Origin of the sequence: Burkholderia sp. AcTa6-5, assembly GCF_017815075.1 — a bacterium.
In the GTDB taxonomy this organism is placed as follows: Bacteria; Pseudomonadota; Gammaproteobacteria; order Burkholderiales; family Burkholderiaceae; genus Burkholderia; species Burkholderia sola.
The window spans coordinates 1-112,760 of record NZ_JAGIQE010000019.1; the positions used below are offsets into that span (position 1 = coordinate 1).

A 112,760-nucleotide genomic window follows, 5' to 3' on the forward strand; every position below is an offset into this window, starting at 1 on the left:
CTACTGCTGGCAGAACAGCAGGTCTTGTCCGGTTGCTATTGGCAAGACAGTTGTGATAGCGACTTTCAGGTCGCACCCTGTATGGATATACAGTATATGGCAATGCGTCCGCGCCGCACAGCAGCGGTGTAAAACCGGTTTTCGTCGGAAGAAATCGGGGAGAAGCCGGCGCGCCCGTCATGCCACGGCGCGCCGGCCCGCAACGCGTCAGCCGCGTCGACCACTTTACGTTATGCTGTCCGCCGACCCGACCCACACCATCGGAGGGGACTTGAAACGAACGATTCGTGCGATCGCATGGGTGGCCGTCGCGCTGGCGCTGCCGGGAGCAGCCTTCGCGCTGACCGACGGCAGCGCGCAATACGACGACTGCATGCTCAATGCGCTGCGCGAGAGCCGCAACGGCGCCGCCGCGCAGCTGATCCAGCGCTCATGCGATGCGCTGTACCGCAACAACGCGATGCTGCTGCCGCGCGAACGGCGCTTTCACGAGTGCGTGGTGCAGTCGCTGCCGGGCGTGCGCGACAACTATGCGATCCAGCAGATCATGTCGATCTGCTCGCGGCGTGGGGAGATGTGAGCGGGGGCTGAACGCCACGCTGTCGGCCCTCCTTTACGCGCACCGATATGAAAAAGGGGCTGCGCGATGTTTGCAGCAACGCCGGACAGCGCCCCCCCGTCAGGTCGTAGACAAACTCGGTGAGCGGTCAGTCGTAGAGCCAGCGCCCCGCTTTTGCCGATGCGATCAGCATTCGAACATTCAGATCCGGAACACGATGGATCACTTTTTTCTTAAACGGATTGATCAAGTCAAGAAACGAAGAATCGTCTTCCGGATAATATTTTTTAATATCGAACCCACTTATATCAACATTAAATTTCGCCGAATACTCCCGCATCAGATCCTCGACCTCACAATCATCAAAACGCAAGTCCAGATCCAAATCGGTACTTTCCGTTATCTCATCGGCCATGAATGATATAGAGAATCCGGATTTTTTCCTTACAAACTCAATCACCCTTTTTTCAAGATCTACCATAACCTATCCCCCTCCCTTGCAACTCTATTGTAGTGAGCCACCGTCTTGCCGGCAATAATAGAAATATCCCTTGCAAGAATCACCCAACCAAGCACGGGGATCGTTCTTCCTACGAAGGTTCCGATGTTTCTAACCAGCCTGATTTTCAAATTTCGCACCGGTCCGCCTACCAGTGTTGGCAATTTCCAACCAAACGGGAATTGAGCCTTTTGAAAAACTCTTCTTGAGTATTTGCTTGCAAGCGAAGTCCCCTGTATCGCGTCGATCGGCTTTGCCCTGGTCGGCAAATTACTTCTACCCAGCAAGATCATACCAACCGACACGGCATCATCGACGCCCAACTGATTCATCGTTTCGTCAACCATGATCCAGAAGAACAATTCTCCCGCAGTCAGATTGACCATCCCATAGCAATGGTAAGCCGCACTCAATTTCTCGACAGCACTCATTCAGCGTCCTCGTTCGCAATTTTTAAAAATGTTTTTTAGTCTAACGAAGACGTACGGTTACCGTGCCGACAAACCCGGCCGATCTGTTGACCGATCGCACCGCAACGACGGTGGAATCTCACGCGGAATAAATCGTCATTCTGCTCGACGCGAGCAATGACGGGGCGCAACGGGACGCCGGAGAGAGAAAGTGCATAGCGATTCCGAATTCGAGCAGTCGCGCACACGTTCCATACCAACGTGTCGAACCGTTACCAAACGGCTTTATCCATGAACGTCAATGCAATTGCGGCGTGTAATCTTCACGCTACTCCCGCATCTCGAAAGCATTCCGCTCGCACGCGAAAAAAAGGCCTGCACACGTGCAGGCCTTCGTTCGATCAACCGATCACGTTCAGAACGACGCGACCATCGAGCCCTTGAACTGCTTCTTGATGAATTCCTTCACTTCCGGCGACTGGTACGCCTTGACCAGCTTCTTCACCCACGGCTGATCCTTGTCCTTCGCACGCACGGCGATCAGGTTCGCGTACGGGCTCGTCAGCGCTTCGAGCGCGATCGCGTCCTTGGTCGGCTGCAGGTTCGCGGCCAGCGCGTAGTTCGTGTTGATCACGGCCGCGTCGACGTCCGACAGCACGCGCGGCAGTTGCGCGGCGTCGAGTTCGGAGATCTTCAGCTTCTTCGGGTTCTCGGCGATGTCGAGCACCGTCGCGTTGTTGCCGCCCGTGCCGGCGCCCGACTTCAGCTTGATCACGCCTTGCGTCTGCAGCAGCAGCAGCGCGCGGTTCTCGTTCGACGGATCGTTCGGCACCGCGAGCTTCGCGCCCTGCGGCAGATCCTTCAGCGACTTGAACTTCTTCGAATACACGCCGATCGGCGAAATGTAGGTCAGACCCGCGCTGACGATCTTGTAGCCGCGCTGCTTCACCTGGCTGTCGAGGTAGGGCTGATGCTGGAAGCTGTTCGCGTCGAGGTCGCCCGAATCGAGCGCCGCGTTCGGCTGCACGTAGTCGTTGAACTCGATGACCTTCACGTTCAGGCCTTCCTTCTCCTTCGCGACCTTCTGCACGACTTGCCACACTTGCGCATCCGGGCCGGCGACCGTACCGACCTTGATCACCTTGTCTTCGGCATGCGCGCCTGCCGACAGCGTCAGCGCGGCGCCGGTGGCCAGCACGGAAAATACCTTCAGGAGACTGCGACGCTTCATCTGTTTCTCGCTTGCTTGCTTACTTGAAATGGGGCGCGATACGGGTATGCCCGGACTCGCAGGAAGGGGCAAATGGTGTCACAGGATCGGCGGGAAGTGAAATACATCCCGCTCATATGGGTATGCACCAGCGCAGTGCCGGCGGCCGATGCCCGATTCGGCCGTTAGTTGCACTTTTTCGTCGATGCATCGGCTCATCAGCCCATCGGCCGACACCCGTCACGCCGCCGCCACCTCGTCGACCGCCTCCGCGCCGCCGAATGCCGGTTCGGCCGCCCTGCCGCCGGCCTCGCGCGCCGACGGGCCGCCGGTATTGCCGACCCGGAACGAACCGACCGCATCGCGCAGCCGCGCGGCCTGTTCCTGCAGCGACGCGGCCGCCGCCGCCGCTTCCTCGACCAGCGCCGCGTTCTGCTGCGTCACCTGGTCCATCTGCGTGACGGCGCGCCCGACCTGCGTGATGCCGCTCGCCTGCTCCTCGGACGCGGCCGCGATCTCGCCCATGATGTCGGTCACGCGCGCGACCGCCTGCAGGATCTCGCCCATCGTCGTGCCGGCCTGGCCGACCAGCGTCGAGCCGTTGCGCACGCGCTCGACCGAATCGACGATCAGCGCGCGGATCTCCTTCGCGGCCGTCGCGCTGCGTTGCGCGAGCGAACGCACCTCGCCCGCGACCACCGCGAAGCCGCGGCCCTGCTCGCCCGCGCGCGCGGCCTCGACTGCCGCGTTCAGCGCGAGGATGTTGGTCTGGAACGCGATGCCCTCGATCACGCCGATGATGTCGGCGATCTTGCGCGAGCTGTCGTCGATCTCGCCCATCGTGCCGATCACGCGGTTCACGACGTCGCTGCCGGTGCGCGCGATGTCCGACGCATTGTTCGCGAGCCCGCTCGCCTGCCGCGCGTTGTCCGCGTTCTGCTTCACCGTCGCGGTCAGTTGCTCCATGCTCGCGGCCGTTTCCTCGAGCGACGCGGCCTGCTCCTCGGTGCGCTGCGACAGGTCGTCGTTGCCGGCCGAGATCTGGCGGCTCGCCGACGCGATCGCTTCGGCCGACTGGCGAATCCCGCCGATCGTCGCCTGCAGCCGCGCCTGCATGTCGTGCATCGCGGCCATCATGCTCGTGCGGTCGCCGGCGCGCACCGGCACCGGCTGCGTGAGGTCGCCCTGCGCGATGCGCGCCGCGAGCGCGGCCGCTTCGTCCGGCTCGCCGCCGAGGCTGCCGCGCACGTTGCGGATGATCACCAGCATCGCCGCGCTGATCACGAAGCCGATCACGAACACCACGGCCAGATGGCCGAGCAGCGTCCGGTAATAGACGGTGTCGATGTCCTTCAGGAACACGCCGCTCGAGATGTTCCAGTCCCACGGCGCGAACCGCGTGACGTAGCTGATCTTCGGTACGGCCGTCTCGCTGTGCGGCAGCCGCCCGCGATATTCGGCGAACCCGCTGCCGGTCGCCTTCGCCGCGTTCAGGATCGTCACGAACAGCGGCTTGCCGTCCGGATCGAGATAGTCGCCGACCTGCGTGTCGACGAGCTTCGGCAGCGTCGGGTGCATCAGCACGACCGGCTTCGAATCCATCACGAACACATAGCCCGAATCGCCGTAGCGCATCGCGGCGAGGCGCGCGAGCGCGTCGCGCTTCGCGTCGGCCTCGGGCATCGTGCCGCTCTGCGCGAGCGCGTGATAGGCCTTCACGATGCCCGCCGCCGAGTCGACGAGATTCGCGATGCCAGCCTTGCGTTCGGCGAGCATCGTCGCGCGCGTCTCGTAGGCGCTCCATGCGCCGACGCCCAGAAGACCGATCCATACCAGCGCAAGCGCGAGCCACAGCTTGCGGTTCAAACTCATTCTGCTCATCTGCGTGCCTCTGTCGATGTCGATGCATCCGGCGCGCGAACGGCCTGCCGCGCGCAAACGGTTGCTCTTTCATTTACGGCACCGAGGCTTACATCTTGAATACGCGCCGCCGCGGCGAACCGGCGATCGACAGGCACGCCGTCCGTCACGCGCCGGCGCCGGCGCGACAGCCCGCGTCCGCTGTGCTAAAAAGACCGGCGGCCGGCGCGCCAAGCGCCGGCATCATTCCAGGGCCATCCATGTACGTCATCGACATCCACTACACCGCGTCGCTCGAGCGCATCGACGACGCGCTCGAACGCCACCGCGCGTATCTGCAGCCGCAGTTCGACAAGGGCATCTTCATCGCGGCGGGGCCGAAGGTGCCGCGCTCAGGCGGCATGATCCTCGCGGCCCGCATCGATCGCGACGAACTCGACGCGATCCTCGAAACCGACCCGTTCGTCACCGAGGGGCTCGCCACCTATCGCGTGACGGAATTCCGGATCACGCGCGCCGCGTCCGGCTTCAACGTGCCGGCGCTGCCGTAACGCGGCTTCGGCGCAATACGCGCACATGCCGACGCGCCGCCCGGCGGGCAGCGCATGCGCACGACGAAGCGAGCGGGAAAACGTGACGGCGCGAAACGGCCGTCACGCGAAACGCCGGGCCGCGCGCCCGGCGGCTGCCGGTCAGTCGACCAGCAGCTTCAGGTCGTGGACCCAGGGCGCCGGGCCCTGGCCGTCACGCACGAACAGGCGCAGCTTGCCGTCGCGATCGAACACGTAGCTCGCGGCCGTGTGATCCATCGTGTAGCTGCCGGGCGTCTTGCCGGGCACCTTCGCGTAGTACACGCGGAAATCCTTCGTGATCTTCTTGAGCGCCGCTTCGTCGGCCGGCCGCAGGCCGATGAACGACGGATCGAACGCGGGCACGTACTGGCCGAGCAGCGCCGGCGTGTCGCGTTCCGGATCGACGGTGACGAACAGCACCTGCACGCGCTTCGCGGCATCGGGCCCGAGCTGCTTCAGCGCTTCGGACAGCTCGGCCATCGTGGTCGGGCACACGTCCGGGCAGTGCGTATAGCCGAAGAACATCACGACGGCTTTGCCCTTGAAGTCGGCGAGCGTGCGGACCTTGCCGGTCGTATCGGGCAGCGAGAAGTCGCTGCCGAACTGCGTGTTGCCGGTGATGTCGAGATTCTGGAATTTCGGCGCGTTGTCGCATCCGGCGAGCAGCAGCGCTGCCGTGAATGCGCACGCGAGCATCCAGCCTTGGCGCGCGCGGCGCCCGAACCGTGATGGGAGCATTGCGTTCAAACCGTGCGGTTACACGCCGAGCAGCGGGCGTGCATAGTGATCGACGAGCAGCGCGACAAACAGCAGCGACAGATAGACGATCGAGTAGCGGAAGGCCTTGCGGGCGAGTGCGTCCGAATAGTCGCGATGGATCTTCCACGCATACGCGAGGAACACCGCGCCGAGCAGCACCGCGCTCGTCAGGTAGACGGCCCCGCTCATCCCGGAAATGAACGGCATCATCGTGACCGCGAACAGGATCACCGTATACAGCAGGATGTGCAGCCGCGTGAACTTCTCGCCGTGCGTGACGGGCAGCATCGGCAGCCCGGCATTCTCGTAATCCTTGCGGCGATAGAGCGCGAGCACCCAGAAATGCGGCGGCGTCCACACGAAGATGATCAGCACGAGGATCCACGCGTCGCCCGGCACCGCGCCGGTGACGGCGGCCCAGCCGAGCGCCGGCGGCATCGCGCCCGACGCGCCGCCGATCACGATGTTCTGCGGCGTCATCGGCTTGAGCAGCAGCGTGTAGACCACCGCGTAGCCGACGAACGTCGCGATCGTCAGCCACATCGTCAGCGGATTCGTGAACGTGTAGAGCGTCCATGCGCCGACGCTGCCGAGCACCGCCGAGAACAGCAGGATCTGCGGCGTCGTGATCTCGCCGCGCGCGGACGGACGCCACGCGGTACGGCGCATCATCGCGTCGATCTTCTGTTCGACAAGGCAGTTGATCGCGAACGCGGCGCCGGCCAGCAGCCAGATGCCGACGGTGCCGCCGATCAGCACGTGCCACGGCACCATGCCCGGCGTCGCGAGGAACATGCCGATCACCGCGCAGAACACCGCGAGCTGCGTGACACGCGGCTTCGTCAGCGCCATGTACTGGGAAAAGCGGCTACCGGGCGATTGGGAGAGGGTGCTTTGCATGGGGACGGTCACGCCGGGGCGACGTCGCGCGCAGGCTGCGCGACACGGCCGGGGCGGCTTGAAAGGATGCGAAAGTTTAACATGACGACGAGCAGCAGCAGGATCGCGGCCCCGCCGTTGTGCGCGACGGCGACGGGCAGCGGCCACTGCAGCACGATGTTGGTCAGGCCCGTCACGAACTGCAGCAGCACGACCAGCAGCACGCCGTTCGCGGGCCGCCGCAGCGATTCGAAGCGGCGCATCTTCAGCGCGAACGCGACCAGGTACGCGACCACGACGAACGCGAACGTGCGATGCGTCCAGTGGATCGCGACCAGCGCGTCCTGCGTGATCGCGTCGCCGTCCTTCGTCATCCCGAGCGCGCGCCACAGGTGGAAGCCGTGCTGGAAGTCCATCGGCGGAATCCACTGGCCGTTGCAGGTCGGGAAGTCGGTGCACGCGAGCACCGCGTAGTTGGTGCTCACCCAGCCGCCGAGCGCGATCTGCACGACCAGCAGCACGAGCGCCGCGAGCGCGGCCGCACGGTAGCGGCCGGCCTCCGGGTCATGCGACGGCAGCGGCGTCTGCCGCGCCGCGAGCCAGCCGAGCGTGCCGAGCAGCGTGAGGCCGAGCAGCAGGTGGATCGTGACGATCACCGGTTGCAGCTTCATCGTGACCGTCCATGCGCCGAACGCACCCTGCACGAGTATCAGCAGCAGCAGGCTCGTCGGCCACCACGGCGACACGTGCAGCGGGCGGCGGCGCAGCCGCGCGGCCCACGCGATCGCCACCTGCGCGATGATCAGCACGCCGATCGCCATCGCGAAATAGCGGTGGATCATCTCGATCCACGCCTTCGTCATGCTGACGGGCCCGGTCGGCATCGCCTGGTGCGCGGCCGTGATCGCGGCGTGCGCGATGAACGGCGACGACGTGCCGTAGCAGCCGGGCCAGTCGGGGCAGCCGAGCCCCGAATCGGTCAGCCGCGTGAAGCCGCCGAACATCACGAGATCGAGCGTCAGGAACGTGGTGATCCACACGAGCTTGCGGAACTTGTCGTCGTCGGCCTTCACCCACACGTACGACAGCGGCAGCAGCGCGATGCACGCGCCGATCAGGCCGAGTTGCAGTAGATACGACATCGGAATGGTGCCTCGTTCTCTCGCCTTAACCGATGCTCGACCACTTCAGCAGCTTCGTCACGTCCGACTTGATCTTGCTGGGATTCGGGTCTTTCGGGAAACGCATCATCAGGTTGCCGTTCGGGTCGACCATGTAGATGTGGTCGCTGTCCTTCGTGCCGGCATCGGCCGGCAGCCACGCGGCCACCGCGGCCGGATCGGCGACGAGCCGGCGCGTGTCCGGGTAAGCATCCAGTACCTTCTGCGGCGTCGCGCCCGCATCGCTGCGCAGCCACACCATCGTGATCCGGTGCCGCTCGCCCGCCTGCGTGACGCGGATCTGGCGCATGAAATAGAGCTTCTGCGCGCACGCGTCGTCGCACGCGCTGCGGTCGGTCATCACGAACAGCCAGACCCCGCGCAGCGACGACAGCGGCACCGTCTTGCCGGTTTCGTCGGTGACCTGCAGATCCGCCGGGATCGGGCGCTGCGGCTCGATCAGCGTGCCGTAGTTCGTCGATCCGCCCTTCGGCTTGATTACGTAATAGGTGAAGTACGACGCGATCATCGGCGCCGCGCACACGAGACCGAGCAGCACGAGCATCCAGCGGCCGCGCTTGCGGGCCGCAGGCGACATCGGCGCAGCGGCCGGACCCTGACGGGAAGATTGCATGGACAAATCAGACCTCTCGAAACGAACCCGCGGCGCCGGCGCCGCGTCCTGGCATGACGCTCACGCGCCGGCCGACTTCTTCGCCGCACGCCGCGCGGCGTACAGGCCGAAGCCGAGCGCGGCCGCCGCCATCGCCCACCACTGAAACATGTAACCGTAATTGCGCTCGACGCCGGTCGTCGCCGCCGGCCAGTCGCGCACGAGCTTGTCGCCGTCGTCGCTCGTCTGCTGGATCACGAACGGCTGCAGCGGCAGCCCGGTTTCCTTCGCATACGCGGCGACGTCGAGGTTCTGCCGGATCTTCTGGTGCGCGGCCGACCCGCCTTCGCCGAGCTCGAACGCCCGCGACGCATCCGCGCGCGCGATGCCGACGATCTCGACGTCGCCCGCCGGCGTCGCGAACGGCTCGATCGCCGTGCGATCGGCGATATTGCGCGGCAGCCAGCCGCGGTTCACGAGCACGACGCCGCCGCCCGTGAGTTTAAACGGCATCACGACGTAAAAACCCGGCTGGTCGTTATACGGCCGATTGTCGAGAAACACCGCCTGCTCGGGCAGAAAACGGCCCTTTGCCCGTACGCGATGAAACTCGATCGACGCGAGCGGCACCGGCTGCGCGCCGAGCTCGACCGGCGCCGCCTGCTCGTAGCGCGCGATGCTCGCCTGCAGCGCTTCCTTCTGGTGCGCGCGGTCGCGCTGCCAGAAACCGAGCCGGATCGTGACGGCGACGACGACGAGGATCAACAGCGCAGGCAGCCAGCGAATCTTCATCGGGCGGCCCGCCCGGCGCGTTCGCGAAAGCGAAGTGCGATAATTATCCTCTTCCTTTCGAATTGCCGTCGTCCGGTTCGCGTCATGCACATACTCGTTCCCATCGCCTTCGTCCTCATCATTGCCAGCATGGGCTCGGCGCTCTACTTCATGATGCACGACCGCGGCCATACGAAGCGCATGGTCTGGTCGCTCGCCACCCGCGTCGGGCTGTCGGTGTCGCTGTTCCTGCTCATCCTGTTCGCGAACTGGATGGGCTGGATCCATTCGACCGGTTTGCCGATCGGACGTTGATGCCGTCGCCGCGCCGGCCGCTGTGACATTTAGCCGCACGGCCGCGCCACCAAGTAAAAGCGCCGCCTGACTGAGTCGCGGCGGCGCCAGGGTGGTGTCGCGCGCAGCGTCGCCGCCGCGCCCGCGACACCAATGAAAACGGCCCGCGCATCGCTGCGCGGGCCGTTTTTCCATTTACAGCCAGTAGACGACGACGTACAGGCCGAGCCAGACGACGTCGACGAAGTGCCAGTACCACGCGGCGCCTTCGAATGCGAAGTGATGATCGGGCTTGAAGTGGCCGCGGATCATCCGCACCAGCACCACCGCGAGCATCGTGCCACCGAGGAACACGTGGAAGCCGTGGAAGCCGGTCAGCAGGAAGAACGTCGAACCGTACACGCCCGAGTTCAGCGTCAGGTTCAGTTCGTTGTATGCGTGGTAGTACTCGAAGCCCTGCAGGAACAGGAAGCAGACACCGAACACGAGCGTCGCGGCGAGCCACGCGATCGCCTTCTTGCGATGATCGTCGCGCAGCGCGTGGTGCGAGATCGTCAGCGTCACGCCCGACGACAGCAGGAACGCGGTGTTCAGCGTCGGGATCGGCCACGGGCCCATCGTCTTGAAGTGACCGGCGAGCGCGGCGGGGCCTTCGTTCGGCCACACGGCGGAGAAGTCCGGCCAGATCAGCTTGTAGTCGAGGCTGCCGAGCTGGTGCAGCGCGATTTCACGCGCATAGAACAGCGCGCCGAAGAATGCGCCGAAGAACATCACTTCCGAGAAGATGAACCAGCTCATGCTCCAGCGGTACGACTTGTCGACGTTCTTGCCGTATTGACCGCCTTCCGATTCGGCGATCGCGTCGCCGAACCAGTGATACAGCGTGAAGAGCAACCACAGCAGGCCGAGCAGCGCCGCATACGGCGCCCAGTCGTGACCGTTGATCCACAGCGCTGTCGACCCGAGCATGACCAGCAGGCCGATGGCCGCGCTGATCGGATGCTGCGACGGATGCGGCACGAAATAGTACGGGGTCTGGTTTTGACCGCTCATGCTTGATTCTCCACTTCAGTCCAATTTGTGTACCGGAAACCGCTCCGGCTTTATTTCTTGCGCGGCGAGACCGCCACCGCTCTTCCCTGCACGCCGCGCCGTGGCGCCGCGCACTGCATTCTTTCGAGGCCGCGGGCCGCTAGCCGCGCGCCTTCAGCCCACGACCGCACGCACGATCAGGATCAGCACGCCGATGAACACGCCGGCCGCGAGCAACGCGACGATCAGCACGTGCAGCGGATTGAGCTGCGTCGCGTCGGCCTCCAGGTCGCGCCGCTTGCGCACCCCGAAGAACGACCACAGCACCGCTTTCAGCGCCTGACCGAACGTCCCGCTCCGCTTGGTTTCCGTCATCGCCCCGTCTCCTTCGTCATGCGTCCGGCTTCACCGCACCCTGCGCCGCCGTACTGCGCTGCGCCGGCGCCGGCGTGGCCGGGGTATTCAGCTCGAAGAACGTGTACGACAACGTGATCGTCTTCACGTCCTTCGGCAATTTCGGGTCGATCACGAACACCACCGGCATCTTGCGCGACTCGTTCGCGGTCAGCGTCTGCTGCGTGAAGCAAAAGCATTCGATCTTCTTGAAGAACTCGGTCGCCTGCTTCGGCGCGTAGCTCGGAATCGCCTGCGCGACGACCGGCCGGCCCTGCCCGTTCGTCACGTCGTACACGATCGTCGTCAGTTCGCCCGGATGCACGTCGAGGCTGTTGTGCTCCGGCTTGAACCCGAGCGGCCCGCGTGCGTTCGCATCGAACTCGACCGACACCGTGCGGCTGGTGTCGACCTGCGAGTTCTTCACCTCGCGCTCGCTGACATCGCGCTGCACCAGGTTGTTGATGCCGGTGATCTGGCAAATCGCCCGATACATCGGGATCAGCGCGAAGCCGAAACCGAACATCAGCCCGGCCACGACGAAGAGCTTCACCAGCATCGAACGATTGAACGCGCGATCCACGGCGCCCGCTTCCGGCTCTTCCGGCTTCGACATACGACGACTTCCTCGCTACTGCGTCAGTTGCTGCATCAGTGGGTGGACAGCCACCACTGCTTGATCACGACACCCACGAAAAAAACGGCGGCGATGACGAGCAGGGTGAGGCCGAGCCGCTTGTTGCCCGCGCGAATCTGCTCGGGCGTTCGTCTTTCTGATGGATTCCGGGTCATCTGAAACTTCGCTGAAACTTCCGTTCCGCGCCCGCCGCGCCTGCCTGCGCGGCAGGCAGCGGCGAAACGCTCGGTGAAACTTACTCGACGTGCGGCGGTTGCTCGAACGTGTGGAACGGAGCCGGGCTCGGCACCGTCCACTCGAGGCCCGTCGCGCCATCCCACGGCTTGTCCGACGCCTTTTCCAGGTCGCCGCCGCCGCGGTAGGCCGGCAGCGCGACCGCGAACAGGAAGTACACCTGCGCGAGGCCGAAACCGAATGCGCCGATCGTCGCCACCTGGTTGAAGTCCGTGAACTGCGCCGGGTAGTCCGCATAGCGGCGCGGCATGCCCGCGAGACCGACGAAGTGCATCGGGAAGAACGTCAGGTTGAAGAAGATCATCGACGCCCAGAAGTGGATCTTGCCGCGCGTCTCGTTGTACATCCAGCCCGTCCACTTCGGCGCCCAGTAATACCAGCCCGAGAACAGCGCGAACAATGAGCCGGCCACCAGCACGTAGTGGAAGTGCGCGACCACGAAGTAGGTGCCGTGATACTGGATGTCGAGCGGCGCCATCGCGAGCATCAGGCCCGTCAGGCCGCCGAACGTGAACACGAACAGGAAGCCGATCGCGAACAGCATCGGGGTTTCGAACGTCATCGAGCCGCGCCACATCGTCGCGAGCCAGTTGAACACCTTCACGCCCGTCGGCACCGCGATCAGCATCGTCGCGTACATGAAGAACAGCTGGCCGGTGACCGGCATGCCCGTCGCGAACATGTGGTGCGCCCAGACCATGAACGACAGGATCGCGATCGACGCCGTCGCGTACACCATCGAGCTATAGCCGAACAGCGTCTTGCGTGCGAACGCCGGGATCACCTGCGACACGATCCCGAACGCCGGCAGAATCATGATGTACACCTCGGGGTGGCCGAAGAACCAGAAGATGTGCTGGTACATCACCGGGTCGCCGCCGCCTGCCGCGTTGAAGAACGACGTGCCGAAGTGGCGGTCGAACAGCACCATCGTGATCGCGCCTGCCAGAACCGGCATCACGGCGATCAGCAGGTACGCGGTGATCAGCCACGTCCACGCGAACATCGGCATCTTCATCAGCGTCATGCCCGGTGCGCGCATGTTCAGGATCGTCACGACGATGTTGATCCCGCCCATGATCGACGACGCGCCCATGATGTGGACCGCGAAGATCGCGAAGTCCATGCCCGGGCCCATCTGCGTCGACAGCGGTGCGTACAGCGTCCAGCCGGCGGCCGTCGCGCCGCCCGGCGCGAAGAACGAGCCGACCAGCAGCACGGCCGCGACCGGCAGCAGCCAGAAGCTGAAGTTGTTCATCCGCGCGAACGCCATGTCGGATGCGCCGATCTGCAGCGGAATCATCCAGTTCGCGAAGCCGACGAACGCCGGCATGATCGCGCCGAACACCATGATCAGGCCGTGCATCGTCGTGAGTTCGTTGAAGAACTCCGGACGCATGATCTGCAGGCCCGGCTCGAACAGCTCGGCACGGATGCCGAGCGCCATCACGCCGCCCGACAGGAACATGATGAACGAGAACAGCAGGTACAGCGTACCGATGTCCTTGTGGTTGGTGGCGAACAGCCAGCGACGCCAGCCGTGCGGGGCTTCGTGCGCGTGGTCGTCGTGCGCGTGGTCCGCGGCTACGTCGTGCCCGATGCTAGACATGAGAATCTCCTAATGCGAATACGTCGACTAACTCAGCGACACGTCAAGCCGCCGGGCCGATCTCGACACGCCGGGCTTCCTTCGCGTCAGCCCCGCCCGTGATCGTTTCCGGCTTTTTGAGAATAATGTGGTCTTCCGCCACGCCTGCTGCCTTCAGCGCATCGCGCACGGCCTGCGCCCGATGCTTCGCCAGTTCGGCGTTCGCGTCGGCCGAGCCCGTCTTGTCGGTGAAGCCCGACAGCGCGAGCTTCGCGTCCGGATGCGCCTTCGCATAGTCGGCCGCGGCGGCGATCGCCGCCTTCGCGTCGGCCGGCAGCACGCTCTTGCCCGTCTCGAAGTAGATCGTCGACAACGCGGCCGATGCCGCTGCCGCCGGCTGCTCGGCGCCCGACGCGGCTTGCGCCGGCGCCGAAGCCGCTTCGGCCGGGGCCGTTGCCGTCGCCGCGCCTGCCGTGTCTTCCGGCAGCTTGCCGTTGCGTGCGTCGGCCACTTGCTTCGGCTGCAGCAGGTCGTTCTTGTGGTTGCCCCACGAGTTGCGTTCGTACGTGACGACCGAAGCGATGTCGAGGTCCGACAGCGACGCCCACGACGGCATCGCGCCCTTGCCGTGCAGCACGCGCTCGACGTGCGCGGCGATCGGGCCGTTCACGATCGGGCTGCCGTCCATCGCCGGGAATGCGCCGAGGCCCTTGCCGTTCACCTGGTGGCAGGCCGCGCAGTTCGCCTTGTAGACTTCCTCGCCGTGCGCGACGAGTTCGGCCATCGTGTAGACCTTGTTCGGATCGACCGACGCGCTCGCCAGCTTGGCCTTCTGCGCGGTGACCCACTTCGCGTAGTCGTCGTCCGACAGGACAACGACTACGACCGGCATGTATGCGTGTTCCTTGCCGCACAGCTCGGTACAGAAACCGCGGAACGTGCCGACCTTGTCGGCCTTGAACCACGTGTCGCGCACGAAGCCGGGGATCGCATCCTGCTTCACGCCGAACGCGGGCACGTACCACGAGTGGACGACGTCGTTCGCGGTCGTGATGATGCGGATCTTCTTGTTGACCGGCACGACGAGCGGATTGTCGACTTCCTGCAGATAGGTGTCGGTGATCGGCTTCTTGCCCATCACTTCGTCGCGCGGGGTGGTCAGCGTCGACAGGAAGCCGATGCCCTCGCCCGGGCCCTTCACGTAGTCGTAGCCCCACTTCCACTGGTAGCCGGTGACCTTGATCGTGAGATCGGCGTTCGTCGTGTCCTTCATCGCGACGACGGCCTTCGTCGCCGGCAGCGCCATCAGCACGACGATGACGAACGGCACGATCGTCCAGATGATCTCGACGGTCGTGCTTTCATGGAAATTGGCGGCCTTGTGGCCCTTGGATTTGCGGTGCGCGAAGATCGAATAGAACATCACGCCGAATACGCCGACGAAGATCACCGTACACAGGATCAGCATCATCGTGTGGAGATCGTAGAGCTCCTCGGCGATCTTCGTGACAGGCGGCTGAAAGTTGATCTCGTTGACACGGGGGCCGCCCGGGCTATCACCGACCGCCAGGGCCGCACCGGCAAAGAGCAATCCGCTGCATGCCAGCACGCCCGCGAGGGCTCGCTTGATTGTTTTCATAGCATCCTTACCCAAAATTTCCATTCAAACCCTCCCCCGTCGCAAGCCGCCGGCCCGTTCCGGCCGATGACCGCGCCTCGTCAGCCGCAGCGCCTGAGCGACACGCGCAGTTCGTCGGCGAACTGCGCACGCTTGTACTGCGCGAGATGCTGCCCGATTACGACGGTCTGCCCGCGCGATACCAGTCGAATCGGATCGCGTGGCGTCGCACCCGGCTCGACCCGCACCCAGCGCGGGTTGAATTCGATCTGCGTGAGCCGCTCCGCATCCATCCGCTCGATCACGAGCCGGTGCGGAAACAGCCTGATGCGCTCGTAATCGACCGCATGGCGAGCATAGATCGCAAATGCGACACCCACCGCCAGCAACTCGATGCCGGTGAAGGGCATGACGAGCCAGGCCCCTCTCCACATCAGCAACGCCGCGATCGCCAGCGAGAAGCCCGCGAGCGACGCATAAAACAGCACGAACTGGCGTGGCGACACCGAACAGTTGCGTTTCATCAGCCAGTCTTCGAGGACCGGTTCGCTGTCCGCCGTCTTCGCCAAAACGCTCGCTGCTTCCATCGCCGCCTCACGCGAATGGCATGCGATGCATGCCTGCATCGGACTCGTCGCCCCGTATTGCGGGGACCCCGGGACGACAAGCTGACGCATTATAGGCGGGTTCAATGGCATCCACAAGCAAGCGCCTATCGCCCGCCAAGCCAAGCGCGACAAGCTTTCCGGCCGTTTTTGCCGCCAATTCGACCCCGCTTTGCGCCGCTAATTTCGGACATAACAAAACCCCTCTTTACCGCTTTACCGATTCTTCGGACGCCCCTTGCCGATGTCCTCGATGCGCACGATCCCGTGCCCTTCCGCGGTCGTGCGCGGCACGGCCTTCCATGCGTGGCCGTAGATCACCTCGAACGTGAGCGGGATCGTGCCGTCCTCGCGCCGGCGCGCGTCGAGCGCATCGCCGAGCGCCGCGCGAAAGCGCCGCGTCGCATGCTGCGGCGCCGTGCGCTCGAACGGATAGGCGCCCCAGCGGCGCACGTCGGCGAGCAGCGTATCGGGGGATTGGTAGGTGACGGTCAGCACTTCCTGGTCCATCACGGGAATTTCGAAGCCGCTCCCGACGAGCATGTCGCCGAGGTCGTGCATGTCGACGAAATCGATCACGCGCGCGGCGGGCGGCGCGACGCCGAGCGCCGCTTCGGCGTCCGCGCAGGCCGCGCGCAGCTCGCGCAGCGTGTCGGGGCCGAGCGTGCTGAACATCAGCAGCCCATTGACGCGCAGCACGCGCTGCCATTCGGGGAAGACGGTATCGGGACGCGAATGCCAGTGGAGCGCGAGATTCGACCAGATCAGGTCGAACGCGCCGCCGGCAAACGGCAGCGCGGCGAAGTCGGCCTGCGCGACGCGCGGGCCGCGCTGGCCCAGCGCCCGGCCGAGCGACGCCGGCAGCCAGCGGCGCCAGGTGGTCTGCTCGACCTCGCGCTGACCGGCCCGCGCGAGCATCGCGCCGGACAGGTCCACGCCGAACACCGGCGCTTCCGGAAAGCGCGCGCGCAGCGCCGGCAGGTCGTCGCCCGGGCCGCAGCCCGCGTCCAGCACGGCCGCGGGGCTCACCTTGATGTATTCGAGGCGCTCGTTCATCCGCTGCGCGATCTCGCGCGGCAGGAACGCAACCGCGTCGAACGTGGCGGCACGGCGGTCGAAGATCCGCCGCAGGCGCCTGGCGTCATTGGCCGGACGGCCGGTTGAAGTCGAAGCTGGGGACATGTCGGGCACACTGGCGAAGAGCCCGAAGTATACTCGCTCGCCTCGCAAGCTTCATTGAGGCGGCATGCCAGGAGTGTTGCGATGGTCCGCGGTTCCGCCGAGCGCACGATGCGCGTCGTTTTGTCGCAGGTTCGCGCGCTGGTCGTGCGCGTCGCCGCGGTCACGCTGCCGAATCGCTGTGCATTGTGCGGCAATTTGTCACACGCGGTGATTTGCGGCGCCTGCGATGCCGCGTACTGGAATGAAGCGCGGCTGCGCTGCGAGGTTTGCGCGGTGCCGCTCGGTGTCGGGCACGCGCGGTCACGCGGCGGCGGTCGCAGCGGCGTCGGTAGCACGTCCGCGTACCGGTGCGAAACGTGCCGCACCGCGCCGCCGCCGTTCGACGCGACGCTCGCGCTCGCCGATTACCGCGCGCCGCTCGACGAGCTCGCGCGCGGCCTGAAGTTTCACGCACGGCTCGCGCTCGGCGGCGAATTCGCGGCCCGGCTGGCGCGGCTGGTCGACGATACGCGCGGCGCGAGCGGCTTCGATCTCGTCGCGCCGGTGCCGTTGTCGCACCGGCGACTCGTCGCGCGCGGCTACAACCAGGCGTGGGCGATCGCGCGTCCGCTCGCGCGCCGGCTCCGCGTGCCGGCGGACGCAGCCTTGCTCGCGCGCGTCGCCGACACCGCGCCGCAGTCGCGGCTCGACCGGCACGCACGGCGCGACAACGTGATGGCGGCTTTCGCGGTGGCAGGCGGCGTCGCCGGCCGCCACGTCGCGCTCGTCGACGACGTGATGACGTCCGGCGCGACGCTCGCGGCGGCCGCGCAGGCGCTGAAGGCGGCGGGCGCCGTGCGCGTGACGAATCTGGTTGCGCTGCGCACCGCCAGGGATTAATTAGATAGAGAGGCCGGCCGCCCGCAGGCGGCCGTCACGAACCGGCCGGCCGGGAACCCTCGCGCATCGCGCGGCCCCGTCGGCCCAGCCAAACCGAAACATGTTCAACGTCGTCCTCGTCGCCCCCGAAATTCCGCCGAACACCGGCAACGTGATCCGCCTGTGCGCGAACACCGGCGCGCACCTGCACCTGATCGAGCCGCTCGGCTTTCCGCTCGACGACGCGCGGATGCGTCGCGCCGGCCTCGACTATCACGAGTATGCGCAGATGCGCGTGCACCGCGACTGGGACGCGTTCGTCGCCGCCGAAGTGCCCGATCCCGCGCGGATGTTTGCGTTCACGACGCGCGGCTCGGGCCGCTTCCACGATCACGCGTTCCTGCCCGGCGACTGGTTCGTGTTCGGCTCGGAAACGCGCGGCCTGCCCGCCGAGCTGCTCGAACGCTTCCCGAACGAACAGCGCGTGCGCCTGCCGATGCGGCCGGACAACCGCAGCCTGAACCTGTCGAACACGGTCGCGGTGGTCGTGTTCGAGGCGTGGCGCCAGGCCGGCTTCGAGGGCGGCGCCTGACGCGCGCCGGACGCGCCCCGCGGCGCTGAAGGCGTCAGGTTCGCGCGAGCCGCGCGCAGTACAGGTCGTAAATGTCGGGGGAAAAGCACGCGAATATCACGCGTGCGAGGCTCGGCGCCTGCGGCAGCATTTCGGCGACGGTGCCGACTGCAATGTCGACGGCCTCGCCGGCCGGATAGCGATAAATACCGCAACTGATCGCCGGAAACGCGATCGACGTCGCGGCGACTTCCTCGGCCAGTTCGATCGCGCGCCGGTAGCACGACGCGAGCAGATCGGCCTCGCCGCGCGCGCCGCCGTACCAGACCGGCCCGACCGCGTGGATCACGTAGCGCGCCGGCAGCCCGTGGCCGCGCGTGAGCTTCGCGTCGCCGGTGTCGCAGCCGCCGAGCGTGCGGCACTCGGCGAGCAGGCCGGGGCCGGCCGCGCGGTGGATCGCGCCGTCGACGCCGCCCCCGCCGAGCAGCGAGCCGTTCGCCGCGTTGACGATCGCATCGACGTCGAGCGTCGTGATGTCGACGCGTTGCGCATCGAGCGTGGTGGAATGGATCTGCAGCATGACACCCTCGCGGAACGCCGGAGACGATTCAAGCGTAGTCCGCTTTGGCGCCGCGCGCCCGGCGCAATCGTGCCGGCGATCGCGGCCCGTGCTACTCGGCGCGCGCGTCGCGGCGCAGCAAGCCGCTGACGGCGTCGCGCGGCGCGATCCCGTCGAACAGCACGCCGCACACGGCTTGCGTGATCGGCATGTCGATCGACTGCGCGCGCGCGAGCGCCAGCACGGCCTGCGCGCAGCGCACGCCTTCGGCCACGTGGCCGAGCGCGCCGAGGACGTCGTTCAGCGTGCGGCCGGCCGCCAGTTGCAGGCCCACCGTGCGGTTGCGCGACAGGTCGCCCGTCGCGGTCAGGATCAGGTCGCCGAGGCCCGTGAGGCCCGTGAAGGTTTCCGCGCGGCCGCCGAGCGCCACGCCGAGCCGCGACATTTCCGCGAGGCCGCGCGTGATCAGCGCGGCGCGCGCGTTCAGCCCGAGGCCGAGGCCGTCGGAAATGCCGGTCGCGATCGCCAGCACGTTCTTCACCGCGCCGCCGACCTCGACGCCGACCACGTCGTCGCCCGTATAGATCCGCATCGCGCCGTGATGGAACGCGGCAAGCGTGCGCTCGCGGCATTCGGCCGACGCGCTCGCCACCGTCAACGCGACGGGCAGCGACTGACCGACCTCGCGCGCGAAGCTCGGCCCCGACAGCACGCCGTTGCTCTGCTGTTCGGGCAGCTCGGCCGCGATCACCTGATGCGGCAGCAGATGCGTGTCGGCCTCGAAGCCCTTGCAGACCCAGACGACGTGCGCGGGCACGCAGCCCGCGTCGCGCATCGCGTGACACAGCGTGCGCAGCCCGGCCACCGGCGCGGCGATCACGCACAGCGCGTCGTCCGCGGCGCCATGCGCGAGCGCGGCGCCGAGATCGGCGTCGTAGCGCAGCGCGTCGGGCAGCGCGATGCCGTCGAGATAGCGGGAATTTTCGTGCCGGGCCTGCAGCCCGGCGATGAGCGCGGCGTCGCGCGCCCACAGAAGCGTATCGTGCCGCGCGGCCAGATGGCCCGCGAGCGCGGTGCCCCAGGCACCGGCGCCGAGAACGGCTACTTTCATACCCAGCACCGGTCCGAGCGAAACGTCAGTTCAGCGTCGTGCCATTCGGCGCGCCGTTCGGTGCACCTGCCGCGCCGGCCTGCTGCTGAAGCTGCGCGAGACGCTGCTCGTACAGCGCCTGGAAGTTGATTTCCGCGAGGTGGATCGGCGGGAAGCCGGCGCGCGTGATCGCGTCGGCGATGTTCGAGCGCAGGTACGGGAACAGGATCGTCGGGCACGCGATGCCGACGAGCGGATCGAGCTGTTCGTCCGGAATGTTGCGGATGTCGAAAATGCCGGCCTGCTTCGCTTCGATCAGGAACGCGACCTTGTCCTTCACCTTCGCGGTGACGGTACCCGACACGACGACTTCGAACACGCTTTCCGCGAGGCGGTCGGCCTTGACGTCGACTTCGACTTCAACCGACGGCATGTCCTGCTCGAGGAAGATCGCCGGCGAATTCGGCTGCTCGAGCGACATATCCTTCAGGTAGACGCGCTGGATGTTGAAGAACGGTTGGTTTTCGACGTCGGACATGGTGTTTCCCTAAAAGTGGTGACGGGGCGGCCCGGCTGTTCGCCGGCCGCCACGGATGAATCCTGCGCGCCCAAGCCGCGGCGCGGCCGGCGGCCATTCTGCCCTAATCAGGCCGCTTGCAGAAGCGGCACGAGGCCGCCTTCGCGGTCGAGCTTCGACAGATCGTCGTAACCGCCGACGTGCGTGTCGCCGATATAGATCTGCGGCACCGTGCGGCGCCCCGTGCGCGTCATCATTTCCTCGCGGCGGGCCGGATCGCGATCGATCAGCACCTTCTCGATCTGCTCGACGCCGCGCAGCTTCAGCAGGCGCTCGGCCTGCATGCAATACGGACACACCTGCGTGCTGTACATCAAAACCTTGTTCACTTCGCCACTCCTTGTTTGACGACCGGCATCCCGGCCTGCTGCCAGGCGGCCACGCCGCCCTCGAGCACGTGCACCTCGGCGTAACCCGCCGCCTCGACCTCGCGCGCCGCCTTCTGCGACTGCTGGCCGTTCTGGCAGACGAGCAGCACCGGGGTGCTCTTGTTCTTCGCGACCTGCGCAATTTTCGCGCCGATCTCGCCCGCCGCGACCTGACGCGCCGACGGCAGATGGCCGGCGGCGAAATCGGACGCGGTGCGCAGGTCGATCACGACCGCGTTGCGGCGATTGATGAGCTGCGTCGCCTCCGCGGCCGACAGGCCGCCGCGGCCACGGCGCAGGGCCGGCCATGCCAGCAGGCCGCCGGAAACCAGCAGGATCGCGATAAGGGCCAGGTTCGTGTAATTGGTAAAGAACGTCACGGAATGTCGCCGGAAAAAGAGAAATCGGATGAGGACAATCCGGCCATTATAAAATAACCGCCTTGCGCGATGGCGGGCCCGGTCCGGGCGCCGCGCGACGCGCCCCGCTTCCCTCTCACTACCGACCGCAAGATCCATGTACAAACTCGTTCTCATCCGCCACGGCGAATCGACGTGGAACAAGGAAAACCGCTTCACCGGCTGGGTCGACGTCGACCTGACCGAACAGGGTCGCAACGAGGCCTACCAGGCCGGCGAATTGCTCAAGGAGGCCGGCTACACGTTCGACATCGCGTACACGTCGGTGCTCAAGCGCGCGATCCGCACGCTGTGGCACGTGCAGGACAAGATGGACCTGATGTACCTGCCGGTCGTCCATTCGTGGCGCCTGAACGAGCGCCACTACGGCGCGCTGTCGGGCCTCAACAAGGCGGAAACGGCCGCGAAGTTCGGCGACGAGCAGGTGCTCGTGTGGCGCCGCAGCTACGACACGCCGCCGCCCGCGCTCGAGCCGACCGACGAGCGCGCGCCGTTCAACGATCCGCGCTACGCGAAGGTGCCGCGCGAGCAGCTGCCGCTCACCGAATGCCTGAAGGACACGGTCGCGCGCGTGCTGCCGCTGTGGAACGAGTCGATCGCGCCGGCGGTGCGCGCCGGCAAGCAAGTGCTGATCGCCGCGCACGGCAACTCGCTGCGCGCGCTGATCAAGTACCTCGACGGCATCTCGGACAGCGACATCGTCGGCCTGAACATCCCGAACGGCGTACCGCTCGTGTATGAACTCGACGAGAACCTGAAGCCGATCAAGCACTACTACCTCGGCGACGCGGACGCGATCGCGCAGGCGCAGGCCGCCGTCGCGAAGCAGGGCAAGGCGGGCTGACGCCCGGCGCGGCGCCGGGCCCGGCCTCGGCCCGCACGCCGCGCGAACCTTCCCGGCCCTGCCGCGGTCGAATCCGCTTTCGAACCCCGCAGCGCGCCCGGCGGCGCCCCGGCCGGGCCCTCAGCGGCCTTTTCGACGCTTTTCGCGCCGTTCCACTGAGTAATCGGACGAACAGTTATACTTGTCCGCTACATCCCCGCTACCGCCACGCGCTTCCCGACCGCACCAGACTCTCTATGCGAATGAATTTGAAGAACATCGGCCTGATTGCCGCGGGCCTCGCCACGGGCGTGTTCGCCACGCTGCAGGTTTCCGCATCGGCCGAGCAGACCGCCACGGCGCCGCTTCCCCTCGACCAGCTCCGCCTGTTCGCGGAAGTATTCGGGCAGATCAAGCGCGAGTACGTCGAACCGGTCGACGACAAGAAGCTGCTGACGGCCGCGATCAAGGGCATGGTGTCGAGCCTCGACCCGCACTCGTCGTTCCTCGACAAGACCGACTATGACGAACTGCAGGAGCAGACGAAGGGCCGCTTCGCGGGCCTCGGCATCGAGATCTCGCAGGAAGACGGCCTCGTCAAGGTGATCTCGCCGATCGAGGATACGCCCGCGTTCCGCGCCGGCATCCGTCCGGGCGACCTGATCACGCGCATCAACGACAAGCCGGTGCGCGGCATGACGCTCGACAAGGCCGTCAAGCAGATGCGCGGCGAGCCGGGCACCAAGGTCACGCTGACGATCTTCCGCAAGAGCGACGACCGCACGTTCCCGGTCACCGTCACGCGCGCGATCATCAAGGTCCAGAGCGTGAAGATGAAGATGCTCGATCCGGGCTACGCGTACGTCCGCATCACGAGCTTCCAGGAGCGCACGACGCCCGATCTCGCGCAGAAGCTGCAGGACATCGCGCGCCAGCAGCCGAACCTGAAGGGCCTGATCCTCGACCTGCGCAACAACGGCGGCGGCCTGCTGCAGAGCGCGGTCGGCGTGGCCGGCGCGTTCCTGCCGCCCGACTCGGTCGTCGTGTCGACCAACGGCCAGATCCCCGATTCGAAGCAGGTCTACCGCGATACGTACGACAACTATCGCCTGCCGTCCTTCGACGGCGATCCGCTGAAGAACCTGCCGCCGGTCTTCAAGACCGTGCCGATGATCGTGCTGACGAACGCGTATTCGGCGTCCGCGTCGGAAATCGTCGCCGGTGCGCTGCAGGATTCGAAGCGCGCGCAGATCATGGGCAAGACGACGTTCGGCAAGGGTTCGGTGCAGACGGTCCGCCCGATGACGGCCGACACCGCGCTGCGCCTGACCACCGCGTACTACTACACGCCGAGCGGCCGTTCGATCCAGAACAAGGGCATCACGCCGGACGTGCCGGTCGATCAGTACGCGGACGGCGATCCGGACGACGTGCTCGTGACGCGCGAGGTCGACTACACGAACCACCTCGCGAACACGCAGGACCCGAACGAGAAGAAGGAACAGGAAGAGCGCGAGCAGCGCCGGCTGGATCAGCTGCGCATTCTCGAGGAGCAGAACGACAAGAAGACGCCGGAGCAACGCCAGAAGGATCGCGATCGCAAGCCGATCGAGTTCGGCAGCGCCGACGACTTCATGATGCAGCAGGCGCTCAACAAGCTCGAAGGCAAGCCGGTCCAGGCGTCGAAGTCGCTGCTCGCCGAGAGCACGACGAAGGGCCCGGCCGCCAAGGCCGCCACGGCGGCGAAGGCATCGGGCGCGAGCGCCGCGAAGCCGGCTTCCGCACCGAAGCCCGCGTCGGCGCCGCAGTAAGCGCCGGGCGGCATCCAACGGGCCATCGCGGGAAGACCGCGATGGCCCGTTTTTCATGCGCGCCTAAAATAACGAACGTCCGCCCGCCTCGCTCACGATTCCCCATGAACGACGATCAACTCCTTCGCTATTCCCGCCACATCCTCGTCGACGAAATCGGCATCGACGCGCAGCAGCGCTTTCTCGATGCGCATGCGATCGTCGTCGGCGCGGGCGGCCTCGGCTCGCCGGCCGCGATGTATCTCGCGGCGTCGGGGGTCGGCACACTCACGCTCGTCGACGCCGATACGGTCGACCTCACGAACCTGCAGCGGCAGATCCTGCACGGGACGGCGTCGGTCGGCCGCAGCAAGGTCGAATCGGGGCGCGACGCGCTCGCGCAGCTGAATCCCGAGGTGACGGTGAACGCGGTCGCGGCGCGCGTCGACGACGCGTGGCTCGATGCGCACGTGCCGCACGCGAGCGTCGTGCTCGACTGCACCGACAACTTCGCGACGCGGCATGCGATCAACCGCGCATGCGTCGCGCACGGCGTGCCGCTCGTGTCGGGCGCCGCGCTGCGCTTCGACGGCCAGATCAGCACGTTCGATTTCCGCGACGCAGCCGCGCCCTGCTATGCGTGCGTGTTCCCGGAAGACCAGCCGTTCGAGGAAGTCGCGTGCGCGACGATGGGCGTGTTCGCGCCGACCGTCGGGATCATCGGCGCGATGCAGGCGGCCGAGGCGCTGCGCGTGATCGGCGGCATCGGCAAGACGCTCAGCGGGCGGCTGATGATGCTCGATTCGCTGCGAATGGAATGGACGACGATGAAGATCGCGCGCCAAGCCGACTGCCCCGTGTGCGGGGGCCGGCACTGACGCGCGACGGGCATGCGCCAGAGCGCGCATGCGTGACACTTCTCTACCGTTAGCGGCGGCGAAAACGCCTACGCGGCCGCATCCGCGCGCGGCTCGGCGACCGACAGCCGCTGCAGCGCCGCCTGCACTTCTTCCGGCTCGAACGCGGCCAGCACGTCGGCCGTCGGCTTCTCGAGCGCCTTCAGGTGCGCGCGCAGGATCTCCTGCTTCACGACGAGCAACTGGCTCGGGTGCATCGAGAACTCGGTGAGCCCCATCCCGAGCAACAGGCGCGTGAGCGCCGGGTCGCCCGCCATCTCCCCGCACACCGACACCGACACGCCCGCGCGCTTCGCCTCGCGCAACGTGTACGCGATCAGGTGCAGCACGGCCGGATGCAGCGGGTCGTACAGGTGCGCGACCGCGTTGTCGGCGCGATCGATCGCGAGCGTGTACTGGATCAGGTCGTTCGTGCCGATCGACAGGAAATCGAAGCGCTTCAGGAACAGCGGCAGCGCGATCGCCGCGGCGGGAATCTCGATCATCGCGCCGAGGCGCACGTTCGGATCGTATGCGAGCCCCGCGTCGTCGAGCTGGCGTTTCGCCTCGCGGATCAGGTCGAGCGTCTGGTCGATCTCCTGCGCATGCGCGAGCATCGGGATCAGGATCTTCACCTGGCCGAACGCGGACGCGCGCAGGATCGCGCGCAACTGCGTGAGGAACATCTGCGGCTCGGACAGGCTCCAGCGGATCGCGCGCAGCCCGAGCGCCGGGTTCGGCGCCGTTTCGTAGCCTTCGTCGAGCGCCTCGAGCGGTTTGTCGGCGCCGACGTCGATCGTGCGGATCGTCACCGGCATGCCCTTCATCCACTCGACGGCGCGCTTGTATGCGGCGAACTGCTCCTCCTCTTCCGGCATCGCCTTCTGATGCATGAACAGGAACTCGGAGCGAAACAGACCAACGCCGACCGCGCCGGCCTCGACGGCCGCCTTCGCGTCGTCGGGCAACTCGATGTTCGCGTACAGGTCGATCTTCGTGCCGCACAAGGTTTGCGTCGGCGAAAACTTCAGGCGCTGCAGCTTGCGTTGCTCGAGCAGCTTCTCGGACTGGCGATACGAGTATTCCTCGAGGACGATCGGCGCCGGATCGACGATCACGATGCCCTGGTCGCCATCGACGATGATCAGGTCGTCCTGGCGGATCAGCGAACTCGCATGCTGGACGCCGACCGCGGCCGGAATGCCGAGGCTGCGCGCGACGATCGCCGTGTGCGACGTGCGGCCGCCGAGATCGGTGACGAACGCCTGGAACGACTGCGTCTTGAACTGCATCATGTCGGCCGGCGCGATGTCGTGCGCGACGACGATCATCTCGTTCGTGCCGTTGCGGGCCGCGCGATCGAGCGCCTGCGACGCGGACGGCGCGCCGGCGAGCGCCTTCAGCACGCGCTCGACCACCTGCTCGATGTCGGCCTTGCGCTCGCGCAGGTATTCGTCCTCGATGTCGTCGAAATGGCGCGTGAGCAGTTCGAGCTGCTCGGTCAGCGCCCATTCGACGTTGTAGCGGCGCGTGCGGATCAGGTCGATGGTTTCCTGCACGAGCATCTCGTCGCTCAGGATCATCGTGTGGACGTCGATGAATGCGCCGACTTCGCTCGGCGTGTCGTCGGTCAGGTCGGCGCGCAGCGCTTCGAGCTCGCGACGCACGACGTCGAGCGCCGTGCGGAACCGCTCGACCTCGGCGTCGGTCTGGTTGACCTCGATCAGGTAATGGGCGACGTCGAGCGCCGCCGGCGCGATCAGGTACGCTCGCCCGATCGCGATACCTCGTGAGACGGGAATGCCATGCAGCGTGAAGGACACGCGCACCTCCTCTGTACAAGTAAAGCCGCGGCACACTGCTGCGATGCGCTTATGACCCCGGTTAGCGATTATAAATTCCGCGACTCCCTGTTGACTGCATGCAGCGCAGCATTGCGCATTTCGCATCAATGCTTCCGACGAAAAAAATGCCGCGACATCCGCGGCATTCCGACTGGAAACGGCAACGATCGCGCGTCGCGATCACTGGCCTTCGCCGAACTTGTCGGCGATCAGCTTCAGCAGCGCGTCCATCGCTTCCCGCTCGTCGGGACCTTCGGTCTCGATCGTCACGGTGCTGCCGATGCCGGCCGCCAGCATCATCACGCCCATGATGCTCTTCGCATTGATCTTGCGCCCGTTGCGTGTCATCCAGACTTCCGACTGGAAGTTGCCGGCCAGTTGCGTAAGCTTGGCCGATGCGCGCGCATGGAGCCCCAATTTATTGACGATGGTGGTTTCTTGTTGAAGCATGATTCTCGGTCGGATCGGTCGGGACCGCCGGCGGCGCGCGCAGGCGGGTCGGTCTAAAACGAAAAACGGAGACGGAGGCTCAGGGCGATTCGGTGCGCGGCTGCGGTTCGGGCGGAATCGGCGCGCATTGGCCGCAGCCGGTTTCGCTCGGCGGCGGCGGCGTGCCGGACGACACCTCGTGGACGCCCTTCGCGCCGCCGGACAGCGCCTTGTCGACCAGCTTGTCGAGCGGCACGGTGCGGTAGCAGACGGCCCGCACGAGCATCGGCAGGTTCACGCCGGCCAGCACGCGCACGTTGTCGAGCTTCGCGAGCTGGCCCGCGATGTTCGCGGGCGTCGCGCCGTACATGTCGGTCAGCACGACCACGCCGTTCTCTTCGCGCAGCCGCGCAAGTTCCGCGTGCGCGAACGCCATCACCTGGGCCGGATCGCTGTCGGCCATCACGTCGATGCAGCCGATGCGGGCGGGCACGCCGCCGTAGATGTGCGCGATGCAGTCCCGCAGCGCGGTGGCGAGCGGCGCGTGCGCGATGATCAGGATCCCGGCCATGTCAAATCGCTCCCGGCCGCCCCTGGCGGGCCGATACCCCGCGGCGGGGCAATGAGCGTAGCGAGTATGGGGAACGTTTCATGTTCAGCCTTGCAACAGTGTCGGCCCGACCGCCGGGCCTTCGGTGCGCCGATCACGGCACCGGGCAAGCGGGCATTGTAGCAGGCCGGTCAAGCTGCTCCGGCGACGGGGGACCTGCGCGGCCGCCGCCGGAGTTGCGCGGGAGGCGGCCTACGCGGCCGCACGCTCCAGCGCGTCGATGAACATCGCGGCGACGTCGAAGCCCGTCTGTTCCATGATCTCGCGGAAGCACGTCGGGCTCGTGACGTTCACCTCGGTCAGCCAGTCGCCGATCGCGTCGAGCCCGACCAGCAGCAGCCCGCGCGACGCGAGCACCGGCCCCAGCGTGTCGGCGATCTCGCGATCGCGCGGTGTGAGCGGCTGCGCGACGCCGAGCCCGCCCGCGGCCAGATTGCCGCGCACCTCGCTGCCCTGCGGAATCCGCGCGAGCGAATACGGCACCGGCTCGCCGCCGATCAGCAGGATGCGCTTGTCGCCGGCCTTGATCTCGGGAATGAACTTCTGCGCCATCACCGAGCGCGTGCCGTCGTGGCTCAGCATCTCGACGATCGAGCCGAGGTTCATGCCGTCCGGCTTCACGCGGAACACGCCCATCCCGCCCATCCCGTCGAGCGGCTTCAGGATCACGTCGCCGTGCTCGGCGTGGAACGCGCGCAGACGCTGCGCGTCGCGCGTGACGAGCGTCGGCGCGACGAACTGCGGAAACTCGCCGATCGCGAGCTTCTCCGAATGATCGCGGATCGACTGCGCCTTGTTGAACACGCGTGCGCCGGCGCGCTCGGCCAGCTCGAGCAGCCACGTCGACGTCACGTATTCCATGTCGAACGGCGGATCCTTGCGCATCAACACCGCGCCGAACGATTCGAGACGGCGCGCGTCGACCGCGCCGGCTTCGAACCAGGTGTCGCGATGCAGGTCGTCCAGTTCCCCGACGAACGTGATGCGCCGCACGTCGGCCTCGACCGCCGAGCCCGTCCACGCGAGATGGCGCGGTTCGCACGCGTACACCGCATGCCCGCGCCGGGCGGCCTCCGCCATCATCGCGTAGGTCGAATCCTTGTAGATCTTGAAACGCTCGAGCGGGTCGGCGATAAAAAGAATGTCCATGCGGGTCCTGTACGTAGCGAAGGTCCGTTACACCTGGATGGCTTCGGGGTCGGTCTTTTCCAGTTCGATCGACGACGCGATCAGCGACAGCCGCGCGACCACGCCATACATGTAGAAACGGTTCGGCGGCGCGGCGCCCGGCTTGGCGCCTGCATCCGGCAGCGCGGTGTGCTCGAAGCCGAGCGGCACGTAATGCATGCCGGGCGCGTTCAGGTTCTGGTCGCGCTCGCGGCCGCCGTGCGTGCGGTAGAAGCCGCCGACCACGTAGCGGTCGATCATGTACACGACCGGCTCGGCCACTTCGTCGCCGACGCGCTCGAACGTGTAGACGCCTTCCTGCACGATCACGTCGCGCACCGCGAGGCCGGCCTTCGATTCGGCCATCTGCGCGCGCTCGGCCTTCGTCATGCGGCCGATCTCGGCCGCGTCGTGCACGGTCATCACGCCGCGGCCCGCGGTGCCCGCGTCGGCCTTCACGACGACGTACGGCTTCTCGCTGATCCCGTATTCGCGATACTTGCGCGCGATCTTCTTCAGCACGCCGTCGATCGCGTCCGCGAGCGCCTGCTCGCCTTCATGCGCCTGCCAGTCGACGCCTTCCACGTGCGCGAAATACGGATTCACCATCCACGGATCGACGCCGACCATCTTCGCGAACTTCTTCGCGACGTCGTCGTAGCACGCGAAGTGCGTCGACTTGCGGCGCACGGCCCAGCCCGCGTGCAGCGGCGGCAGCAGATATTGCTCGTGCAGGTTTTCCAGCACGGCCGGGATGCCGGCCGACAGGTCGTTGTTCAGCAGGATCGAGCACGGATCGAAATTCTTCAGGCCGAGGCGGCGCTGCGAACGCTCGAGCGGTTCGAGCACGATCTTCTGGCCGTCGGCCAGCGTGATCGGCGTCATGTCGGTGATGCCGGGGTCGAGCGAACCGAAGCGCACGTGCAGGCCGGCCTGGCGCATGATCGTCGCGAGCCGCGCGACGTTTTCCAGGTAGAACGCGTTGCGGGTCGGCAGCTCGGGAATCACGAGCAGATTCTTCGCGTCCGGGCAGATCTTCTCGATCGCGGCCATCGCGGCCTGCACGGCGAGCGGCAGCACTTCGGACGGCAGATTGTTGAACGCGCCGGGAAACAGGTTCGCGTCGACGGGCGCCAGCTTGAAGCCGGCATTGCGCAGGTCCACCGAACAATAGAACGGCGGGGTGTGTTCCTGCCATTCGAGCCTGAACCAGCGTTCGATCGCAGGCGTCGCGTCGAGGATCTTCTGCTCGAGTTCGAGCAGCGGACCGTTCAACGCGGTAACGAGGTGGGGAACCATGAATCACTCGCGAGCGGGAGAATGAAGATTGTAGAGCAATTGCCTTGCCCATTTGGGGATTGTTCCCGGCTTCGCAAGGGTTACGAGGAAGTTTTCGGCTATTGACCCGATAGCGTGAAGGGTTATCCGCTACGGCAGTGGGTGACAGGAGAAAAAAAACCCGCCGGGTGGGCGGGTCGAAGTCGCTGCGCTCATTCGGGGCGGGCGCCGTCTGCGCGGCGGCCCGCCATGGATTCGTGTGACTTATTCCACGTGCTCGCCGTGCAGGATCACGTCGAGACCTTCGCGCTCTTCCTCTTCCGTCACGCGCAGGCCGATCGTCAGGTCGATCAGCTTCAGCAGCACGAAGCTCAGCACGCCGCTGTAGACCAGCGTGATCAGCACGCCCTTCGCCTGCAGCAGCAGGCTGCCGTCGAAGCCGCCGATGTCCTTGACCGCGAATACGCCGGTCAGCAGTGCGCCGAGAATCCCGCCGATGCCGTGCACGCCGAACGCGTCGAGCGAATCGTCGTAGCCGAGCTTCGACTTGAGCCACGTCGCCGACCAGAAGCAGATCACGCCCGCCGCGATGCCGATCACGAGCGCACCCGGTACGCCGACGAAGCCGGCTGCCGGCGTGATCGCCACGAGACCCGCGACCGCGCCCGACACGATGCCGAGCACCGACGGCTTGCCCTTGGCGATCCACTCGGCGAACATCCAGCCGAGCGCCGCGCACGCGGTGGCGACTTGCGTCGTCAGCATCGCGAAGCCGGCACGGCCGTCGGCCGCGACCGCGGAACCCGCGTTGAAGCCGAACCAGCCGACCCACAGCATCGAGCCGCCGATCATCGTCAGCACCAGGTTGTGCGGCGCCATCGATTCGCGGCCGTAGCCGACGCGCTTGCCGAGCACGAGGCACGACACGAGGCCCGCGATACCGGCGTTGATGTGCACCACCGTGCCGCCCGCGAAGTCGAGCACGCCGTCGGCCGACAGCCAGCCGGTCGGCTCCCACACCATGTGCGCGATCGGCACATAGACGATCAGCGACCAGAGCGTCATGAACACGAGCATCGCCGAGAACTTCATCCGGTCGGCGAACGCGCCGCAGATCAGCGCCGGCGTGATGATCGCGAACGTCATCTGGTAGACGAAGTAGACCGATTCCGGAATCGTCGACGCGAGGTGGCTGACGGTCAGCGTGGTCGCCTTGTCGCCCTTGATGTAGTTCATGCCGTGCAGGAACACGCGCGACAGGCCGCCGATGAAGCCGTTGCCCGGCGTGAACGCGAGGCTGTAGCCGACCACCGTCCACAGCACCGTGATCACCGCGGTGATCGCGAAGCTCTGCATCACGGTTGCCAGCACGTTCTTCTTGCGGACCATGCCCGCGTAGAACAGCGCGAGGCCGGGGATCGTCATGAACAGCACGAGCGCGGTGGACGTCAGCATCCACGCGGTGTCGCCCGCGCTGATCTTCGACGAATCGACCGAGAACGGGGCGGTGGGCGCAGCCGGGGCGGCCGGCGCGGACGCGGCGGCGGCAGCCGATGCGTCGGTCGCGCCCGAAGCCGGTGCGGCAGCGGCGGTGGCGGATGCGTCGGCGGCCGGCGCCGAAGCGGCCGGGGCTGCGGCAGCCGATGCGTCGGAAGCCGTGGCGGCGGGTGCCGAAGCAGCCGCGGTGGAACCAGCCGCGGCGGACGCCGCGTCGTCCGCGAGCGCGGAACCGACGCCGGCCGCGATCAGCGAGCCGGCCATCAGCAGGGACATCAGAAGTTTGCGCATCTTGGGTTTCCTCTTGTCGCTTGTCTTGTCTGTTCTGTTACAGCGCGTCCGCGCCTGTCTCCCCGGTGCGAATCCGGATCACTTGTTCGATCGGCGTGACGAAGATCTTGCCGTCGCCGATCTTGCCCGTGCGCGCGGCCCGCTCGATCGCTTCCACCGCCTGGTCGACGAGATCGTCGGACACGGCCGCCTCGATCTTCATCTTCGGCAGGAAATCGACCACGTATTCGGCGCCGCGGTACAGCTCGGTATGCCCCTTCTGGCGCCCGAACCCTTTCACCTCCGTCACCGTGATGCCGGAGACGCCAAGCGCCGACAGCGCCTCGCGCGTCTCATCGAGCTTGAACGGCTTGATGATTGCGGTAATGAGTTTCATGAAGTCCTCTCGCTGGGTTGTCCCGTCGAATAGAGTTGGAATGTTGTAACGGACTCTTCTCAGCAACTCGCATGCCATGTTGGCCCGAACACCGTCTCGAAGGGCTCCGGAACGGGGTCATATCCCGCGGTGTAAGGCGCCGAAGCCCGGCCGAATGGCCAACATCGGCCGGTTTGCTGGCGCGGCGAAAGGATCGTTGCTAGAGTGCACGCACGTCCCGGATCGCCGGGCCATTCACCCATGCGGGCGCCATGCCCGGAATTCGCGCCCCGCGCGCACCATTTCCGGTCATGCGTGCATCATGGGCACGTACGCAACTGAAGATGCACATTTTTTGTGCAAGGAAGGGGAATCACATGAAGCAACCCAGCGACGTTTTCAACGATCTGCAGTCGCGCGTCAGCGATTTGCTGAAAAACTCGCCGGCCAAGGACGTCGAGCGCAACGTGAAGGCCATGCTGTCGCAAGGCTTCTCGAAGCTCGACCTCGTCACGCGCGAGGAATTCGACACCCAGGCACAGGTGCTCGCCCGCACCCGCGTGCGGCTCGAGGAACTCGAAAAGCGCGTCGCGGAACTCGAGCAGAAGCTCGCCGCCCCGCAGGCCTGACGCCCTACCCGGCCGCAAGGTCCGGGCGCGGGCCGCGTCGTGCGGCCTGCGCCCGCCACCCGAAGCCGTTCCGCCCCGCTTCCTCGTCCGTCGTTCTTCGCTGCACCCTCCGCTCTTCGTAGTCCATCGCTGTTCGTCGTTCGCAACACCTCGTTCTTTCCCCGCGCCACGCCGGCAAGCGCGCATCGATTTCTCCGATTCCCGCGGCATGCGGCCCCGAACGGCCGTCGCCGCCTGTCATGCAGGAGCCTCGCCATGTCGCTCGCCGTGGTGCGCAGTCGCGCGCCCGCTTCCGGCCGCGCGCCGGACGTCACCGTCGAAGTCCATCTCGCCAACGGGTTGCCGTCGTTCTCGATCGTCGGGCTGCCCGATCTCGAAGTCCGCGAAAGCCGCGAGCGCGTACGCGCCGCGCTGCAGAACTGCGGATTCGAATTCCCGGTGCGCCGTATCACCGTCAATCTCGCGCCGGCCGACCTGCCGAAGGAATCCGGCCGCTTCGACCTGCCGATCGCGCTCGGCATCCTCGCCGCGAACGGCCAGATCCCGGCCGACGCGCTGGCCGGCCGCGAATTCGCGGGCGAGCTGTCGCTGACCGGCGCGCTGCGGCCGATGCGCGGCGCGTTCGCGATGGCGTGCGGCGCCGCGCGGGACTGGCGGGCGGACGCATGCGGCGCGGGCGTCGTCGGCGGCGCGGGCCTGAATGCCGGCGCACCGCGCGATTCCGTCGCGGCATCGCGTCCGCCCGAGCTGTACCTGCCGCTCGACAGCGCCGCCGAGGCCGCGCTCGTGCCGGGCGTGACCGTATTCGGTGCGCGCGACCTGCCCGCGCTGTGCGCGCACCTCGCCGATGCGCCGGACGGACGGCTCACGCCGGTCGCGGCGCCCTGTCTCGACGGCCTGCCGGCGCCCGCCGCGCCCGACCTCGCGGACGTCGTCGGCCAGCGCGGCGCGCGGCGTGCGCTGGAAGTCGCGGCCGCGGGCGGGCATCACATGCTGATGGTCGGCCCACCCGGAGCCGGCAAGTCGATGCTGGCCGCGCGCCTCGCCGGGCTGCTGCCGCCGCTGACCGATGACGAGGCGCTGACCTCGGCCGCGCTGCTGTCCGCGAGCCGGCTCGGCTTCTCGCCCGCGCAGTGGCGCCGCCGGCCGTTCCGTTCGCCGCATCACTCGTCGAGCGCCGCCGCGTTGGTGGGCGGCCGCAATCCGCCGCAGCCGGGCGAAATCACGCTCGCGCACCTCGGCGTACTGTTTCTCGACGAACTGCCGGAATTCGACCGGCACGTGCTGGAAATGCTGCGTGAGCCGCTCGAAGCCGGCCGCATCACGATCTCGCGCGCGGCGCAGCAGGCCGACTTCCCTGCCGCGTGCCAGCTGATCGCCGCGATGAACCCGTGCCCGTGCGGCTGGCACGGCGATCCGTCCGGGCGCTGCCGCTGCTCGCCGGACGTGGCCGCGCGCTATCTGCGCAAGCTGTCGGGGCCGCTGCTCGACCGCATCGACATCCAGATCGACCTGCCCGCGCTGTCGCCGGCCGAACTCGCGACCCGCGCGACGGCGCCCGGCGAGCCGAGCGCGGCGGTCGCCGCCCGCGTCGCACAGGCGCGGGCGCTGCAACTCGAGCGGCAGGGCAAGACGAATCACATGCTGAGCGGCCGCGAAACCGACGACCTGTGCCGGCCGACCGACGAGGGCGAGCGGCTGCTGCGCGAGGCCGGCGAGCGCTTCGGCTGGTCGGCGCGCGCGTATTTCCGCGTGCTGAAAGTCGCTCGGACGATCGCCGACCTGGCCGGCGACCCGCTGCCGACGGCCGCGCAGATCGCCGAGGCGATTCGCTACCGGCGTGCGCTGACGGCACTGTGAGCGCGCGAGGAGGACAAAATCAGGCTGTCAAGACTTGACTTATACACAATTCCACTCATCCGGCCCCGGATCGCGGCTCGTCGCGGCCTTTGCCGGACCGAATTCGTATCCTGTTGTTTTAATTGATTTTTCTCAAACGTCGAACGGGCGACCAAACGAGCCGGAAGGCCGTCCGGCGCGGCTTTGCGGGAAATACGCGCGACTTTTCAACAAAGTTATCCACATGCGCTGTGGATAGTCGAAAAACTCTCGCAAAATCCGGCGATTAGCGTCGAAAGCTGCGAATGAACTTTCAGTTGTCACCGCGTGTCTGAGCGCCCTCGCCGGCCACCGTCAATCGAGTTTGAACGAGCCGAAAAACTGGTCGAGCTGCTCCTGCGCGAGCGGCCCGTCGGCGATCACGACGGCCTGGTACGCGTGCCGGCCGCGCGCGGCAAGCCGCGCGACGATCGTCTTGCGCGCGCGATCGCCGCCGGCGGCCGCGCCCGCGATGCGCAGTTCGAGCCCGTTCACCGCGCCGCCGGCGGCGAGCGGCACCGGCACCGACGCCGTCTGCGGCGTGCCTTCGAGGTTGCGCGACAGTCCCGCGCGCAGGAAGTCGAGCGCCGCGCGCCGTGTGTCGTCGCGATCGTCCGGCAACGTCAGCGTGCCGACCGCGAATACCGCGCCGTCGACGTGCGCGGCCTGCATCCGCATCGGCATCGACTTGCCGCCGAGCGCGACCGGCTGCTCCTCGACGGTCGGCTTCGCCGGCAGGTCGATCGTGTAGCCGGCGTCGTTGTGCAGCGTGCGCCAGTCGTACGACGGCGAGCACGCGGCCAGCGCGGCGCTCACGCAGGCGAGCGCGGCGAAGTGCCGCAGCGGGCGAAAAAGGGGGCGCAACGAATCGGTGACGTCCTTCGGCATGGCATGGATCGCGGCAGGCAAAACGGCGATTATCCACCGAACCTGAAACGGGGGATGCGCGGCCGCCGCCGATGCACACGCCGCATTCGCGCTAAAATAAGCGCCGAATTTCGACGTCCTTTGCATCGATCCGCGTCATCGACCCCGAGAGCACCAAGATGAACACCACGCCTCCCGCCCGCCGCAGCACCGGCCCCGTCCGCTACCTCGTCGCGGCCGCCGTCGTCGCGGCGATCGCCGTCGCCGGCTTCTTCGCGTTCAACGGCAAGTCCAGCGTGCCGGACGCGACCTTCACGCTGCTGTCGGGCCAGAAGGTCTCGACCGGCGGCGACCTGAAAGGCAAGGTCTATCTCGTGAACTTCTGGGCGACGAGCTGCGCGACCTGCATGCAGGAAATGCCGCAGATGGTCGATACCTACAATCGCTTCAAGGGTCAGGGGCTCGAATTCGTCGCGGTCGCGATGAACTACGATCCGCCGATGTACGTCGCGAACTACGCGCAGACGCGTCAGTTGCCGTTCAAGGTCGCGCTCGACGACGGCAGCGTCGCGAAGCAGTTCGGCAACGTGCAGCTCACGCCGACGACCTTCGTCGTCGACAAGGACGGCAAGATCCTGAAGCGCTACGTCGGCGCGCCGCAATTCGCGGAACTCGACGCGCTGCTCAAGAAGGCGCTCGACGGCAACGCGGCCTGAGCGCCGCACGACAGGACTCGCAGGGCCGCACGCCGCGCCCTGCTCCGCGAAACGGACCGCACTGCGGTCCGTTTGCTTTTCAGCGCTCGGTTTCGCCTTTCGCCGACAGCCCGTAGCGCTTCATCTTCTCGTACAGCGTCGCCTTGCCCACATGCAGCCGGTCGGCCGTCGCCGCGACCGCGCCGCCCGTCTGGTTCAGCGCCTCGGCGATCACCGCGCGCTCGAACTGCTCGATGCGCTCCTTCAGCGTCTGGTCGTTGTCGGCGTCGTCGCCGGCGCCCGTTTCCGGCGGCATGTCGGCCACGCCGAGCACGAAGCGGTCGGCCGCGTTGCGCAGCTCGCGCACGTTGCCCGGCCAGTCGCGCTGCATCAGGCTCGCGCGCTGCCGGTCGGTGAGCACCGGCGCGGGCCGCCCGTAGCGCACGGCCGCATCGAGCATGAAGTGCTCGAACAGCGGCACGATGTCCTCGCGGCGCTCGGCGAGCGGCGGCAGCGCGATCGTCACGACGTTGAGCCGGTACAGCAGGTCGCGCCGGAACGTGCCGGCCGCGACGAGCTCGCTCATGTCGCCCTTCGCGGCTGCGACCACGCGGCAGTTCACGCGGATCGGCTGGTTCGAGCCGAGCCGCTCGAGCACGCCGTCCTGCAGCACGCGCAAGAGCTTCACCTGCAGCGCGAGCGGCATGCTTTCGATTTCGTCGAGGAACAGCGTGCCGCCGGACGCGTATTCGAGCTTGCCGACGCGCCGCTTCGCGGCGCCGGTAAACGCACCGGGCTCGTAGCCGAACATCTCCGATTCGAACATCGGCTCGGGCAGCGCGCCGCAATTCACCGCAATGAACGGCTTGTCGTGGCGCGGCGACAGCTCGTGCAGGCTGCGCGCGATCAGCTCCTTGCCGGCGCCCGTGTCGCCGTTGATCAGCACCGACGCGTCGGTCGGCGCGACGTTCGCGATCAGCTTGCGCACCTGCTCGATCGCGGGGCTGCGGCCGATGATGCGCGGCGCGACGACGTTCTGTCCAGCCAGCTCGCGCCGCAGCGCGTGGTTCTCGAGCACGAGCTCGCGGCGCTCGAGCGCGCGGCGCACCGTCTCGATCAGGCGCTCGGCCGCGAACGGCTTTTCGATGAAGTCGTACGCGCCGTCGCGCATCGCCTGCACGGCCATCGAGATGTCGCCGTGCCCGGTGACGAGGATCACCGGCACGTCCGGCACGCGCTCGCGGCACTGCGCAAGCACGTCGAGCCCGCTCGCGCCGGGCAGCCGGATGTCGCTGACGATCGCGCCGGCGGTATCCGCGACGATCGCCTTCTCGGCCGCCTCGGCCGATTCGAAGCCGGCGACGTCGAAGCCCGCCAGTTGAAGGCTCTGCACGCTCGCCCGGCGCACGAGCGCATCGTCCTCGATATAGATCACTTGCAGCCGGTTGGCCATCTTGGTCACTTGCTCCTGACAGGCGCAGCGCTCGCGCGCGGCGCTCGTTGATGCCGGTCGTTCGCCGACCGGGTCTGCGGCCTACGGCGGGCTCGCGCTAATGCGAGCCCGCCGGCTCGGACACGGAGTCCGGATGATGCGTGCGGGCGCGACGCAGCGTCAAGACGAACAGCGCGCCGCCCGACGGGGCGTTGCGTGCGGTCAGCGCGCCGCCCGCGTCGCTCGCGATCGACGACGAGATCGCAAGGCCCAGCCCGAGCCCGCGCCCCATTTCCTTGGTCGTGAAGAACGGCTCGAACAGGCGCGGCAGCAGATCGGGCGCGATGCCGGAGCCGTTGTCGCGCACCTCGACCGCGAGCGTCGCGGCCGACACCGCGATCGTCACCTCGATGGCCGGCGCCGCGACGCCGGCGACCGCGTCGAGCGCGTTGCCGAGCAGGTTGATCAGCACCTGTTCGAGGCGCAGGTCCTCGCAGCGCGCGACGAGTTCCGGATAATCGCGCGCCAGATCGAGCGACGCGTCCTGCGCGGGCGACACGGTCGCGTCCTGCAGCGTCAGCGTGAGCGCGACGCCGCGCAGCCGCTCGTCGAGCAGCGACAGCACGCTGCGCAGCGCGCGCACGACGAGCGCCTGCTCGTTGCGCGGCTTCGCGCGGCCGACGAACAGCTTCAGCTGGTTCGTGATCTTGCCCATCCGCTCGGTGAGCGCGGCGATCGCCTCGAGATTCTCGCGCGCGGCGGCCTGTTCGCCGCGATCGAGCAGCACGCGCGTGTTGTCCGAGAAGCTGCGCAGCGCCGCGAGCGGCTGGTTCAGTTCATGCGTGATGCCGGCCGCCATCTGGCCGAGCGCGGCGAGCTTGCTCGCCTGGATCAGTTCGTCGTGCGCGGCGCGCAGCTCCTGCTCCGCGCGGATCCGGTCGCCGACTTCCTTCTGCAACTGCTCGTTCGCTTCAGACAAATCGGCCGTACGCTCCTCGACGCGCCGGTTCAGCTCCGCGTACGCCTGTTGCAGCAGCGCACGGCCGCGGATCATCTCGCGCACGCGGGCGCGGCGCATCCGCCAGTAGAACGCGAGCAGCGCGACCGACACGAAGCCGAAGCCGGTGACGATCGTCGCGTTGCGCGCATCGGCATCGATCGGCGCGATCGGCGCGAGCGTGACGAGCTGCCAGTCGGGCTCGCCGATCCGGCGCTTGCTGGCGAGAAAGCGCGGCGCGCGCCGGCCGGCGCCCAGGCGCACGATTTCCGCATCGGCGCCGAGCGTCTGCTCGACGCGCAGCGGCAGCGGCGTGACCGGTTGCTGCGCGTACTGGCGCGTTTCGTAGATCGATGCGGCCACAGGCCCCGTGAGCGGGCGCAGCGTATGGTACTTCCACGCGGGCACCGACGACAGGAACACGACACCGTGATCGTCCACGACGACGAGCGGCTCGGACGCATCGGCGCCCTGGAACCATTCGAGGTTGAGCTTCACGACGACGACGCCCGCGATCTTGCCGTCGTGCCACACGGGCTGCGAGATGTAGTAGCCGGGATCGCGCGAGATCGTGCCGATCCCGAAGAAGCGGCCGACCCGGCCGTTCATCGCGTCGAGGAAATACGGGCGGAAACGGTATTCGATCCCGACGAAGCTGTCGGGCGCGCGCCAGTTGCTGGCGGCGACGCACAGGCCGTCCGCGCCGATCACGTAGGTGACGGTCGCGTGCGCGTGTTCGTTGAGGTCTTCGAGATAGCGGTTGACGCGGGCGGTGTAGTCGCCGCGCTTTGGCTCGGCGAGCAGATCCTGCACGTACGGATGGCTGCCGAGCAGATAAGGCAGCGATTCATAGCGGTCGAGCGTGCTCTTGAGCGCGTTGGTGGTGCGATCGACGCGCACCGCGGCATTGCGCTGCAGCTCGGCGACGGCGCGCTGCCAGGTGATCGCCCACGTGAGCGCGCATGCCGCGACGAGCGCGGCGGCGAGCACGACGAGGATGAGCAGGCGGCGCGTCACGGTCGAGGCTTCCTGGCGATGCGGATCGCCTATTGTGTCATAGGCCTGCGCATCGATACCCCGGCCGCCGCGGGCCGCACGGCCGGCGGGCGGTGCCGCCGCCTGCTCGTTCATCGGGTCAGACGCCGGCCGTCTTCTCGGTCGGCGCGACTTCGCCGCCGCCCTTCAGCGCCTGGCGCAGCTTGTTGCGGTCGAGCTCCTTCTCCCATGCCGACACGACGACGGTCGCCACGCCGTTGCCGACGATGTTGGTCAGCGCACGGCATTCGCTCATGAAGCGGTCGATGCCGAGGATCAGCACCATGCCCGACAGCGGGATCGTCGGCACGACGGCCAGCGTCGCGGCGAGCGTGATGAAGCCCGCCCCCGTCACGCCGCTCGCGCCCTTCGACGTGAGCATCGCGACGGCCAGCAGCGTGAGCTGCTGCATCCACGTCAGCTCGATGTTGGTCGCCTGCGCGATGAACAGCACGGCCATCGTCATGTAGATGTTGGTGCCGTCGAGGTTGAACGAATAACCGGTGGGCACGACGAGGCCGACGACCGAACGCGAGCAGCCGGCCTTCTCGAGCTTTTCCATCAGCTGCGGCAGTGCGGCTTCCGACGAGCTCGTGCCGAGCACGATCAGCAGCTCTTCCTTGATGTACGACACGAAGCGAATGATCGAGAAGCCGGTGGCGCGCGCGATCCCGCCGAGCACGACCAGCACGAACACGACCGACGTCAGGTAGAACGTGCCGATCAGCTTCAGCAGCGGCACCAGCGAGCCGACGCCGTACTTGCCGATCGTGAACGCCATCGCGCCGAACGCGCCGATCGGGGCCAGCTTCGTGACGATGTGCACGATGCCGAACAGCACGCGGGTCAGGCCGTCGATGAAGTCGGTCACGACCTTGCCGCGCTCGCCGAGGTGCGCGAGCACGCTGCCGAACAGCAGCGCGATCAGCAGGATCTGCAGGATCTCGCCCTGCGCGAACGCGTCGACCATCGTGTTCGGGATGATGTGCATCAGGAAGTCGACCGTCGACTGCCCGTGCGCCTTCGCCGCGTACGACGCGACGGCCTTGCCGTCGAGCGTCGCCGGATCGATGTTGAAGCCGACGCCCGGACGCAGGATGTGCGTGGCCGCGAGGCCGAGCAGCAGCGCGAAGGTCGACACGATCTCGAAGTACAGCAGCGCCTTGCCGCCGACGCGGCCCACCTTCTTCATGTCCTCCATGCCGGCGATGCCGGTGACGACCGTACAGAAGATGATCGGACCGATCACCATCTTGATCAGCTTGATGAAGCCGTCGCCGAGCGGCTTCATGTCGGTGGCGAGCGCCGGGTAGTAGTGGCCGAGGATCACGCCGACGATGATGGCGAAGATCACCTGCACATAGAGCACTTTGTAGAAGGGTTTCTTCTTCACGATGGTTCCTGCTGAAGTAGATGAGCCGATGGAAACGGCGTCACGCGCGCAGGCGAATGTCTCAGGGGAAAGGCATTCGCCCGCGCGGCTGCCGTGCCGCAACAAGCGATGCCTCAGGACATCCCGAGGGGGAGGAAGGCAGTGGTCATCGGTTGTCTCCTTGCTTGCTGTAGTAGTTCGGCCGGGGGATGGCCGTGCGCTTTATATCGCAAGGTCGATGCCAGGTTTCCGGAACCCCTCAAGCCGTTGTTTTCATTGTATTTCCCATAATGCGGCAGGCAAGGAAATCCGGGATTCCGGATTTCCGGAAAATATCCGTCCGGCGATCCGGACGGATGCATCGTTTCATCGGATGAATCAATGGTGGACGGCGCGGCTCGCGAGCACGCCCGTCTGCGCATAGAACTCCTGCCGAGCGAACGCGTCGCGCTCGCGCCGCGCGCGCTCGCCGCGGTCCGCGAGCGAGCCGACGACGATCCCGACGAACGCGAGCGGCACCGACACCAGCGCCGGGTTGTCGAGGAACACCGGCGCATGCGCATGGTGCAGCACGTCGACCCACACCGACTTCGACAGCACCGTGAGCGCGACCGCCGACACGAGGCCGAGGCCGCCGCCGAGCACCGCGCCGCGCGTGGTCATCCCGCGCCAGAAGATCGACATCGCGAGCACCGGGAAATTGGCGCTCGCGGCCACCGCCGCGACGAGCCCGACCATGAACGCGACGTTCACGTGCTCGAACAGGATCGACAGCGCGATCGCAATGGCCGACAGCCCGATCGTCGCCGCGCGAGAGATGCGCATCTCGCGCCGCTCGTCGGGCTTGCCGCGCGCCCACATCTGCGCATACAGGTCGTGCGAGATCGTGGTCGCGCCGGCGAGCGTCAGCCCGGCGACCACCGCGAGGATCGTCGCGAACGTGACGGCCGCGATGAAGCCGTAGAACCAGTTGCCGCCCACCGCCTGCGCGAGCTTCACCGCGACCATGTTCGAGCCGCCGAGCAGGTCGTGCGTCAGGTTGAACGTGCCGTTCGCGCCGAGCCGGAAGAATTCCGGATGCTGCGCGAGCAGCACGATCGCGGAGAAGCCGATCACGAAGGTCAGCAGGTAGAAGTAGCCGATGAAGCCGGTCGCGTAGAGCACCGACTTGCGCGCCTCCCTCGCGTTCGGCACCGTGAAGAAGCGCATCAGGATGTGCGGGAAGCCGGCCGTGCCGAACATCAGCGCGATGCCGAGCGACAGCGCGTTGGCCGGGTCGCGGATCAGCTTGCCGGGCCCCATGATCGACAGCGCGCCCGGATGCACGGCCACCGCGCGACGGAACATCGCGTCGATGCTGAAGCCGAATTCGCCGAGCGCGAGCAATGCGAGCAGCGTCGCGCCGCACAGCAGCAGCACGGCCTTGATCACCTGCACCCAGGTGGTCGCGGTCATCCCGCCGAAGAACACGTAGACGACCATCAGCACGCCGACGATCAGCTCGGCCGTGCCGTACGACAGCCCGAACAGCAGCTGGATCAGCTTGCCCGCGCCGACCATCTGCACGACCAGGTACAGCACGACGATCGTCAGCGCGTTCGCCGAGGTCAGCAGCCGGATCGGCCGCTGCGCGAAGCGGTACGCGACGACGTCGACGAACGTGAACTTGCCGAGGTTGCGCAGCGGTTCGGCGATCAGGAACATCACGAACGGCCAGCCGACCAGGAAGCCGATCGAGTAGATCAGCCCGTCGAAGCCGAACATGAATACCATGCCGGACAGCCCGAGGAACGACGCGGCCGACATGTAGTCGCCGGCGATCGCGAGCCCGTTCTGCAACCCGGTGATGCCGCCGCCGGCCGTGTAGAAGTCGCGCGTCGAGCGCGTGCGGCGCGCGGCCCAGCGCGTGAGCGCGAGCGTCGCGAACACGAACGCGAAGAACATCCCGATCGCGACGGGGTTCAGCTCGACCTTGTCGGGCATCGGGCCGGCAACGCCGGTCGCATGGGCGGTGGAGGAAACGAGGGAAACGAGGATGGCCAGCGCGCCGGGCGCGCTCGAAATGCATCGCATGTCGGGCTCCGTCACGAACGTTGCAGGATCGCGTCGACGCGACGGTCGAACGCACGGTTCGCGCGCAGCACGTAGCACGCGGTCAGGCCGATCGCGACCAGAATGATCGCGACGCCCGCGGCGATCCCGACCGTCGTCGTCGCGCCGCGGTACAGCGGCGCGGCGAGCACGTGCGGCGCGAGCGCGACGAGCAGGATGAAGCCGTAGTACGTGGCGATCATCAGCGCCGTCAGCGTGAAGCTGAAGCGGCGCCGGGCCCGCACGAGCTGCTGGTAGTCGCGGCGCGCCGTGACCGATTCGATGACGGAAAGCTCCATGGTGTCTCCATTTCCGGCTCGTCATGGCGAGCGGTGTTGCGTGGCATGGTCGGCGCGCGTCGACTCACCGCCCGCGCCGCGGCGGAACAAGCGATCTACACGACGCGATCCGCCCGCAGCCGCGCGACGTCCTCCGCCGACATCCCGAGCCAGCCGCCGAGCACCGCGTCCGTATCCGCGCCGAGCACCGGCGGCGCACCGCGCACCGGCAGCCGCGCGCCGTCGAAGCGGTACGGCGGCGCGAGCACGTCGACGCCGCCCGCGACCGGATGCGGCTGCCGCGTGACAAGCCCGGCGCGGGTCGCGCGTTCGGACGTCAGCGCTTCGTGCAATCCGAGCACTTCGCCGCACGGAATGCCCGCCTCGGCGAGCGCCGCCAGCAGCGTCGCGCGCGAGCGGCGCGCGAGTTCGCCGCGAATCTCGGGCAGCAGGCCGGCACGATTCTCCGAGCGGCCAAGGTTGGTCCTGTAGCGTTCGTCCGCGGCGAGATCGGGCCGCCCGATCGCATCGCAGAAACGCGCGAACTGCGTGTTGTTGCCGACCGTGATCACGAGCGGGCCGTCGGCCGCGTCGAACACGCCGTACGGCACGATCGACGGATGCGCGTTGCCGTAGCGGGGCGGGTCCTCACCCATCAGCAGCGCGTCGAGCCCGTAGTACGCGGTGATCATCAGCCCGCAGTCGAACAGCGCCATCTCGATGCGCCGGCCGCGCCCGGTCGCGTGGCGCTCGTACAACGCGGCGAGGATCGCCTGCGCCGAATACATGCCGGTGAACAGGTCGACCGCCGCGACGCCGAACTTCAGCGGCGGCTGGCCAGCCTCGCCGTTGAGCGCCATCAGCCCGGCCTCGCCCTGCACGACGAGGTCGTAGCCGGGCCGCACGGCCTCCGGGCCCGAGCGGTCGTAGCCGGAGATCGCGCAATGCACGAGCCGCGGATTCAGTTCGGCCAGCGCGTCGTAGCCGAGCCCGAGCTTCTCCGCGCCGCCGCACTTGAAGTTGTGGAGCACCACGTCGGCCTGCGCGGCCAGCTCGCGCGCGATGCGCTGGCCGGCTTCCGTCTGCAGGTCGACGCAGATCGACCGCTTGCTGCGATTCACGCTGTTGAAATAGGTGGTCTCGGTGTCGCCGATCCGCAGCCCCCAGTCGCGCGTATCGTCGCCGCGCGCCGGATGCTCGACCTTGATCACTTCCGCGCCGAAATCGGCGAGCACCATCGCGCACCACGGGCCCGCGAGCACGCGCGAGAAATCGAGCACCTTCACGCCGGCCAGCGGCAGCGCGCGCGTGTCGTTCGTCATCGTCGTCTCCTCCATTCGCGTTTTCCGCGCTTATTGTTTCGACAGCGCGATGTAGCGCGCGAGGTGGTGATCCTCGTCGCCGAGCTGATGATCGATCATCACGAGACGCTTCGCGTAATGCGACAGCGGCAGCTCCCACGTCATCCCGATCCCGCCATGCAGCTGGATGCTTTCTTCCGCGACCAGCGTGCCGATCCGGCCGATGCTGTATTTCGCCGCCGAGAGCGCGCGCTCGCGCACCGCGCGCGGCGCATCGAGCTGCGCGGCCGCGTTGATCACCGCCGAGCGCGCCTGCTCGACTTCGAGCAGCAGGTCGGCCATCCGGTGCTGCAGCGCCTGGAAGCTGCCGATCGGCAATCCGAACTGCTTGCGCGTGCGCAGGTAGTCGAGCGTGTGCGCCTTCGCGACGTCCATCGCGCCGAGCGCTTCCGCCGACAGCGCGAGCAGCCCGTAGCCGAGCACGCGTTCGAGCAGTTCGGCGCCCGCTTCGCCGTCGAGCGCATCCGGCGCGCCGAGCGCGGCATCGGCCGGCAGCGCGACACGCTCGAAGCGCACTTCGGCCGCGCGACCGCCGTCGATCTTCCTGTAATCGCGCAGCGACACGCCCGGCGCATCGGCCGGCACGACGAACAGGCCGATGCCGGCCGCGTCGTCGTCGTTGCCCGACACGCGCGCGCTGACGACGAAGAACGCCGCCTGCGCGGCCTGGTCGACGACGCCCTTCGCGCCCGTCAGCACCCAGCCGTCGCCCGACCGTTCGGCGCGCGTGCGCACCGTCGTCAGCTCGTAGTGCGAGCCCGGTTCGTCGTGCGCGAATGCGGCGCTCGCGCTGCCGTCGATCAGCGCGGCGAGCCGCCCGCGATGCGCATCGCCGCCGGCGAGCGCCAGCGCACGGCCCGCGAGCAGCGCGCCGAGGAACGGCTCGACGACGAGCCCGCGTCCGAGGCATTCGAACACCACGGCGATGTCGAAGCCCGCGCCGCCGAAGCCGCCGTCGGCTTCGGCAAACAGCGCGCCGACCGTGCCGAGTTCGGCGAAGCGCTGCCACATCGCGCGGTCGAAGCCTTCGGCCGACTGCGCGATGCGGTCGCGCACCGGGAACGCGTACTGTTCGGCGATGAAGCGGTTCAACGTGTCCGCCAGCATCCGGCGGTCTTCTGTGTGCTGGAAATCCATCGTCGCGTCCCTCTTACAGCCCGAGCATCATCTTCGCGATGATGTTCTTCTGGATCTCGTTCGAGCCGCCGAAGATCGACAGCTTGCGGTTGTTGAAATACTGCTGCGCGGCGCTCGCGGCTTCATCGGGGCCGACCGGTTCGCCGGCATAATCGGCGTCGAGCGCGTCGTCGACGAACGGCTGCGCGTACGGCCCCATCGCGCGGCGCATCAGCGCGGTGATCTCCTGGCGGATCTGCGTGCCGCGGATCTTCAGCATCGAACTTTCCGCGCCCGGCACGCCGCCGCCCGCGACCGCGGCCAGCACGCGCAGGTTGGTCGTGCGCATGTTTTCGAGCTCGATCTCGACGCGCGCGACGCGTGCCGCGAAGAACGGATCGTCGGCGAGCGGCCGGCCGTTCTTCGTGACCTTCGCGGCGACCGCGCGCAGCCGGTCGAGGGCCGCAGTCGAGAAGCCGATCCCGGCGATGTTGGTGCGCTCGTACGTGAGCAGGTATTTCGCGTAGGTCCAGCCGCGGTTCTCTTCGCCGACGAGGTTCTCCACGGGCACGCGCACGTCGGTGAAGAACACCTCGTTCACCTCGTGCTCGCCGTCGAGCGTGATGATCGGGCGCACTTCGACGCCCGGCGTGTTCATGTCGATCAGCAGGAAGCTGATGCCTTCCTGCTTGCGCACGTCGGTCGCGGTGCGCACGAGGCAGAAGATCATGTTCGCGTAGTGGCCGAGCGTGGTCCATGTCTTCTGGCCGTTCACGACGTAGTGATCGCCCTGCGCGTCCACACCCCGCACCGCGCTCGTCTTCACCGCCGCGAGGTCGGAACCGGCGCCCGGCTCCGAATAGCCCTGGCACCACCAGTCGGTACCGTCGAGAATGCGCGGCAGCCAGTGGCGCTTCTGCGCTTCGCTGCCGTACTTGATCAGCACGGGGCCGAGCATGTTCACGCCGAACGGCACGATGCGCGGCGCACCGGCGAGCGCGCATTCGTTGTCGAACAGGAACTTCTGCGCGACGCTCCAGCCGGGGCCGCCGTATTCGCGCGGCCAGTGACTCGCGAGCCAGCCGCGCGCGTTGAGGATCGCATGCCATTCGCGCATGTCGTCGCGCGTCAGGTGCAGGCCGCCCTTCACCTTGCGCGCAATGCGCTCCGGCAGTTCGGCTTGCAGGAAGCGCTGCACTTCCGTGCGGAACGCTTCCTCTTCGGGAGTGAAATTAAGGTCCATCGTGGGTCCGTGGCGAATGCGGTGAGCGTTCAGTCGATGCGGTTCAGGCTCGCGAAATCCGCGCCGCGCGCGACGAGATCGACGAGCAGCGGCGACGGCTTCCAGAACAGCGGATCTTCGTTCGCGAACGCGCGGATATCGGCGAGCACGTTCGCGAGGCCGACCGTGTCCGCGTAGTGCATCGGGCCGCCGCGATAGCGCGGGAAGCCGTAGCCGTACAGGAACACCGCGTCGACATCGAGCGGACGCAGCGCGATCTTCTCGTGCACGACGTTCGCGCCTTCGTTGATCATCGCGGCGAGGTAGCGGCGCAGGATCTCGTCATCGGTGAACGTGCGCGGCGTGACGCCCTTCTTCGCACGCTCTGCCGCGACGATCGCGTCGACCTCCGGGTCGGGCGTGCCGACGCGCGCGCCGTCCGGATACAGGTAGTAGCCGCGACCGGTCTTCTGCCCGAACCAGCCGCGCTCGCACAGGCGGTCGGAAATCTCGACGTAGCGCGCGTTCGGATCGCGCGTCGCCGCGCGGCGCTTGCGGGTCGCCCAGCCGATGTCGCCGCCCGCGAGATCGACCACCTGAAACGGGCCCATCGGGAAGCCGAATTCGCGCACCGCGCGATCGATCTGGTACGGCGACGCGCCGTCTTCCATCAGGTAGTCGGCGGCAGTGCGATAGACGGCGAGGATCCGGTTGCCGATGAAGCCGTCGCACACGCCCGCGCGCACCGGCGTCTTCTTCAGTTGCTTCGCCAGCGCGAACGCGGTCGCGACGACGTCCGCGCTCACGCGCTTCGGCACGACGATCTCGAGCAGCTTCATCACGTTGGCCGGCGAGAAGAAATGCAGGCCGATCACGTCGGCCGGCCGGTCGATGCTCGCGGCCAGTTCGTCGATGTCGAGATACGACGTGTTGGTCGCGAGTACCGCCCCCGGCTTGCACACGCGCGCAAGCTCGGTGAACACGGCCTGCTTCACGGCCATGTCCTCGAACACGGCCTCGATCACGACGTCGGCCTGCGCGAGCGCGTCGTACGACGTACTGCCCTTGAAGCGCGCGAGCCGGGCCGCGTGCGCGGCCGGCGTCATCCGGCCTTTCGCGACGAGGCCGTCGTACACCTTCTCGACGTGCGCACGGCCGCGCGCGAGCGACGCGTCGTCGCGCTCGATCATCGTCACCGGCAGCCCGGCGTCGAGCGCCGCGACCGCGATGCCCGCGCCCATCGTGCCGCCGCCGACCACGCCGATCCGCTCGACCGGCCGTGCGCTCGCGCGCCGCGCCTCGGGCGCCTTCGCCGCTTCGCGCTCCGCGAAGAACGCATGCACGAGGCCCGCGCGCTGCGGGCTGTCGATGCACTGCAGGAACAGGCTGCGTTCGTACTTCATCCCGGCGTCGAACGACTGCGTGAGCGCGGCCTCGACCGCGTCGACGATCTTCGCCGGCGAGAAGAGCCCGCGCGACCTCTTCGGCAATTCCGCGCGCGCCGCGTCGATCGCGGCCTGCGCGGCCGCGCGGTCGGCCAGGCCCTGCGCGTCGCGCGTGCGGCGCACCGGCGCGCCGAGCGACACGAGTTCCTGCGCATAGGCGAGCCCTTCGGCGAGCGTGTCGTCGCTGTGCGCGATGCGATCGACGAGGCCGAGCACGAGCGCTTCGTCGGCGCTCGCATGGCGGCCCGTCAGCATCAGGTCGAGCGCGGCCTTCGCGCCGATCAGGCGCGGCGCGCGCTGCGTGCCACCCGCGCCGGGCAGCAGGCCGAGCGTCACTTCGGGCAGCCCGAGCTTCGCGCCGGGCACCGCGAGCCGGTAATGGGCGGCCAGCGCGACTTCGAGGCCGCCGCCGAGCGTCGCGCCGTGCAGCGCGACCACGACCGGCTTGGCACCCGATTCGATCCGCTCGCACACGTCGGGCAGCGACGGCGGCACGGGCGGCTTGCCGAATTCACGGATGTCGGCGCCCGCGATGAAGTTGCGGCCGGCGCCGACGATCAGCACCGCGCGGATCGCGTCGTCGGCCTGCGCGGCGTCGATCGCGTCGGCGAGGCCGCGCCGCACGTCGGCGGACAGCGCGTTGACGGGCGGATGGTCGATCGTGACGACGAGCACCTTGTCGCGCCGTTCGCGCGTGACGGCGCCGGTGGCGGATGTTTCGGGGGAAGCGGGTGAATTCATCGTGTCTCCAGGTGCGGTGCGCCGGGCGGAGCCGCGCGCCAGGCCGGCGGGCGACGCCGGTTCGCGAGCGGGCTCCCGCTCGGCGGGCAACGGTCCGGCGCGGTGGCCGGGCATGACTCGATTCTCGATTGATCGAGATTCATTGACAATTCCCGCACGCCTTTACAAGCTGTCAAGTCTGACTTGACATTGAATGCTTTCGAACCGTTTCGGCCCGTTATTTCGGCTCGTTAGCGGGACGGATCAGGAGACACCCGCATGGACCTGAACGCGCTGACGCTGCTCGTCGAGATCCTCGACGCCGGCAATCTCAGCAAAGCCGCGCAGCGACTCAAGATGAGCCGCGCGAACGTCAGCTACCGCTTGAACCAGCTCGAACGCTCGATCGGCCAACAGCTCGTGCGCCGCACGACGCGGCGCATGGAGCCGACCGAGATCGGGCTGAAGCTGTACGAGCACGGCCGGCGCATCCGCAACGAACTGCTCGCCGCGCAGGAATCGGTGACGACGCTCGGCCAGGACCTGCAGGGCCGCGTGCGGCTGTCGGTGCCGAGCGGCTACGGGCAGATGGTGATGTCCGACTGGCTGCTCGCGTTCAAGCGGCGGCATCCAGGCATCGTGCTCGACGTCGTGTTCGAGAATCGTGTGGAAGACCTGATGCGCGACGAAGTCGACATCGCGATCCGCGTGATGTCCGAGCCGCCGCAGAACCTCGTCGCGCGCGACATGGGCGCGGTGCGCTACGTCGCATGCGCGTCGCCCGCGTTCGCGGCCGCGCACGGGATGCCCGCGAGCCTCGGTGCGCTGGCCGCAGCTCCCGTCGTCACCGCGACGGTGCTGGGCCGGCAGTTGCGAATCGCCGCGTATCTCGGCGACGAGCGCCACGAGGTGCTGCTCGAACCGACGCTGATTTCGGAGAACTTCCTGTTCCTGCGCCAGGCGATCCTCGCGGGGATCGGCGTCGGCATCGTGCCCGACTACGTGATGCAGGACGACCTGCGGCACGGCGCCGTCGTCACGTCGCTCGATGCGTACCGGCTCAGCATCTTCGGCACCCACATGTACATGCTCTACATGCCGAACCGCCACCACACGCGCGCGACGTCGACGTTCATAGAGTTCATCCTCGAACAGGCCGGAAAGACCGGCCGGGGCGGGCCCGGCGGGATGCGTCAGGGTTTCCTGTCGGATGACAAGCCGCCGGGCGCACGGCGACAATAGCGCGCCGGGGCGGGCAGCGCCGTTGCGCCCGCACCGATGTCAACGTCAACGCCGCTCTCCTTCGAATTCACTGCTGCCGAGGGTTCCATGTTCGACCGGATTCGTCCGCATTCGCGTCCCTGGACGCTGCTCGCCGCCGTCGCGCTCGTCGCGTTGAACGCCGGCTGCACGTCCCCGTCCGCGCCGTCGGGCGCCGTCGTCCCGGTCGCCGCCGCATCGGGCGCGGCCGTCCCGCTGCCCGGCGTTCATGCGCCCGAACTGTCGTCCGGCTGGACCGACAAGCCGGGCTGGACCTCGCAGCACTTCATGATCGCGGCCGCGAACCCGCTCGCGACGCAAGCCGGCTACGACATGCTGAAGGCCGGCGGCACCGCGATCGACGCGGCGATCGCGACGCAGATGGTGCTCGCGCTGGTCGAGCCGCAATCGTCGGGGCTCGGCGGCGGCGCCTTCATGCTGTATTTCGACGGCAAGTCGACGCAGGCGTACGACGGCCGCGAAACCGCACCGGCCGCCGCGACCGACCGGCTGTTCTACGGCCCGACCGGCCAGCCGATGAGCTTTTACGAAGGTGTCGTCGGCGGGCGTTCGGTGGGCACGCCGGGCGTGCTGCGCATGCTCGACGCCGCGCACCGCGCACACGGCAAGCTGCCGTGGCGCCGGCTGTTCCAGCCGGCCATCCGGCTCGCCGAGCGCGGCTTCACGATCAGCCCGCGCCTCGCGATGCTGATCGCGAACGACAAGTACCTGAGCAGCGATCCGGCCGCGCGTGCGTACTTCTACAACAAGGACGGCTCGCCGAAGGCGGCCGGCACGGTGCTGAAGAACCCCGCGCTCGCGACCGTGCTGCGCCAGGTCGCCGACCACGGCGCGAATGCGTTCTACACCGGTGCGATCGCGCGCGACATCGTCGCGAAGGTGCGCAAGCATCCGACCAACCCGGGCCTGCTGTCGCTGCAGGATCTCACACGCTACAAGGCAAAGGTGCGTGCGCCGCTGTGTACCGATTACCGGCGCTCGGTCGTGTGCGGGATGCCGCCGCCGTCGTCGGGCGGCCTCGCGATCGCGCAGATGCTCGGCATCCTCGAAGCGATGCCCGACTGGCAGCAGATCGGCGCGCAGAAGCCGGTGCGCAACGACGTCGGCTACGAGCCGACACCGTTCGCCGCCCACCTGTTCAGCGAAGCCGGGCGCCTCGCGTATGCGGACCGCGCCCGCTACGTGGCCGATCCCGATTTCGCGCCGCTGCCGGGCGGCAACTGGGCGAGCCTCACCGACAAGACCTATCTCGCGCAGCGCGCGCGGCTGATCGGCGACAGCAGCATGGGCGTCGCGCAGGCCGGCACGCCGCAAGGCGCGACGCTCGCGCTGGCCGACGACTGCAGCCCCGAATTGCCGTCGACGTCCGACATCGCGATCGTCGACCGCTACGGCCAGGCGCTGTCGATGACGACCAGCGTCGAGGATGCGTTCGGCTCGCGGCTGATGGTGCGCGGCTTCATGCTGAACAACCAGCTCACCGATTTCTCGTTCGTGTCGAACGACAACGGCCGGCCGGTCGCGAACCGCGTGCAGCCCGGCAAGCGACCGCGCTCGGCGATGTCGCCGGAACTCGTGTTCGACAAGAAGACGAAGCAGGTGACGATGATCGTCGGCTCGGCCGGCGGCCCCGCGATCATCAATCACGTCGCGAAGACGCTGGTCGGCGTGCTCGACTGGGGGATGACGATGCAGCAGGCGATCGCGCTGCCGAACTTCGGGTCGATGAACGGACCGACGCAGCTCGAGCGCGACCGCGTGTCGGACGCGCTCGCCGACGGGCTGAAGGGTCGCGGGCACGACGTGCGAATCGTCGAGATGAACTCGGGGCTGCAGGGGATCCAGCGGCTGAACGTGCAGGGGCAGACGGTGTGGTTCGGCGGGGCGGACCCGCGGCGGGAAGGGGTGGCGATGGGCGATTGAGCGAGAAAGGCGCGGGCGGCGAGTACGCGCTCGTTGCCCGTGCCGTCAGCGTGACGTCACCCTCGCCCCTTCCACGGCACCACCCGCCGCTCGATCCACCGCATCGCGAGATCGAACAGCCACGCGATCGCGCCGATGAGCAGGATGCCCATCACGACGATGTCGGTGCGCAGGAAGCTCGACGCATTGAGCACCATTTGCCCGAGCCCGGCCGTCGCGGCGACCATCTCGGCCGCGACAAGCGTCGTCCAGCCGAACCCGATCGCGATCCGCAGCCCCGTGAGGATTTCCGGCAGCGCGGCCGGCAGCACCACATGGCGCACGATCTGCGCGAAGCTGCCGCCGAGCGAATACGCGGCGTTGATCTGCTCGACCGTCGCGGCGCGCACGCCGGCGCGCGCGGCCATCGCGATCGGCGCGAAGCACGCGAGGAAGATCACGACGAGCTTCGCCGTTTCGTCGATGCCGAACCAGATCACGACGAGCGGCAGGTATGCGAGCGGCGGCAGCGGCCGGTAGAACTCCAGCAGCGGATCGAGCACGCCGCGTGCAAGGCGGCTCACGCCCATCAGGATGCCGGCCGGCACGCCGATCGCGGTGGCGAGCAGGAACGCGCCGAACACGCGCGCGGCGCTCCACAGCAGGTGGTCGGACAACGGCAGACCGCCCTGGATGCGGCCTTGCCACGCATCGACGAATGCGGTCCACACGGCTTCCGGCGCGGGCAGGAACAGCGGCGGCAGCCACTGGAAATGCGTCGCGCCCCACCAGAGCGCAGCCAGTGCCGCGATCGTCGCGGCGCTGAGCGCGGCCGTCTTCCCCTGCCCAGGCAACCGGTAGCGATGCGAGGCGCGCGCCGGACGCGGTACGTCGCGCCGCTGCGTATCGCGTCCGTCCGGCCCGAAACTCGCGGCCGCTCGATCGGCCGCCCAAGAATCCTGCGTACTCATGTCGTCCTGCCTGTGCAATGTACTGATCCGGCCGCGCCCGACGGACGCGCCGTGCCGCGCTAATTCGTGCATCACGCCGGCTCCGCGACCGCCTCGTCGCGATGCAGATACGCGATCAGCCGCTCGCGCCACGCGATGAAATCAGGCGACGACTTCACCGCGCGCGCATCGCGCGATTCGACATAGCGGCGCGCGAACGGCAGCTCGAAGGTTTCCGCGATCCGGCCGGGGCCGGGCGTCATCACGACGAGACGCGTCGCGAGAAACAGCGCCTCCTCAACATCATGCGTGATGAAGAACACCGTCTTGCCGGTGCGCGCCCATACGTCGAGCACGAGCGCCTGCATCGTGCCGCGCGTCATCGCGTCGAGCGCGCCCATCGGCTCGTCCATCAGCAGCACGCGCGGGTCGCTCGCGAGCGCACGCGCGATGCCGACGCGCTGCTGCATCCCGCCGGAGAGCTCATACACGCGCGCATGCGCATGGCGCTCGAGCCCGACGAGCGCGAGCATCTCTTTCGCGCGCGCTTCGCGTTCGGCTTTCGACACGCGCGCGAAACGCAGCCCGAGCGCGACGTTGTCGAGCACGTCGAGCCACGGCAGCAACGCGTATTTCTGGAACACGACGCCGCGATCCGCGCCGGGGCCCGTGACCGGCACGCCGTCGACGCATACGTCGCCGGCCGTCGGCGCGACGAAGCCGGCCATGCAGTTCAGCAGCGTCGTCTTCCCGCACCCGGACGCACCGAGCGCGACGACGAATTCACCGGACTCGATGCGCAGGTCGACGCGCGCGAGCGCCTGCGTCGTCGGCCTGCCGCGCTCGCCCGGATACGCAACCGACACCTGACGGACTTCCAGCGTGCTCATGATCGAAGGGCTCCGCGACGAGTGGGCTGAGGGGCCGCGCTCAGCGCGCGGCCTTCTGCACGAATTGCGGATCGACGCCGGCCGAATAGTCGGCGAGCACCGTCTGGATCGTGCCTTGCGATTTGAGGAATGCAGCCGTGGCCGCGAGCGACTTCGCGGCGCCCGATTGCGCGCCGCCGCCGAGCCACGTCGGCGAAGCCTGTTCGGCCGCCGTCGGGAACGCGTAGAGCGCGAGGCTGGCCGGCACGTCCTGCGCATTCGCGCCGGACACCTTCGCGACCGCCGCGACCTGCGGCGAGCCGACCTTCCACGCCGCCGCATGCGCGCGGTAGTCGGCGTCAGCCGCCGCGAGCACCTTCACGAAGCGCGCGACGAACTCGGGGTTCTCGCGCGCGAACTTGCGGCTCACGACGAAGCCGTCGAAGGTCGACTTGCCACTTTCCTTCGCAACCTGGCCGGACGTCGTCAGCACGGTGCCCGACTGCTTGACCTTCGCGAGCACCGGATCCCAGATGTAGGTCGCGTCGATGTCGCCGCGTGCCCACGCCGCCGCGACTTCGGGCGGACGCAGGTTGACGATCTTCACGTCGTTCGGATTGACGCGCGCGGCCTGCAGCGCGACGAGCGTATGGAAGTGCGACGTTGACACGAACGGTACGCCGATCTTCTTGCCCTTCAACCCGGCGACGCTGGTCACGCCCGAACCGTTGCGCGCGACGAGTGCCTCGGCGTCGTTGATGTTGTCGAGCACCCAGAACAGCGAGATGTCGAGCCCCTGCGACAGGCCGGCCGCGATCGGGCTCGACCCGGCCTCGCCGAGCTGCACGGAGCCGGACGCGAGCGCGCGGATCACGTCGGCGCCGCTGTCGAGCTTGCGGAACCTGACCTTGTAGCCGGTCGCCTTTTCGACTTCACCGCTCGCTTGCGCATAGCGCCACGGCACGACCATGTCCTGGTACGCGATCACGACTTCGCGCGATTCGGCGTGCGCCGCGCCAAGCGCGGCAAAGGCGGTCAGCGCGACGACGGCGCGGCGGATGAAGCTGAAACGGGACATGCGGCTCTCCTTCGGAATGCGGGCATTGCTGCGGGAGAGCCGACTTTACGGGCTTTGCGTGCGGCGGGAGCGAACTTATCCTGCGAAGCTATCGATGATGTTTCAGCTTTGCTTTTCACGCTGGATTGGATCGCGCGTCCGGTCGGGTGGCGATTGTCGTGCGGAAGCGGGGTACTGCAGCGCATACGCAGTGTGCGTTAGTCGACGCGAGATCGTAGCTCAACTTCGAAGCGTTGCATGCCGCGTGCATCCGACGGGAAAAATCGACAAAACCGCGAGGCATCGAAAACATTCGAACTCCCGGATTTTTAGTACCTATCTGATTGCTGCGCCGCATGCCACCGTGATAATTCTTCATCTGTTGCGAAAACAGGTGACGCGCATGAAACGGTACTTGCTTAAGGTAGGCGACAGGTCAACTACGGGTGGCGTCGTCATCGAGGGGATAGACAGTTGCACGCATCATGGCACTGCGCCGACTTTTGTTGGTGCTCAAGTCGTTTGTAACACGTGCCAGTCCACAGGTGTCATCGCAGCTCAGGCGCCGTGGCTGGCGCCAGGATAGGCGCTACAGCGGGCACGATGGTCGGTATTGAACTCGGGCCTGGTGCCGTAATAACCGGCGCCATCGGCTATTTCGGCGGCTCGATGATTGCCGATCAGATTCCAGATGAATGATGACGGAGGAGACGTGTCTTTCTTCAAGCGCAAGATTAACGAGTTGCAAACGAAGCGGGCGGTGCGGGAAAGTGTGAAGAGTCTCGAAGATGCCTTCGGAAGGTCGATTGGTGAATTGCAGACCATTTTCGGCTCCGGTGCGCTCGATCTCGAAAAGCAGCAAGTTCCTGTCTATCCCAAGTCGATATATCAAGGCGATGCAGGAATCAATGCTTTCGGGCTGGCTCATCATGTTCAGCCGGATCAGTTTCCGGCTTTGCTGAATCTCGTGCGACAAGGACGAAGCGAGGTTGCGCATTTTCACTTCATGCGCGAAGTCGGCGGGCAGCCACTGAGCACCATCATCTCCCCCAAATGGACGTTTGCAGAGCGAGTCGTGCGCTTGCTCTCCAACGATGTTGAGCTAATTGCCGAGCTCTCGGAGCAGGGCTTCCACCCTCCTCCTCCGTGGATCACGCTATATGAGTTTGGACCGGTTCTGCATGTCAGTCAGGGCGACCCTCACTACTGGCTGAACTATGTCTGGGACTCGTTCTGGGAAAGCCTGAGCCTGGATGAACAGACAGACTTTCTGGAAGCAGGCAGAAAAGAGACTGATGCCTATATCACGACCGAGGACTGGGAACTGTGGGTTGAGAGTATCAGAATGCGCGACGCCCGGTTTCGCATGCTTGAGGGCTAAAGGCACGCAAAGGGTGGAAAGGACGGACGGCAAAGCCAGCATGGCTGGGGTGACGGCAAGGACAATGAAGAACAAGTACAGCTTATTGCAAATGAGGGATGTCTGGATCGATGCCTATATAAGCGGCGACATCGATCAATTGAATTTTGTAGAAAGCGCCCACTTCTTCGTGAAACGACGAGATCGGATTCTGACCAAGGTCCAGCAAATAGCATCGATACAACGGCGCCTTGCCGAAAAGACTTGGCCGGATTGTGGTCCTCGGATCCACCAGGACATCACCGCGATCGTGGAAGACCATTCATGGGCATCGATTTCCGGTACAGGCTCGATGGCAAGCAACGGAAAAGACCTTACCCGATTTGACTATCTCGAACTATGGGTGGTCAACGAAAATCGATGGCAGATCGCCGCGCTTTGCTACGACGAGAAACGACGCGAAGCCGAAGGGGTTAAATAATTCGGACGAGGAATAGACATGTACAAACGCTTCCAACGGGGAGCCAATCCTCTGTCCCGAGCGGAGCGAACGCCTCTGCAATCACTGGCCGGTTATTTGCCCCGTACGATGCCGCGCCGAGGAAAAGGTATGTCACCCGTGCCCCCTTCTTCACCAGATTCCGATACGAAAAAGCCCGCATCGCGGCGGGCCTTATTCGACTGCACGAGTGCTGCAGAACCGGAGATTGCGACGCTCAGACCACCCCCGCCCCATGCGCCTGCAGATCGGCGTGATAGCTCGAGCGCACCATCGCGCCGACGGCCGCGTGCGTGAAGCCCATCTTGTACGCCTCTTCCTCGTACATCTTGAACGTATCCGGATGCACGTACGCCCGCACCGGCAGGTGGTGCTCCGACGGCTGCAGGTACTGGCCGATCGTCAGCATGTCGACGTCGTGCGCGCGCAGGTCGCGCATCACCTGCAGGATTTCCTCTTCGGTTTCGCCGAGGCCGACCATCAGGCCCGACTTCGTCGCGACGTCCGGATGCAGCGCCTTGAAGTCTTTCAAGAGCTTCAGCGAGTGCGCGTAGTCCGAACCCGGGCGCGCTTCCTTGTACAGGCGCGGCACCGTTTCGAGGTTGTGGTTCATCACGTCCGGCGGGGCGGCGTTCAGGATCGAGATCGCGCGGTCGAGACGGCCGCGGAAGTCCGGCGTCAGGATCTCGATGCGCGTGTCCGGCGACTGCGCACGCGTTTCGCGAATGCACTCGACGAAGTGGGCGGCGCCGCCGTCGCGCAGGTCGTCGCGGTCGACGCTCGTGATCACCACGTACTTGAGCTTGAGCGCGGCGATCGTGCGCGCGAGGTTCTTCGGTTCATCCGCATCGAGCGGATCGGGACGGCCGTGGCCGACGTCGCAGAACGGGCAGCGGCGCGTGCACTTGTCGCCCATGATCATGAACGTCGCGGTGCCCTTGCCGAAGCATTCGCCGATGTTCGGGCAGCTCGCTTCCTCGCACACGGTATGCAGGTTGTGCTCGCGCAGGATCGTCTTGATCTCGTTGAAGCGCGAGCTGCCGGTGGCCGCCTTCACGCGGATCCACTCGGGCTTCTTCAGCTTTTCGATCGGAATGACCTTGATCGGGATGCGCGCCGTCTTCGCCTGCGCCTTCTGCTTGGCGGTCGGATCGTAGGCAGCCGTATCGGCCGGTGCGGGAGAAGCGGTAACGTCAGTCATTCGATTGTTCCAGTGCGTGCGGCTTGTCGGCGGCCGCGGATGCGCCGTCGAGGTTGGCGATCAGACGGCCCACCAGCGTGTGGGCGACGTCGTTCCAGTCGGCGGCAACCGCGAGGCTCGCCATGTCGACGGTTTCCAGTCCGGCATAGCCGCACGGGTTGATCGCGAGAAACGGGCGCAGATCCATCTTCACGTTCAGGCTCAGCCCGTGATAGCTGCAGCCGTTGCGGATCTTCAGGCCGAGGGCCGCGATTTTCGCGCCCTCGTGCACGCCGGATGCCACGTAGATCCCGGGCGCGCCCGCCTTGCGGACCGAAGCGAGATTATACGCCGCGAGGGTTTCGATCACGGCCTCCTCGATCTTCGTCACGAGCGTGCGCACCATCAGCTTGCGCCGGCGCAGGTCCAGCAGCAGGTAGACGACGATCTGGCCGGGGCCGTGGTAGGTGATTTGTCCGCCGCGGTCGACCTTGACGAGCGGCACGCCGCTGTCGGCCACCAGCAGGTGCGCCGGGTCGCCGGCCTGGCCGAGCGTGTAGACGGGCGGATGCTCGACCACCCAGATTTCGTCGCCGGTGTCGGCCGTGCGCGTGTCGGTGAACGCGCGCATCGCGTCGAAGCTCGCGTCGTACGCCTCGCGGCCCCGCCATCGCACGGTGACCGGCTGGGCCGGCTGAGCCGGGACTCCGGCGGGCGATGCGGAAACGGCGACAGGCGTGGACACGATGGAAACCGGCGAAACGGACATGGGCGGTAGTTTACCGAAAACCCGTGGGTCTCGCCGGCCTGGGGACGGGGACGGATCGCCGGTATCCGTCGGATGAAACGATGGTCAGACGGTACGCCAGCCGTCGTGCAGCAGCGCGTTGACGCGTTCGCGCAGCCGGGACAGCCCGCCGAGCGCGACTTCCCGCGGCGGGCGCGACACCGAGAACGCGACGCATGCGCCCTCGCGGCCTTCCGCGCTGAGCCACAGCCGCTCGCCGCGGCGCAGCTTCAGCGTCTCGCCGTCGGCCAGGAAGTAGTCGTCGACGTCGTTGCTGCGCGTCGCCCAGACCGGCCCGCACTGGACGATCAGCCGCGTGCTGCGTTGCACCTTCATCGGCACGGTCTCGCCCGGGGGAATTTCGAAGGTGATGCTTGAAGAGATTTCTTGCATGATCGACTCCGCCAATAAGTGCTTCGATGACTACAATCGTAGTCACTTGAAGGTGTCCGACCAAACGACCAATTTTCACGTCGATGTGAGGAAAATTAGCAAATGGACCTCCGCCAGCTGCCGGCGCTGAACGCGATTCGCGCGTTCGAAGCCGCCGCCCGCCACGAGAACTTCTCGCGCGCCGCCGACGAGCTGTTCGTCACGCACGGCGCGGTCAGCCACCAGGTGCGCGCGCTCGAGGAAGAGCTCGGCGTGCAGCTGTTCACGCGCAACGGCAAGCGGCTGTGCCTGACCGACGCCGGCATGCGCTACGCGCAGCAGATCCGCACCGCGCTGATGGTGATCGCCGACGCGACGCGCGACGTGCGCGCGAGCGACCGCGACCGGCGGCTGGTGGTGTCGATGCTGTCGTCGTTCGCCGCGCGCTTCATCACACCGCGCATCGGCACGTTCATCGAGCGGCATCCGGAAATCGACGTCGAGCTGCAGTCGACCAACTCGCTCACCGATTTCGCGCGCGACGACGTCGATCTGGCGATCCGCTTCGGCTTCGGCAGCTATCCGGGGCTGCACGTGGAGCCGCTGTTCGAGGAGGTGTTCTTTCCGGCGTGCGCGCCGACGCTGAACGGCGGCAAGCTGCCGCAGACGCCCGCCGATCTCGTGCACTACCCGCTGCTGCGCTCGGACGACGAGCTGTGGCGGCCGTGGTTCGACGCGGCCGGGCTCGATACGCTGACCGAGCCCAAGCGGGGGATCCTGTACCAGGATTCGTCGAACCTGCTGCTGGCCGCGATCGAAGGCCAGGGCATCGCGCTGGTGCGCCGCTCGCTCGCGGTGCACGACCTGCTCGACGGGCGCATCGTGCGCCTGTTCGACATCGACGGGCCGAGCCCGTGGCACTATTTTTTCGTGTGTCCGCCGCCGCTCTTGAACACGCCGCGCGTGCAGGCGTTCAGGACCTGGCTGTTCGAGGAAGTGGCCGAATACAAGCGGCTGTGCGACGAGCTGGACGCGCGGCGCGCGGCGGGAAAATGCCCCGCCGAGTGCGCGCTGGAGGGAGGATGGAAAGGGATCAGCGGCCGTTTGCGCTGACCCCGGACGCCGGAACGGGCGCTTAAAGCACGACCTTGACCATCGGATGGCCGGTCAGCGCACGGTAGATGTTGTCGAGCTGTTCCTGGCTCGTCGCGCGCACGGTGATCGTGAGGCCCGTGTAATTGCCGCCGCTCGACGCGCGCTCCTCGATCTTCTCGACGTCGATCTCGTTGTCGTGAACGGCCACGACCTTGAAGATCGTGTCCTTGAATTCGGGGTGCGCCTTGCCCATGATCTTGATCGGGAAATCGCACGGAAACTCCAGCAGCGACTCCTTCCGGGTCTCGATCGCGCCGGTGACCTCGACGGTTTTGGTCGGTTCGCTCATCATTTTCTCCGGGTTAGGTCAAACTGTTCAAACTCGCGTGCCTTCGCACGCTGGTACGCGTCATACAGCGCCGCGAACACGGGGCCCGGCTTGCCGCCCTGCACGGGCAGATCGTCGAGCGACGTCACAGGCAGGATTTCCTTGGTGGCCGACGTCAGCATGATCTCGTCGGCCGAGCGCAGCTCGACCTCGCTGATCTCGCGCGCGACGAACCGGATCCCGCATTCTTCGGCCAGTTGCTCGACCAGCGCGTAGCGGATCCCTTCGAGGATCTTGTTGCTGCGCGGCGGCGCGAACAGCTCGCCGTTCTTCACGATCCACACGTTCGACGACGAGCCTTCGGTCACGTTGTCGTCGCGCAGCTGGATCGTCTCGAACGCATCGCGTTCCGCCGCATGCTGCGCCATCAACACGTTGCCGAGCAGCGAGATCGACTTGATGTCGCAATGCAGCCAGCGGCGATCCTCGGCCGTCACGCAGCGCACGCCCTTCGCGCGCTCCGCTTCGGACGGCAGGCGCAGCGGGCTCGTCATCGCGAACACCGTCGGCACCGCGTTCGCCGGGAACGCATGGCCGCGCTTCGCGACGCCGCGCGTCACCTGCAGGTAGACGAGCGCGTTGCCGTCGGCGAGGCCTTCGGCGTTCGCCGCGACCACCCGCTCGATCAGCGCGCGCCAGCCCGCCGCATCGTGCGGGTCGTCGATGCCGATCTTCTTCAGGCTGCGCGCGAGCCGGTCCAGATGCTGTTCGATCCGGAACGGCACGTGCGCGCCGTCGTGCGCATAGACGGGGACGACTTCATACACGCCGTCGCCGAAGATGAACCCGCGGTCGAGCACCGGCACACGGGCTTCGGACAGCGGCACCAGTTCCTCCTGCGCCGAGACGCTGAGGTAGACGATCGGTTCGAATTCGGCTTGGCTCATAGCTTTGACAGATGGGGATGAAGTCGTGAAAACAAAGGCCCGTCGTGCTTACTTCTTCTTGCTGAACATCAGCAGGATCGAGTCCCAGATACGTCCGAAGATACCCGCTTCCGGCACCGCCTGCAGCGCGACGACCGGGAATTCGGACAGCGTCTTGCCGTCGGCGACGATCTTCACGGTGCCGACCTGCTGGCCTGCCGCGAGCGGCGCGATCAGCGGCGCGTTGACGTCGACCTCGGTCTTGACCTTGTCGCCGAGGCCGCGCGGCACGGTCGCCCACTGGTCGCCCTTCACGCCGACCTGCACGGTGTTGTCCTTGCCCTTGTAGACGCGCGGCGTCGAGATCGCCTGGCCGCCCTTGAACAGGCGCACCGAATCGAACGCGCTGTAGCCGTAGTTCAGCATCTTCATGCTGTCCTGCGTACGGTCGCTTTCCTTCTGCTCGCCCATCATCACCGACACGAGGCGGCGCTGGCCGTCGACGCCCGGGATCGCGCGCTTCGCCGATGCGATCAGGCAGTAACCGGCCGCCTGCGTGTGGCCCGTCTTCAGGCCGTCGACCGTCGGGTCGAGCCACAACAGACGGTTGCGGTTGCCCTGGCGGATGTTGTTGTACTTGAATTCCTTCTCCGAGAAGATGCCGTAGTACTGCGGAAAATCGCGGATCAGGTGAGCCGACAGCTTCGCGAGATCGCCGGCCGTCGTGTAGTGGTTCGGGTCGGGCATGCCGTTCACGTCGGCGAAATGCGTGCCCTTCATGCCGAGGCGCGCGGCCTCGTCGTTCATCAGCGTGACGAACTGCCCTTCGCTGCCGCCGACGAGTTCGGCCAGCGCGATCGCGGCGTCATTGCCCGACTGGATGATCATCCCGTACACGAGGTCGTGCACGGACACCGGCTTGTTCGCCTCGATGAACATGCGCGACTCGTCGCGGCCGACGCGGCGCACGGCTTCGCTCGGCGTGACGATCTGCTCCATCGAGATCTTCTTCTTGTCGAGCGCCTCGAACACGAGGTAGGCCGTCATCAGCTTCGTCAGCGACGCCGGCTCGACGCGTTCGTCCGCATTGCCCGATGCGAGCACCGTGTTGCTCGTCGCGTCGACGAGCACCCACGAGCGCGCGTTCACGCCCGGCGGCGGCACCGCGCCCGGCATGTAGGTCGCGGGCGCGCCGGTGAACTGCTCGGCGGCCGGCGCCGCATGCGCGGCCTTGGCCTTGGCGGCCGGCTTCGCCTCGGCGACGACGATCGTCGATGCGAGCGCGACGGGCAGCATCACGCCGAGCGCGACGTTGCGCGCGGCGGTGCTGAAGGCGATGGAGGAAGCGAGGGACTTGAGGCCTTGGGAAGACAGACGCATGATCGATTCAGGCTGATGGCAGAAAGTGCGGTGCGAAACGCGCAGGGTTGAACGGCAAGGCGGCGGGCGTGTCGGGCGCTCGCCCGACACCGTCGGGCGACGCGAAACGCGCCGGTTGGACTCGTGCGGGCGCGTTCGGTTCGCGGCCGTCGCGAGCGGGCGGACAGGCGGCGAAACGAGCGCCGCATGGGCCCAGCCGGGCCGCGGGCAACGCGAAAGCGGCCATTATACGTGGCCGCGAACGGCGTTTTCGCGAACCGGGCAGCGGACGTCCGCAACCCCGTTGCGCGAGCATCGCACGGGAATGCGGCGGGCACGCGTGCTCGAAGCCGCGCGAAAGGCGTGCGCAGGCGGCGTGCAAGCCGGGTTGCGGCGCCATGCAGCAGGCGGGGCGCGGCGCGATGTCGCGTGAAGTTTCGGGAAGGGTCGCGCATCGTCCGGACGGGCGCCGGTGCGCGGTACGGACGCGGGCGCTTGCGCCGACGCCCGCATGCAGGCTAGCGCCACGCGTCGACGATGATGCGCTTCAGCACGTGCAGCTTGCGATGGAGGAAATGCTCGGCGCCGGGGATCACGACGACCGGCAGCTCCTGCGGCCGCGCCCAGTCGTACACCGACGCGATCGGCACCGTGTCGTCGGTTTCGCCGTGGATCACGAGCGTGTTCTCGGGCACGTCGGCCACCTGCCAGCGGCTCGCGGCCGTGCCGACGAACACCATCCGCTCGATCGTCTCGCCCGCGTCGCGCAGGCGCTTCGCGACGTGCGACAGCACGAAGGTGCCGAACGAGAAGCCCGCGAGCACGAGCGGCAGGTCCGCATACGCGGGCTGCGCGCGCATGTGCGCGAGCACCGCGAGAAGATCGTCGGCCTCGCCCGCGCCGTTGTCGTGCACGCCTTCGGTCGCGCCGACGCCACGGAAGTTCGACCGGTAGACGACATAGTTCAGTTGCACGAGCGTGCGCGCGAGCGTCTGCGCGACCTTGTTGTCCATCGTGCCGCCGAACAGCGGATGCGGGTGCGCGACGAGCGCGATGCCGCGCGGCGCGGCGCCGCTTTCGCGCACGGCGTCGGGCAGGTCGACCGCGATTTCGATCTGGCCGATCGGGCCCGCGATCAGCGATTTCTGCGTATGAACGTTCATTCGGGCGGCCCGCTCAGATCTTCAGGCGGTCGACGACGTTGCCGTCGCGCAGGTGCGACTCGACGATCTCGTCGATGTCGGCCTGGTCGACGTACGTGTACCACGTGCCTTCCGGATACACGACCATCACCGGCCCTTCCTCGCAGCGGTCGAGGCAGCCGGCCTTGTTGATGCGCACCTTGCCGGGCCCCGCGAGACCGAGTTCCTTCACGCGCTTTTTCGCGTATTCCTGCATGGTCTGCGCATTGCATTGCGCGCAGCTCGGGCGCTCGGCGCCCGGATCGCGCTGGTTCAGGCAGAAGAAGACGTGGTGCTGGTAGTAGGAATCCATGATGGTGACGAGCGGCCCGGCACGAGGCCGTGCGCAAAGAAGGGCGATGAATTGCCGTTGCGCGGGGCGGCAACGGAGGATGCCGACGATTATAGCGAGCGGCGCACGCGGCTGCCCGCGGCACGGCCGCCGCCGCGCGGCCCGGGCTGCCGCGTCAGCGGCGCAGCGCGGCCGGTAGCCACGCGTGCTCGACGCGCTGGCCGAGCCAGATCAGCGCCGCGTAGGGCCAGATCCACGCGAGCCAGCGCGCGAGGCTGTTGAAGTGCACGTAGCGGCCCTGCCGCCACCCCGATAGCGTGAAGTCGAAGAACGGGTTGACCGGCAGCAGGTTCACGAGCGCGACGCCGGCCAGCAGCGCGAGCGCCGCGAGCATCGCGCGCCACGTCGCCGGCACGCGCAACGCGACGAGCGCCGCCGCGAAACCGAGCTCGATGCCGAGCCGCGCGCCGGGCGTCGCCCACACGACGACGAGGCCGGTGGCCGACTGCATGAACGTTGCGGCCGCCTTCAGCACCAGCGTGGCGACCACCAGCGCGATCAGCAGCCAGATGCGCGGCGCGCGCGGGCGCATCGCGAGCGACGCGATCGCCAGCGCGGCGAACAGCATCAGCCCGCCGAGCACGGCTTCCCACGCGGAATCGGACAGCCAGCCGTCGACCCGCTCGGGCCATTCGCTGACGCGCCACGCGGCCGGCAGCCACGCGAGCAGCGCGTCCTGCATCGACGCGTCGGCGCGCTCCCACAGCGCGGCCGGCCAGTCGCCGATGCCGAACAGGAACGGCGACGGAAACACGATCGCGAACGGCCACAGCGCGGCGAGCAGCAGCGGCGTCGAACCGTCGGCCTCCAGCCACGCGAAGCGCAGCCGGCGCAGCGCGCCGCGGTCGAGCAGCGCGCCGGTGGCCGGCGCGGCGAGCGCCGCGCCCAGCAGCGCGCCGAGCGCGTTGGCGCCAAGGTCGAGATTCGACGCGACGCGCGTCGGCAGGTAGGTCTGCAGCGCTTCCATCGCGCCCGACAGCAGCACGCCGAGCCCGCCCGCGATCAGCGTCGCGGCCACGCCGCGCCAGCGCGGGTGCAGCGCGAGCACGCCGAGCGCGCCGAACGGCAGATAGCCGAGCACGTTCGTGGCCACGTCGAACGCGGTCACGTAGCGCTGCATCGGCGCGAACAGGTAATCGAACGGGCCGATGCCGAGCGACAGCCAGCCTTCGAACGGATACAGCGACGCATAGACGATCAGCACCGCGTAAGCGGCAAACGCCTGCCGCGCGAGCGGTGACGCGCGATGCGTGCCCGGCACGTTCATCGCGGATGCAATCGCGGATGCAATCGCGGCTGCACGCCGGCCGTCACGGCGTGCCCGCGTACGCCTGCACGCCGACCCACGCGGCGATCTGCGACACGAGTTCGTCGCTGGCCGCCGCGAGCGCACGCGCGCCGCCGGCCGCGTCGGGCGTGCTCGACGGCGCGCGCGCGACGAACGTGCGCTGGCCGAGCACCTTGCCGTCCTGCATCAGCGTCGCGCGCGCGGTCACCGCGCCGTGGCTTTGCGACTGGCCGTCGAAAACCTGTTCGAATTCGCTGAGGTCGACCTTGAGGGTCGGCGCGCGCACGCCGTCGGCGCCTTCGAGCACCGTCCCGCGCGACGACAGCGCGCCGCGCAGCCGCTGCGTGAGCAGTTGCGCGGGCGGCGCGGTCCAGCGGCTGTCGCGATAGACGGCCACGTGCTGCGCATCGGCGTATGCGAGGCGGTACGCGAACTTGTCGGAATCGAGCGCGTCCGGCGCGGCGACGTCGAGCACCTTCAGCGCGGGGCCCGAACCGGTGGTCGTCACCGACGACGCGGGCCCGAGGTCGTAGCGGATATTGGACAGCACCGCGTCGTTGCCGGCGCAGCCGGCCGCCAGTGCGAGCGTCAGTACGGCAAGCGCGGCCGCGGCCGGGCGCAGCGCGCGGTCAAGAATTCGTGGCATGGCGTATTCCTGCATGAGGTTTCCGGTTTTCGATGGGCGTCACTTCCCGGCCGTCGCACCCGGCCAGACGAAGCCCGCTTCGCCCGGCCCCGGCGCCGCACCGGGCGAACCGAACAACAGACTGCGCGGGTTGCGGCCAAGTTCACCGGCGACGTCCTTCAATTGCCGCGACGCGTCGCCGACGCTATCGGCCAGCGCATTGAAGCGCGGCAGCGTGTCGTACTGCACGCGCGCGTTGAGGCCGTTCAACGCGACGCCGACCTGCTCGGCGGCCGTGCCGGCCTTGTTCAGGTTCGACACGAGCGGCCCGTTCGGCTGCAGCAGCGTGTTCGCCGACGCCATCGCGCGGTTTACCTCGTGCATCGTTTCCGGCAGCGCGGTGACTGCCGGGCCGAGCTGCCTGGTCAGCGTCGCGGCGCCGTCGGCCGCGTGCTGCAGGCTTTCGGCGGTCGCGCGCAACTGCTCGCGCATCTCCGGCGACATCAGCGCGTTCGCGCTCTTCGCGGCCAGTTCGAGCTGCCGCAGCAGCACGTCGCCGCGCTCCTGGATCTGGTCGAACAGGCTCGGCCGCATCGGGATCTGCGCGATCGCCTTCGGCGACGACGGCAGCGGCGACAGATCGCGCCCCGTATCCTCGAGCTGCACGAACGCGATGCCGGTCACGCCCTGGAAGCCGAGGCTGCCGTAGGTCGACTGCGTGATCGGCGCGTCGTGATCGACGAGAATGCGGATCCGGATCTGGCCCGGATGCGTGCGATCGAAGCCGATCGACTGCACCTTGCCGACGTCGAGGCCGCGAAAGCGCACGGCCGCGTCCGGGAACAGCCCGGTCACGTTGGTGCGCGCGAGCAGGTCGTACGGCACGCGCACGGTGCGGTCGACGTTGAACCAGAACACGGTGCCCGCGATCGCGAGCGTCAGCGCGATCGTGAACAGGCCGGCCCAGAACGCATGTGATTTGTTTTCCATTCGCGGGTTCCTTGCTTCTACAGCTCGACGCTCGACAGCGCCGGTTCGAGGGCCGCCTTCGGCAGCTTCGCGCGCCGCTCGGGCGGCAGCGCCTGCAATGCGCGGCGCCCGCGCAGCCCCAGGAAATATTCGTGGATGAACGGATGGTCGACGTTCGCGGCCTCCTCGACGGGCGCGGCGACCAGCACCTTGCGATCGGCCAGCACCGCGACGCGCGTCGACAGCGCGACCATCGTGTCGAGGTCGTGCGTCACCATCACGACGGTCAGCCCGAGCGTGCGGTGCAGCGTCGCGATCAGCTCGACGAATTCGTCGGACGCCTGCGGATCGAGGCCGGCCGTCGGCTCGTCGAGGAACAGCAGCTCGGGCTCCAGCGCGATCGCGCGCGCGATGCCGACCCGCTTCACCATCCCGCCCGACAGCGCGGCCGGCATCTTCGACGCGTGCTTGCACGGCAGCCCGACCATCTCGAGCTTCAGCATCACGATGTCGTGCAGCAGGTCCGGCGGCACGCGGCCGAGCTCGCGCAGCGGCTGCGCGACGTTGTCGAACACCGTCATCGACGAGAACAGCGCGCCCTGCTGGAACAGCATCCCCGAACGCGTGCGCATCATCCGCGCGGTCGCGTCGTCGATCGTCGCCGTATCCTCGCCGAACACCTTGATCGTGCCCGACGTCGGCCGCTCGAGGCCGAGGATCTGGCGCACGAGCGTCGTCTTGCCGGAGCCCGACCCGCCGACGATCGACACGATCTCGCCGCGCCGCACGTCGAAGTCGAGCTTCTGGTGAACGACGTTGCGCCCGTAGCGCTTGGTCAGGTTGCGTACCTCGATTACGAGGTCGCCGGCGTCGGCGGCCGCGTCCGGCCCGGCGCCGATCGCCGCGGCATGCGCGGTCGTGTCGTTCGATGCGTTCATCCGAGCCCCACGTTCTGGAACAGGATCGCGAACACCGCGTCGGCGAGGATCACGACCGTGATCGACGACACGACCGACGTGGTCGTGCCTTCGCCGAGGCTCTGCGAGTTCGCCTTGATCCGGAAGCCGAAATGGCACGCGACCAGTGCGATCAGCATGCCGAACACGACGCCCTTGCCGACGCCGATGTACAGGTTCGCGATCGGCACGACGCCCGGCAGCGAGCGCACGAAATAGTTGATGTCGATGCCGAGCACCAGCTTCGCGGCGAGCGCGCCGCCCGTCAGCGCGATGATGTTGGTCCACATCACGAGCAGCGGCATCGCGACGCCGAGCGCGAGCACGCGCGGCAGGATCAGCCGCAGCCCGTGCGGGATGCCCATCACGCGCATCGCGTCGAGCTCCTCGGTCACGCGCATCACGCCGATCTGCGCGGTGATCGCCGAGCCCGAGCGGCCCGCGACGAGGATCGCCGACAGCACGGGACCGAGCTCGCGGATCACCGACAGCCCGAGAATGTTCACGATATAGCGGTTCGCGCCGAACATCTGCAACTGCTGCGCGGACAGGTAGCTGAGCACGATGCCGATCAGGAACGCGACGAGCGCGGTGATCGGCAGCGCCTGCGCGCCGGCGCTGTAGATGTTCGCCGAGGTCTCCTTCCACGGCATCGTCCGCGGGCGGCGCAGCACCGACAGCGCGTCGAGGATCACGCGGCCGAACATCGCGATGCCGCCCTGCAGGTGTTCGCCGAACGCGAAGATCGCCAGGCCGAGCCGCGTGACGGGATCGAACCGCACGATGCGCTCGGGCGCCTCGCGCTGGCTGTCGAGCCGTTCGATGCGCTCGAAGATCGTGCGCTGCGTGGCGCTCAGCGCGACGCCGGCCGGCAGCTTGCGGCCCCACACGCGCCACAGCGCCTGGCCGCCGACGTGGTCGAGCCGCTCGATGCCGGACAGATCCCATTCGCTCACGCGCCCGCTGGCGAGGGTCGCGATGCGGCGCGCCACGGCGCCGCGGTTGCGCGCGAGCGACAGGGCGGTCCACTGGCCGGTCAGGCGCACCGTCTGGCCCTGGCCGCCGGCGTCGACCGACAGGCCGGGAGGAGTCTCGAAGTCCAAGGGCGGGTTGTTTGCAAAAGGATGACAGCGGCCATTGTAGCGAACCGCCCGGCGCCGCGACGTGAGGATTACGGCCGGCATGCCCGGCCGCGGCGCCGGGCCGGGCATGCCGGCCGGGACCGGCCCGAAGCCGCCGTGGGCCTCGGCCAGCGGCCGGCGTCGCGACCTTTCATTGTTCCGTCACGTTTCCTTTCGATACTCTCACGCGCCGCACCTCAGGCCGTCGGCGCGCCGCGCCGCCATTCGTGCGTACCTCGCGTTTCATAAAACAGAACACCGAACAGGACAACCGATGCGTCTCCCCCCGCTTTCCCGCCGCCACGTGCCGGCCGCCGCCGCGCTCGCCAGCCTCGCCTTCGTCCTCGCCGGCTGCGGCGGCGACGACGTCACCGCCACGCCGCCGTCGCAGCCCGAGGCCCAGGCGCCCGTCGGCACGACGGCCACGCTCGCGCTGCTCGAGACGACCGACCTGCACACCAACGTGCTGTCGTACGACTATTTCAAGCTCGCCGCCGACAATTCGCTCGGCTTCGAGCGCGTGTCGACGCTGATCGCGCAGGCGCGCAAGCAGTACCCGAACACGCTGCTGCTCGACAACGGCGACACGATCCAGGGCACCGCGCTGTCGGACTACCAGGCGCTGGTTAAGCCGGTCGGCTGCGACCAGACGCTCGCGATCTACAAGGTGATGAACGCCGCGAGATTCGACGGCGGCGGGATCGGCAACCACGAGTTCAACTACGGGCTGCCGTACCTGTCGCAGGTGACCGGCAACACGTTCGAGGTCGACGGCCTGCCCGCGCCCGCCCAGCAGAAGAAGTGCGCGGGCCCGAACTTCCCGCAGGTGCTCGCGAACGTGATCAGCGCGAAGACCAATGCGCCGCTGTTCACGCCGTACACGATCCTGACGCGCACGGTGACGGCCACGACGCCGGACGGCAAGACGGTCAGCGCGCCCGTGAAGATCGGCATCATCGGCTTCACGCCGCCCGCGATCATGAACTGGGACAAGCGCTGGCTCGACGGCAAGGTCTATACGACCGGGCTGAAGGAAGCGGCCGAGAAGTACATTCCGGAGATGCGCGCGAAGGGCGCCGATCTCGTCGTCGCAATCTCGCACGGCGGCCTCGACAATTCCGCGTACTCGCCGACGATGGAAAACGGCAGCTGGTGGCTGTCGAAGGTGTCCGGCATCGACGCGATGCTGATCGGCCACTCGCACCAGGTGTTTCCGGACGCGAACAGCACCGTCGCGCAGTTCAACCTGCCGGGCGTCGACAAGGTCAAGGGCACCGTCAACGGCGTGCCGACCGTGATGGCCAACTACTGGGGCAAGCACCTCGGCGTGATCAAGCTTGGCCTTAAGTTCGACGGCAAGACGTGGATCGTCGACAAGTCGCTAACGACCGTCGAGGCGCGGCCGATCCAGAACGCCGACAAGAGCTACGTCGCGGCCGACCCGTCGGTCTCCGCCGCGATCGCGGCCGAGCACCAGGCGACGATCGACTACGTGAAGACGCCGATCGGCTCGACCGACTACCGGATGAACTCGTACTTCGCGGACGTCGGCGATCCGGGCGCGATCCAGATCGTCAACGAGGCGCAGGCCGACTACGTGAAGACCTACGTGCAGGCGAACCTGCCGCAGTACGCGTCGCTGCCGGTGCTGTCGGTCAGCGCGCCGTTCAAGAGCGGCTTCGGCGGCGGCACCGACTACACCGACGTCGCGCCGGGCGCGCTCGCGATCAACAACGCGGCCGACCTGTACCTGTATCCGAACACCGTGTACGCGGTGAAGGTGAGCGGCGCCGACGTGAAGAACTGGCTCGAGACGGCCGCGAAGCGCTTCAACACGATCGACCCGACCAAGGCCACCGTGCAGCCGCTCGTCAGCACCTTCCCCGGCTACAACTTCGACATGTTCACGTCGGCCGATCTCGCGTATGAAATCGACGTCACGCAGCCGGTCGGTAGCCGGATCCGGAACCTGACGTACAAGGGCGCGCCGATCGACCCGAACGCGCAGTTCATCGTCGCGACCAACAACTACCGCGCGAGCGGCGGCGGCAATTTCCCGGGCCTCGACGGCAGCAAGACGATCTTCGCGTCGCCCGACGCGAACCGCGACGTGCTGATCGCGTTCATCAAGAAGCGCGGCGCGATCACGCGCGCGGCCGACGGCGCGCAGCGCAGCTGGCGCTTCACGAAGCTCGCGAGTTCGGTCGCGCACGTGCGGTTCGCGTCCGCGCCGAACCGCCTCGGCGATGCGGCGGCGGCCGGCCTGACCGGCATCACGCAGGTCGCGGCCGACGACGGCTCGGGCAAGAACCTCGCGACCTACGAGATCGACCTCACGCAATGAGACACACGATGCAACCGATCCGGACGATGCGGCCCGCCGAAACCGGCTTCGCCGCCGCCGCGCGGCGCGTGCTGCGCGCGAAACTCCCTCCTGCCGCGCTGCTCGCGACGGCGGCCGTGACCGTCGCGGCCGTCGTCGCGGCGACCGGCCTGCGCGGCGCCGGCCCCGCGCCGAGCGCCGCGCAGCTCGACGAATGGCAGGCGATGGTCACGCAGGCGACCGAGCCGCATGCGCTGGCGCAGTTGCGCACGCTCGCGCGCCGCGGCTCGGGCGCCGCGCAGGCGGCGCTCGGCATCGCGCTCGTCGATGCGCATGAACCGGGGCTGCGCGACGAGGGGCGCGGCTGGCTGGAAACGGCCGCGGCGGCGGACAAGGCCGACACGGCCGACGCGCCGGCTGCGCGGCGCGCGCAGCTCGCGCTCGGCAAGGCGTTGCTGCTGGGCAGTGGCGACGTTCCGAAGGACTATGTGCGCGCCCGCGCGCTGCTCGGCGCAGCGGCCTCGGACGGCGACCCGGCCGCCGCGTATTACCTCGGGCTGATCTACCGCAGCGGCTACGGCATCGCGGCCGACCCGGTGCAAGCCGCGCACTGGTTCGACATCGCGTCGCGCGCGGACATCCCGGCCGCCGACTTCATGCTCGCGAACGCGTACCGCGACGGCAGCGGCGTGCCGCGCGACGACGCACGTGCGCTCGCGCTGTATCGCCGCGCCGCCGAGCACGAGCTGCCGGAAGCCGTGCAGACGCTCGCGATGGCTTATCGCAACGGCGAACTCGGGCTTCGGCCCGATGCGGACGAATTCCACGCGCAGTGGATCGAGACCGCGCATGCGCTGAAGCACCCGGTGGTTGCGCCGTGACGGCCGTTCGGCCGGGGGGCGCGTGGGCGTGACCCGGCCGAACGGTGATTGCTTCGCATGCGTCATCCTCGCACCGCGCATTGGTATCGATCCCCGCAACCGGAATCGGCCTGCGCGACGGCAGTGGCGCACCAACCGTTCGACCGGTGAAGGATCGTCTGTTCATCCGGTACGCCACTTAAGCAGCCGGGAAACATAGGGCTCAAGGTAGAACAGGCCCGCGAGTATGGTTCCAATGCTGAGCGTGGTGCTCCATCTCTTGCATGACCAGCGTCTATACGCCAGTACATTGACGACGCAGAAAAACAAGGCGGGCCCCAGCAAGTACGCCAGAAACAATACTCCCTGCCACCATGAGGTCGGGCACTTGTCGATCTCGTAACAACCGCGAGCCGGTGTGCCTTCAAGTTTCGGCCAATTGATATGGCTGTAAACGTAGAGGTAAAGCCAAGTTAACAGCAAACCACCAAGCACCCCCAAAAGCGCAATCGCAAACCGCTTCACTTGATCTCCCAAAACAAGACTGAATTCGATTTCCCGAGATCGGAATAGCTGAGACTTGGGAAGACATTCGCTCCTTGCCGAAACGACACCATCCCGATATATCGCCCTATCGTCGACGCCGCACCCCAGAAACCATTCATCGTCATTCGAGAGCCATTCCAAAGATCAATGTGACCGCCGCTCGCATTCAATTCCGACTCGCCTGCACGCGCCCAGTAACCATCGAACAGCGGGCTCGGTACCGATGCGTGGCAGTTGGCCATTCGTACCGACACGCCCCGCATACGTGCGTCCGTCGGTCATTTCGATCAAATAGGGATAGCTTTGCGGCAACGTCGTGCCGATGCCGACACGTACCTGTTCGTCGTAATCGAGCGTGATATCCGCTCTCGCCGTCGCAACCGGCGCTTCGTCCTCGGGCGTTGGAGTGTGTCTATTCTCCAGAAGCTCAGTCGCCTCATGCGAAGTCAGGATCATCCTCATGCCCCGCTCGGCATAGAACACCGGCGGCGGATTGCACCCGCATGCATTGATATCCCCACTCAACGCCCATCCCTGACCATTCGGTGCCCTGCCAGGCAAGCGCGGACCTTTCGGCGCGACAAACCCAACCTGCTCGCAAGCCGTGCAGTAGGTTTTCATGTAGAGCGTGGCGATCTGCACACGCGGCGGCGGATTGGAACACGTGACGTATTCCAGTCCCTCGGTGATCGTCGCGCTGCCGCCCCGATCGCCCTTGGCGAGGTAATAGCGGATCATGCGGCGTCACCTCGGCTCATCGCGCCCGAGCAACGCTCATCTGCGAAAGTACCGGGGCTCCGCACATCCGACGACGGTCGGCCTGCCAGCCGCATACCGGCCGCCACTAGCCATCAATCGGCCGACAACAGCCAGCGAAGACTCGAGTAACCATTGCTGGCCATCATTCATCCGGATTCCCTCTCGTCGCTATCAGCGCAAATCTCATCGCACCAAAATGCACGACCGGCACAAGGAAATCCATCATACGAATTCGAAATCCCGATCAATCGATATCGGTCGAACGACGTTTCGTCAATCGATCAACCGGAATGTCGGCGCTACGGTGATCCCAGCTCATATGCACTCGACTACCCGAATGCCACTTCTCCCGATTCGGCACGAGCACATTCGCGCGAAGCGTCGCACATCAATCGGCCCCTGCCGCCCGAGGAAATGACCGTCGCCCCACTTGCCGACGCGCCCACGCCCCCTGTCGCTACAATAGGCGCCATGAACGCCCCCACCTCCTCCGACACGCCCGATTCCGGCGACGCGCACATCGCGCGCAACCGGCTCGAGGCGCACCTGGACGCCGCGCCGCGTGCGTGGCCGCTCGACATCGTCGCCGCCACCGGCTCGACCAACGCCGACGTCGCGACGCGGCTCAAGGCGCTGCCGCGCAAGGCGAACGCGCTGCCCGCGCCGCTCGTACGCGTCGCGTTCGAACAGACGGCCGGCCGCGGCCGGCAGGGCCGCCCGTGGTTCGCGCAGCCCGGCAATGCGCTGCTGTGCTCGGTCGGCTGCATCGTGCCGCGCGCCGTCGATGCGCTAGCCGGCCTCAGCATCGCGATCGGCGTCGCGCTCGCCGAAGGGCTGGCCACGCTGCCGCTCGACGCCCGCATGCGCGTCGCGCTCAAATGGCCGAACGACCTGCTGCTGACGGCCGACGACGACGGCGCGCCGCGCATCGTCGGCAAGCTCGCCGGAATCCTGATCGAAACCGTCTGGACCACCGCCGACGCCACCGCCGTCGTGATCGGCTTCGGCATCAACGTGCGCGGCGCGGAAGCCGTGGCCGCGCAGGTCGACGCGCTGCGCGCGCGCGAAGCCACGCTCGCGAGCGGGCTACCGCCCGCCGCGCTGTCGATCGCGTGCGCGTCGGCGAACCTCACCGATACGCTCGCCGCGTCGCTGAACGCACTCACGCCCGCGCTCGCGCAGTTCGGCACCGACGGCCTCGAACCGTTCCTGCCACGCTGGCACGCACTGCACGCGTACGCGGGCCGCGAAGTCGTGCTGCTCGAACAGGGCGTCGAACGCGCGCGCGGCATCGCAATGGGCATCGACACGACCGGGCAGCTGCTGCTCGACACGCCGAGCGGCGTACAAACGATCGCAGCCGGCGACGTATCGCTGCGCGAAGCGCAATGAGCGAACCGCACCTGCTGATCGACGCCGGCAACAGCCGGATCAAGTGGGCGCTCACCGACGCGCGGCGCACGCTCGTCGACACGGGTGCGTTCGGCCACACGCGCGACAGCGGCGCCGATCCCGACTGGTCGATGCTGCCGCGACCGCGCGGCGCGTGGATCTCGAACGTCGCGGGCGCCGACGTGGCCGCACGGCTCGACGCGCTGCTCGACGCGCGCTGGCCGGGCGTGCCGCGCACGACGATCCGCTCGCGCCCCGCGCAATGCGGCGTGACGAACGGCTATACGACGCCCGACCAACTCGGCAGCGACCGGTGGGCCGGCCTGATCGGCGCGCACGCGGCGTTTCCGGACGAGCATCTGCTGATCGCGACGTTCGGCACCGCGACGACGCTCGAGGCACTGCGCGCGGACGGCCGCTTCACGGGCGGGCTGATCGCGCCGGGCTGGGCGCTGATGATGCGCGCGCTCGGCACGCACACCGCGCAGTTGCCGACGCTGACCACCGATATCGCCAGCGGCCTGCTTGCGGGCGCGCAGGCCGAACCGTTCCAAGTCGATACGCCGCGCTCGTTGTCGGCCGGCTGCCTGTACGCGCAGGCCGGGCTGATCGAACGCGCGTGGCGCGATCTCGTCGCGGCGTGGCAGGCGCCGGTGCGGCTCGTGCTGGCCGGCGGTGCGGCGGACGACGTCGCGCGTGCGCTGACGGTCCCGCATACGCGGCATGACACGCTGATCCTGTCCGGGCTCGCGCTGATCGCAACGGACGCGGCCGGCCAGGCAACGGCGCAGGATTGACGCAAAGGCGCGGACATCGTGCCGGCGCGCGGCGAAGCAGGTCCAAGTGGGTCCAAGCCGGCCAGCGTCACGCCGACGATGCAATACGCGCGGCGCCGCACCAGCGGCCCGCACGAACGGGCGACGAAAGCCATGAAAAAAGCCGGCCATGCGGCCGGCTCGACTGAACGACGTGAACCACGTCGATGACGACAAGGAGTTTCGACGATGCTGCGCTGGCTGATCGCTGTTCTCTTTCTCGCCAACATGCTCGCGTTCGTGGTGGCGCGCGGCGTGTTCGGGCCGCTGCCGGCGGCCGGCCCGCGCGAGCCCGGCGTGCTGTCGCGGCAGGTGCGGCCCGACGCGCTGCGCGTGACGCCGCTCCTGCGAGCCAGCGACCAGCCCGTCGTCGGCGGCCCGATCGCGGCGCCGGCCGTCACGACCGCACCGCTCGCGGCGTCGGCCCCGTGACGGCGCCGCGCCCCGCTCAGGACTGTTGCGCGCGCACCTTCTTCAACAACGCTGTGGTGGAGCGGTCGTGCTCGAACGGAATCGCGAGCGCGCGGCCGCCCCAGCCGCGCACGAGCGCGGATTCCGGCAGCGCGTCCATGTCGTAATCGCCCCCCTTCACGAGGATGTCCGGACGGACGGCCTCGATCAGCGACACGGGTGTCTTTTCCGCGAACGTCACGACCCAGTCGACGCTTTCCAGCGCCGCCAGCAATGCCGCACGATCCTCTTCGCGGTTGATCGGCCGGTCGTCGCCCTTGCCGAGCATGCGCACCGACGCATCGCTGTTCACGCCGACGATCAGGCAGGCGCCGAGCGCTTTCGCATCGGCGAGATACGTGACGTGACCGCGATGCAGGATGTCGAACACGCCGTTGGTGAACACGACGGGCGACGGCAGCGACGCGCGCAGTGCGACGAGGGCATCACGGGTGATCAGCTTGCGTTCGAAGGTGGCGGACATGATGGAGATCGGACGGAATGAACGACGGCGCGCGCGACGGCGGCACCCGATAAAAAGCCCGCCGGACCGGCCGGGCGGGCTTCATGCAACGAACGCGACACGGTGTGCCGTGAGCCGCGCGCGAATCGGGTGCGAATCGGACCCGACTTGCGCCGGCGGCGCCGGCCAGCCTCAGGCCGGCTGCGCGGCCGACGACGGGCCGCTTTCGGCCTGCAGGCGGCCGGTAACCTCCTTGCGGTAGCGGTTCAGTTCCTGCGCGGTCGCGAACGTGCGCTCGAACAGGATCGACAGGTTGTGCAGGATCCGCTCGACGACCTTCTTCTCCCACTCGCCGTCGAAACGGATCTGCTCGTCGAGCCAGCGCTCGAGCCATTCCGGATCGGGCAGGCGCGACTGCACGGTGTCGCGCGGAAACAGCGCCTGGTTCACGTGCAGGTTGGTCGGGTGCAGCGGCTTCTCGGTGCGGCGCGCCGACGCCATCAGCACGCCGATCTTCGCGAATGCGGCGCGGGCGACGTCGCCGCAGTTGTTCAGCGCTTTCTTCATATAGCGCAGGTACGCGCCGCCGTGACGCGCTTCATCGCGCGAAATCGTTTCGTAAATCTGCTTGATGACGGGCTCGGTGTGCCAGTCGGCCGCGCAACGGTACCAGTGGTTCAGGCGAATTTCGCCGCAGAAGTGCAGCATCAGCGTCTCGAGCGGCGGCGCCGGATCGAACTGGAAGCGCACCGCGTGCAGTTCCTCTTCGGTCGGCACCATCTCCGGCTTGAAGCGGCGCAGGTATTCCATCAGCACGAGCGAATGCTTCTGCTCCTCGAAGAACCACACGCTCATGAACGCGGAAAAATCGCTGTCGTGCTGGTTGTCGCGCAGGAACATCTCCGTCGCGGGCAGCGCCGACCATTCGGTGATCGCGTTCATCTTGATCGTCTTCGCCTGCTCGTCGGTGAGCAGCGAAGCGTCGAACTTGTCCCACGGAATGTCCTTCTCCATGTCCCAGCGGACAGCTTCGAGCGACCTGTAAAGTTCCGGATAAAGCATGGTGTTCATGATGGTCCCACCCCTGTTCTGCGCAATGCGACTTCTCTAAACGTGACTGTTGCCGCGCAAGCGCGCCACGCGCGCTTTTTGCAGCCAAGACTGTAATTTTACGCGGGAAACCGGCCCGCCGGACGTCGATTCCTCGTCCGGCAGCCAGGCGGCCGCGTTGCCGCCGTTGGGCATGCCGCAACCCGCTCCGTTCGGACGAAGCCGGCCGCGCTTGCCTGAGTGGGGGCCGGCGCTGGCCGGCTCGTTGGCGCGCCCGTCCCCTGCCCCAGGCGGGTTCCCCGAAAGGTCCCCGTGCGGATGCCGGATCGGCGGGCTGCTCGATATGGTGTATACGGCGGCGGCCATGATAGCACGCGTGCATGACGGTTCCGAGACGCCCGGCCGGTCGCGCGCCGCCTACCTCGGTGCGGCGATCGGTCGCGGCCCACCGTCGCGAAAACGCAACCTTACAGTGCGCCTTCGCGTGTCAGACCCGTATTTCGCCGGTCGCGAGGCCGTCTTCCGGCGGCGTGCCGGCCGCCGGCGCGCTGCCGCCGTCCGCCCCGGCAATCCAGCCGGCGAGCGTCTCCCGCTGGGCCCGGCCGTCGCGGTAGCCGAGCTCGATCAGCTCGCGCGTGAACGCTTCCTCGAACAGCAGGTAGCTGGCGAACGATGCGCCGGTCGGCTGGCTGCCGCCGATCGCGCCGAGCAGCCCGCGCATCGTCGCCGGCATCTGCTTCAGGTGTTTCGCGGCGATCAGCTCGATGCGCTCGGACGGCGCGATCGCGAGCACGTCGACGTGCCGCCAGCCGCTGTCGATCTCGACCTGGTGCGGCAGGTGCTCGATCATCTGGTTGATGTGCTCGATCCGTTCGATGTCCGAGCCGATCGAGTCGAGAAACACGCTCGCGAGCACCTGCTGGCCGATCTGCGCGAGCGTCGGGTAGCCACGGGCCCGTCCCGTGCCGTTCGCGGCCGGGATCTCGGGCCGCGGATCGGCCGCACCGACGACGACGATCCGGTCCGCGCCGAAGTGGATCGCCGGCGACAGCGGCGCGATCTGCCGGATCGAGCCGTCGCCGAAGTACTCGACCTGTCCGTCGAGCACGAGCGGCACGGCGGGAAACACGAACGGAATGGCCGACGACGCGAGCAGGTGCGACGCCGACAGGTCGACGAGCCGCGCGGTGCGCTGCGCGCGCCGCCACGCCTGGATCGGCTCGGCGGCCTGGTAGAACGTGAGGTGCCGGCCGCTCGAATAGCTGAGCGCGGTGACCGCGAGCGCGTGCAGCAGACGCGCCTCGAGCATCTGCTCGATCTGGTGGAAGCTCAGCTCGCGCTGCAGCAGGTGCGCGAGCGGCGTGTTGTCGAGCAGCCCGCGCGGCGAGCGGCGGGCCGCCCAGCCGAACGTCATCGTCGCGAGCCAGCGCGCGCCGGCGCCCGCGATGCCGAGCCAGTCGGTGCGATACACGTAATCGGCGCGCAGCGGCTCCCAGAATTCGAGCAGGCGCCGCACGCCGTGGGAAAAGTCGTCCGCGTGGCTCGCGATCGACGTCGCGTTGATCGCGCCGGCCGACGAACCGCAGATCACCGCGAACGGCACCGTATGCCGCTGCGGATCGGCCTCGCGCGCGATTTCGGCCAGCGCCTTCAGCACGCCGACCTGGTATGCGGCGCGCGCGCCGCCTCCCATCAGAACGAGCGCGAGTCGCATGATCGACCGCCTAGCTGCGCCGCATCACGTCGAGCGCTTCGGCGGACGCGTTTCGGGCGACGAAGCGGCCGCCGCGCGCGCCGCGGCCGAACCGGACGGCTTCGCGCGCTTCGCGGCGGGCTTGCGCGGCGCGGCCGCGGCGGACTTCGTCGCGGGCCCGGGCCCGGGCGCGGCGGCGGCCTCCGGCGCCGCGGCGTCCGGCGCCGCAGGCTGCATGCCCGGTTGCGCCATCGCGAGGCTCGCGAGCTGGTTGAATTGCGTCTGCAGCAGGTTCCACCAGCCGGACGGGTCGAACGGCTGCTGCGCGGGGTCGTCTTCCGCCGCATCGGCCGCGGGCGCGGCCTCGCCCGCCGACGCGGGTTTCGCGGCCTGCGCGGCGGCCACGGCCGCTTCCTCGGCCGCCGACATCGAGCTTTGCGCGAACGCGCCGAACGCGCGCAGCGTCGCGAGCGTCGCGCGCTGCACCTCGAGCGCCTGGATCGCGGACTGCAGCATCCCGAGATTGAGCTTCAGCCACTGCTCGACCGCGCGCAGATCGGTGATCCGCTTGTCGAGTTCCTCGACGTTCGTGAGCGGCGACATCATGTCGGACATGCTCGACAGCGACGGCGGCAGCCCGTGCGTGGCGCCCGGAAACGGCGCCATCCCGCCGAACGGCGACATCCGCATCATGTCCCACATCCGGTCCATCATGTCGGCGGGCTGGAACCCGGCAAAGCCGGCGAAAGGGTTGGCGCCGGAGGCATCGGTCGTCATACGGGCATCCTGGTTGACTGGGGGAACGAGGCGGCCGCCGAGCGTCGCGCAGCCGCGCGTGATTCGATCATAGCGCGCACGTCAGAACGGCGCGTCGCCGGGGAACGCGGGCGGGCGCCGTTCGCGCAGCGAGCGGATGCCTTCCTGCACGTCGGGCCCCGAAAAACCCATGAATTCGAGCGCGAGCGACGTATCGAAGGTCGGCCCGGCCGTGCGCAGCCAGTTGTTCAGCGCGTACTTGGTCCAGCGGATCGCCGACTGCGAACCGTGCGCGAGCCGCTCGGCCACTTCGTATGCCTTCGGCAGCAGGTCGGCCGGCGCGACCGCGAGCGAGACCAGCCCGATCCGCTCGGCCTCCTCGCCGCTCACGGGCTCGCACAGCATCAGGTAGTACTTCGCCTTCGCCATCCCGCACAGCAGCGGCCACACGATCGCCGCGTGGTCGCCGGCCGCGACGCCGAGCCGCGTATGGCCGTCGATGATGCGCGCATCCTTCGCGGCGATCGAGATGTCGGCGAGCAGCCCGGCGACGAGCCCCGCGCCGACGGCCGGCCCGTGCATCGCCGACACGATCGGCTTGCTGCAGTTGATCACGTTGTAGACGAGGTCGCGCGCCTCGCGCCACACGCGGGCGCGCACGTCGAAATCGTTCGCCATGTCCTCGACGAGCGCGAGATCGCCGCCCGCCGAAAAGCCCTTGCCTTCGCCGCGGATCACCGCGACGCGCGTGTCGGGATCGCGATCGACGTCGCGCCAGATGTCGGCGAGTTCGCGATGCATGCGCGCGTTCGCGGTCGCGAGGCCGCTGCGGTTCGCGCCCTCGCCGCTCATCACGATGTCGAGCACGCCATGGTCGCGGCGCGTCACCTTCAGTGCTTCGTAACCGCCGTACGCGGCGAGATCGGCCATCTGCTGCTCCTTGTTCGAGGTGCTCGAACGCTTGAATCGAGTGTAGCCAAGCCCGCGCGGTCAAACATCGGGCGAAACCCGGCGCGCGGGCCGAAGCCGGGGTTCGCCGTCGCGTCGCGTTGCGTTACGTACCGCGCCGCTTATGCCGCGCCGTCGGGCGGGGAAACCGACTGCTCGATCGCGCCGAAGATCGACTTGCCGGCCGCGTCGAACATCTCGATGCGCACGGTGTCGCCATAGCGCATGAACTCGGTCTGCGGCGCGCCGTGCTCGATCGTCTCGAGGCAGCGCTTCTCGGCGATGCAGCAGTAGCCGCGCTTCGCGTCCTTGTTCGATACCGTACCGGAGCCGACGATCGAGCCGGCGCGCAGGTTGCGCGTCTTCGCCGCGTGCGCGATCAACTGGCCGAAGTGGAACACCATGTCGGTGCCGGCGTCGGGCTGGCCGACCTTCTTGCCGTTCCAGTGGACGATCATCGGGCGGTGCACGCGGCCCTCGCGCCATTCGTCGCCGAGCTCGTCGGGCGTGACGGCGACCGGCGCGAACGCGGTGGCCGGCTTGCTCTGGAAGAAGCCGAAGCCCTTCGCGAGTTCGGCCGGAATCAAGTTGCGCAGCGACACGTCGTTCACGAGCGTGACGAGCCGCACGGCCTTCAGCGCGTCGTCGGGCGACGCGCTCATCGGCACGTCGCCGGTGATCACCGCCACTTCCGCCTCGAAATCGATGCCCCATTCCTCGGACGGGCATACGACGTCGTCGCGCGGCCCCAGGAAATCGTCGCTGCCGCCCTGGTACATCAGCGGATCGGTCCAGAACTCGGGCGGCATCTCGGCGCCGCGCGCGCGGCGCACGAGCTCGACGTGGTTCACGTACGCGGAGCCGTCGGCCCACTGGAACGCGCGCGGCAGCGGCGCCATGCAGTTGGCCGGATCGAACGCGAAGGAATTGCGCGCGCGGCCGTGGTTCAGCGCGTCGTACAGGTCGCGCAGTTGCGGCGCGTAGAACGCCCAGTCGTCGAGGACACGCTGCAGCGTCGGCGCGATCGCGTCGGCGATCGCCGCGGTGTGCAGGTCGCGCGACACGACGATCAGCTGGCCGTCGCGCGTGCCGTCCTTCAGCGAAGCAAGTTTCATAGGGAGGATCTGCCGTTGTAGTGACGATGGAGGGAATCTATTTTACGATGGTGAATCCCTGCGGCGCGCCATGATCGCGCACGCCGTTTTCGCCCCGTTTCCCGTCGCATTTTCGCGCACCCGTTGCCCATGCCCGCCAGCCCGCTCCCCGACGACGATCTCGCCGACTCCGATACCGACGACGCCGCTTCCGGCGAACACGGCGAGAAGGTCCGTTCCGGCATCCAGTCGATCGAGGTCGGCTTCCGCCTGCTCGACGTGCTGACGAGCGAGCCGCGCGCGATGATGCTGCGCGACCTCGCGCAGCGCGCGGGCATGAGTCCTGCGAAGGCGCACCGCTACCTCGTCAGCTTCTCGCGGCTCGGCGTGGTGTCGCAGGATCCCGTCTCGGGCCGCTACGAGCTCGGCGGCTTCGCGCTGCAGATGGGCCTCGCGCGGCTCGCACGCGTCGACGGCGTGAAGCTCGCGCGGATCGCGCTGACCGAATTCCGCGACCGTCTCGACCAGACGGTCGGCATCGCGGTATGGGGCAACCAGGGGCCGACGATCGTGCACTGGATGGAATCGAGCCATCCGGCGAAGGCGTCGCTGAAGCTCGGCGACGTGATGCCGCTGCTCGGCTCCGCGACGGGCCTGCTGTTCGCCGCGTACCTGCCGCGCAGCAAGACCGCCGCGATGCTCGAGCGCGAACTCGCCGATACGCGCCGCTCGCCGCACCACGGCGGCCCGCGCACGCTCGACGAAGTCGACGCGGTGCTCGCCGACGTGCGCGAGCACCAGGCCGCGCGCGTCGAAGGGATGCTGCTGCCGACGATCCATGCGTTCTGCATGCCCGTGTTCGACGCAGTCGGCGAACTGGCGCTCGCGATCGTCGCGCTCGGCCAGGAAGGCTCGTTCGACATCGCGTGGGGCGGCGAGATCGACACCGCGCTGCGCGCATGCGCGCAGAAACTGTCTTACGAACTCGGCTATAGTCCCGACGCACGCGACGCCTGACACATCCGGTTCACGCGACGTCACGCCTCGCGAACGCGCAGCGCATCCGGCGGTCCGATTCCTGTGGCGCGCGCCGCGCGCCCGACGTCACCCACGCGCCCGACCCTGTTCCGATGCCCAACCAGCCTGCCGACCTTCGCCCGAGTCACGCCCTGCCCCGCCGCTGGCTGCGCGTGGGCGTCGCGCTGGTCGCCGTGCTGGTACTGCACGCGCTTGCCGGATTCTGGCTGATGCGCAACCGCGAATCGTTCACGCCGCCGCCGTCCGCTGAGATCCCCGTGCAGATCGAACTGCTGAAACCGCAGCCGATCGAGCGCCAGCCTGCGCCACCGGAACCGAGGCCGGTCGAACGTCCGGCCGCACCCAAGGCCGCCCCGCCGAAACCCGCGCCGTCGCACGAGCCGGTCCTCACCTCCACGCAAACGGCCGAGCACGGCGAACCGCCGGCGGCCGCCGCATCCGCGGCGAGCGGCGCATCGGGGGCTTCGGGCACGCAAGCCGCGTCGGCCGCGGGCACCAGCGCCGCGACGCCGGGGCCTGCCACGAGCGGCGTGAAGTTCGCCGCGCCGCCATCCGGCGACCTGCAATACGACACGTTCTACAACGGCATGCAGAACATGATCGGCACGATCCACTGGCGCACCGACGGGCACACGTACGACCTGTCGGTGTCGATGCCGGTGCCGTTCGTCGGCCCGTTCACCTATCGCAGCGAAGGCCGCATCGACGCGTTCGGCGTCGCGCCCGACCGTTACGTCGAGAAGCGCGGCAAGCGGCCGGAGGACATCGCGATCTTCAACCGCGAGATCCGGCAGGTGGTGTTCACGCGCACGCCGAACAACGCGCCGCTGCCCGACGGCGTGCAGGACCGCTTCAGCATGCTGATGCAGTTGTCGGGGCTGCTGCGCGGCAATCCCGCCGCCTACAAGCCTGGCGTCACGCAGCAGTTCTTCGTGATCGACAACAACAGCGGCGAGACCTGGCCGATCACCGTGATCGGCGACGAGCAGGTGCAGACGCAGGCCGGCATCGTCGGCGCGCGCCACTTCATGCGCCTGCCGCGCCGCGACGGCGACACGCGCCGCATCGACATGTGGCTCGCGCCGTCGCTCGGCTGGCTGCCCGCGCGGCTCGTGCAGACCGAGCCGAACGGTGCGCAGATCGAGCTGCTGTGGCACGGCCGCCTCGCCGCACCGAACGTGCCTGCCGATGCAGCGCCCGGCGGCGCAACCAACGCGCCCACCGCGGCGTCGACGCCCCATGCATCGCCTGCGCCGCCTGCGGAACCGGCGCCATCGACACCGCCCGCGACGATGCAACCACCGGCGGCGTCGACTGTCACACAGTGATAAACGCACATGAATCGGCAATTTCGACCGATTACAGATTTCCCGGAAATGGCCGATGACATTCTTTAACAACTATTTCAGTCCACCGGCTCACAATGAGAAACGTTTGATAGACATCGGCTTCTAACCGATACACCCCACGCAAACGGGAGAACGGGGTGTGCAGCGCAAGCCCCTTGAAACCGGCAAGGCTTGCCCCACCTAGGGGACAACAAGGCCAGATGCCACTGCGAAGAGGAGTGCCGCCATGCAAATGATCTACAACAGCCCCAATTACTGCGTCGTCGAATTTGCGCCGCAGGCCGGCCATCACCTGATGAATGCCGGCGGATACGAAATCGTCGACAAGAACGCGCAGCGCGAAATCTTCATCGACGGCGAACTTGCCGAACGATTCCGCGCGCACGTGAAGCAGCTGATCGAGGATGAACCGTCGCTCGACGAGGTCGACGAATTCCTCGGACAATTCGACAGCCTGATGATGATGCCCGTCGTGCTGCACTGACGACTCGCGGCCCGGCGCGTCACGCGGCCGGGCCATTCGCCGCGCATCGATGCGGCGCCGCGTGCACTCCGATCCTGCCCCCGTCCGGCTCGCCGGCGGGGGCTTTCCTTTGGTGGCCCGTCCGGCCCATGCGGCGAGGGCCGACGACCGCTTGACGCACCGGCTACAATGACGGTTTTCCCGCCTTCGCCGATCTTCCGCCCATGTCCGCGACTCCTCTCGCCGCTTCCGTCCCGCTCGACGCGCGCTACACGCGCGGCGCCGCCCTGCCCGCGCTGCTGAAATCGCGCATCCTGATCCTCGACGGCGCGATGGGCACGATGATCCAGCGCTACAAGCTCGACGAAGCCGCGTATCGCGGCGAGCGCTTCAAGGATTTCCCGCGCGACATCAAGGGCAACAACGAGCTGCTGTCGCTCACGCAGCCGCAGATCATCCGCGAGATCCACGACCAGTACTTCGCGGCCGGCGCCGACATCGTCGAAACCAACACGTTCGGCGCGACGACCGTCGCCCAGGCCGACTACGGGATGGAAGCGCTCGTCGTCGAGATGAACGTCGAATCGGCGAAGCTTGCGCGCGAATCGGCCGCGAAATACGCGACGCCGACCAAGCCGCGCTTCGTCGCGGGCGCGATCGGACCGACGCCGAAGACGGCCAGCATCTCGCCGGACGTCAACGATCCGGGTGCACGCAACGTCACGTTCGACGAGCTGCGCACGTCGTACTACCAGCAGGCGAAGGCGCTGCTCGACGGCGGCGTCGACCTGTTCCTCGTCGAGACGATCTTCGACACGCTGAACGCGAAAGCCGCGCTATTCGCGCTCGACGAGCTGTTCGAGAACACCGGCGAGCGCCTGCCGATCATGATCTCGGGCACCGTCACCGATGCGTCGGGCCGGATCCTGTCGGGCCAGACGGTCGAGGCGTTCTGGAATTCGCTGCGTCACGCGAAGCCGCTCACGTTCGGGCTGAACTGCGCGCTCGGCGCGGCGCTGATGCGCCCGTACATCGCCGAGCTCGCGAAGCTGTGCGACACCTACGTGTCGTGCTACCCGAACGCGGGCCTGCCGAACCCGATGAGCGACACCGGTTTCGACGAAACGCCCGACGTCACGTCGGGCCTGCTGAAGGAATTCGCGCAGGCCGGGCTCGTGAACCTCGCGGGCGGCTGCTGCGGCACGACGCCCGAGCACATCACCGAGATCGCGAAGGCGCTCGCCGACGTGAAGCCGCGCCGCTGGCCGAACCAGTACAGCGACAACGCCTGACCGACCGCCCCACGTCCATCATCAAAAGAATTCGCACCGCCATGACCGATCACATGATGCGCCTTGCCGGCCTCGAGCCGTTCAACGTCACGCCCGGGACGCTCTTCATCAACGTCGGCGAACGCACCAACGTCACCGGCTCGAAGGCGTTCGCACGGATGATCCTCAACGGCCAGTTCGACGAGGCGCTCGCCGTCGCGCGCCAGCAGGTCGAGAACGGCGCGCAGGTGATCGACATCAACATGGACGAGGCGATGCTCGATTCGAAGGCGGCGATGGTGCGCTTCCTGAACCTGATCGCATCGGAGCCGGACATCGCGCGCGTGCCGATCATGATCGACTCGTCGAAGTGGGACGTGATCGAGGCCGGCCTCAAGTGCGTGCAGGGCAAGGCGATCGTGAACTCGATCTCGCTGAAGGAAGGCGAGGACGCGTTCCGCCACCACGCGAACCTGATCCGCCGCTACGGCGCGGCCGCCGTCGTGATGGCGTTCGACGAAACCGGCCAGGCCGATACCTACGAACGCAAGACCGAGATCTGCAAGCGCTCGTACGACTTCCTCGTGAACGAAGTCGGCTTCCCGCCGGAAGACATCATCTTCGACCCGAACATCTTCGCGGTCGCGACCGGCATCGAGGAGCACAACAACTACGCGGTCGATTTCATCGAGGCGACCCGCTGGATCAAGCAGAACCTCCCGTTCGCGAAGGTGAGCGGCGGCGTGTCGAACGTGTCGTTCTCGTTCCGCGGCAACGACCCGGTGCGCGAGGCGATCCACACCGTGTTCCTGTACCACGCGATCCAGGCGGGGATGGACATGGGCATCGTGAACGCGGGCCAGCTCGGCGTGTACGCCGATCTCGACCCGGAGCTGCGCGAGCGCGTGGAAGACGTGATCCTGAACCGCCGCGACGACTCCACCGATCGTCTGCTCGAGATCGCCGACAAGTTCAAGGCGGGCGGCGCGAAGAAGGAAGAGAACCTCGAGTGGCGCAACCAGCCGGTCGAGAAGCGGCTCTCGCATGCGCTCGTGCACGGCATCACGACCTTCATCGTCGAGGACACCGAAGAAGTGCGCGCGAAGATCGCCGCGGCCGGCGGCCGTCCGATCAACGTGATCGAAGGGCCGCTGATGGACGGGATGAACATCGTCGGCGACCTGTTCGGCCAGGGCAAGATGTTCCTGCCGCAGGTCGTGAAGTCGGCGCGCGTGATGAAGCAGGCGGTCGCGCACCTGATCCCGTTCATCGAGGAAGAAAAGCGGCTGCTCGCGGAAGCGGGCGGCGACGTGCGCGCGAAGGGCAAGATCGTGATCGCGACCGTGAAGGGCGACGTGCACGACATCGGCAAGAACATCGTGTCGGTCGTGCTCCAGTGCAACAACTTCGAAGTCGTCAACATGGGCGTGATGGTCCCGTGCAACGAGATCCTCGCGAAGGCGAAGGTCGAGGGCGCGGACATCATCGGGCTGTCGGGACTCATCACGCCGAGCCTCGAGGAAATGGCGTACGTCGCGTCCGAAATGCAGCGCGACGACTACTTCCGCGTGAAGAAGATTCCGCTGCTGATCGGCGGCGCGACGACGTCGCGCGTGCACACGGCCGTGAAGATCGCGCCGCACTACGAAGGCCCGGTCGTCTACGTGCCCGATGCGTCGCGCTCGGTGTCGGTCGCGTCGAACCTGCTGTCCGACGAAGGCGCGGCGAAGTATCTCGACGAGCTGAAGTCCGATTACGAACGCATTCGCGACCAGCACGCGAACCGCAAGGCGCAGCCGATGGTCACGCTCGCCGACGCGCGCGCGAACAAGACGAAGATCGACTGGGCCGGCTACCAGCCGGTGAAACCGAAGTTCATCGGCCGCCGCGTATTCAGGAACTACGACCTGAACGAACTCGCGAACTACATCGACTGGGGCCCGTTCTTCCAGACCTGGGATCTCGCGGGCCCGTACCCGGCGATCCTGAACGACGAGATCGTCGGCGAATCGGCGCGGCGCGTGTTCTCCGACGCCAAGTCGATGCTCGCGCGCCTGATCCAGGGCCGCTGGCTGACCGCGAACGGCGTGATCGCGCTGCTGCCGGCGAATACCGTCAACGACGACGACATCGAGATCTACAGCGACGAGTCGCGCTCGGAAGTGCTGCTCACGTGGCGCAATCTGCGCCAGCAGAGCGTGCGCCCGGTGGTCGACGGCGTGATGCGGCCGAACCGTTCGCTCGCCGATTTCATCGCGCCGAAGGAGTCGGGTGTGGCCGACTACATCGGGATGTTCGCGGTGACGGCCGGTCTCGGCGTCGACGTGAAGGAAAAGCAGTTCGAAGCCGATCACGACGACTACAGCGCGATCATGCTGAAGGCGCTCGCCGACCGCTTCGCGGAAGCGTTCGCCGAAGCGATGCACGCACGCGTGCGGCGCGAGCTGTGGGGCTATGCGAGCGGCGAGACGCTCGACAACGACGCGTTGATCGCCGAGAAGTATGCGGGCATCCGCCCGGCGCCCGGCTACCCGGCCTGCCCCGACCACCTCGTGAAGCGCGACATGTTCGACGTGCTGCACGCGGACGAGATCGGCATGAGCGTGACCGATTCGCTGGCGATGCTGCCGGCGGCGAGCGTGTCGGGCTTCTACCTCGCACATCCGGACAGCCGTTACTTCTCGGTCGGGAAAATCGGACAGGATCAACTGGAGGACTACGCGCAACGTATGGCGCTGTCGCTCGACGACGCGCGCCGCGCGCTCGCGCCGCAGCTGTAACCGCGTCGACCGCGGCGATCCGCCACTTTCATCGCCACGCGCCCCGATCCAGGGGCGCGTCGCACAACGGCTTGATTCATCAGGATACCTAATCTCAATAATCGAGATCGAAATCGCTGTAACGCCGAGCTTTCGGGCCAACGCGCGTGGGCGACATGACGCACCCTTCTCCCTAAATCATTCCCGCCATGTCGACCTTCGAGATCCGGATCACCGACACGCCAGCCGACAACGCGAGCCCGTTCCCGCTGACGATCTACCGCGGCGAGCGCTGGGATCTGAGCCATCTGCGTCCGTTGACATTCACCTGCGATCTGGAAACCGGCTTCGATGTGACGGTTCTGGTCCTGTTCTCGTGTCACTGCTTCACACGCAGCTTCAAATGGGACGGACGCACCCGCGACGCCATTCCGGATGACGAGGTCTACGACGACGGCCGCGAGACACGCGTGCTCTGCGCGGACCGGTACCGCGCGTCACGGGAGCTGTTGCGCGGCGTGATCGTCGGGCTGGCGACGCGCCGGATCGTCGTCGCGGATGAACGGCAACCCAATTTCGTCACGGTGGAAACGGTCGCATCGGACGGCACGCAACGCATGTATGCCGTGTTCTTCGAGGTGGCGAAGGACCGGATCAGGAAACGCCGGCTCATCCTGCGCGTCCAGTCCGCCTACATGCTGGATGGCGGCCTGAACCGGCGCCAGCGGGAAGCGCGGAAAGTCGCGTTGCGCACGTTGCTGCGCGCAAGCCTGGAAGGCCGCAAGATCCGGGCGTAGAAAAACCAACGGCCGCCTTTCGGCAGCCGTCGCATGCGGGACTCTCTTTCCGTCTTTCAACGAAATACCCACTCCAGGTGGGACCCGGTTGCCCAGGCGGCGCTATGTTTTCGCACCCGCTTTCACATAGTCTTACATTGAATTATAAGGAATTTCACCTGCCGGTCAAGGCAGACGCCGCGCTCCCACCCCGATTTCGCGGCCGCCGTCTGATCGACGCAAATTTCATCAGACAAAAGAAAAAGCCCGCTCGAACGCGGGCTTTTTTCGTGTCGGGCGAACCGTTCGATCCGCCAGGCAAGGACGCTCAGAAGCCCCAGTGCACGTCGGCCTGGCCGGCCTTCGCTTCGCGCAGCATCGTCAGGAACGGCGCGACGCGCTGGGCCAGGCTCGGCGGCACTTCATGGTGCGCGTGGTCGACTTCGTCCTCGTGGAAATGGCCGGCGTGCTCGGCGCGCTCCTGCTTCGCCTGCGCGACCGCGCCTTCCAGCTTGGCGATCGCGTGGTCCAGTTCGTCGTGCGTAATGACGCCGCGCTCGCCCAGCTGCTTGCCGACGAGACCCAGCACATACACGGCGAAATCCTTCAGCACGTCGAGATCCTGTGCCGCCTTGCTCTTGAACGTAATCATGACAATTCCCTTTTCATCTTGTTGTGCCTGCGCGGCGCGGTTGGGGAACGCCGACAGACCGGCGTCCGGCCTCGCGGACGCGGGCCGCCTGAGCGGCATATTAGCACCTGTTAAAATTCTGCGATCCCTGAAACGCGCGCTTAAAAAGCGCGCCGGCGGGCCCGCGTTTCCGGCCGCCACCAACGAAGCCTTCTACCAGCATGCTGCCAGCACACAAACAGACCCTCGAAGCCCTGCTCGCGGATAGCGTCAAGCAGGTCGCACACGCGCTGAAAGGCGCCGACGCGGCGTTCGTCGCCCCCGCCATCACGCTGGAGCGCCCGAAGGTCGCCGCGCACGGCGACGTCGCGTGCAACGTCGCGATGCAGCTCGCGAAGCCGCTCGGCGCGAACCCGCGCCAGCTCGCCGAGCAGATCGTCGCCGCACTGACCGCGCAGCCGGCCGCGCAAGGCCTCGTCGAAGCCGCCGAGATCGCCGGCCCCGGCTTCATCAACCTGCGCCTGTCGGCCGCCGCGAAACAGGCGGTGATCGCCGCCGTGTTCGACCAGGGCCGCGCGTTCGGCACGTCGGATCGCGAGAAAGGCAAGCAGGTGCTGCTCGAATTCGTGTCGGCCAACCCGACCGGCCCGCTGCACGTCGGCCACGGCCGCCAGGCCGCGCTCGGCGACGTGCTCGCGAACGTGATCGCGAGCCAGGGCTATGCGGTACACCGCGAGTTCTACTACAACGACGCGGGCGTGCAGATCGGCAACCTGGCGATCTCGACGCAGGCGCGCGCCCGCGGCCTGAAGCCGGGCGACGCGGGCTGGCCGGAAGCCGCGTACAACGGCGAGTACATCGCCGACATCGCGCGCGACTACCTGAACGGCGAAACGGTCGCCGCGTCGGACGGCGAGCCGGTGAAGGGCGCGGGCGACGTCGAGGATCTCGACGCGATCCGCAAGTTCGCGGTCACGTACCTGCGTCGCGAGCAGGACATGGACCTGCAGGCGTTCGGCGTGAAGTTCGACCAGTACTACCTCGAGTCGTCGCTGTACAGCGAAGGCCGCGTCGAGCAGACGGTCGACGCGCTGGTCAAGGCCGGCATGACCTACGAGCAGGACGGCGCGCTGTGGCTGCGCACGACCGACGAAGGCGACGACAAGGATCGCGTGATGCGCAAGTCGGACGGCACGTACACGTACTTCGTGCCGGACGTCGCCTACCACGTGACGAAGTGGGAGCGCGGCTTCACGAAGGTGATCAACATCCAGGGTTCGGACCACCACGGCACGATCGCGCGCGTGCGCGCCGGCCTGCAGGGGCTGCACATCGGGATCCCGAAAGGCTATCCCGACTACGTGCTGCACAAGATGGTCACGGTGATGCGCGACGGCCAGGAAGTGAAGATCTCGAAGCGCGCGGGCAGCTACGTGACGGTGCGCGACCTGATCGAATGGTCGGGCGGCGCGGCCGCGGGCCAGGAAGCGGCACCCGACCTGATCGACGAGGCGACCATCACGCGCGGCCGCGACGCGGTGCGTTTCTTCCTGATCTCGCGCAAGGCCGATACCGAGTTCGTGTTCGACATCGACCTCGCGCTGAAACAGAACGACGAAAACCCGGTCTATTACGTCCAGTACGCGCATGCGCGGATCTGCTCGGTGCTCAACGAACTGAAGTCGCGCTACAACGTCGACGTCGCGCAACTGCCGGGCGCCGACCTGTCGCAACTGACGAGCGCGCAAGCGGCGTCGCTGATGCAGAAGCTCGCCGAGTATCCGGACATGCTCACGCACGCGGCGAACGAGCTGGCGCCGCACGCGGTCGCGTTCTACTTGCGCGATCTCGCTGGCGAATTCCACTCGTTCTACAATGCGGAGCGCGTGCTGGTCGACGACGAAGCGCCGCGCAATGCGCGCGCCGCGCTGCTCGCCGCGACCCGGCAGGTGCTCGAGAACGGCCTGGCGGTGCTCGGCGTATCCGCGCCCGCCAAGATGTAAGGATGTCAGCGCGGCCCCGAACCGGGCCGCGAATGGCCGCGGCAGCACCGGCCGGCGGATGCCCGTCGCCGGATGCCCGCCGCGGCCCTCTCACGATTCTTTTTGCAGGTGACTCAAGCAATGGCACAACCACGCCGAACTTCGAAGCAATCGAAACAAGCAGGAGGGACATTTCTTGGAATCGTGCTGGGCCTGATCGTCGGCCTCGCGATCGCGGTGGTGGTGGCGCTGTACATCACGCGTTCGCCGTCGCCGTTCGTGTCGAAGGTCGCGCCGCCGCCGGCCGACAACGGCGCGAGCCAGCCGCAGCAGTTCGACCCGAACCGCGCGCTGCAGGGCAAGACGCCCGGCCAGCCGGTGCCGCAGGCCGCGCAATCCGCGCCGCCCAACACCGCGCCCGGCCAGGCCGCGAACCAGACCCAGAACGGCCTGCTGCCCGAGCCGCAGATCGTCGAAGTGCCGCCGTCGGGCAACACGAACGGCGCCACCGGCTCGAACAACACCGCCGCGTCGAACAATCCGTCGTCGGGCAACGGCGTCGCCGTCGCACCGAAGCCGGCCGACACCACGCCGCCGCCGAAGAAGACGCAGCAAGCGCAGCAGCAACAGCAGCAAGGTGGCGAGGACGACCTCGCACGCTTCGCCGCGCAGAAGCAGGCGCAGCAGGCCGCCGCGCAAAAGCAGCAGCAACAGCAGCAGGCCGCGAACACGCCGAAGCCGACGTCGTCGGCCGCAGCCGCCGCGGCAACCACGGCGAAGCCGCCGACCGCGAACGACGCGAACACCGGCTACTTCCTGCAGGTCGGTGCATACAAGACGGAAGGCGATGCCGAGCAGCAGCGTGCGCGCCTCGGCTTCCAGGGCTTCGAGTCGAAGGTGTCGAAGCGCGACGTCAGCGGCGTGACCTACTTCCGCGTGCGCGTCGGCCCGTTCTCGAAGTTCGAGGATATGAACTCGGCCCGTCAGCGCCTGTCCGATGCAGGTGTCGACACGGCGGTGATCCGCTTCACGAAGCAGTAAGCCAACCGGCCGCGCCCACGCAGAACCCGTTACGTTCCGTAACCCGAGCAACTGATTCGACGTTCACAACATGAAAAAACTACTTAGCACGCTCCTTCTGTCCCTGGGCCTGGCCGCCGGCCTCGCGCAGGCTTCGCCTGCCGCGCCGGCCGCCGGCAAGGACTTCGAGGTGATGAAGTCGCCGCAGCCGGTGTCCGCGCCGGCCGGCAAGGTCGAGGTCATCGAGTTCTTCTGGTACGGCTGCCCGCATTGCTACGAATTCGAGCCGACGATCGAGGCCTGGGTGAAGAAACAGGGCAACAACATCGACTTCAAGCGCGTGCCGGTCGCATTCCGTGACGATTTCCTGCCGCACTCGAAGCTGTTCTACGCGGTGTCCGCGCTCGGCATTTCCGAGAAGGTCACGCCGGCGATCTTCAACGCGATCCACAAGCAGAAGAACTATCTGCTCACGCCGCAGGCGCAGGCCGACTTCCTGGCCACGCAAGGCGTCGACAAGAAGAAGTTCATGGACGCGTACAACTCGTTCAGCGTGCAGGGCGAGGTGAACCAGTCGGCCAAGCTGCTGAAGGACTACGCGATCGACGGCGTGCCGACGGTCGTCGTCCAGGGCAAGTACAAGACGGGCCCCGCTTACACGAACAGCATCCCGGGTACCGCGCAGGTGCTCGACTTCCTCGTGAAGCAGGTTCAGGACAAGAAGCTCTGATCCCCACCCGCGCGCCGGCATGACTACTCCGCTGAAGGTCTTCATCACCGGCGCGTCGAGCGGCCTCGGCCTCGCGATGGCCGAGGAATACGCCCGCCAGGGCGCCACGCTCGCGCTCGTCGCACGGCGCACCGATGCACTCGATGCGTTCGCGCGGCGGTTCCCGAAGCTGTCCATCTCCGTCTATTCCGCCGACGTGCGCGACGCCGACGCGCTCGCGACGGCCGCCGCGTCGTTCATCGCCGCGCACGGCTGCCCCGACGTCGTGATCGCGAACGCGGGCATCAGCCAGGGCGCCGTCACGGGCCAGGGCGATCTCGCCACGTTCCGCGACGTGATGGACATCAACTACTACGGGATGGTCGCGACGTTCGAGCCGTTCGTCGGCCCGATGACGGCCGCCCGCCACGGCACGCTGGTCGGCGTCGCGAGCGTCGCCGGCGTGCGCGGGCTGCCCGGCTCCGGCGCGTACAGCGCGTCGAAATCGGCCGCGATCAAGTATCTGGAAGCGTTGCGCGTCGAGCTGCGTCCGGCCGGCGTCGGCGTCGTGACGATCGCGCCCGGCTACATTCGCACGCCGATGACCGCGCACAACCCGTACAAGATGCCGTTCCTGATGGACGCCGACCGCTTCGCCGCGCGTGCGGCGCGCGCGATCGCTCGGCAGCACGCGTTCCGCGTGATTCCGTGGCAGATGGGCGTCGTCGCGAAAGTGCTGCACGTGCTGCCGCGCTGGCTGTACGATCGCCTGTTCGAAAAGGCGCCGCGCAAGCCGAAGGCCGGCGCGCACTGAGTGCGTCGCGGATCCGGCGCGCGTCTCGCCGGATCGCTGTCGCGCCGCGGTGATCTGCATTGCCATACCGCGCGAATCCGCGCGGATCTCTCCCCTCGTGCCGCACCGCTGCGGCGACCTGTTGGTTCCATTCAGCGCGCTGCGCCGCGCATTTCCGTCGCGCATTCGCAGCCGCCCGCCTCGCCCCGACCCGGAACGTCGCCTCCCACGCCGCGCTCGCACTACCCGCTCCGCCGCATCAACACCCGTTCCGTCGCGAACGCAGCCGTTTTTCGGTCAATTCGCTGCGTTCCGACGCCTTTTTTCACGCGTCGCGCGCTTTGACGGTATCCTATTCGCCAGCCGCGCGGCCCTGCCCGCTTCCGGGCCGCGCCTGCCTCCGTCATCCAGCGAAAAACACACGCCACGTGGGAGATCCTATGCACGTCAAGCCGTTCGCCGTGGCCGCGCTCGCGGTCGCCCTTGCCGCCCCCGGCCTCGCCGCCGCCAAGCCGCTTACCGTCTGCACGGAATCGAGCCCGGACGGCTTCGACGTCGTGCAGTACAACTCGCTCGTCACGACCAACGCATCGGCCGACGTGATCTTCAACACGCTCGTGTCCTACGACGAAGCCGCGAAGAAAGTCGTACCCGCGCTCGCGGACAAATGGGAAGCGAGCGCCGACGGCCTCACGTACACGTTCCACCTGCGCCCGAACGTCGCGTTCCAGACCACCGACTATTTCAAGCCGGGCCGCGCGCTCAATGCGGACGACGTCGTGTTCACGTTCGCGCGGATGCTCGACGACGCGAATCCGTGGCACAAGGTGGCCGGCGCGAGCGGCTTCCCGCATGCGCAGTCGATGGGCCTCGTGAAGCTCGTGAAGTCGGTCACGAAGGTCGACGACAGCACGGTGAAATTCGTGCTGAACGAGCCGAACGCGACGTTCGTGCCGATCCTGACGATGGGCTTCGCGTCGATCTACTCGGCCGAATACGCGGACCAGCTGCTGAAGGCCGGCAAGCAGGCCGACCTGAACGCGAAGCCGGTCGGCACCGGCCCGTTCGTGCTGAAGAGCTATACGAAGGACGCGCTGATCCGCTACGACGCGAACCCGACGTACTGGGGCACGAAACCGAAGGTCGACCGGCTGATCTACGCGATCACGCCCGACCCGTCGGTGCGCCTGCAGAAGGTGAAGGCCGGCGAATGCCAGATCGCGCTGTCGCCGAAGCCGCAGGACGTGCTCGCCGCGAAGGGCGAAAGCGCGCTGAAGGTCGTGCAGACGCCCGCGTTCATGACCGCGTTCGTCGCGCTGAACACGCAGAAGAAGCCGCTCGACAACGACAAGGTGCGCGAGGCGCTGAACCTCGCGTTCGACCGCGCGACCTACCTGAAGGTCGTGTTCGACAACACCGCGACGGCCGCGAACAATCCGTATCCGCCGAACACGTGGAGCTACGCGAAGGACGTCGCGCCGTATGCGTACGATCCCGCGAAGGCGAAGCAGCTGCTCGCGCAGGCCGGCTTCCCGAACGGCTTCTCGACGACCATCTGGACGCGCCCGACCGGCAGCGTGCTGAACCCGAACCCGAAGGTCGGCGCGGAACTGCTGCAGGCCGACCTCGCGAAGGTCGGCGTGAAGGCCGAGGTGAAGGTGATCGAATGGGGCGAGCTGATCAAGCAGGCGAAGCTCGGCCAGCATGACATGCTGTTCATGGGCTGGGCCGGCGACAACGGCGATCCGGACAACTACCTGTCGCCGCTGTTCAGCTGCAACGCGGTGAAGTCGGGCATCAACTTCGCGCGCTTCTGCGACCCGCAGCTCGACAAGCTGATCGCCGACGGCAAGTCGACCGCCGATCAGGCCAAGCGCGCGAAGCTGTACGAATCGGCGCAAAAGATCATCCACGATCAGGCGCTGTGGATTCCGCTCGGCTACCCGACCGCGGCTGCGTTGACGCGCACGAACGTGAGCGGCTATCACGTGAGTCCGTTCGGCCGGCAGAACTTCGCGACGGTCGCCGTGCAGTAACCGTGCGTGGCGCGCAAGCGACGGCGTTCGCGCCGCTCGCTTGCGGCCCGCGCGCCGCGCTTGCTACACTGCGCGCTCATTCCTCATACCGGACGCCAGCCAAAGTGAACAACTAAGCCTTCCCGAAATGTTTTCGCCGCCCGTGCCACGCACGCCGCGCGCGAAGGTCTTCATGCATTTTTGGAGGTGCTTATGGCTGCAGCCACGCCCACCGGCGCGCTCGTCGCGCTTCATCACGTTTCCTTCCGCTTCGACGACGGCGTCACGCTGTTCGATTCGCTCGACCTGTCCATCGACCGCACGCCGACCGGCATCGTCGGCCGCAACGGCGTCGGCAAGAGCCTGCTCGCGCAACTGATCGCGGGGCGGCGCACGCCGAGCGCGGGGACGATCGAGCGACATACGCACGTCGTCTACGTCGCCCAGCAGCACGATCTCGACCGCGATGACGCGGCCGCCGCCCCGCCGACCGTCGCGCAGATCGCGGCGCTCGATGCGCCGCTCGGCGCGCTCGCGCGTCTCGCGGACGGTCGTGCGACGCCGCGCGACTTCGACCTGATCGGCGATCGCTGGGATCTCGCGGAGCGGCTGCGCACGGCGCTCGACGCGGCCGGCCTGCACGACGTCCACGCCGACACGCCCGCGCATGCGCTGAGCGGCGGCCAGCTCGCGCGCGTCGCGCTGATCGGCGCGCTGCTGTCGGGCGCCGGCCTGCTCGTGCTCGACGAACCGACCAACCATCTCGACGCCCCGGGCCGCGCGTGGCTGCGCGCGGCGCTCGACGGTTGGCGCGGCGGCGTGGTCATCGTGAGCCACGACCGTGCGCTGCTCGCCGGCGTGCAGCGCATCGTCGAGTTGACGCCGCACGGCGCGCGCTCGTATGGCGGCAATTACGCGCTCTACCGCGCGCAGCGCGACGCGCAACAGGAGGCCGCACACGCGGCGCTCGACCATGCGCGCACCGAGCGCGGGCGCGTGCGGCGCAGGCTCGAACAGGAACACGACACGATCCAGCGCCACGCGGCCGCCTCGCTGCGCGACGCGAAGACGGCCAACCTGTCGTCGATGGCGCGCCAGAGCCGCAAGGGCGCGGCGCGCGCGATCATGGGGTCGGTCCGGCGTCATCAGAGCGACTTCAAGGCGACACTCGACACGCGCGTGCAGGAGGCAGCCGCGCGCATCGAAGCCGACGCGCCGGTGCTCGTCTCGCTGCCGGGCACGGAAGTCAGCGCGCGCCGCCAGCTGTTCACGCTCGAGCGCGCGCGATTGCCGTGGCGCGTCGCGGGCGACGCCGACGCGATCACGTGGTCGGCGAGCGGCGCCGTGCGCATCGCGCTGACGGGCCCGAACGGCTGCGGCAAATCGACGTTGCTGAGGATGCTCGCGGGCGAGCTCGCGCCACGCTCAGGTACCTGCACGACGCACGTGAGCGCCGCGTATCTCGACCAGCGGCTCGCGCTGCTCGACCCGGAGCGCTCGATCGTCGAGCAACTGGGCCTGCTCGATACGCCGCTCGCCGAAGGCGATCTGCGCAGCCGCCTCGCGCTGCTGCAGCTCGACGCGACGCGCGCGACGCAACCGGCGCGGCAACTGAGCGGCGGCGAACGGCTGAAGGCCGCGCTCGCCTGCGCGTTGTGGCGCGGCACGCCCGCGCAATTGCTGCTGCTCGACGAGCCGACCAATCACCTCGATCTCGAATCGGTGCGCGCGATCGAAGCGGCGCTGGCCGGCTTCCCCGGCGCGATCGTGGTCGCGTCGCACGACGCCGCGTTTCTCGCGGCGCTCGAACCGACGCACACGATGCAGTGGCAGCGCGACGGGTGGCGTTACGAACCCGTCGCGTAACGACGATGAAGCACGCTCAACCAGCGGTGCGGAACCGCAGCACCCCGTCTCCCCCCTGCTCGCGCACGAGCTCGCCCGCGAGCCACAGCAGGTTCAGGTGCGCGAGCGCCTCGCCGAGCGCGAAGGTCATCTGGTGGATGTCGAGCTCGCGGCGGCGGAACATGATCGGCACGATATCGGCCGCGCTCATCGGCTGCTCCGCGCACGCGACGCGCACTTCGGCCAGGCGCGCATCGTGGTGTTCGCGCAGTTGCGCGATGCGCGTGCGCACGCCGCGGAACGGCTTGCCGTGCGACGGCAGCACGAGCGTGTCGGGCGCCATCGTCTCGTAGCGGCCGAGCGATTCGAGGTACAGCGCGAGCGGGTTCGCTTCCGGCTCGAGATCGAACACCGACACGTTCGTCGAGATGCGCGGCAGCACCATGTCGCCGGAAATCAGCACGCCGTCCGCTTCGCTGTGGAGCGCGCAATGTTCAGGCGAATGGCCGAAGCCGGTGACGACGCGCCACGTGCGCGCGCCGATCGTCACCGCGTCGCCTTCGCGCAGGCGCCGGTAGCGCGGCGGCACGGCCGGCACGAGGTCCGAGTAATAGCCGCGGCGGTTGCGCAGCTTGTCGAGCGCGGCCGGATCGGTCAGCCCGTGGCGCGCGAAGTGCTCGGCAGCCGCCGCGCCGCCCGCGTTCGAACCGTTGCCGGCCGCCATCAGGCAGCCGAACAGATATTCGCCGAGCGTCATCCACAGCCGCACGTTCCAGCGGCCCTTGTCGCCGCCTTCGCACAGCCAGTTCGCGAGGCCGAAGTGGTCGGGGTGGCAGTGCGTGACGAGCACGCGCAGCACGGGCAGGCCGTCGAGCTGCGTGTCGAAGATCTGCTCCCAGTGCGTGCGGATCGCGTCGGACGAGATCCCGCAATCGACGATCGTCCAGCCGGCCTGCCCGTCGATTTCGTCGCGCAGCAGCCAGAGATTGATGTGGTCGAGCGAGAACGGCAGCGGCATGCGCAGCCAGCGTACGCCGGGCGCGACCTCGAACGTGTCGCCCGCGGCGGGCAGCGTATCGGCGAAGGGATAGTCGAGTTGGTGTTCCAGGGCGTTCATCGGTGGGGCGTCTCGTCGTTATCGGTGCGAATGCGCGCCGGCGGCAGGCGCGGCGGGCGGTGCGTCGATTCTATCGCCGTCGCGCGAAACAGGTTCTCGACGACCGCCGGCCCGCCGCAAAAAAGTTCGTGTCAGAATCGGCTCCGTACCCGCATCTTTACGCGAAGATGCACCGAACGGCGCCCAACGGCGAACAACACACCGATTGACGGCCGCTCGCGCGTCACCCCGAAAGTCATTGAAACGCCGACTTGGGCGCTAAAATGGCGGGTGCTTACAGCCCCTTGAACGAGCCTGCACGCGATGAATCACTTCCCCAAACTGCTGTCGTCGCAGATCGGTTTCGACGTCGCGCAGACGATGCTCGAATACTTCGATCGCCATTACCGGATCTTCCGCGAAGCGGCGGTCGATGCGAAGACGCTGTTCGAGCGCGGCGACTGGCACGGGCTGCAGCGGCTCGCGCGCGAGCGGATCACGTCGTACGACGATCGCGTGAAGGAATGCGTCGAGGTGCTGGAAGACGAATACGACGCGGAGAACATCGACGACGAAGTGTGGCAGCAGATCAAGCTGCACTACATCGGGCTGCTCACGTCGCACCGCCAGCCCGAGTGCGCGGAAACCTTCTTCAATTCGGTGTGCTGCAAGATCCTGCACCGCTCGTATTTCAGCAACGATTTCATCTTCGTGCGCCCGGCGATCTCGACCGAGTATCTGGAGAACGACGAGCCGGCCGCGAAGCCGACCTACCGCGCGTACTATCCGGGCACCGACGGGCTCGCGGTCACGCTCGAGCGCATCGTCACGAACTTCCAGCTCGAGCCGGCGTTCGAGGATCTCTCGCGCGACATCGGCTGCGTGATGCAGGCGATCGACGACGAATTCGGCCGCTTCGACGAAGCGCCGAATTTCCAGATCCACGTGCTGTCGTCGCTGTTCTTCCGCAACAAGAGCGCGTACATCGTCGGCCGCATCATCAACGCCGACCGCGTGCTGCCGTTCGCGGTGCCGATCCGCCACGTGCGCCCGGGCGTGCTCGCGCTCGACACCGTGCTGCTGCGCCGCGACCTGCTGCAGATCATCTTCAGCTTCTCGCATTCGTACTTCCTCGTCGACATGGGCGTGCCGTCCGCGTACGTGGATTTCCTCTGCACGATCATGCCGGGCAAGCCGAAGGCCGAGATCTACACGTCGGTCGGGCTGCAGAAGCAGGGCAAGAACCTGTTCTACCGCGACCTGCTGCACCACCTGTCGCATTCGAGCGACCGCTTCATCATCGCGCCCGGGATCAAGGGCCTCGTGATGCTCGTGTTCACGCTGCCGTCGTTCCCGTACGTGTTCAAGATCATCAAGGATCACTTCCCGCCGCCGAAGGAAACGACGCGCGCGCAGATCATGGAGAAGTACCAGCTCGTGAAGCGCCACGACCGCCTCGGGCGGATGGCCGACACGCTCGAGTATTCGAGCGTCGCGCTGCCGCTCGCGCGGCTCGATCATGCGCTCGTGCGCGAACTCGAGAAGGAAGTGCCGTCGCTGCTCGAGTACGAGGACGACAAGCTCGTGATCGAGCACCTGTACATCGAGCGCCGGATGACGCCGCTGAACCTGTATCTGCAGAACGGCAGCGACGCGGACGTCGAGCACGGCGTGAAGGAATACGGCAACGCGGTGAAGGAGCTGATGAAGGCGAACATCTTCCCCGGCGACATGCTGTACAAGAACTTCGGCGTCACGCGCCACGGCCGCGTCGTGTTCTACGACTACGACGAGATCGAGTACCTGACCGACTGCAACGTGCGACGCGTGCCGCCGCCGCGCAACGAGGAGGACGAACTGTCCGGCGAACCGTGGTATACCGTCGGCCCGCACGACATCTTTCCGGAGACCTACGGACCGTTCCTGCTCGGCGACCCGCGCGTGCGCGACGTCTTCATGAAGCATCACGCGGACTTTTTCGATCCCGTGCTGTGGCAGGCGAGCAAGGACAAGCTGATGCAGGGCGAATTGCCCGATTTTTATCCGTACGACACGGCCCTGCGCTTCAGCGTGCGCTACCCCGCGCGCTTCGACGCGACGGGCCGCAACGACGGCGCAGGCGACGCGCAGCGCGCCGCCTGACGCCGGCAACACCCGATCCGATATCGACTTGATTTCCGCCAACGGAATCCACACCGATGACTACCCAAGACAATCCGCTTTCACATCTGTTCGACAATAACGATGCCTGGGTCAAGCGCCAGCTCGCCGACGATCCCGATTTCTTCGCACGGCTCGCCGACCAGCAGGCGCCGGAATATCTATGGATCGGCTGCTCCGATTCGCGCGTGCCGGCGAACCAGATCATCGGCCTGCCGCCGGGTGAAGTGTTCGTGCACCGCAACATCGCGAACGTGGTCGTGCACAGCGACCTGAACTGCCTGTCGGTGATCCAGTTCGCGGTCGACATCCTGCGCGTGAAGCACATCATGGTCGTCGGCCACTACGGCTGCTCGGGCGTGAACGCGGCGCTGCACAACCGCCGGGTCGGCCTCGCGGACAACTGGCTGCATCACGTGCAGGACGTGCGCGAACGCCATGCGGCGCTGCTCGACGAATGGCCGGTCGGCGAAGCGCGGTATCGCCGCCTGATCGAGCTCAATTCGATCGAACAGGTCGTCAACGTGTGCCGCACGACGATCGTCAACGACGCGTGGGCGCGCGGCCAGTCGCTCACCGTGCACGGGCTCGTGTACGGCGTGCACGACGGCCGGATGCGCAACCTCGGGATGTCCGTGTCGAACTTCGACGCGCTCGACGCCACCTACAAGCGCTGCGTGGCGGCGCTGACCGCACGCGGCCAGCACGCGCCGGACAACGACATGGTCGCGGCGGACGCGGCACGGCTCGAAGACGTCGCGCAGGCGGTCGCCGCCACGCTGAAGCCGTGCGACGACGCGCAGTAACGTGCAGTGACGCGCCAGTCGCCTGACGGCGGCTGCCACGCGGGCGCGGCGCGCATCGAACGAATCTGACACCGGCACTGCCTCGGCGGCGCCTACCCAAGGAGCGACGGCATGAAAACCGTATTGATCGTCGGCGCATCGCGCGGCCTCGGCCGCGAATTCGTCCGGCAATACCGGCGCGACGGCTGGAACGTGATCGCCACCGCGCGCGACGCGGCGTCGCTCGATGCGTTGCGTGCGCTGGGCGCGCAGCCGCATGCGCTCGATATCGCGCAGCCCGCGCAGATCGCGGCGCTCGGCTGGAAGCTCGACGGCGAGCGGCTCGATGCGGCCGTGCTCGTGTCGGGCGTGTACGGGCCGCGCACCGAAGGCGTCGAGACGATCACCGCCGAGGATTTCGACGCGGTGATGCATACGAACGTGCGCGGGCCGATGCAGTTGCTGCCGATCCTGCTGCCGCTCGTCGAGGACGCGCGCGGCGTGCTGGCCGTCGTGTCGAGCCGGATGGGCAGCATCGCCGAGGCGACCGGCACGACCGGCTGGCTGTACCGCGCGAGCAAGGCCGCGCTGAACGACGCGCTGCGCATCGCGTCGCTGCAGACGCGCCATGCCGCATGCATTGCGCTGCATCCCGGCTGGGTGCGCACCGACATGGGCGGCGCGCAGGCCGCGATCGATCCGGAAACGAGCGTGACCGGCATGCGTCGCGTGATCGCCGAATCCGGTTCGGACGTGTCGCAGGCGAACGGCCGGTTCTTCCAGTACGACGGCATCGAGCTCAGCTGGTGAGCCGCGCCGGCAACCGGGCGTTGTTAATTCACATTGCGCATGATTTCGAACCGACCTGACGCGTGCCCGTGCGGCGGCGCATCCCCCGCGCCCGCCGGCAACGCGCCGGCCCCGCGCTACGCGGCCTGCTGCGGCCGCTTCATCGACGGCGCCGAAGCCGCCCCGACCGCACTCGAATTGATGCGCTCGCGGTACAGCGCGTACGTGCTCGGCGCGACCGATTACCTGCGCGCGACGTGGGCCGCGCGCACCTGCCCGCCCGATCTCGACACCGACCCTGACGCGCCGGACGCGCCGCGCTGGCTCGGCCTCGCGGTCAAACGGCACGTACCGCTCGACGACCGGCACGCGGAGGTCGAATTCGTGGCGCGCTACAAGGTCGGCGGACGCGCTTACCGGCTGCACGAGACGAGCCGTTTCGAGCGCGACGAGCAGGGATTCTGGCGCTATGTCGACGGCGAAGTAAGTGAACGCTGACAAATAGTTGCCATGTCAGACGCCGGGTAATTCCCGCATTGCACAACCTGATTTTGTCGGGCTACGATGGGCTCGACTTGGTCATGTTGCATGGCAGGGCTTACGGATGGCGTTCAGCAAGGTATTGGTGGGATGGATGGCGGCGTGTGCGCTGTCGGCCGCTCAGGCCGGTACGCTGCCGAGCGCCATTACGGGTGCGGGCGCCAGCGGGTCGCTCGCGCATGCCGAGCATTTCGACTACGCCGACTCGAACCTGCCGCAGGTCGCCGCCGATCTCAACGAGCAGATCCTTCGCATTCCGGCCGATGCGTCGGGCGCCATCACGCTCGAGGCTACGCTGTTCAAGCCGAACGGCCCCGGCCCGTTCCCGCTCGTCGTCTTCAACCACGGCAAAAATACCGGCGATCTCCATCTGCAGCCGCGCAGCCGGCCGCTCGCGTTCGCGCGCGAATTCGTGCGCCGCGGCTATGCGGTGATCGCGCCGAATCGCCAGGGCTTCGCCGGTTCCGACGGGACGTACCAGCAGGAAGGCTGCAACGTCGGCAAGAACGGCCTCGCGCAGGCCGCCGACGTCGATGCGACGGTGCGCTACATGTCGCGCCAGCCGTACGTCGATGCGTCGCGCATCGTCGTCGCCGGCACGTCGCACGGCGGGCTCGCGTCGGTCGCGTACGGCACCGAAGCCGCGGCCGGCGTGCGCGGCATCATCAACTTCTCCGGCGGGCTGCGCCAGGACCTGTGCGACGGCTGGCAGCGCAACCTCGTCGACGCGTTCGACCACTACGGCGCGCATACGGCCGTGCGGTCGCTGTGGCTGTACGGCGACAACGATTCGGTGTGGACGCCCGCGCTGGTCGCGCAGATGCACGATGCGTACGTGTCGCACGGCACGCAGGCCCGCTTCATCGATTTCGGCCGCTACAAGGACGATGCGCACCGGCTGATCGTCGATCGCGACGGCGTGCCCGTGTGGTGGCCGGCCGTGAACGCATTCCTCGCCGAACTGAACCTGCCGACCGCGGTGCGCTATGCGGTCGCGGACCCGCACGAGCCGAAGGCCACCGGCTACGCGTCGATCGATGCGGTCAACGCGGTGCCGTACGTCGACGAAGCCGGCCGCGAAGGCTATCGCCGCTTCCTGAACCAGCATCCGAGCCGCGCGTTCGCGGTGTCGTCGGAAGGCGCGTGGTCGTGGGCCGAAGGCGGCGACGACCCGATGGCGCTCGCGCTCGACAACTGCGCGAAGCAAGGCGCCGGCGCGTGCCGGCTGTATGCGGTCAACGACCGCGTCGTGTGGAACGCCAACACGACACAGACGGCCGACAACGGCGACGATCGCACCCGCGATACCGATACGCGCGCGCTGGCTTCGCGCTGACGCTCGGCTGTCGTTCCTCTCGCTTCCCCTTTGCGCACCGTCGATTCAAGATCATCGCGGTGCTCCGCCGCATGCTCGTCAAATCGAGCACGCGCCGCGTAATGCTCGTTTTTACGAGCAATCGACTTGAATTCGCGCCAGATCTCGTCCAGCCGTCCGGGCCTTCCGCGCCCCTGTCGATCTGACGATGCACGAAGCAAGACCGCCCCTCGTCGCCGCCAAACCCGCACCATCATCGTTCCCCATATTTCGCCACCCGGCCGCCCCGCGCCCTGCGATTTTTTCTGTCGGGGGCGTCACTCGAACGTCGTCATCTGCGCGCATTTCGCCCGATCCGCCGCGTTCCGTTCCGAGCCCCTCCGAACTGCGTCGAACTCCCGCCCAGCAAGGCTGTGCGGCGTTTGTAACCGCTAGTGCAACGCGCGGCGGAACACGCTAATCTCTGCGCGTTTCGTATCCCGCCGCGCGGCATCCCGTCGATGCCGCGCGGTCGTTTTACCCCCGGAGTCGCCTTGAGTACGCCAGCCACCGACGACTGGGTCGCGCGCAGCCTGCACGCGGTCTGGCATCCCTGCACCCAGATGAAGCACCACGAGCGCCTGCCGCTCGTCCCCGTCGCGCGCGGCGCGGGCGTGTGGCTGGTCGACCGTGACGGCCGCCGCTACTTCGACGCGATCAGCTCGTGGTGGGTCAACCTGTTCGGCCATGCGAACCCGGACATCAACGCGGCGCTGAAGGACCAGCTCGACACGCTCGAGCACGCGATGCTCGCCGGCTGCACGCACGAACCGGCGATCGAGCTCGCCGAACGCCTGCATGCGCTGACCGCGCGCACGCTGGGTCATGCGTTCTTCGCGTCGGACGGCGCGTCGGCCGTCGAAATCGCGCTGAAGATGAGCTTTCACGCGTGGCGCAACCGCGGCCGCGCGAACAAGCAGGAATTCGTCTGCGTCGCGAACAGCTATCACGGCGAGACGATCGGCGCGCTCGGCGTGACCGACGTCGCGCTGTTCAAGGATGCGTACGACCCGCTGATCCGCCATGCGCACGTGGTCGCGTCGCCCGATGCGCGCGGCGCGCTGCCGGGCGAGACGGCCGCCGACGTCGCGGGCCGCGCGCTCGCGGACGTGCGGCGCCTGTTCGCCGAACGCGGCGACCGGATCGCCGCGCTGATCGTCGAGCCGCTCGTGCAGTGCGCGGCCGGCATGGCGATGCACGATCCGTCGTACGTGCGCGGGCTGCGCGCGCTGTGCGACGAATTCGGCGTGCACCTGATCGCCGACGAGATCGCGGTCGGGTGCGGGCGCACCGGCACCTTCTTCGCGTGCGAGCAGGCCGGCGTCTGGCCCGATTTCATGTGCCTGTCGAAAGGGATCAGCGGCGGCTACCTGCCGCTGTCGCTGGTGCTCACGCGCGACGACGTGTTCGCGGCGTTCTACGACGACGACACGACGCGCGGCTTCCTGCACTCGCATTCGTACACCGGCAATCCGCTCGCGTGCCGCGCTGCAGTCGCGACGCTCGACCTGTTCGCGCGCGACGACGTGCTCGCGAGCAACGCGCGCAAATCGGCGACGCTGCGCGCGGCGCTCGCGCCGCTCGACGCGCACCGCCAAGTGCGCCATCTGCGCGAGCGCGGCACGCTGTTCGCGTTCGACGTCGCGCTCGACGGTGACGCGGCGCGCGGCTTCTCGCGGCGCTTCTTCGAACAAGCGCTCGAACGCGAGCTGCTGCTGCGCCCGATCGGCACGACCGTGTACCTGATGCCGCCGTACGTGATGAATGACGACGACATCGCGTGGCTCGCACAGCGCACGCGCGACACGCTCGACGCGACGCTGGAGGACCTCGGCCGATGAGCCTGCTCGACACCCTGCAACGCGGCCTCGCCGACCTCGACGCGCAAGGGCTGCGCCGCGTGCGCCGCATCGCCGACACCGCGTGCGACGCGCGCATGACCGTGAACGGCCGCGAGATCGTCGGCTTCGCGAGCAACGACTACCTCGGCCTCGCCGCGCATCCGGCGCTCGTCGCCGCGTTCGCGGAAGGCGCGCAGCGCTACGGCTCCGGCAGCGGCGGCTCGCACCTGCTCGGCGGCCATTCGCGCGCGCACGCCAAACTGGAAGACGAACTCGCCGGCTTCGCGGGCGGCTTCTCCGACGCGCCGCGCGCGCTGTACTTCAGCACCGGCTACATGGCGAACCTCGCGGCGATGACAGCGTTGGCCGGCAAGAGCGCGACGATCTTCTCCGACGCACTGAACCACGCGTCGCTGATCGACGGCATGCGGCTGTCGCGTGCGAACGTGCAGGTCTATCCGCACGCCGATACGGCCGCGCTCGCCGCGCTGCTCGACGCATCGGATGCGGAAACGAAGCTGATCGTCAGCGACACCGTATTCAGCATGGACGGCGACCTCGCGCCGCTTGCCGAGCTTGTCGCGCTGGCCGAGCGCCACGGCGCGTGGCTCGTCGTCGACGACGCACACGGCTTCGGCGTGCTCGGCCCGCAGGGTCGCGGCGCGCTCGCGGCCGCCGCGCTGCGTTCGCCGCATCTGGTGTACGTCGGCACGCTCGGCAAGGCGGCCGGTGTCGCAGGCGCGTTCGTGATCGCGCATGAGACCGTGATCGAATGGCTGATCCAGCGCGCGCGCAGCTACATCTTCACGACGGCCGCGCCGCCGGCCGTCGCGCATGCGGTATCGGCAAGCCTGAAGGTGATCGCGGGCGACGAAGGCGACGCGCGCCGCGCGCACCTCGCCGCGCTGATCGGCCGCACGCGCGCGCTGCTGCGCAATACGCGCTGGCAGCCGGTCGATTCGCACACGGCCGTGCAGCCGCTCGTGGTCGGCAGCAACGACGCGACGCTCGCGGCGATGCGCGCGCTCGACGCGCACGGCCTGTGGGTGCCGGCGATCCGGCCGCCGACGGTGCCGGCCGGCACGTCGCGGCTGCGCGTGTCGCTGTCGGCCGCGCATTCGTTCGACGATCTTGCTCGGCTCGAAGCCGCGTTGATCCAGGCGAGCGAGGAGGCCGCGGCATGACCGCCGCCCCGCTGTCCGTCTTCGTCACCGGCACCGACACCGAAATCGGCAAGACCTTCGTGTCGGCCGCGATGCTGCACGGCTTCGCACGGCATGGCCTGCGCGCGGCCGCGCTGAAGCCGGTCGCGGCCGGCGCGTACGAACGCGACGGCGTGTGGCGCAACGAGGACGCGGACCAGCTCGACGCGGCCGCGAACGTCGTGCTGCCGCCCGAGCTGCGCACGCCGTTCCTGCTGAAGGCGCCGGCCGCGCCGCATATCGTCGCCGCGCAGGAAGGCGTGACGCTCGACCTCGACACGATCGTCGCGTGCCATCGCGAAGCGCTGACGCGCGCGGACGTCGTCGTCGTCGAAGGCGTCGGCGGTTTCCGCGTGCCGCTGAACGACACGCAGGACACCGCCGATCTCGCGGTCGCGCTCGGCCTGCCCGTCGTGCTCGTCGTCGGCGTCCGGCTCGGCTGCATCAGCCACGCGTTGCTGACGGCCGATGCGATTCGCCAGCGCGGCCTCGCGCTCGCGGGCTGGGTCGCGAACCATGTCGACCCGGCCATGTCGTTCGCCGACGAGAACGTCGCGACGATTCGCGACTGGCTCGCGCGCGAGCACCGCGCGCCGCTCATCGGCCGCATCGCGCACATGATGCCGGCCGCCCCCGAATCCGCCGCGGCGATGCTCGACATCGCCGCGCTCGTCGAGTCGCTGCGCACCGCGCGGCCTTGACCCAACCGATCCCCCATCCCGCCAGGACAGGAAAACGAAATGACCCAAGCCCAGACCGCCGCCGTGCAACCAGACGCGATTCCCGTCGCTGCACCGGCCCCGCAGCGCTGGCGCGTCGCCGACGTCGTCGCGCTGTTCGAGCTGCCGTTCAACGACCTGATGTTCCGCGCGCAGCAGGTGCATCGCGAGCACTTCGACGCGAACGCGGTGCAGTTGTCGACGCTGCTGTCGATCAAGACGGGCGGCTGCGAGGAAGATTGCGGCTATTGCTCGCAGTCGTCGCATCACGACACGGGCCTGAAGGCCGAGAAGCTGATGGACGTCGACACGGTGCTCGACGCCGCGCGCGCGGCGAAAGCGAACGGCGCGAGCCGCTTCTGCATGGGCGCCGCGTGGCGCAATCCGAAGGAGCGCCACATGCCGGCGCTGACCGAGATGGTGCGCGGCGTGAAGGAGCTCGGCCTCGAGACCTGCATGACGCTCGGCATGCTCGAGGACGAACAGGCTCGGCAGCTCGCCGACGCCGGCCTCGACTACTACAACCACAACCTCGACACGTCGCCGGAGTTCTACGGCCAGGTGATCTCGACGCGCACGTACCAGGATCGCCTCGACACGCTCGACCGCGTGCGCGACGCGGGCATCAACGTGTGCTGCGGCGGCATCATCGGGATGGGCGAATCGCGTCGCGAACGCGCGGGCCTGATCTCGCAGCTCGCGAACCTGAACCCGTATCCGGAATCGGTGCCGATCAACAACCTCGTCGCGATCGAGGGCACGCCGCTCGAAGGCATCGCGCCGCTCGACCCGTTCGAGTTCGTGCGCACGATCGCGGTCGCGCGCATCACGATGCCGAAGGCCGTCGTGCGCCTGTCGGCCGGCCGCGAGCAGCTCGACGACGCGATGCAGGCGATGTGCTTCCTCGCGGGCGCGAACTCGATGTTCTACGGCGATCAGCTGCTGACGACGAGCAACCCGCAGACGCAGCGCGACCGCGCGCTGTTCGAGCGCCTCGGCATCCGCGCGAGCCAGGCCGACGCGCTGTCGGACAACGCGTAAGCGGCAACGGCCGGCGCGCCGCGCCCGCCAACGAAAAACCGGGGCGCGCCCCGGCTTTTTTTCATCCGATCGTCTGCATCGGGTCGCGCTGCGCGCCATGCATCGACGGTCTTCTCGACGCGCCAACACGCAGCTTCGGCATACGCTTACACGTGCGACGCCGCGCCGTCGAGCGCCGCGCGCACGCGCTCGACGTGCAGCGCGTCGACGGGCGCCAGCACCTCGCCGCGCGGCCGCACGCCCGAACCGAAATGCACCGCGCGCACGCCGGTCGCGCGCACGAAATCGCCGACCGCGTCGATCGTGAGCCCGGAGCCGGCCAGCACCGTGCAGGTCGTGCCCGCCGCCTGCCGCACGAGCCGCGTGATCGTCGCGACCGCGTCGAGCACCGACGGATGGCCACCCGACGTCAGCACGGACGTGACGGCCGGCACGCGCAGCAGCGCGTCGAACGCGGCGTTCAGATCGCGCGCGACGTCGAACGCGCGGTGGAACGTGAGCGCGCGCCCGTCGGCGGCGGCCGCGATCCGGGCGAGCGCGCCGAGATCGACGTCGCCGCGCGGATCGAGCGCGCCGAACACGACGCCGTTCGCGCCGGCCGCGACTGCCGCGCGCACGTCGCGCTCGATCACGCGCAGGTCGTCGGCGTCATAGACGAACGAGCGGCTGTGCGGACGCACGATCACGTTGACGGGAATCGGCACGGCGGCCACGACGGCCTCGATCAGGCCGACGCTCGGCGTCAGCCCGCCTTCGGTGATCGCGGTCACGAGTTCGAGGCGGTCGGCGCCCGCGCGGGCGGCGACCTTCGCATCGCCGACGGTCGTGGCGATCACTTCGAGGAGAATGGGAGAAGCGGCATGTCGGTTCATGGGCGGCCCGCGAATCGTCTGGACAATTCGCGCATCCTAGCCGAGCCGCGCGACGGACGCCAGCGTGCCGGCCGCCGCAGACTTCAGCCGCGCATTTCAGCCCGGTACGTCAGCCGCGCCGCACGAGCCAGACGCCGACGAGCGCGGACAACGCCGTGACGGCGGTGCCGGGTACGAACCGGAACATGCGCGCGTTGAAGTACGCGCCCTGCTGCTGCATCACGTCGACGATCGCCGGCGTGAGCACGAGCATCCCCCAGCCGATCATCCCGAAGGCGGTGGTCGCGGCCGCGACGAGCAGCACGATGCCCGCGCCGCGCGCACGCGGCCGGAATGCGCCGGCAAACATGCCCGCGGCGAGCAGCACGGCCGACACCGCGAACAGCACGGCGACGAATACGGTCGTCGCGCCCGCCTGACCGACCTTCATGAACGCGATCATCTGCGCGGCGATCACGCAGAAGCCGGCGATCGAGAACAGCACGATCGCCAGCGCGTTGCGCACGACGCTCACGCAACGGCCTGCCGGAAATACGCGGTCGCCGGGCGCCGGAACAGCAGGTAGACGAACACCGCGAACAGCAGAACGCCCGGGATCAGCACTGCGAGCATCGACGCCGGCATGTTGATCAACGAGAACGCGATGCCGAACACGAACGTCACGATATA

The 112,760-nt window shown here is 67.6% G+C and carries 109 protein-coding genes (1 of these 109 running past the window's edge); 42 read left to right on the top strand and 67 right to left on the bottom strand.

The annotated features are described in order from the left end of the window. Positions 1-271 precede the first annotated feature (271 nt). Complete coding sequence (locus J8I33_RS23530) at positions 272-580, top strand: VF_A0006 family four-cysteine protein (protein ID WP_050014825.1); 309 nt, start codon at positions 272-274, stop codon at positions 578-580. Between the two features lie 127 nt (positions 581-707). On the opposite strand, the gene J8I33_RS23535 is transcribed toward J8I33_RS23530, so the two are convergent. From J8I33_RS23535 to J8I33_RS23550, 4 genes are all read right to left on the bottom strand, one after another. Next, a complete protein-coding gene (locus tag J8I33_RS23535; protein WP_063772900.1) occupies positions 708-1,040 on the bottom strand; it encodes a DUF1493 family protein in 333 nt (110 codons plus the stop codon). Further along, entirely contained in the window at positions 1,034-1,489 is a 456-nt protein-coding gene (locus J8I33_RS23540; RefSeq protein ID WP_209939151.1) for an STM2901 family protein, read from the bottom strand. Before J8I33_RS23540 ends, J8I33_RS23535 begins: the two co-directional genes overlap by 7 nt. Before the next feature lie 394 nt (positions 1,490-1,883). Further along, positions 1,884-2,699 carry a MetQ/NlpA family ABC transporter substrate-binding protein gene (locus J8I33_RS23545; RefSeq protein ID WP_209939152.1) on the bottom strand — a complete coding sequence of 272 codons (816 nt, stop codon included), beginning with the start codon at positions 2,697-2,699 and terminating at the stop codon, positions 1,884-1,886. A gap of 219 nt (positions 2,700-2,918) precedes the next feature. Further along, positions 2,919-4,559 carry a methyl-accepting chemotaxis protein gene (locus J8I33_RS23550; RefSeq protein ID WP_209939153.1) on the bottom strand — a complete coding sequence of 547 codons (1,641 nt, stop codon included), beginning with the start codon at positions 4,557-4,559 and terminating at the stop codon, positions 2,919-2,921. Between the two features lie 239 nt (positions 4,560-4,798). Between J8I33_RS23550 and J8I33_RS23555 the strand changes: the two genes are divergently transcribed. After that, positions 4,799-5,089, top strand: coding sequence for a YciI family protein (locus J8I33_RS23555; protein WP_050014820.1), 291 nt, complete (start codon positions 4,799-4,801; stop codon positions 5,087-5,089). 141 nt (positions 5,090-5,230) lie between these two features. Here the strand turns inward: J8I33_RS23555 and J8I33_RS23560 are convergent, their stop codons facing one another. From J8I33_RS23560 to J8I33_RS23580, 5 genes are read right to left on the bottom strand one after another with little or no spacing between them, the layout of a single operon-like run. Next, the gene (locus J8I33_RS23560; RefSeq protein ID WP_209939154.1) at positions 5,231-5,848 is read right to left on the bottom strand and encodes an SCO family protein; all 618 of its coding nucleotides are present in this window, start codon (positions 5,846-5,848) and stop codon (positions 5,231-5,233) included. Between the two features lie 18 nt (positions 5,849-5,866). After that, positions 5,867-6,769, bottom strand: a complete 903-nt coding sequence (gene cyoE, locus J8I33_RS23565; protein WP_050014816.1) for a heme o synthase — start codon at positions 6,767-6,769, stop codon at positions 5,867-5,869. An 8-nt stretch (positions 6,770-6,777) separates the two neighbouring features. Beyond that, positions 6,778-7,890 (bottom strand): COX15/CtaA family protein, encoded by a 1,113-nt coding sequence (locus J8I33_RS23570; protein WP_050014814.1) that lies wholly within the window; start codon positions 7,888-7,890, stop codon positions 6,778-6,780. 25 nt (positions 7,891-7,915) lie between these two features. After that, entirely contained in the window at positions 7,916-8,542 is a 627-nt protein-coding gene (locus J8I33_RS23575) for a cytochrome c oxidase subunit I (RefSeq protein ID WP_050014811.1), read from the bottom strand. 60 nt (positions 8,543-8,602) lie between these two features. After that, a complete protein-coding gene (locus tag J8I33_RS23580; protein ID WP_244140617.1) occupies positions 8,603-9,313 on the bottom strand; it encodes an SURF1 family protein in 711 nt (236 codons plus the stop codon). An 84-nt stretch (positions 9,314-9,397) separates the two neighbouring features. Between J8I33_RS23580 and J8I33_RS23585 the strand changes: the two genes are divergently transcribed. After that, complete coding sequence (locus tag J8I33_RS23585) at positions 9,398-9,607, top strand: twin transmembrane helix small protein (RefSeq protein ID WP_006477735.1); 210 nt, start codon at positions 9,398-9,400, stop codon at positions 9,605-9,607. A 174-nt stretch (positions 9,608-9,781) separates the two neighbouring features. Here the strand turns inward: J8I33_RS23585 and J8I33_RS23590 are convergent, their stop codons facing one another. The 8 genes from J8I33_RS23590 to J8I33_RS23625 all read right to left on the bottom strand — a co-directional run bounded on the left by J8I33_RS23590 (position 9,782) and on the right by J8I33_RS23625 (position 16,875). After that, positions 9,782-10,639, bottom strand: coding sequence for a cytochrome c oxidase subunit 3 (locus tag J8I33_RS23590; protein ID WP_050014804.1), 858 nt, complete (start codon positions 10,637-10,639; stop codon positions 9,782-9,784). A gap of 153 nt (positions 10,640-10,792) precedes the next feature. Beyond that, positions 10,793-10,993 (bottom strand): DUF2970 domain-containing protein, encoded by a 201-nt coding sequence (locus tag J8I33_RS23595; protein ID WP_050014802.1) that lies wholly within the window; start codon positions 10,991-10,993, stop codon positions 10,793-10,795. 16 nt (positions 10,994-11,009) lie between these two features. After that, on the bottom strand, positions 11,010-11,627 hold the full coding sequence (locus J8I33_RS23600) for a cytochrome c oxidase assembly protein (protein WP_124593424.1): 618 nt from the start codon (positions 11,625-11,627) through the stop codon (positions 11,010-11,012). 35 nt (positions 11,628-11,662) lie between these two features. Beyond that, positions 11,663-11,803, bottom strand: coding sequence for a cytochrome oxidase small assembly protein (locus J8I33_RS23605; protein WP_089435671.1), 141 nt, complete (start codon positions 11,801-11,803; stop codon positions 11,663-11,665). An 80-nt stretch (positions 11,804-11,883) separates the two neighbouring features. Continuing rightward, complete coding sequence (gene ctaD, locus J8I33_RS23610) at positions 11,884-13,491, bottom strand: cytochrome c oxidase subunit I (RefSeq protein WP_050014798.1); 1,608 nt, start codon at positions 13,489-13,491, stop codon at positions 11,884-11,886. Between the two features lie 43 nt (positions 13,492-13,534). Then, positions 13,535-15,133: a cytochrome c oxidase subunit II gene (gene coxB / locus J8I33_RS23615; protein ID WP_209939155.1), complete on the bottom strand. Its 1,599-nt coding sequence runs from the start codon at positions 15,131-15,133 to the stop codon at positions 13,535-13,537. Positions 15,134-15,189: 56 nt separating this feature from the next. After that, complete coding sequence (locus J8I33_RS23620; RefSeq protein ID WP_050014795.1) at positions 15,190-15,714, bottom strand: DUF2244 domain-containing protein; 525 nt, start codon at positions 15,712-15,714, stop codon at positions 15,190-15,192. 195 nt (positions 15,715-15,909) lie between these two features. After that, complete coding sequence (locus tag J8I33_RS23625) at positions 15,910-16,875, bottom strand: methyltransferase domain-containing protein (RefSeq protein WP_209939156.1); 966 nt, start codon at positions 16,873-16,875, stop codon at positions 15,910-15,912. Positions 16,876-16,956: 81 nt separating this feature from the next. On the opposite strand from J8I33_RS23625, the gene J8I33_RS23630 reads away from it, so the two are divergent. Together J8I33_RS23630 and trmL are read left to right on the top strand one after the other, a co-directional pair. Then, entirely contained in the window at positions 16,957-17,754 is a 798-nt protein-coding gene (locus tag J8I33_RS23630) for a phosphoribosyltransferase family protein (RefSeq protein ID WP_124556153.1), read from the top strand. Positions 17,755-17,854: 100 nt separating this feature from the next. After that, entirely contained in the window at positions 17,855-18,325 is a 471-nt protein-coding gene (trmL, locus tag J8I33_RS23635; RefSeq protein WP_124556154.1) for a tRNA (uridine(34)/cytosine(34)/5-carboxymethylaminomethyluridine(34)-2'-O)-methyltransferase TrmL, read from the top strand. 34 nt (positions 18,326-18,359) lie between these two features. On the opposite strand, the gene J8I33_RS23640 is transcribed toward trmL, so the two are convergent. The 5 genes from J8I33_RS23640 to J8I33_RS23660 form a co-directional block, all read right to left on the bottom strand. Then, on the bottom strand, positions 18,360-18,884 hold the full coding sequence (locus J8I33_RS23640; RefSeq protein WP_050014787.1) for an O-acetyl-ADP-ribose deacetylase: 525 nt from the start codon (positions 18,882-18,884) through the stop codon (positions 18,360-18,362). Between the two features lie 91 nt (positions 18,885-18,975). Further along, positions 18,976-19,974 (bottom strand): NAD(P)H-dependent glycerol-3-phosphate dehydrogenase, encoded by a 999-nt coding sequence (locus J8I33_RS23645; protein WP_050014785.1) that lies wholly within the window; start codon positions 19,972-19,974, stop codon positions 18,976-18,978. A 25-nt stretch (positions 19,975-19,999) separates the two neighbouring features. Beyond that, positions 20,000-20,491 (bottom strand): protein-export chaperone SecB, encoded by a 492-nt coding sequence (gene secB, locus J8I33_RS23650; RefSeq protein ID WP_006481561.1) that lies wholly within the window; start codon positions 20,489-20,491, stop codon positions 20,000-20,002. Positions 20,492-20,598: 107 nt separating this feature from the next. Beyond that, on the bottom strand, positions 20,599-20,859 hold the full coding sequence (gene grxC, locus J8I33_RS23655) for a glutaredoxin 3 (RefSeq protein ID WP_006477722.1): 261 nt from the start codon (positions 20,857-20,859) through the stop codon (positions 20,599-20,601). Beyond that, positions 20,856-21,278, bottom strand: a complete 423-nt coding sequence (locus J8I33_RS23660; protein WP_050014781.1) for a rhodanese-like domain-containing protein — start codon at positions 21,276-21,278, stop codon at positions 20,856-20,858. The genes grxC and J8I33_RS23660 overlap by 4 nt, the downstream gene beginning before the upstream one ends. A gap of 136 nt (positions 21,279-21,414) precedes the next feature. Between J8I33_RS23660 and gpmA the strand changes: the two genes are divergently transcribed. The 3 genes from gpmA (at position 21,415) to moeB (ending at position 24,808) form a co-directional block, all read left to right on the top strand. Beyond that, positions 21,415-22,161 (top strand): 2,3-diphosphoglycerate-dependent phosphoglycerate mutase, encoded by a 747-nt coding sequence (gene gpmA, locus J8I33_RS23665; RefSeq protein WP_050014779.1) that lies wholly within the window; start codon positions 21,415-21,417, stop codon positions 22,159-22,161. Between the two features lie 236 nt (positions 22,162-22,397). Further along, complete coding sequence (locus J8I33_RS23670; RefSeq protein WP_050014777.1) at positions 22,398-23,951, top strand: S41 family peptidase; 1,554 nt, start codon at positions 22,398-22,400, stop codon at positions 23,949-23,951. Positions 23,952-24,055: 104 nt separating this feature from the next. Then, positions 24,056-24,808 carry a molybdopterin-synthase adenylyltransferase MoeB gene (gene moeB / locus J8I33_RS23675; protein WP_050014775.1) on the top strand — a complete coding sequence of 251 codons (753 nt, stop codon included), beginning with the start codon at positions 24,056-24,058 and terminating at the stop codon, positions 24,806-24,808. 68 nt (positions 24,809-24,876) lie between these two features. Here moeB and ptsP read toward each other — a convergent pair whose 3' ends face one another. The 7 genes from ptsP to J8I33_RS23710 all read right to left on the bottom strand — a co-directional run bounded on the left by ptsP (position 24,877) and on the right by J8I33_RS23710 (position 32,318). Then, complete coding sequence (ptsP, locus tag J8I33_RS23680; RefSeq protein WP_050014919.1) at positions 24,877-26,649, bottom strand: phosphoenolpyruvate--protein phosphotransferase; 1,773 nt, start codon at positions 26,647-26,649, stop codon at positions 24,877-24,879. Between the two features lie 201 nt (positions 26,650-26,850). After that, positions 26,851-27,120, bottom strand: a complete 270-nt coding sequence (locus J8I33_RS23685) for an HPr family phosphocarrier protein (protein WP_006477716.1) — start codon at positions 27,118-27,120, stop codon at positions 26,851-26,853. A gap of 79 nt (positions 27,121-27,199) precedes the next feature. Next, the gene (locus J8I33_RS23690; RefSeq protein ID WP_050014761.1) at positions 27,200-27,670 is read right to left on the bottom strand and encodes a PTS fructose transporter subunit IIA; all 471 of its coding nucleotides are present in this window, start codon (positions 27,668-27,670) and stop codon (positions 27,200-27,202) included. A gap of 231 nt (positions 27,671-27,901) precedes the next feature. Beyond that, positions 27,902-28,858 (bottom strand): glutathione synthase, encoded by a 957-nt coding sequence (gene gshB / locus J8I33_RS23695; RefSeq protein ID WP_124593426.1) that lies wholly within the window; start codon positions 28,856-28,858, stop codon positions 27,902-27,904. Positions 28,859-28,885: 27 nt separating this feature from the next. Then, positions 28,886-30,175, bottom strand: a complete 1,290-nt coding sequence (gene gshA / locus J8I33_RS23700; RefSeq protein WP_050014757.1) for a glutamate--cysteine ligase — start codon at positions 30,173-30,175, stop codon at positions 28,886-28,888. A gap of 243 nt (positions 30,176-30,418) precedes the next feature. Next, on the bottom strand, positions 30,419-31,942 hold the full coding sequence (locus tag J8I33_RS23705) for an ammonium transporter (protein WP_050014755.1): 1,524 nt from the start codon (positions 31,940-31,942) through the stop codon (positions 30,419-30,421). A gap of 37 nt (positions 31,943-31,979) precedes the next feature. After that, positions 31,980-32,318: a P-II family nitrogen regulator gene (locus J8I33_RS23710; RefSeq protein ID WP_006398175.1), complete on the bottom strand. Its 339-nt coding sequence runs from the start codon at positions 32,316-32,318 to the stop codon at positions 31,980-31,982. 356 nt (positions 32,319-32,674) lie between these two features. On the opposite strand from J8I33_RS23710, the gene J8I33_RS23715 reads away from it, so the two are divergent. Beyond that, complete coding sequence (locus J8I33_RS23715) at positions 32,675-32,926, top strand: accessory factor UbiK family protein (RefSeq protein WP_006489451.1); 252 nt, start codon at positions 32,675-32,677, stop codon at positions 32,924-32,926. Positions 32,927-33,181: 255 nt separating this feature from the next. Then, positions 33,182-34,786 (top strand): YifB family Mg chelatase-like AAA ATPase, encoded by a 1,605-nt coding sequence (locus J8I33_RS23720; protein ID WP_050014747.1) that lies wholly within the window; start codon positions 33,182-33,184, stop codon positions 34,784-34,786. 333 nt (positions 34,787-35,119) lie between these two features. Here J8I33_RS23720 and J8I33_RS23725 read toward each other — a convergent pair whose 3' ends face one another. Further along, complete coding sequence (locus J8I33_RS23725) at positions 35,120-35,692, bottom strand: hypothetical protein (RefSeq protein WP_124556159.1); 573 nt, start codon at positions 35,690-35,692, stop codon at positions 35,120-35,122. A 158-nt stretch (positions 35,693-35,850) separates the two neighbouring features. On the opposite strand from J8I33_RS23725, the gene J8I33_RS23730 reads away from it, so the two are divergent. Beyond that, the gene (locus J8I33_RS23730) at positions 35,851-36,387 is read left to right on the top strand and encodes a TlpA disulfide reductase family protein (protein ID WP_050014745.1); all 537 of its coding nucleotides are present in this window, start codon (positions 35,851-35,853) and stop codon (positions 36,385-36,387) included. Between the two features lie 79 nt (positions 36,388-36,466). Here J8I33_RS23730 and J8I33_RS23735 read toward each other — a convergent pair whose 3' ends face one another. The 9 genes from J8I33_RS23735 to J8I33_RS23775 form a co-directional block, all read right to left on the bottom strand. Next, positions 36,467-37,819 (bottom strand): sigma-54 dependent transcriptional regulator, encoded by a 1,353-nt coding sequence (locus tag J8I33_RS23735; protein ID WP_176016590.1) that lies wholly within the window; start codon positions 37,817-37,819, stop codon positions 36,467-36,469. A 97-nt stretch (positions 37,820-37,916) separates the two neighbouring features. After that, complete coding sequence (locus J8I33_RS23740) at positions 37,917-39,926, bottom strand: ATP-binding protein (RefSeq protein ID WP_209939157.1); 2,010 nt, start codon at positions 39,924-39,926, stop codon at positions 37,917-37,919. Positions 39,927-39,930: 4 nt separating this feature from the next. Beyond that, on the bottom strand, positions 39,931-41,223 hold the full coding sequence (locus J8I33_RS23745) for a dicarboxylate/amino acid:cation symporter (RefSeq protein WP_050014741.1): 1,293 nt from the start codon (positions 41,221-41,223) through the stop codon (positions 39,931-39,933). Between the two features lie 357 nt (positions 41,224-41,580). After that, the gene (locus J8I33_RS23750; protein ID WP_209939158.1) at positions 41,581-43,275 is read right to left on the bottom strand and encodes a cation acetate symporter; all 1,695 of its coding nucleotides are present in this window, start codon (positions 43,273-43,275) and stop codon (positions 41,581-41,583) included. 11 nt (positions 43,276-43,286) lie between these two features. After that, positions 43,287-43,592, bottom strand: a complete 306-nt coding sequence (locus J8I33_RS23755) for a DUF485 domain-containing protein (protein ID WP_014895931.1) — start codon at positions 43,590-43,592, stop codon at positions 43,287-43,289. Positions 43,593-43,687: 95 nt separating this feature from the next. After that, positions 43,688-44,893, bottom strand: a complete 1,206-nt coding sequence (locus tag J8I33_RS23760) for a CaiB/BaiF CoA-transferase family protein (protein WP_209926648.1) — start codon at positions 44,891-44,893, stop codon at positions 43,688-43,690. 30 nt (positions 44,894-44,923) lie between these two features. After that, entirely contained in the window at positions 44,924-46,069 is a 1,146-nt protein-coding gene (locus tag J8I33_RS23765) for an acyl-CoA dehydrogenase family protein (RefSeq protein ID WP_209939159.1), read from the bottom strand. A gap of 13 nt (positions 46,070-46,082) precedes the next feature. Beyond that, positions 46,083-47,291 (bottom strand): acyl-CoA dehydrogenase family protein, encoded by a 1,209-nt coding sequence (locus tag J8I33_RS23770; RefSeq protein WP_209926658.1) that lies wholly within the window; start codon positions 47,289-47,291, stop codon positions 46,083-46,085. 29 nt (positions 47,292-47,320) lie between these two features. Next, positions 47,321-49,456: a 3-hydroxyacyl-CoA dehydrogenase NAD-binding domain-containing protein gene (locus J8I33_RS23775; protein ID WP_209939160.1), complete on the bottom strand. Its 2,136-nt coding sequence runs from the start codon at positions 49,454-49,456 to the stop codon at positions 47,321-47,323. A gap of 258 nt (positions 49,457-49,714) precedes the next feature. Here J8I33_RS23775 and J8I33_RS23780 point away from each other — a divergent pair, with 258 nt between their 5' ends. Together J8I33_RS23780 and ggt are read left to right on the top strand one after the other, a co-directional pair. Continuing rightward, positions 49,715-50,677, top strand: coding sequence for a LysR family transcriptional regulator (locus J8I33_RS23780; protein WP_209939161.1), 963 nt, complete (start codon positions 49,715-49,717; stop codon positions 50,675-50,677). 87 nt (positions 50,678-50,764) lie between these two features. Then, positions 50,765-52,639 (top strand): gamma-glutamyltransferase, encoded by a 1,875-nt coding sequence (ggt, locus tag J8I33_RS23785; protein ID WP_209939162.1) that lies wholly within the window; start codon positions 50,765-50,767, stop codon positions 52,637-52,639. A gap of 56 nt (positions 52,640-52,695) precedes the next feature. Here the strand turns inward: ggt and J8I33_RS23790 are convergent, their stop codons facing one another. Genes J8I33_RS23790 through tauA form a run of 3 tightly spaced genes read right to left on the bottom strand, consistent with a single transcriptional unit; the run spans position 52,696 to position 55,515 of the window. After that, positions 52,696-53,661 carry an ABC transporter permease subunit gene (locus tag J8I33_RS23790; protein ID WP_209939217.1) on the bottom strand — a complete coding sequence of 322 codons (966 nt, stop codon included), beginning with the start codon at positions 53,659-53,661 and terminating at the stop codon, positions 52,696-52,698. Then, positions 53,661-54,458, bottom strand: a complete 798-nt coding sequence (locus J8I33_RS23795; RefSeq protein WP_209926666.1) for an ATP-binding cassette domain-containing protein — start codon at positions 54,456-54,458, stop codon at positions 53,661-53,663. The genes J8I33_RS23790 and J8I33_RS23795 overlap by 1 nt, the downstream gene beginning before the upstream one ends. Before the next feature lie 40 nt (positions 54,459-54,498). Then, positions 54,499-55,515, bottom strand: coding sequence for a taurine ABC transporter substrate-binding protein (gene tauA / locus J8I33_RS23800; protein ID WP_209926668.1), 1,017 nt, complete (start codon positions 55,513-55,515; stop codon positions 54,499-54,501). 691 nt (positions 55,516-56,206) lie between these two features. On the opposite strand from tauA, the gene J8I33_RS23805 reads away from it, so the two are divergent. Together J8I33_RS23805 and J8I33_RS23810 are read left to right on the top strand one after the other, a co-directional pair. After that, complete coding sequence (locus J8I33_RS23805; RefSeq protein ID WP_209939163.1) at positions 56,207-56,875, top strand: hypothetical protein; 669 nt, start codon at positions 56,207-56,209, stop codon at positions 56,873-56,875. A gap of 64 nt (positions 56,876-56,939) precedes the next feature. Continuing rightward, positions 56,940-57,335, top strand: a complete 396-nt coding sequence (locus J8I33_RS23810) for a hypothetical protein (RefSeq protein WP_209939164.1) — start codon at positions 56,940-56,942, stop codon at positions 57,333-57,335. A 235-nt stretch (positions 57,336-57,570) separates the two neighbouring features. On the opposite strand, the gene lipA is transcribed toward J8I33_RS23810, so the two are convergent. The 3 genes from lipA to J8I33_RS23825 form a co-directional block, all read right to left on the bottom strand. Further along, complete coding sequence (lipA, locus tag J8I33_RS23815; RefSeq protein ID WP_209939165.1) at positions 57,571-58,554, bottom strand: lipoyl synthase; 984 nt, start codon at positions 58,552-58,554, stop codon at positions 57,571-57,573. Then, positions 58,547-59,302: a lipoyl(octanoyl) transferase LipB gene (gene lipB / locus J8I33_RS23820; protein ID WP_209926673.1), complete on the bottom strand. Its 756-nt coding sequence runs from the start codon at positions 59,300-59,302 to the stop codon at positions 58,547-58,549. Before lipB ends, lipA begins: the two co-directional genes overlap by 8 nt. 84 nt (positions 59,303-59,386) lie before the next feature. Next, positions 59,387-59,713 (bottom strand): DUF2917 domain-containing protein, encoded by a 327-nt coding sequence (locus J8I33_RS23825; protein ID WP_050018167.1) that lies wholly within the window; start codon positions 59,711-59,713, stop codon positions 59,387-59,389. A 102-nt stretch (positions 59,714-59,815) separates the two neighbouring features. Here J8I33_RS23825 and J8I33_RS23830 point away from each other — a divergent pair, with 102 nt between their 5' ends. Beyond that, positions 59,816-60,805 carry a transcriptional regulator GcvA gene (locus J8I33_RS23830; protein WP_006485238.1) on the top strand — a complete coding sequence of 330 codons (990 nt, stop codon included), beginning with the start codon at positions 59,816-59,818 and terminating at the stop codon, positions 60,803-60,805. Positions 60,806-60,827: 22 nt separating this feature from the next. Here the strand turns inward: J8I33_RS23830 and J8I33_RS23835 are convergent, their stop codons facing one another. The 10 genes from J8I33_RS23835 to J8I33_RS23880 form a co-directional block, all read right to left on the bottom strand. Beyond that, on the bottom strand, positions 60,828-61,136 hold the full coding sequence (locus J8I33_RS23835; RefSeq protein WP_011546305.1) for a YbeD family protein: 309 nt from the start codon (positions 61,134-61,136) through the stop codon (positions 60,828-60,830). Next, positions 61,136-62,062 (bottom strand): D-amino acid aminotransferase, encoded by a 927-nt coding sequence (locus J8I33_RS23840; RefSeq protein ID WP_077219559.1) that lies wholly within the window; start codon positions 62,060-62,062, stop codon positions 61,136-61,138. Before J8I33_RS23840 ends, J8I33_RS23835 begins: the two co-directional genes overlap by 1 nt. Before the next feature lie 48 nt (positions 62,063-62,110). After that, positions 62,111-63,421, bottom strand: coding sequence for a D-alanyl-D-alanine carboxypeptidase family protein (locus J8I33_RS23845; RefSeq protein WP_124593438.1), 1,311 nt, complete (start codon positions 63,419-63,421; stop codon positions 62,111-62,113). A 497-nt stretch (positions 63,422-63,918) separates the two neighbouring features. Continuing rightward, positions 63,919-64,563: an alpha/beta hydrolase gene (locus J8I33_RS23850; RefSeq protein ID WP_124593439.1), complete on the bottom strand. Its 645-nt coding sequence runs from the start codon at positions 64,561-64,563 to the stop codon at positions 63,919-63,921. Positions 64,564-64,576: 13 nt separating this feature from the next. Continuing rightward, positions 64,577-64,894: a ferredoxin gene (locus tag J8I33_RS23855; protein WP_050018157.1), complete on the bottom strand. Its 318-nt coding sequence runs from the start codon at positions 64,892-64,894 to the stop codon at positions 64,577-64,579. A gap of 154 nt (positions 64,895-65,048) precedes the next feature. Further along, complete coding sequence (locus J8I33_RS23860) at positions 65,049-66,200, bottom strand: VanZ family protein (RefSeq protein ID WP_209939166.1); 1,152 nt, start codon at positions 66,198-66,200, stop codon at positions 65,049-65,051. Between the two features lie 43 nt (positions 66,201-66,243). After that, complete coding sequence (locus J8I33_RS23865; protein WP_023478104.1) at positions 66,244-66,867, bottom strand: ABC-type transport auxiliary lipoprotein family protein; 624 nt, start codon at positions 66,865-66,867, stop codon at positions 66,244-66,246. A gap of 39 nt (positions 66,868-66,906) precedes the next feature. Then, positions 66,907-67,836 carry an MlaD family protein gene (locus J8I33_RS23870; protein ID WP_050018159.1) on the bottom strand — a complete coding sequence of 310 codons (930 nt, stop codon included), beginning with the start codon at positions 67,834-67,836 and terminating at the stop codon, positions 66,907-66,909. 17 nt (positions 67,837-67,853) lie between these two features. After that, positions 67,854-68,753 carry an ABC transporter ATP-binding protein gene (locus tag J8I33_RS23875; protein WP_050018160.1) on the bottom strand — a complete coding sequence of 300 codons (900 nt, stop codon included), beginning with the start codon at positions 68,751-68,753 and terminating at the stop codon, positions 67,854-67,856. After that, on the bottom strand, positions 68,750-69,982 hold the full coding sequence (locus J8I33_RS23880; RefSeq protein ID WP_235356330.1) for an ABC transporter permease: 1,233 nt from the start codon (positions 69,980-69,982) through the stop codon (positions 68,750-68,752). The genes J8I33_RS23875 and J8I33_RS23880 overlap by 4 nt, the downstream gene beginning before the upstream one ends. A gap of 184 nt (positions 69,983-70,166) precedes the next feature. Here J8I33_RS23880 and J8I33_RS23885 point away from each other — a divergent pair, with 184 nt between their 5' ends. Beyond that, positions 70,167-72,236, top strand: a complete 2,070-nt coding sequence (locus J8I33_RS23885) for a bifunctional 2',3'-cyclic-nucleotide 2'-phosphodiesterase/3'-nucleotidase (RefSeq protein WP_209939167.1) — start codon at positions 70,167-70,169, stop codon at positions 72,234-72,236. Between the two features lie 8 nt (positions 72,237-72,244). Further along, positions 72,245-73,096 (top strand): tetratricopeptide repeat protein, encoded by an 852-nt coding sequence (locus J8I33_RS23890; protein ID WP_209939168.1) that lies wholly within the window; start codon positions 72,245-72,247, stop codon positions 73,094-73,096. Positions 73,097-73,765: 669 nt separating this feature from the next. On the opposite strand, the gene J8I33_RS23895 is transcribed toward J8I33_RS23890, so the two are convergent. Then, complete coding sequence (locus J8I33_RS23895; RefSeq protein WP_245170341.1) at positions 73,766-74,359, bottom strand: hypothetical protein; 594 nt, start codon at positions 74,357-74,359, stop codon at positions 73,766-73,768. A 492-nt stretch (positions 74,360-74,851) separates the two neighbouring features. Between J8I33_RS23895 and J8I33_RS23900 the strand changes: the two genes are divergently transcribed. From J8I33_RS23900 to J8I33_RS23910, 3 genes are all read left to right on the top strand, one after another. Then, positions 74,852-75,772: a biotin--[acetyl-CoA-carboxylase] ligase gene (locus J8I33_RS23900; protein ID WP_209939169.1), complete on the top strand. Its 921-nt coding sequence runs from the start codon at positions 74,852-74,854 to the stop codon at positions 75,770-75,772. After that, positions 75,769-76,569, top strand: coding sequence for a type III pantothenate kinase (locus J8I33_RS23905; RefSeq protein ID WP_209939170.1), 801 nt, complete (start codon positions 75,769-75,771; stop codon positions 76,567-76,569). The genes J8I33_RS23900 and J8I33_RS23905 overlap by 4 nt, the downstream gene beginning before the upstream one ends. Before the next feature lie 207 nt (positions 76,570-76,776). Further along, on the top strand, positions 76,777-77,019 hold the full coding sequence (locus J8I33_RS23910; protein WP_209939171.1) for a hypothetical protein: 243 nt from the start codon (positions 76,777-76,779) through the stop codon (positions 77,017-77,019). A 16-nt stretch (positions 77,020-77,035) separates the two neighbouring features. On the opposite strand, the gene rfaE2 is transcribed toward J8I33_RS23910, so the two are convergent. From rfaE2 to J8I33_RS23940, 6 genes are all read right to left on the bottom strand, one after another. Next, on the bottom strand, positions 77,036-77,521 hold the full coding sequence (gene rfaE2 / locus J8I33_RS23915; protein ID WP_069620197.1) for a D-glycero-beta-D-manno-heptose 1-phosphate adenylyltransferase: 486 nt from the start codon (positions 77,519-77,521) through the stop codon (positions 77,036-77,038). Between the two features lie 171 nt (positions 77,522-77,692). Beyond that, positions 77,693-78,571: a diiron oxygenase gene (locus J8I33_RS23920; RefSeq protein ID WP_011353352.1), complete on the bottom strand. Its 879-nt coding sequence runs from the start codon at positions 78,569-78,571 to the stop codon at positions 77,693-77,695. A 466-nt stretch (positions 78,572-79,037) separates the two neighbouring features. After that, positions 79,038-80,264 carry a patatin-like phospholipase family protein gene (locus tag J8I33_RS23925; RefSeq protein ID WP_209939172.1) on the bottom strand — a complete coding sequence of 409 codons (1,227 nt, stop codon included), beginning with the start codon at positions 80,262-80,264 and terminating at the stop codon, positions 79,038-79,040. Between the two features lie 24 nt (positions 80,265-80,288). Beyond that, positions 80,289-81,020 (bottom strand): PhaM family polyhydroxyalkanoate granule multifunctional regulatory protein, encoded by a 732-nt coding sequence (locus tag J8I33_RS23930; protein WP_209939173.1) that lies wholly within the window; start codon positions 81,018-81,020, stop codon positions 80,289-80,291. Between the two features lie 81 nt (positions 81,021-81,101). After that, the gene (locus tag J8I33_RS23935; protein ID WP_089488857.1) at positions 81,102-81,929 is read right to left on the bottom strand and encodes an enoyl-CoA hydratase/isomerase family protein; all 828 of its coding nucleotides are present in this window, start codon (positions 81,927-81,929) and stop codon (positions 81,102-81,104) included. A gap of 140 nt (positions 81,930-82,069) precedes the next feature. After that, the gene (locus tag J8I33_RS23940; protein ID WP_209926683.1) at positions 82,070-83,062 is read right to left on the bottom strand and encodes a fumarylacetoacetate hydrolase family protein; all 993 of its coding nucleotides are present in this window, start codon (positions 83,060-83,062) and stop codon (positions 82,070-82,072) included. Positions 83,063-83,191: 129 nt separating this feature from the next. Here J8I33_RS23940 and J8I33_RS23945 point away from each other — a divergent pair, with 129 nt between their 5' ends. The 6 genes from J8I33_RS23945 to J8I33_RS23970 all read left to right on the top strand — a co-directional run bounded on the left by J8I33_RS23945 (position 83,192) and on the right by J8I33_RS23970 (position 90,718). Then, positions 83,192-84,058: an IclR family transcriptional regulator gene (locus J8I33_RS23945; RefSeq protein ID WP_027812547.1), complete on the top strand. Its 867-nt coding sequence runs from the start codon at positions 83,192-83,194 to the stop codon at positions 84,056-84,058. A gap of 113 nt (positions 84,059-84,171) precedes the next feature. Next, entirely contained in the window at positions 84,172-85,407 is a 1,236-nt protein-coding gene (locus tag J8I33_RS23950; RefSeq protein ID WP_209939174.1) for a DUF3108 domain-containing protein, read from the top strand. A 247-nt stretch (positions 85,408-85,654) separates the two neighbouring features. After that, positions 85,655-85,912 (top strand): DUF3567 domain-containing protein, encoded by a 258-nt coding sequence (locus tag J8I33_RS23955; protein WP_006477667.1) that lies wholly within the window; start codon positions 85,655-85,657, stop codon positions 85,910-85,912. Positions 85,913-86,115: 203 nt separating this feature from the next. Beyond that, the gene (locus J8I33_RS23960; RefSeq protein ID WP_209939175.1) at positions 86,116-87,183 is read left to right on the top strand and encodes a homocysteine S-methyltransferase family protein; all 1,068 of its coding nucleotides are present in this window, start codon (positions 86,116-86,118) and stop codon (positions 87,181-87,183) included. A gap of 41 nt (positions 87,184-87,224) precedes the next feature. Beyond that, on the top strand, positions 87,225-89,942 hold the full coding sequence (gene metH / locus J8I33_RS23965) for a methionine synthase (protein ID WP_245170342.1): 2,718 nt from the start codon (positions 87,225-87,227) through the stop codon (positions 89,940-89,942). Between the two features lie 188 nt (positions 89,943-90,130). Next, entirely contained in the window at positions 90,131-90,718 is a 588-nt protein-coding gene (locus J8I33_RS23970; protein WP_209939176.1) for a hypothetical protein, read from the top strand. A 307-nt stretch (positions 90,719-91,025) separates the two neighbouring features. Here J8I33_RS23970 and J8I33_RS23975 read toward each other — a convergent pair whose 3' ends face one another. Next, entirely contained in the window at positions 91,026-91,349 is a 324-nt protein-coding gene (locus J8I33_RS23975; RefSeq protein ID WP_209939177.1) for a DUF1840 domain-containing protein, read from the bottom strand. Between the two features lie 200 nt (positions 91,350-91,549). Here J8I33_RS23975 and argS point away from each other — a divergent pair, with 200 nt between their 5' ends. From argS to J8I33_RS24005, 6 genes are all read left to right on the top strand, one after another. Further along, entirely contained in the window at positions 91,550-93,331 is a 1,782-nt protein-coding gene (gene argS, locus J8I33_RS23980; protein ID WP_050017796.1) for an arginine--tRNA ligase, read from the top strand. Positions 93,332-93,451: 120 nt separating this feature from the next. Next, entirely contained in the window at positions 93,452-94,351 is a 900-nt protein-coding gene (locus tag J8I33_RS23985; protein WP_124556186.1) for an SPOR domain-containing protein, read from the top strand. 70 nt (positions 94,352-94,421) lie between these two features. Beyond that, entirely contained in the window at positions 94,422-95,060 is a 639-nt protein-coding gene (locus J8I33_RS23990) for a thiol:disulfide interchange protein DsbA/DsbL (RefSeq protein ID WP_011694426.1), read from the top strand. 19 nt (positions 95,061-95,079) lie between these two features. Beyond that, positions 95,080-95,853, top strand: coding sequence for an SDR family oxidoreductase (locus J8I33_RS23995; RefSeq protein WP_050017794.1), 774 nt, complete (start codon positions 95,080-95,082; stop codon positions 95,851-95,853). Between the two features lie 419 nt (positions 95,854-96,272). Continuing rightward, the gene (locus J8I33_RS24000) at positions 96,273-97,868 is read left to right on the top strand and encodes an ABC transporter substrate-binding protein (protein WP_209939178.1); all 1,596 of its coding nucleotides are present in this window, start codon (positions 96,273-96,275) and stop codon (positions 97,866-97,868) included. Between the two features lie 192 nt (positions 97,869-98,060). Beyond that, positions 98,061-99,713: an ABC-F family ATP-binding cassette domain-containing protein gene (locus J8I33_RS24005; protein WP_209939180.1), complete on the top strand. Its 1,653-nt coding sequence runs from the start codon at positions 98,061-98,063 to the stop codon at positions 99,711-99,713. 16 nt (positions 99,714-99,729) lie between these two features. Here J8I33_RS24005 and J8I33_RS24010 read toward each other — a convergent pair whose 3' ends face one another. Then, the gene (locus J8I33_RS24010; protein WP_209926691.1) at positions 99,730-100,809 is read right to left on the bottom strand and encodes an MBL fold metallo-hydrolase; all 1,080 of its coding nucleotides are present in this window, start codon (positions 100,807-100,809) and stop codon (positions 99,730-99,732) included. Positions 100,810-101,112: 303 nt separating this feature from the next. Here J8I33_RS24010 and aceK point away from each other — a divergent pair, with 303 nt between their 5' ends. The 9 genes from aceK (at position 101,113) to bioB (ending at position 111,219) form a co-directional block, all read left to right on the top strand. After that, a complete protein-coding gene (gene aceK / locus J8I33_RS24015; RefSeq protein WP_050017788.1) occupies positions 101,113-102,930 on the top strand; it encodes a bifunctional isocitrate dehydrogenase kinase/phosphatase in 1,818 nt (605 codons plus the stop codon). A gap of 56 nt (positions 102,931-102,986) precedes the next feature. Next, positions 102,987-103,754 carry a carbonate dehydratase gene (gene can, locus J8I33_RS24020; RefSeq protein WP_050017787.1) on the top strand — a complete coding sequence of 256 codons (768 nt, stop codon included), beginning with the start codon at positions 102,987-102,989 and terminating at the stop codon, positions 103,752-103,754. Between the two features lie 111 nt (positions 103,755-103,865). Next, on the top strand, positions 103,866-104,543 hold the full coding sequence (locus tag J8I33_RS24025; RefSeq protein ID WP_050017786.1) for an SDR family oxidoreductase: 678 nt from the start codon (positions 103,866-103,868) through the stop codon (positions 104,541-104,543). Positions 104,544-104,582: 39 nt separating this feature from the next. After that, positions 104,583-105,020, top strand: coding sequence for a YchJ family protein (locus J8I33_RS24030; RefSeq protein WP_209926693.1), 438 nt, complete (start codon positions 104,583-104,585; stop codon positions 105,018-105,020). Positions 105,021-105,126: 106 nt separating this feature from the next. Continuing rightward, positions 105,127-106,398, top strand: a complete 1,272-nt coding sequence (locus J8I33_RS24035) for a CocE/NonD family hydrolase (protein WP_209926695.1) — start codon at positions 105,127-105,129, stop codon at positions 106,396-106,398. Positions 106,399-106,910: 512 nt separating this feature from the next. Then, on the top strand, positions 106,911-108,257 hold the full coding sequence (bioA, locus tag J8I33_RS24040; protein ID WP_209939181.1) for an adenosylmethionine--8-amino-7-oxononanoate transaminase: 1,347 nt from the start codon (positions 106,911-106,913) through the stop codon (positions 108,255-108,257). Next, complete coding sequence (bioF, locus tag J8I33_RS24045) at positions 108,254-109,441, top strand: 8-amino-7-oxononanoate synthase (RefSeq protein WP_089488863.1); 1,188 nt, start codon at positions 108,254-108,256, stop codon at positions 109,439-109,441. The genes bioA and bioF overlap by 4 nt, the downstream gene beginning before the upstream one ends. Continuing rightward, positions 109,438-110,160 carry a dethiobiotin synthase gene (bioD, locus tag J8I33_RS24050; protein WP_209939182.1) on the top strand — a complete coding sequence of 241 codons (723 nt, stop codon included), beginning with the start codon at positions 109,438-109,440 and terminating at the stop codon, positions 110,158-110,160. The genes bioF and bioD overlap by 4 nt, the downstream gene beginning before the upstream one ends. A 39-nt stretch (positions 110,161-110,199) precedes the next feature. Beyond that, entirely contained in the window at positions 110,200-111,219 is a 1,020-nt protein-coding gene (gene bioB, locus J8I33_RS24055; RefSeq protein WP_209939183.1) for a biotin synthase BioB, read from the top strand. A gap of 146 nt (positions 111,220-111,365) precedes the next feature. Here bioB and J8I33_RS24060 read toward each other — a convergent pair whose 3' ends face one another. The 3 genes from J8I33_RS24060 to J8I33_RS24070 form a co-directional block, all read right to left on the bottom strand. Next, the gene (locus J8I33_RS24060; protein ID WP_124593463.1) at positions 111,366-112,091 is read right to left on the bottom strand and encodes a copper homeostasis protein CutC; all 726 of its coding nucleotides are present in this window, start codon (positions 112,089-112,091) and stop codon (positions 111,366-111,368) included. Positions 112,092-112,200: 109 nt separating this feature from the next. Then, complete coding sequence (locus tag J8I33_RS24065; RefSeq protein ID WP_209926704.1) at positions 112,201-112,605, bottom strand: hypothetical protein; 405 nt, start codon at positions 112,603-112,605, stop codon at positions 112,201-112,203. Continuing rightward, positions 112,602-112,760: the final stretch of a hypothetical protein gene (locus J8I33_RS24070; RefSeq protein WP_050014335.1), read on the bottom strand. Its footprint extends 228 nt past the window's final position; only the last 159 of its 387 coding nucleotides appear in the window; the start codon falls outside the window, past its right edge; its stop codon occupies positions 112,602-112,604. The genes J8I33_RS24065 and J8I33_RS24070 overlap by 4 nt, the downstream gene beginning before the upstream one ends.

Coding starts and splice junctions, on each gene's coding strand:
- J8I33_RS23535 (WP_063772900.1), bottom strand. CDS start 1,040: ATGGTAGATCTTGAAAAAAGGGTGATTGAGTTTGTAAGGAAAAAATCC.
- J8I33_RS23540 (WP_209939151.1), bottom strand. CDS start 1,489: ATGAGTGCTGTCGAGAAATTGAGTGCGGCTTACCATTGCTATGGGATG.
- J8I33_RS23545 (WP_209939152.1), bottom strand. CDS start 2,699: ATGAAGCGTCGCAGTCTCCTGAAGGTATTTTCCGTGCTGGCCACCGGC.
- J8I33_RS23550 (WP_209939153.1), bottom strand. CDS start 4,559: ATGAGCAGAATGAGTTTGAACCGCAAGCTGTGGCTCGCGCTTGCGCTG.
- J8I33_RS23555 (WP_050014820.1), top strand. CDS start 4,799: ATGTACGTCATCGACATCCACTACACCGCGTCGCTCGAGCGCATCGAC.
- J8I33_RS23560 (WP_209939154.1), bottom strand. CDS start 5,848: ATGCTCCCATCACGGTTCGGGCGCCGCGCGCGCCAAGGCTGGATGCTC.
- cyoE (WP_050014816.1), bottom strand. CDS start 6,769: ATGCAAAGCACCCTCTCCCAATCGCCCGGTAGCCGCTTTTCCCAGTAC.
- J8I33_RS23570 (WP_050014814.1), bottom strand. CDS start 7,890: ATGTCGTATCTACTGCAACTCGGCCTGATCGGCGCGTGCATCGCGCTG.
- J8I33_RS23575 (WP_050014811.1), bottom strand. CDS start 8,542: ATGCAATCTTCCCGTCAGGGTCCGGCCGCTGCGCCGATGTCGCCTGCG.
- J8I33_RS23580 (WP_244140617.1), bottom strand. CDS start 9,313: ATGAAGATTCGCTGGCTGCCTGCGCTGTTGATCCTCGTCGTCGTCGCC.
- J8I33_RS23585 (WP_006477735.1), top strand. CDS start 9,398: ATGCACATACTCGTTCCCATCGCCTTCGTCCTCATCATTGCCAGCATG.
- J8I33_RS23590 (WP_050014804.1), bottom strand. CDS start 10,639: ATGAGCGGTCAAAACCAGACCCCGTACTATTTCGTGCCGCATCCGTCG.
- J8I33_RS23595 (WP_050014802.1), bottom strand. CDS start 10,993: ATGACGGAAACCAAGCGGAGCGGGACGTTCGGTCAGGCGCTGAAAGCG.
- J8I33_RS23600 (WP_124593424.1), bottom strand. CDS start 11,627: ATGTCGAAGCCGGAAGAGCCGGAAGCGGGCGCCGTGGATCGCGCGTTC.
- J8I33_RS23605 (WP_089435671.1), bottom strand. CDS start 11,803: ATGACCCGGAATCCATCAGAAAGACGAACGCCCGAGCAGATTCGCGCG.
- ctaD (WP_050014798.1), bottom strand. CDS start 13,491: ATGTCTAGCATCGGGCACGACGTAGCCGCGGACCACGCGCACGACGAC.
- coxB (WP_209939155.1), bottom strand. CDS start 15,133: ATGGAAATTTTGGGTAAGGATGCTATGAAAACAATCAAGCGAGCCCTC.
- J8I33_RS23620 (WP_050014795.1), bottom strand. CDS start 15,714: ATGCAGGCATGCATCGCATGCCATTCGCGTGAGGCGGCGATGGAAGCA.
- J8I33_RS23625 (WP_209939156.1), bottom strand. CDS start 16,875: ATGTCCCCAGCTTCGACTTCAACCGGCCGTCCGGCCAATGACGCCAGG.
- J8I33_RS23630 (WP_124556153.1), top strand. CDS start 16,957: ATGGTCCGCGGTTCCGCCGAGCGCACGATGCGCGTCGTTTTGTCGCAG.
- trmL (WP_124556154.1), top strand. CDS start 17,855: ATGTTCAACGTCGTCCTCGTCGCCCCCGAAATTCCGCCGAACACCGGC.
- J8I33_RS23640 (WP_050014787.1), bottom strand. CDS start 18,884: ATGCTGCAGATCCATTCCACCACGCTCGATGCGCAACGCGTCGACATC.
- J8I33_RS23645 (WP_050014785.1), bottom strand. CDS start 19,974: ATGAAAGTAGCCGTTCTCGGCGCCGGTGCCTGGGGCACCGCGCTCGCG.
- secB (WP_006481561.1), bottom strand. CDS start 20,491: ATGTCCGACGTCGAAAACCAACCGTTCTTCAACATCCAGCGCGTCTAC.
- gpmA (WP_050014779.1), top strand. CDS start 21,415: ATGTACAAACTCGTTCTCATCCGCCACGGCGAATCGACGTGGAACAAG.
- J8I33_RS23670 (WP_050014777.1), top strand. CDS start 22,398: ATGCGAATGAATTTGAAGAACATCGGCCTGATTGCCGCGGGCCTCGCC.
- moeB (WP_050014775.1), top strand. CDS start 24,056: ATGAACGACGATCAACTCCTTCGCTATTCCCGCCACATCCTCGTCGAC.
- J8I33_RS23685 (WP_006477716.1), bottom strand. CDS start 27,120: ATGCTTCAACAAGAAACCACCATCGTCAATAAATTGGGGCTCCATGCG.
- J8I33_RS23690 (WP_050014761.1), bottom strand. CDS start 27,670: ATGGCCGGGATCCTGATCATCGCGCACGCGCCGCTCGCCACCGCGCTG.
- gshB (WP_124593426.1), bottom strand. CDS start 28,858: ATGGACATTCTTTTTATCGCCGACCCGCTCGAGCGTTTCAAGATCTAC.
- gshA (WP_050014757.1), bottom strand. CDS start 30,175: ATGGTTCCCCACCTCGTTACCGCGTTGAACGGTCCGCTGCTCGAACTC.
- J8I33_RS23705 (WP_050014755.1), bottom strand. CDS start 31,942: ATGCGCAAACTTCTGATGTCCCTGCTGATGGCCGGCTCGCTGATCGCG.
- J8I33_RS23710 (WP_006398175.1), bottom strand. CDS start 32,318: ATGAAACTCATTACCGCAATCATCAAGCCGTTCAAGCTCGATGAGACG.
- J8I33_RS23715 (WP_006489451.1), top strand. CDS start 32,675: ATGAAGCAACCCAGCGACGTTTTCAACGATCTGCAGTCGCGCGTCAGC.
- J8I33_RS23720 (WP_050014747.1), top strand. CDS start 33,182: ATGTCGCTCGCCGTGGTGCGCAGTCGCGCGCCCGCTTCCGGCCGCGCG.
- J8I33_RS23725 (WP_124556159.1), bottom strand. CDS start 35,692: ATGCCGAAGGACGTCACCGATTCGTTGCGCCCCCTTTTTCGCCCGCTG.
- J8I33_RS23730 (WP_050014745.1), top strand. CDS start 35,851: ATGAACACCACGCCTCCCGCCCGCCGCAGCACCGGCCCCGTCCGCTAC.
- J8I33_RS23735 (WP_176016590.1), bottom strand. CDS start 37,819: ATGGCCAACCGGCTGCAAGTGATCTATATCGAGGACGATGCGCTCGTG.
- J8I33_RS23740 (WP_209939157.1), bottom strand. CDS start 39,926: ATGAACGAGCAGGCGGCGGCACCGCCCGCCGGCCGTGCGGCCCGCGGC.
- J8I33_RS23750 (WP_209939158.1), bottom strand. CDS start 43,275: ATGCGATGCATTTCGAGCGCGCCCGGCGCGCTGGCCATCCTCGTTTCC.
- J8I33_RS23755 (WP_014895931.1), bottom strand. CDS start 43,592: ATGGAGCTTTCCGTCATCGAATCGGTCACGGCGCGCCGCGACTACCAG.
- J8I33_RS23760 (WP_209926648.1), bottom strand. CDS start 44,893: ATGACGAACGACACGCGCGCGCTGCCGCTGGCCGGCGTGAAGGTGCTC.
- J8I33_RS23765 (WP_209939159.1), bottom strand. CDS start 46,069: ATGGATTTCCAGCACACAGAAGACCGCCGGATGCTGGCGGACACGTTG.
- J8I33_RS23770 (WP_209926658.1), bottom strand. CDS start 47,291: ATGGACCTTAATTTCACTCCCGAAGAGGAAGCGTTCCGCACGGAAGTG.
- J8I33_RS23775 (WP_209939160.1), bottom strand. CDS start 49,456: ATGAATTCACCCGCTTCCCCCGAAACATCCGCCACCGGCGCCGTCACG.
- J8I33_RS23780 (WP_209939161.1), top strand. CDS start 49,715: ATGGACCTGAACGCGCTGACGCTGCTCGTCGAGATCCTCGACGCCGGC.
- ggt (WP_209939162.1), top strand. CDS start 50,765: ATGTTCGACCGGATTCGTCCGCATTCGCGTCCCTGGACGCTGCTCGCC.
- J8I33_RS23790 (WP_209939217.1), bottom strand. CDS start 53,661: ATGCACGAATTAGCGCGGCACGGCGCGTCCGTCGGGCGCGGCCGGATC.
- J8I33_RS23795 (WP_209926666.1), bottom strand. CDS start 54,458: ATGAGCACGCTGGAAGTCCGTCAGGTGTCGGTTGCGTATCCGGGCGAG.
- tauA (WP_209926668.1), bottom strand. CDS start 55,515: ATGTCCCGTTTCAGCTTCATCCGCCGCGCCGTCGTCGCGCTGACCGCC.
- J8I33_RS23810 (WP_209939164.1), top strand. CDS start 56,940: ATGAAGAACAAGTACAGCTTATTGCAAATGAGGGATGTCTGGATCGAT.
- lipA (WP_209939165.1), bottom strand. CDS start 58,554: ATGACTGACGTTACCGCTTCTCCCGCACCGGCCGATACGGCTGCCTAC.
- lipB (WP_209926673.1), bottom strand. CDS start 59,302: ATGTCCGTTTCGCCGGTTTCCATCGTGTCCACGCCTGTCGCCGTTTCC.
- J8I33_RS23825 (WP_050018167.1), bottom strand. CDS start 59,713: ATGCAAGAAATCTCTTCAAGCATCACCTTCGAAATTCCCCCGGGCGAG.
- J8I33_RS23830 (WP_006485238.1), top strand. CDS start 59,816: ATGGACCTCCGCCAGCTGCCGGCGCTGAACGCGATTCGCGCGTTCGAA.
- J8I33_RS23835 (WP_011546305.1), bottom strand. CDS start 61,136: ATGAGCGAACCGACCAAAACCGTCGAGGTCACCGGCGCGATCGAGACC.
- J8I33_RS23840 (WP_077219559.1), bottom strand. CDS start 62,062: ATGAGCCAAGCCGAATTCGAACCGATCGTCTACCTCAGCGTCTCGGCG.
- J8I33_RS23845 (WP_124593438.1), bottom strand. CDS start 63,421: ATGCGTCTGTCTTCCCAAGGCCTCAAGTCCCTCGCTTCCTCCATCGCC.
- J8I33_RS23850 (WP_124593439.1), bottom strand. CDS start 64,563: ATGAACGTTCATACGCAGAAATCGCTGATCGCGGGCCCGATCGGCCAG.
- J8I33_RS23855 (WP_050018157.1), bottom strand. CDS start 64,894: ATGGATTCCTACTACCAGCACCACGTCTTCTTCTGCCTGAACCAGCGC.
- J8I33_RS23860 (WP_209939166.1), bottom strand. CDS start 66,200: ATGAACGTGCCGGGCACGCATCGCGCGTCACCGCTCGCGCGGCAGGCG.
- J8I33_RS23865 (WP_023478104.1), bottom strand. CDS start 66,867: ATGCCACGAATTCTTGACCGCGCGCTGCGCCCGGCCGCGGCCGCGCTT.
- J8I33_RS23870 (WP_050018159.1), bottom strand. CDS start 67,836: ATGGAAAACAAATCACATGCGTTCTGGGCCGGCCTGTTCACGATCGCG.
- J8I33_RS23875 (WP_050018160.1), bottom strand. CDS start 68,753: ATGAACGCATCGAACGACACGACCGCGCATGCCGCGGCGATCGGCGCC.
- J8I33_RS23880 (WP_235356330.1), bottom strand. CDS start 69,982: ATGCCCGGCCCGGCGCCGCGGCCGGGCATGCCGGCCGTAATCCTCACG.
- J8I33_RS23885 (WP_209939167.1), top strand. CDS start 70,167: ATGCGTCTCCCCCCGCTTTCCCGCCGCCACGTGCCGGCCGCCGCCGCG.
- J8I33_RS23890 (WP_209939168.1), top strand. CDS start 72,245: ATGCAACCGATCCGGACGATGCGGCCCGCCGAAACCGGCTTCGCCGCC.
- J8I33_RS23895 (WP_245170341.1), bottom strand. CDS start 74,359: ATGATCCGCTATTACCTCGCCAAGGGCGATCGGGGCGGCAGCGCGACG.
- J8I33_RS23900 (WP_209939169.1), top strand. CDS start 74,852: ATGAACGCCCCCACCTCCTCCGACACGCCCGATTCCGGCGACGCGCAC.
- J8I33_RS23905 (WP_209939170.1), top strand. CDS start 75,769: ATGAGCGAACCGCACCTGCTGATCGACGCCGGCAACAGCCGGATCAAG.
- J8I33_RS23910 (WP_209939171.1), top strand. CDS start 76,777: ATGCTGCGCTGGCTGATCGCTGTTCTCTTTCTCGCCAACATGCTCGCG.
- rfaE2 (WP_069620197.1), bottom strand. CDS start 77,521: ATGTCCGCCACCTTCGAACGCAAGCTGATCACCCGTGATGCCCTCGTC.
- J8I33_RS23920 (WP_011353352.1), bottom strand. CDS start 78,571: ATGAACACCATGCTTTATCCGGAACTTTACAGGTCGCTCGAAGCTGTC.
- J8I33_RS23925 (WP_209939172.1), bottom strand. CDS start 80,264: ATGCGACTCGCGCTCGTTCTGATGGGAGGCGGCGCGCGCGCCGCATAC.
- J8I33_RS23930 (WP_209939173.1), bottom strand. CDS start 81,020: ATGACGACCGATGCCTCCGGCGCCAACCCTTTCGCCGGCTTTGCCGGG.
- J8I33_RS23935 (WP_089488857.1), bottom strand. CDS start 81,929: ATGGCCGATCTCGCCGCGTACGGCGGTTACGAAGCACTGAAGGTGACG.
- J8I33_RS23940 (WP_209926683.1), bottom strand. CDS start 83,062: ATGAAACTTGCTTCGCTGAAGGACGGCACGCGCGACGGCCAGCTGATC.
- J8I33_RS23945 (WP_027812547.1), top strand. CDS start 83,192: ATGCCCGCCAGCCCGCTCCCCGACGACGATCTCGCCGACTCCGATACC.
- J8I33_RS23950 (WP_209939174.1), top strand. CDS start 84,172: ATGCCCAACCAGCCTGCCGACCTTCGCCCGAGTCACGCCCTGCCCCGC.
- J8I33_RS23955 (WP_006477667.1), top strand. CDS start 85,655: ATGCAAATGATCTACAACAGCCCCAATTACTGCGTCGTCGAATTTGCG.
- J8I33_RS23960 (WP_209939175.1), top strand. CDS start 86,116: ATGTCCGCGACTCCTCTCGCCGCTTCCGTCCCGCTCGACGCGCGCTAC.
- metH (WP_245170342.1), top strand. CDS start 87,225: ATGACCGATCACATGATGCGCCTTGCCGGCCTCGAGCCGTTCAACGTC.
- J8I33_RS23970 (WP_209939176.1), top strand. CDS start 90,131: ATGTCGACCTTCGAGATCCGGATCACCGACACGCCAGCCGACAACGCG.
- J8I33_RS23975 (WP_209939177.1), bottom strand. CDS start 91,349: ATGATTACGTTCAAGAGCAAGGCGGCACAGGATCTCGACGTGCTGAAG.
- argS (WP_050017796.1), top strand. CDS start 91,550: ATGCTGCCAGCACACAAACAGACCCTCGAAGCCCTGCTCGCGGATAGC.
- J8I33_RS23985 (WP_124556186.1), top strand. CDS start 93,452: ATGGCACAACCACGCCGAACTTCGAAGCAATCGAAACAAGCAGGAGGG.
- J8I33_RS23990 (WP_011694426.1), top strand. CDS start 94,422: ATGAAAAAACTACTTAGCACGCTCCTTCTGTCCCTGGGCCTGGCCGCC.
- J8I33_RS23995 (WP_050017794.1), top strand. CDS start 95,080: ATGACTACTCCGCTGAAGGTCTTCATCACCGGCGCGTCGAGCGGCCTC.
- J8I33_RS24000 (WP_209939178.1), top strand. CDS start 96,273: ATGCACGTCAAGCCGTTCGCCGTGGCCGCGCTCGCGGTCGCCCTTGCC.
- J8I33_RS24005 (WP_209939180.1), top strand. CDS start 98,061: ATGGCTGCAGCCACGCCCACCGGCGCGCTCGTCGCGCTTCATCACGTT.
- J8I33_RS24010 (WP_209926691.1), bottom strand. CDS start 100,809: ATGAACGCCCTGGAACACCAACTCGACTATCCCTTCGCCGATACGCTG.
- aceK (WP_050017788.1), top strand. CDS start 101,113: ATGAATCACTTCCCCAAACTGCTGTCGTCGCAGATCGGTTTCGACGTC.
- can (WP_050017787.1), top strand. CDS start 102,987: ATGACTACCCAAGACAATCCGCTTTCACATCTGTTCGACAATAACGAT.
- J8I33_RS24025 (WP_050017786.1), top strand. CDS start 103,866: ATGAAAACCGTATTGATCGTCGGCGCATCGCGCGGCCTCGGCCGCGAA.
- J8I33_RS24030 (WP_209926693.1), top strand. CDS start 104,583: ATGATTTCGAACCGACCTGACGCGTGCCCGTGCGGCGGCGCATCCCCC.
- J8I33_RS24035 (WP_209926695.1), top strand. CDS start 105,127: ATGGCGTTCAGCAAGGTATTGGTGGGATGGATGGCGGCGTGTGCGCTG.
- bioF (WP_089488863.1), top strand. CDS start 108,254: ATGAGCCTGCTCGACACCCTGCAACGCGGCCTCGCCGACCTCGACGCG.
- bioD (WP_209939182.1), top strand. CDS start 109,438: ATGACCGCCGCCCCGCTGTCCGTCTTCGTCACCGGCACCGACACCGAA.
- bioB (WP_209939183.1), top strand. CDS start 110,200: ATGACCCAAGCCCAGACCGCCGCCGTGCAACCAGACGCGATTCCCGTC.
- J8I33_RS24060 (WP_124593463.1), bottom strand. CDS start 112,091: ATGAACCGACATGCCGCTTCTCCCATTCTCCTCGAAGTGATCGCCACG.